We start from the raw sequence: 110,879 nt of genomic DNA, 5'->3' as shown, positions 1-110,879 counted from the left end.
AATCCTGCGAGCCGTAATTGTGCATGAAGCGGTCCGGCAACGACAACCGCAGCATCGCGGGCAGGCCTGATCCGAGCTTGTCGATCAACGCCTCCGCGACCGCGCTGCCGAGCCCACCCGAGGGCACGTGCTCTTCCAGCGTCACCAGCAGCCGGGTCCCGCGGGCTGCTTGCAGCAGGGCCTCGGTGTCGAGCGGCTTCACCGTATGCATGTGCAGGATGCCGGCGCGAATGCCTTGCGCCGCCAGCAGGTCGGCCGCAGCGAGTGCGCGCTGAAGCATGATGCCGGTGGTGACAATCACGACGTCGCCGGGCGGCCGCATGAGGATGGCCTTGCCGATCTCAAAGCCGTGCTCGGCCTTGGAAACGACCGCGTCGCCACCCTTGCCCAGCCGGACGTAGATCGGTCCCTTCCAGTCCAGCGTCTGCTCCATCATGCGCGCCGCCTCGTCGGCATCGCACGGGCAGATCACCGTCATGTTCGGCAGCGCCCGCATGATCGCGATGTCCTCGATCGCCTGGTGGGTGGGGCCGAGCGGCGCATAGACGAGGCCGCCGCCATTGGCGATCAGCCGCACCGGCAGATTGTGCAGGCAAAGGTCGACGGCGACCTGCTCGTAGCAGCGGCGCGTCAGGAATGTCGCGATGGTGTTGACGTAGGGCACGAAGCCTTCCATCGCCAGACCAGCCGACATGCCGATGATGTGCGCTTCCGAAATGCCCTCGATCAGATGGCGCTTCGGAAACTCCTTGCTCATCGCGCGCAAGGTGCCCGCGCCGGGATCGGAGCCGATGTAAAGCACACGCTCGTCGCGCGCGGCGAGCTTGTGGACCATGTTCATGGCGGTGTTGCGCATGGGGAGCCGATCAAAAATCGCCGACGGCGACGCGAATGGCGTCGAGCTCGCTGTCGGTCAGCTTGTTCTTGTGATGCCAATCGGCGTTGGATTCCGCGGCCGGCAGACCCTTGCCCTTGACGGTATGGCAGATGATGGCCGCGGGTTTCCCCGGCACGAGCGGGAGTTGCTTCAGGACGGTGCGCAGGGCGCCGACGTCGTGGCCGTTGATCTCCTGCACCGCAAAGCCGAAGCTGCGCCATTTGTCTGCGAGCGGCTCCAGCGGCAGCACGTAGTCGGTGGGTCCGTAGCTCTGGAGCTTGTTGTAGTCGATCAGCGCGATCAGATTGTCGAGCCCGTGCTTGGCCGCGCCCATGGCGGCCTCCCACACCGAGCCCTCGTTGATCTCGCCGTCGCCGAGCAGGACGAAAGTCCGGTAGGCGCGCTCGCGCATGCGCGCGGCGAGCGCAAGGCCGACGCCGATGGACAGGCCGTGTCCGAGCGCGCCGGTCGAGGCCTCGACGCCCGGCACCATTCCGTATTCGGGGTGTCCGCCCAGGATGCTGTCGGACCCGCAAAAACCGTCGAGCTCCGACAGCGGGAAGAAGCCGCGATCGGCGAGCAGCGCGTAGAGCGCCAGGCAGCCGTGCCCCTTGCTGAGGATCGCGCGGTCGCGCTCGGGATCGCGCGGGTTCTGCGGGTCGATCCGCAGCACGTCATCGTAGAGCACGCGGACCATCTCGATCAGCGACAGGGCCGGACCGACATGTCCGCGTCCCGCCGAACGGACGGATCCGAGCACCAGGCGGCGCAGGTAAAGGCTGCGCTCGTCGAGCGTGCAGGTGAGGGCGGCTTCAGCGTGGGGTGAGATCTGGATCACGTTGGCAAATCGTTTGATGGAGCCGGCGGGCTTTGTCGAGCTGACCGGCGAGGCGGACCGTCAGGTCGCCACCTTGCGCAGCCAAGGCGCGCCGGGAGCGGCTTTCCGGCAAATAGGCATTCAGGACAATCAGGCACCAAATCGCCCCAAACAGAGGATACAGTACGTCAAGGCGGATCGCAAACGCGTCATCCCTAGCCGCGAAGGCTTGTGTGAGGCGTTCGGTCAACTGATTTGCCTTGGCTTCGGGCAGATTGCTACCGGGGTGCATCGCGGTGTCGGACACCAGCTTGACCGGATCGTCCCAGCCGAAATATTCGAAATCGATGAAGCGCAGCCGGCCGTCTTCGCCGCGCAGCGCGTTGTGCAGCCCGAAATCCGACGGGCTCAATGCCCGATGCGCGGGCGCAAGATCCGCCCCGGGATCCCGGCCGAGTTCCGCATAGCGCCGGCGGAGCTGCCGAATCGCGATTGCCGTGCTGGGAACCAGGCTGCCGTCCAGGAATTCGCGCAGGTCCGGATGATCCTCCGCGGCTCGCCGCAGTCCGTTCAGCCGCTGCTCGTACTGCGCGACCGCTTCGTCGGGCGAGAAAATGGCGGCCGACGCGCTGCGCAAATCCCGCGCACCCGCGGCGTCGCGCAGCCTCTGGAGATCGATCAGGAAATCGGCCAGCTGGTCGGCATCGTCCGCCTGGGGCCGCAGGACGGCCGCTTCGCCATCGAACCACTGATACAGCGCGCACTGCGCATCCGCGTCCTTCGCAATCGGCCGCGGTGTCGACGTGATGGCATGGCGCGACAGAAACGACAGGGCGTCGTATTCCTGATTCAGCCGATCGCGCCCGTCGGACGGATAATGCTTCAGGGCGAGGGCGGGGCCCTCCGCCATCGCCAGACGAAAGACCCTGTTGTTGCCGCCGGCGCGCGCCGGCTGGACGCCCACGACGCGCGCGCCGGACAGGCGGGCGCCGATCGCCATCGCATCCTGGGCGCTGACGTCGGGCTCGCTCATTGCGCAAACACCTCGCGGCGAATATCGGCCCAGGTTGCCATGGGCTCGCAGTGGCCGGGGTGGGGAGGCTGCGAACGCGTGAACAGGATCGATCGCGTGGCCTTCGGAAAATGCGGCTGCTCGAACACCTCGACGAGATCGTCGATGAACACATCGAGCTTCAGGCTTGCGAGCCGTTCGACCTTGGCCGCAAGCGTGTCCTCGAAATAGATGTCGTCGTCGGCGAGCGCCGCATCCTCGGCGCCGATCAACCTTGCATCCCTCAGCCAGCCTCTCGCGGCGTCGCGGAGGTCGACCCGGTCCGGATCCTGATGACCGTACCGGGTCTTGTGGCTGACGATGCAGATCTTCGAGCCGGCCTGCCGGCCTGCCGCCAGGAACTCCCGCACGCCCGGATAGATCTCGGCGCCGCCAATTCCCTTGCCATAGACGAAACCCTGAAGGCCCTGCCATGCGGACTCGCCGCCGGGGAGGGACCGGAGATGGTTCCGTACGTCCGTCTTCAGCCCGGCCCATCCGTCGGGCAGCAGCCCGCGCTGACGCGCGACGGCGGCAAAGACCTTGTCGTAGCAGATGATCGTGTTGTCGAAATCGATGCCGATCCGCACGCCGCTCACTTCAGGCTGATGTTCTGCATCATCTTGATATTGAAGTACCTGGGGTCGTTGAGCGAGTCCGGCAGGCGGCCGGCCTTGAAGGCGTCCACCAGTCCGGACACGGCCTGCTCGATCGTGTGCGTCGGCGCGAATCCGAGCTCGCGGCGGATCTTCTCCGAGGAGACGTGATAGGAGCGCAGATCGTCGGTCGGCTCGACCACGACGTCGACATTGCTGCCGACCACCGACTTGACGATATCGGCGATCTTCATCAGCGAATGGTTTTCGTAGCCGATATTGTAGGTCTTGCCGTCGATCTTGGCATCGTCCTGCTGAAGCAGGAACAGATAGGCCGCGGACATGTCCTGGATGTGCAGATTGGGCCGCCGCTGGGAGCCGCCGAACACGCGAATGCGGCCGGTGTTGACCGCGAGGTTGGTCAGGATGTTGACGACGACGTCGAGCCGCTGCCGCGGTGCGTAGCCGCAGACGGTGGCGGGACGAACGGTGCAAGCTACGAAACCCGACGCAGCCTCCTCGGCGAGGTCGATCTCGCACATCGCCTTGAACTTCGAGTAGTCCGTGAGCGGCTCGCAGGACAGCTCCTCGGTCACCTCGGCCTCGTCCTTGATGCCGTAGACGCTCGACGAGGACGCGTAGATGAAGCGCTTGATGCCGGCCTTCTTGGAGGCGCGCACCATCGGACGGAAGCAGTCGTAGTTGATGGACTTGCCGAGCGTCGGATCCAGCTCGAACGAGGGGTCGTTGGAGATGCAGGCGAGGTGGATCACCGCGTTGTTGCCGCGCAGGGCCTCGTTGATTGCGGCTTCGTCGCGGATGTCGCCCTTGATCAGGCGAAGGTTCGGATTGTTGCGAACTGCATCGAAGACCGATTCGCCATACATGAACAGGTCGAGCACGGTGACCTTGTGGCCCGCTGCCAGCAACTGGGGAACCAGCACGCTGCCGACATAGCCGGCGCCACCGGTGACCATCACGTTCCATTTCTGATCAATCACTGTCGTTCTCCAGAATTCTTCCTGTGCACTATTTCAGCAGCGCGGTGACAAACTTGACCAGCGGGGCCTTTTCGACCGAGTTGCGGTGACCGACGATGCCGACCTTGATCGCGCCCGCCGCGTTGCCGATGAAGGCGACGTCCTCGATATTGCCGCCGGCGGCAACCAGCGGCGCCGTGATCGTCAGGAAGGCATCGCCGGCGCCGACGGTGTCGACGACGGTCTTGGTGAAGGCGGGCACGCGCGCGACGCCGGTCTTCGACGAGAAGGGGTAGCAGCCGAAGGAGCCGTGCGTGATGATCATGTTGTCGCAGTCGATCTTGCCGTGCAGGCTGGTCTCGATCACCGACGCGATGTCGCTGAACTTGTCGGTGGCGGCCAGCCGCGCTTCCGGCGCGTCGATGCAGATGTAGTCCGCCCGCGGATACTTCGTGATCAGATTGTAGCCGTGGTTTCCGCTGTTGCTCTGGGCGTTGATCGCCAGGAACTTGGAGTTGCCGATCAGGGCATCGATCGTGCTCGGAGCGATCATCCCGTGGCCGAAATCGGTGACGATCACCACATCCCCGGCGCGAACGCGCTCGGCGGTGATGCGGTCGATCTCCTTGCGCTCGGCCTCGTCGAGCGGCGTGTCGTCCATGGTGTAGACTTCGAAGAGCTTGTGCAGATATCCCAGCTCGACGTACCGCAATTTGCGGGTCGTCGGGCGGCCCTGAATGCGGATCGGCGTGAGCCTGACATTCGGGCGGACATGCGCACGGATGAACTCTTCCGGGTAGTCCTTGCCACCCAGCGTCGTGACGATCTCCACCGACTTGCAGAAGCTCGCCACGTGATTGGCCGCGGCAATGACGCCGCCGGCAAATTGCTCGCCATTCTTGAACAGAGTGGCGACGATGTTTTCCTTCGAAGCCTTTCCGAGCGCGGTGACGTACTGGTATTCGTCGATGATGGTGTCGCCGACCAGCACCACGTGCATGTCCTGGATCTTGTCGATCAGCTTCAGCAGGCGTTCGGCGCCACCGCTTTCGCGCACCTTCTGGAGGTAGTCGCGCAGAGGGGGATCGTAGATGTCGAAGTAGCGGTTCATCAGCGACGACGAGCTGAAGGTCACGTCGCGCGTGAAGACGATGCGGCCGCCATGGCGTTCGACGGCCTCTCGCTCGGTGGCGATCTTGCCGGTGACGTCATCGTCGGGGTTTTCGTAGTCCGAGCCCTTCACGTAGATGTCGGGGCGCACGGTATCGAGGATCGGCTCGGCGCTCGAGGTCTGGTTGATGCCGACCCAGTCGACCGTGCCGAGCGCGGCCAGCATCTCGGCGCGCATGTTCTCCGGGAAGATCGGCCGCCCCGGGCCCTTGTTGACGAAACGGTCGGCGGTGACGGTCACGATGACCACGTCGGCCTCGTTGCGCGCCGCCAGGATGTGCCGAACGTGGCCGAGATGCACCAGATCGAACACGCCGTGGCACAGCGCAACGGTGCGGCCCGCGTCCTGCGCGGCCCGCGCGATCGCGCCGAGTTCCTCGATCGTCTTGATCTTCTCGTGCGGTGCCGGATGGACAGCCGACTTGTCTGTCGAAGTATTACCCATGTGTATTATACCCAAAGCGCCGGCCGACCTCGGCCGGCCGGCGCGGAATTGATCGACTCGCGGCAACGATATCCGGCGAACCTGTTCAGTGGCTTGCCTTCTGCGGCGTGCCGGCCGCCGCGTCGTCCGCGTCACCTAGATATTTGAACCAGTCCTTGGTGGCGTCGGCAATCTTGTCCACCGTCCACAGGGGTGCGTCCTTGTACTGGTCCATCGATTTCAGCATCGTCGCGACGCCGTCCTCGAATTTCACCTTCGGCGTCCATTTCAGGACCCGCTTGATCTTGGTGATGTCGGCGTAGGTGCAGTCGGGCTCGCCGGGGCGCTTGGGAATGTGGACCTTGTCGCCGCCGAGAAGCTCGACCAGCCGGTTGACGCTGTAGGTATTGTCCGAGCCGACGTTGAATATCTCGTGGGAAACCTCGGAGCGTGCGGCGGTCACGAAGGCATCGGCGACATCGCTGACGAAGGTGAAATCGCGGGTCTGTTCTCCGTCGCCGACCACCGTGAAGGGCTTGCCGGCGAGCTTCTGCGCCATGAAGACGCCGAACACGGCGCCGTAGGTGCCCGTGGTGCGATGGCGCGGCCCGAATACGTTGAACAGGCGGAGCGCCACGGCCGGAAGCTTGTAGACCTGGCACCAGTGCATGACGCACTGCTCGCCGAGATTCTTGGTGAGGGCGTAGGGATACATCGGCCGAATCTCGGCGCTCTCCGGTGTCGGGTAGACGTCGGGAATGCCGTAGCAGGACGATGATGCCGCATACACGAAGCGGCGGACGCCCGCCTGCCGCGCCGCCTCGAGAACGTTGACCGTGCCGTCGACATTGGCGCGATGGTACGGGATCGGCGATTCGATCGAGGGGACGATGTCGGCCAGCGCCGCGAGATGGAAAACCCAGTCGATGCCGTCGAAATGCGGCCTGATCGATTCGAGCTCGGTGACGTCGGCCCGCACGACCTTCAGCCGGCTCGAACCGGCGTGCGACGACAGATTCTCGGGACGCCCGATGACGAAATTGTCGAGCGCGATGACTTCGTGGCCGTCGTCGAGGAGACGATCGACCAGGTGACTTCCAATAAAACCGGCGCCGCCAGTAACGATGCATTTCATGGGGAACATCCGTGACGCGAATGCCCAGCGAAACAGGCTCGCCAATGTTGAGTGAAACCCGAAAGCCGACTATCAGCCGCCCGCAAACTTTGCAAGTATTATACCTTTGCAATCCCTAGTAATAGCCGGTATCAGGGCGACATGTTGCAATCGAGCCGCCAGCCCATGCCTGCCGAGTCCGTCGATCCCGATCACAAGGCCTTCCTCGACGATTACGTCGGTCGCCTCCATCGCGCGACCGCGATAGACGACGGTATTTTTGCGGGGATCTCCGCCACCCGTGCGACCTGGTTGCGGACGCGCGAGCAGGGCGGTCGCGTTATCTTCATCGGCAATGGTGGCTCGGCCGGCATCGCCTCGCATCTGGCGATCGATCTGGCGAAGAACGCATCGGTGCCTGCGCTGTGCTTCAGCGATGCAAGCATGATGTCGTGCCTCGCCAACGACTACGGTTTCGAGGACTGGATCGCGCACGCCGTGCGGCTGAACGCCCGCGCCGGCGACTGTCTCGTTGCGATCAGTTCGTCGGGGCGCTCGAAGAACATTCTCAATGCGGTCGCGCAGGCGCGGACGATGAAGCTCGATGTGATTACGCTGTCGGGCATGAATGCGGAGAATCCCCTGCGTAATCTCGGCGACGTCAATTTCTGGGTGGACAGCCGCAGCTACAACATTGTCGAGACCACGCACCAGTTCTGGATGATGGCCGCGATCGACCTCGTCATCGGTCGCGCGGAATACCCGGCGTCCTGAGGCGGGTATCGGATGCAGTCGCGGTTTAAACAGACAGCTCTGTTTTCGGTGAAGCTGCTGCTGTCGATCGCGGTGCTGGTCTATATCGCGCGCGGCCTCGATCTGGGCCGGTTGCGGGCTCATCTCGTCTCCGTCGACCCGTTCCTGTTCGTTCTCGCGCTGGCGCTGATCTTCTTTCAGACCTTCGTGCTCAACGGCCGGTGGGAGCTGATCATGCGCGCGCTCGGCGTGTCGCTGGACTGGTTCGCCGGCTGGCGGATCCTCATGATCAGCCTCTGGTTCAACCAGGTGCTGCCGTCGTCGGTCGGCGGCGACGCGGTCCGGATGTGGCTGCTGCGGCAGCGCGGCGTGCAGTGGCCGGAGGCGGTCAAAGGGGTTGCGGCGGACCGTTTCACGGCGTTGATCGGGCTGGTCGTGCTGATGGTGGCCGGATTGCCGTTCCTGATGTCACGCGTGTCCGATCAGGCCGCGATCCTGGCCATCGGCGGGCTGACGCTGGCGGGCGTCGCCGGCACCGTGGTCCTGTTGACACTCGATCGTCTGCCGAAGCGCCTCATCGCGCCTCCCGCGATCGCAAGCTTCGTTCGTTTCGGGACGCTCGTCAGGTTTCTTCTCGTGCAGTCCGCGTGCCGCGGCTTGCTCCTCGGATCGGCGCTCCTCATCCATCTCGTGACGGCGGCGGCCTGCTATGCCCTGGCGCGCGGCGTCGGCGCGCAGCTCTCCGTGATCGACGCCGCCGTCCTGATTCCGCCGGTCGTCCTGTTGACGGCCGTCCCGATCTCGATCAGCGGCTGGGGCGTTCGCGAGGGGGCCATGGTCGCCTGTCTTGGCCTTGCCGGCGTTCCTTCCGAAGAGGCGCTGTCGGTTTCGCTCCTGCTGGGGGCCGTCAGCGTGATCATCGGTCTTGCAGGCGGCGTGATCTGGCTGGCAAGTCCGGAGCGTGGCTCGTATTCCGCGGACAAGGCGGCGAAGGCTGCGGGAGAATCACCGAACTACGGGCTGGCGAAGGCCGAGGAGGTATCGAGCCACCCTTGACCCGCTTGAACCATTGCCGTCCATCTGATCTTCACAGGGTGGGATTGCCCCACCCGCGCGCATCTCTCCGATTTCCGGTTCCACGATGAAAAACCTGTTCTACGTCCGTCATACCTGCCGCCTCTGTCACTCCGACAAGCAAGAGCTGGTCGTCCCGATGGCCGGCATGCCCATCGGTACGCCGAACTTCCAGGTGCCGGACGCCAGCGTCGATGATCCCGTCTTCAGGGCCGCGGTGCCGATGGCGCTGCATTTGTGCAGGGACTGCGGGCACCTCCAGATTCTCCATGTCGGGAATCCGGAGATCCAGTACCGCAACTACGTCTATACCACCTCGCTGTCGCTCGGCCTGCGGGAGCATTTCGCGGGCTATGCCGACGACGTCGTCAGCCGCTTTGGGGTCGCGCCGGGCTCGCTGGTCGTCGAACTCGGCAGCAACGACGGATCGCTGCTCGGCTTCTTCAAGGAGCGCGGCATGCGGGTGCTGGGTGTCGATCCGGCTGTCGACATCGCGCGGCGTGCGACCGAGGCGGGCATCGAGACCATCGGCGATTTCTTCACGGACACCATTGGTCGCCGCATCTTGCAGAGCCATGGCGCAGCCAGCGTCGTGATCGCCAACAACATGATCGCCAATGTCGACAATCTCGACCCGCTGGTGATCGGGGTTCGCGACGTGCTTGCGCCGGACGGGCTGTTCGTTTTCGAAACCCAATATGGTGTCGACGTCACCGAGAAGAACCTTCTCGACACCGTCTATCACGAGCATCTGTCGTATTTTAACATCAAGCCGCTGCAGCGCTTCTTTGCCCGGCTCGGGATGGAAGTGATCGACGTCCAGCACATCTGGACCAAGGGCGGCTCGATCCGGGTGACGGTTCAGCGCGCTGGCGGCACCAAGACGCCGTCGGCGGAGGTCGCGCGATTCGTTGCCGAGGAAGAACGGCTCGGCGTCGACCAGCCGTCCTATTATGCGCCCTACGTGAAGAGAATCGCTGCCATCCGCGACGAATTGGTCGCGATGGCCGATGCCGCCCACGCGCGCGGTCAGTCGGTCGCCGGCTACGGCGTCTCGGTCGGCACCACGACGTTGCTCCCGCAGTTCGGCCTGGAGGGCAAAATCGATTTCCTGGTGGACGACGACCCCAAGAAGGGGAACGTGATGGCCGGGCCGGGCTACGACATCCCGATCCTGCCGCCCGCCGCCCTTTACGAGCGTAAGCCGGCGTTCGTCGTCGTCTTCGCCTGGCGCTATGTCGACCCGATCCGGGCCAAGCACGCCCGCTATTTCGCCGAGGGCGGAAAGTTCGTCGTGCCGCTGCCGGGCATCTCCCTGGTCGAGCGGGCCGACTGACGACGCGAGGTGGCCGCGCGACGAGGCCGCGCCGGCGCGTTCCCATCGATACCGGTTTGTTGCGTCGGCCCCCTGGGCCGACGCAGCCCTTCATCGGCGCAGGGACGCCGCCGTGCCGGACGAGGCACCCCAAACGGGGAGCCGGTATATGCCGCCCGATGGGCTCCGCGCCGGGCGCCGTAACCCCGGCCGGCCGAAGACCCGGGGCAGGCCGTTGCCTTGACCTTTTGCCCCGCCCGCAGTAGATACCAGCCACCTGCAGCCGGCCCGTTGAGATGCGGATATCCGGCGCGGCTTTTAAATCCCCGAACAATCGAGCCCGGTTTCCGGCTCATCCTTCAAGCGAGGGCTGGGCCAACGGCGGCTGTTCGGATCCCTGAAATTCATTCGCGTCTGGACGTTGGACATCAAACGATGGCAGTCAGCCCGTTTAAATTCTTGCAGGAAGTGCGCTCGGAGACCGCCAAGGTCACCTGGCCGACCCGCCGCGAGACGACGATCACCACCATCATGGTGTTCGTCATGGTCGCCGTGGCGTCGATCTTCTTCTTCGCTGCCGACCAGATCATCCGTTACCTCATCACCTTCCTTTTGGGCATTCACTGATGGCAACCGCAGCCGCAACCCAATCGTCCGACAAGCGCTGGTACATCGTCCACGCCTATTCGAACTTCGAGAAGAAGGTCGCCGAATCGATCCGCGAGCAGGCCAAGCAGCGCGGGCTCGAGGAGCTGTTCGAGCTGGTGCTGGTGCCGACCGAAAAGGTCACGGAAGTGCGCCGCGGCCGCAAGATCGACGCCGAGCGCAAGTTCTTCCCGGGCTATGTGCTGGTGAAGATGAAACTGACCGACGAGGCGTTCCATCTGATCAAGAACACGCCGAAGGTCACGGGCTTCCTCGGCGCCGAGAACAAGCCGATGCCGATCTCGGAATCGGAGGCCATGCGCATCCTGCATCAGGTGCAGGAGGGCGTGGAACGGCCGAAGGCGTCGGTGTCGTTCGAGATCGGCGAGAACGTGCGCGTGGCCGACGGCCCGTTCGCCTCGTTCTCGGGAGTGGTCGAGGAAATCGACGAGGCGCGCTCGCGCGTGAAGGTCGCGGTGTCGATCTTCGGCCGCGCCACGCCGGTCGAACTGGAATTCGGTCAGGTCGAGAAGGTCTGACCGGACGACGCGTGAAGCGAGAGGCTTTGCGCGGCAATAGGCCGTGGGAGGAAGAGGGCGGTTGCCAGCCGCGCTCGATCCCAACCACGGAACCTGAAACCGCTGGCCGATCAGGCCGGCACAACAGGAGTGATACATGGCAAAGAAAGTGACCGGATACCTGAAGCTTCAGGTCCCGGCCGGTGCGGCGAATCCCTCGCCCCCGATCGGTCCCGCGCTTGGTCAGCGCGGTCTCAACATCATGGAGTTCTGCAAGGCGTTCAACGCCCAGACCCAGAAGGAAGAGAAGAACACCCCGATCCCGGTGATCATCACCATCTATGCGGACCGTTCCTTCACCTTCGAGATGAAGACGCCGCCGATGTCCTACTTCCTCAAGCAGGCCGCCAAGATCCAGTCCGGCTCGAAGGCGCCGGGCCGTGACAAGGCCGGCAAGGTGACCAAGGCGCAGGTGCGCGAGATCGCCGAGAAGAAGATGAAGGACTTGAATTGCGACAGCATCGAATCGGCCATGAAGATGGTCGAGGGCTCTGCCCGTTCGATGGGCCTGGAAGTGGCGGGGTAAGCAGTCATGGCAATCGGAAAGCGTTTGAAGAAGGCCCGCGAAGGCGTTGATCGCGAAAAGCTTTACCCGCTCGCGGAGGCCATCAAGATGGTCAAGGAGCGCGCCAAGTCGAAGTTCGACGAGACGATCGAGATCGCGATCAATCTCGGCGTCGATCCCCGTCACGCCGACCAGATGGTCCGCGGCGTGGTCACCCTGCCGAACGGCACCGGCCGGACGCTCCGCGTCGGTGTGTTCGCCCGCGGCGCCAAGGCCGATGAAGCCAAGGCCGCCGGTGCCGACGTCGTCGGCGCCGAGGACCTGGTCGAGAAGGTGCAGAACGGCTCGATCGATTTCGACCGCTGCATCGCCACCCCCGACATGATGCCGCTGGTCGGCCGTCTCGGTAAGGTGCTCGGCCCGCGCGGCCTGATGCCGAACCCGAAGATCGGCACGGTGACCATGGACGTCACCAGCGCCGTCAAGGGCGCCAAGGGCGGCTCGGTCGAGTTCCGCGTCGAAAAGGCCGGCATCCTGCAGGCCGGCGTCGGCAAGGCCTCGTTCTCCGAGGACAAGCTGGTCGAAAACATCAAGGCGCTCGCGGACGCGGTCTCCAAGGCGAAGCCGGCCGGCTCCAAGGGCACCTACATCCAGCGCGTCGCGGTGTCCTCGACCATGGGTCCCGGCGTGAAGGTCGAGCCGGGCACCATCCTCGGCTAAGGTTTGAAAATTGCATGAGGTGAGGGGCGGAATTGGGCAACCGATTCCGCCCCTCATCATTTGTGGCGCGGCGTTCACCGGAAACAAGAACAATGACTGACAAGGTCCTGATCTACTCGCGGTTTCCGAAGACGATGATGGCGCGTTTCGCCGAGCGGTTTGAACTGCTGGACACCGGCGGCAAGCCTGCACAGGAGGTGCTTTCAGCCGAGGATCTCGGCGGCATCCGCGCGCTGCTCACAGCCGGCGGCACGCCGCTCGGTGCGGAGGCGATGGACCTGTTTCCGAAGCTCGGCGCGATCGTCTGCTACGGCACCGGCTATGACGGTATCGAGCTGAAGGCGGCCGCAGCGCGCGGCATCGCGGTCGGCCACAGCCCCGGGGCCAACGCGGCCTCGGTCGCCGACATCGCGATGACCCTGATGCTCGCGACGACGCGGCGGATCCTGGCTGCCGATCACTATGTTCGCAGCGGCGACTGGGCGGCCTCAAAGCCGTCGCCGATGATGCGGCCGCAGGCCGGGATGCCCGGCCGCCGCATCGGCGTCTACGGAATGGGCGAGATCGGTCGCAAGATCGCGGCGCGTTGCGCCGCCTTCGAGAGCGAGGTCGGCTATTTCAGCCGCAGCAAATACGATTTGCCCTATCAATATTTCCCGACACTGGAGGCGCTCGCCGACTGGTGCAGCGTGCTGATGATCGCGGTCCGCGCCGGCGATGAGACCCAGCACCTGGTCAACGCCGATATCCTCAAGCGCCTGGGGGAGGGCGGCTATGTCGTCAATATCTCCCGCGGCTCGGTGATCGACGAGCAGGCGCTCGTTGCGGCGCTCTCCGACAAGACCATCGCCGGCGCCGGCCTCGACGTCTACGAGCGGGAACCGCACGTGCCCGACGCGCTGACGGCGCTGCCCAATGTGGTCCTCGCTCCTCACATCGGCGGCCACACCCTCGAATCCCACGTCGCCATGCAGAACTGCGTGCTGGCGAACCTGACCGCATTTTTCGCCGGCCAGCCGCTGCCCCATGCCGTCAAAGCGGCCTGAATCGGCCCTTTTGGGCCGTATCGGGCCTCCCGGGCACCGATTGGAACTGGTGTGAATTTTGCTCTTGGCAAGCACGCGGAGAGCGGTTAAAGAACCGCTTCCGGACGTGCTGGCCGTGGCTGGCGCGTTCGTGCACGCATTCCGAAAACCCGACGCGATAGGAGATCATTCCTTTTCAGGACGTCCGCAAGGATTTGCCGGAAAAGGGAGGAAAACCATCGGTTGGTGGGGTGCGGGCAGAGGTCAGGCGGTTCGCCGGCTGATCTCGTCCTGTCCAAGACTGCAGGCGCCCGCGGGGAATTTCGATTTCTCAACGGCTTAATCGCATGGCCTGCATAGACGGGTGAAGACCGGATTTCGCTTCGCATCCAGCCGTATGGTCGGTCGCGGAATGGGTTTGGTTCGGACCTCGACACCCCGCAGGCCCCAAAAGGCTTCGGGAGGGCAGGCTTTAATCGTTGTCTCGCCCCGGCGTGTCCAAAGGGTTTTGACCCAGAGGTTCAGGTTTGGGTGGGACGATGGGTGCAACCCGGCGGTCCCGCTTTTCGCGGCGACTGCCAACCGGAAAGAGCTTGCTGTGGAACGAGCGGCAAAAAAAGAGGCGGTCGAACAGCTCAATGAGGTCTTCAAGACCACGAGCGTCGCGGTCGTTGCTCAATATTCCGGCCTCACCGTTGCCCAGATGCAGAAGCTGCGCCAGCAGATGAAGCAGGCGGGTGCCTCGGTGAAGGTCTCGAAGAACCGTCTCGCCAAAATTGCTCTTGAAGGCACTGACGTCGTTGCCATCGGTCCCATGCTGAAGGGGCCGACCGTGATCGCGACTTCGAACGATCCGGTAGCGGCGCCAAAGGTCGCCATCGATTTCGCCAAGGCGAACGAAAAGTTCGTCATCATCGGCGGCTCGATGGGAAAGACCGTCCTGAATGTCGACGGCGTGAAGGCGCTTGCCTCGCTGCCGTCGCTTGACGAACTGCGTGCCAAGATCGTCGGCCTCATCGTGGCCCCGGCGACCAAGCTGGCCCAGCTCGCCAACGCGCCCGCGGGCAAGCTCGCGCGCGTCATCCAGGCTCATGCCTCAAAGGGCGAAGCGGCCTGACGCCCTTCGCAAAACTCAAACCCGAACCAGACTTACACGTAAGGAAACTGAACAATGGCTGACTTGCAGAAGATCGTTGACGACCTCTCGAGCCTCACCGTGCTCGAAGCTGCCGAACTCGCGAAGCTCCTCGAAGAGAAGTGGGGCGTTTCGGCTGCCGCGGCTGTCGCCGTGGCCGGCCCGGCTGCTGGTGGCGCTGCCGCCGCTCCGGCCGAAGAGAAGACCGAGTTCACGGTCGTCCTGGCCGCCGCCGGCGACAAGAAGATCGAGGTCATCAAGGAAGTCCGCGCCATCACCGGCCTGGGCCTGAAGGAAGCAAAGGACCTCGTCGAGGGCGCGCCGAAGCCTGTCAAGGAAGGCGTGAACAAGGACGAGGCCGACAAGATCAAGGTCCAGCTCGAGAAGGCTGGCGCGAAGGTCGAGCTCAAGTAAGCCAAGCTTGCTTGCGCGAGATCCCGGGGCAGCGACAGCGGGACCCGGGATCCCGAGCCGTAGCGACGGTGGCCGAAAGGCCTGGAGCGGCGGGTTGGATGCAAAAGGCGTGCGACGGAACGTCCCGACGCAGGCCGAACACGAAAAAGTGTGGGGATTTGAGGGTTTACCCCTCGAATCTCCACTATTGTCGCCCCATATCGGGTCGGCAGCACGAAAGCGCGGTGGCGGGGAAGCCGGATTTCCCTGTAAGCCGTTGGGAGAGCAGGCTATTTCGGGCTTTTGCAGTCCGTGAAGACGATCGTTGTGACGGGCGGGCGCGCCACTGCGCCCCGCGCGTCGTTTTGCGTTTTGAAGGTCTGAAGAACAGATTCAGGACATTCCCGCCTGAAACTGGGTCTCCGGCCCCCAAAAACGGGTTCGAAAAATTCAACCCGGGGAGCGGCGGCAGCTGCGTCCCGGACGGCGCGCCCAGAGCGGGCGACGAAATGAGAGGCCACGATGGCGCAGCAGACATTCACCGGTCGCAAACGCGTTCGCAAGTTCTTCGGACACATCAAGGAAGTCGCCGAGATGCCGAACCTCATCGAGGTTCAGAAGGCGTCCTATGACCAGTTCCTGATGGTCGACGAACCCCAGGGCGGGCGAGCGGATGAGGGCTTGCAGGCGGTGTTCCGCTCGGTGTTCCCGATCTCGGATTTCTCGGGCACCTCGATGCTGGAATTCGTCCGCTACGAGTTCGAACCGCCGAAATACGACGTCGACGAGTGCCGCCAGCGCGGCATGACCTTCGCTGCGCCCCTGAAGGTGACGCTGCGCCTCATCGTGTTCGATATCGACGAGGAAACCGGCGCGAAGTCGGTGAAGGACATCAAGGAGCAGGACGTCTACATGGGCGACATCCCGCTCATGACGATGAACGGCACCTTCATCGTCAACGGCACCGAGCGCGTCATCGTCTCGCAGATGCACCGTTCGCCCGGCGTGTTCTTCGACCACGACAAGGGCAAGACCCACTCCTCGGGCAAGCTGCTGTTCGCCGCCCGCGTGATCCCGTATCGCGGTTCATGGCTCGACATCGAGTTCGACGCCAAGGACATCGTCTATGCGCGTATCGACCGTCGCCGCAAGCTGCCGGTGACGTCGCTGATGTTCGCCCTCGGCCTGGACGGCGAGGCGATCCTCAGCACGTTCTACAAGAAGATCCTCTACAAGCGGACCAAGGAAGGCTGGCGCGTTCCGTTCGACGCCAACCGTTTCCGCGGTTACTCGACCATCAACGACCTGATCGACGCCGACACCGGCAAGGTCGTGCTCGAGGCCGGCAAGAAGCTCACGGTGCGCGGTGCGCGTCAGATGCAGGAGAAGGGCCTGAAGGCGCTGCGGCTGTCGGATGAGGAGCTCGTCGGCAACTACCTCGCCGAGGACCTCGTCAACCCCAAGACCGGCGAGATCCACGCGGAAGCCGGTGAAGAGATCACCGACAAGTCCATGAAGGCCCTCAACGAGCAGGGCTACAAGGAGCTGCCGCTGCTCGACATCGACCACGTCAATGTCGGCGCCTATATCCGCAACACGCTCTCGGCCGACAAGAACATGACGCGCGAGGACGCGCTGTTCGACATCTACCGCGTGATGCGTCCGGGCGAGCCGCCGACGCTGGATTCGGCGCAGGCGATGTTCCAGTCGCTGTTCTTCGACGCCGAGCGCTACGACCTCTCCGCGGTCGGCCGCGTCAAGATGAACATGCGCCTCGACCTCGATGCGCCCGACACCCAGCGCACGCTGCGCAAGGAAGACATCCTCTCCGTCATCAAGACGCTGGTCGACCTGCGCGACGGCAAGGGCGAGATCGACGACATCGACCATCTCGGCAACCGCCGTGTGCGTTCGGTCGGCGAGCTCATGGAGAACCAGTACCGCATCGGCCTGCTCCGCATGGAGCGCGCGATCAAGGAGCGCATGTCCTCGGTCGACATCGACACGGTCATGCCGCAGGACCTGATCAACGCCAAGCCGGCGGCTGCCGCCGTGCGCGAGTTCTTCGGCTCCTCGCAGCTCTCGCAGTTCATGGACCAGACCAACCCGCTGTCGGAGATCACCCACAAGCGCCGTCTCTCGGCGCTTGGACCGGGCGGTCTGACCCGCGAGCGTGCCGGCTTCGAGGTGCGCGACGTGCATCCGACGCATTACGGCCGCATCTGCCCGATCGAGACGCCGGAAGGTCCGAACATCGGCCTGATCAACTCGCTCGCCACCTTCGCGCGCGTCAACAAGTACGGCTTCGTCGAGACGCCTTATCGCAAGGTCAAGGACGGCCGCGTCACCGACGAGGTCGTGTACCTCTCGGCGATGGAAGAGGGCCGCTACACGGTCGCGCAGGCCAACGTGCCGCTCGACCCGAAGGGCCGCTTCACCGAAGACCTCGTGGTCTGCCGTCACGCCGGCGAAGTGCTGCCGGTGACGCCGGACAAGGTCGACTACATGGACGTGTCGCCGAAGCAGCTCGTTTCGGTGGCCGCGGCGCTGATTCCGTTCCTCGAGAACGACGACGCCAACCGCGCGCTGATGGGCTCGAACATGCAGCGCCAGGCGGTGCCGCTGGTTCGCGCCGAGGCGCCGTTCGTCGGCACCGGCATGGAAGGCGTCGTGGCCCGTGACTCGGGCGCCGCGATCGCGGCGCGCCGTTCGGGCGTGATCGACCAGATCGACGCCACCCGCGTCGTCATCCGTGCCACCGAGGATCTCGATCCGACCAAGTCGGGCGTCGATATCTACCGGCTGATGAAGTACCAGCGCTCCAACCAGTCGACCTGCATCAACCAGCGTCCGCTGGTGAAGGTCGGCGACATCGTCAAGAAGGGCGACATCATCGCCGACGGTCCGTCGACCGATCTCGGCGAGCTCGCGCTCGGCCGTAACGTGCTGGTCGCGTTCATGCCGTGGAACGGCTACAACTTCGAAGACTCGATCCTGCTCTCCGAGCGGATCGTGAAGGAAGACGTCTTCACCTCGATCCACATCGAGGAGTTCGAGGTGATGGCCCGCGACACCAAGCTGGGCCCTGAGGAAATCACCCGCGACATTCCGAACGTCTCGGAAGAAGCGCTGAAGAACCTCGACGAAGCCGGCATCGTCTACATCGGCGCGGAAGTGCGCGCCGGCGACATCCTGGTCGGCAAGATCACGCCGAAGGGTGAAAGCCCGATGACGCCGGAAGAGAAGCTTCTGCGCGCCATCTTCGGCGAGAAGGCCTCCGACGTCCGCGACACCTCGCTGCGCGTGCCTCCGGGCGTGCAGGGCACCATCGTCGAAGTGCGCGTGTTCAACCGGCACGGCGTCGACAAGGACGAGCGTGCGCTGGCGATCGAGCGGGAAGAGATCGAGCGTCTGGCCAAGGACCGCGACGACGAGCAGGCGATCCTGGACCGCAACGTCTACAACCGTCTTGCCGAGCTGCTCGAGGGGCGGCAGGGCATCGCGGGTCCGAAGGGCTTCAAGAAGGACACCAAGATCACCCGTGCGGTGCTCGAGGAGTATCCGAAGTCGCAGTGGTGGCTGTTCGCTTCGCCCAACGACAAGCTGATGGCCGAGATCGAGGCCATGCGGAAGCAGTACGACGAGTCGAAGAAGGGGCTCGAGCAGCGCTTCCTCGACAAGGTCGAGAAGCTTCAGCGCGGTGACGAATTGCCGCCCGGCGTGATGAAGATGGTCAAGGTCTTCGTCGCGGTGAAGCGCAAGATCCAGCCCGGCGACAAGATGGCCGGCCGCCACGGCAACAAGGGCGTGGTGTCGAAGATCGTGCCGATCGAGGACATGCCGTTCCTGGAGGACGGTACCCATGCCGACATCGTGCTCAATCCGCTGGGCGTGCCGTCGCGCATGAACGTCGGACAGATCCTCGAGACGCATCTCGGCTGGGCTTGCGCCGGCCTCGGCAAGCGTATCGGCCAGACGGTCGATGCGTATCTGTCGAAGCAGGACATCAGGCCGCTGAAGGAGACCTTGAAGAAGGTCTACGGCGAGGACGAGACGATCAAATCGCTCAACGACGGCGAACTGATCGAGCTCGGCCGCAATTTGAGCCACGGCGTGCCGATCGCGACGCCGGTGTTCGACGGTGCCAAGGAAGCCGACATCGAGGAGATGCTGAAGCTTGCCGGTCTCGACGCTTCGGGTCAGTCGACCGTCTATGACGGCCGCACCGGCGATCCGTTCGATCGCAAGGTGACGGTGGGCTACATCTACATGCTCAAGCTGCACCATCTGGTCGACGACAAGATCCACGCGCGTTCGATCGGTCCGTACTCGCTCGTCACCCAGCAGCCGCTGGGCGGCAAGGCGCAGTTCGGTGGCCAGCGCTTCGGCGAAATGGAGGTGTGGGCGCTCGAAGCTTACGGCGCGGCCTACACGCTCCAGGAGATGCTGACCGTGAAGTCGGACGACGTCGCCGGCCGTACCAAGGTGTACGAGGCGATCGTCCGCGGCGACGACACGTTCGAGGCCGGTATTCCGGAATCGTTCAACGTGCTGGTCAAGGAAATGCGCTCGCTCGGCCTCAACGTCGACCTGCACAATTCCAAGGTGGGACCGGCGCCGACGTCGGAAGCGGCCGAGTAATACGACCCTCATGCCCGGCCTGAACGGCCGGGCATCGGCGCCCCGTCCCCCGAGCCTCGAGGGCAGGGCGCCCCGCAAAGTGATTTTCGAATTTGCTGCCGGAGGCGACCGGCACGCGAGGAGAAGACGATGAACCAAGAGATTATGAATCTTTTTAACCCGACGACTCCGGCTCAGGTCTTCGACCAGATCCGGATCTCGATCGCGTCCCCCGAGAAGATTCTGTCCTGGTCCTACGGCGAGATCAAGAAGCCGGAGACCATCAACTACCGCACCTTCAAGCCCGAGCGCGACGGCCTGTTCTGCGCGCGCATCTTCGGGCCCATCAAGGATTACGAGTGCTTGTGCGGCAAGTACAAGCGCATGAAGTACAAGGGCATCATCTGCGAGAAGTGCTCGGTCGAGGTCACGCTGTCGCGCGTCCGGCGCGAGCGCATGGGCCATATCGAGCTCGCGGCTCCGGTCGCCCACATCTGGTTCCTGAAGTCGCTGCCCTCGCGCATCGGCCTCCTGCTCGACATGACGCTGAAGGATCTCGAGCGGATCCTCTACTTCGAATATTACGTCGTGCTGGAGCCGGGCCTCACCGCGCTGAAGGACCGCCAGCTGCTGTCGGAAGACGAGTATCTGAAGGCGCAGGACGAGTACGGCCAGGATTCCTTCACCGCCATGATCGGCGCGGAAGCGATCCGCGAGCTGCTCAAGGGCATGGACCTCGAGAAGCTCGAGGTGTCCCTGCGCGCGGAGATGCACGAGACCGACTCCGACATCAAGCACAAGAAGCTCGCCAAGCGGCTGAAGATCGTCGAGGCGTTCCGCCACTCCGGCAACAAGCCGGAATGGATGATCCTGACCGTGGTCCCGGTGATCCCGCCGGACCTGCGTCCGCTGGTGCCGCTGGACGGCGGCCGCTTCGCGACCTCGGACCTCAACGACCTCTACCGCCGCGTCATCAACCGCAACAACCGCTTGAAGCGGCTGATGGAGCTGCGGGCGCCCGACATCATCATCCGCAACGAGAAGCGCATGCTTCAGGAGGCGGTCGACGCGCTGTTCGACAACGGCCGCCGCGGCCGCGTCATCACGGGTGCCAACAAGCGCCCGCTGAAGTCGCTCGCCGACATGCTCAAGGGCAAGCAGGGCCGCTTCCGTCAGAACCTGCTCGGCAAGCGCGTCGACTATTCGGGCCGTTCGGTGATCGTGGTCGGTCCCGAGCTGCGCCTGCATCAGTGCGGCCTGCCGAAGAAGATGGCGCTGGAGCTGTTCAAGCCGTTCATCTATTCGCGGCTTGACGCCAAGGGCCTGTCCACGACCGTGAAGCAGGCGAAGAAGCTGGTCGAGAAGGAGCGGCCCGAGGTCTGGGACATCCTGGACGAGGTGATCCGCGAGCATCCGGTGCTGCTCAACCGCGCACCGACCCTGCATCGTCTCGGCATCCAGGCGTTCGAGCCCGTGCTGATCGAGGGCAAGGCGATCCAGCTCCATCCGCTGGTCTGCGCCGCGTTCAACGCCGACTTCGACGGCGACCAGATGGCCGTGCACGTTCCGCTGTCGCTCGAAGCGCAGCTGGAAGCGCGCGTCCTGATGATGTCGACCAACAACATCCTGCACCCGGCGAACGGCCAGCCGATCATCGTGCCGTCGCAGGACATCGTGCTCGGTCTCTACTACGTCTCGATCATGCGCGAAGGCCTGCCCGGCGAGGGCAAGATCTTCGGCGAGATGGCGGAGCTCGAGCATGCCCTGCATGCGAAGGTCATCCACCTCCACACCAAGATCAAGTATCGGTGGGAAGGCATGGATGAGACCGGCAAGGTCTCCAAGCGCTGGATCGAGACCACCGCGGGTCGCGTCATGCTCGGCAATCTGCTGCCGAAGAACCCGAGGATTTCGTACGAGATCATCAACAAGCTGATGACCAAGCGCGAGATCTCGGGCGTCATCGACCAGGTCTACCGCCACTGCGGCCAGAAGGAGACGGTGATCTTCTGCGACCGCATCATGGCGCTCGGCTTCTACAACGCGTTCAAGGCCGGCATCTCGTTCGGCAAGGACGACATGGTCGTGCCGCACTCCAAGTGGAAGATCGTCGATACCACCCGTACGCTGGCGAAGGATTTCGAGCAGCAGTACAACGACGGTCTGATCACCCATGGCGAGAAGTACAACAAGGTCGTCGACGCCTGGTCGAAGGCGACCGAGGAAATCGCCAAGGCGATGATGAAGGAGATCTCCTCCACCAAGAAGACGGCGAGCGGAGCCGACGCCGACATCAACTCGATCTACATGATGGCGCACTCCGGTGCGCGTGGTTCGCCGGCGCAGATGCGCCAGCTCGCCGGCATGCGCGGCCTGATGGCCAAGCCGTCGGGCGAGATCATCGAGACGCCGATCATCTCGAACTTCAAGGAAGGCCTCTCGGTGCTCGAGTACTTCAACTCGACCCACGGCGCCCGCAAGGGCCTCGCGGACACCGCGTTGAAGACCGCGAACTCCGGCTACCTGACGCGGCGTCTGGTCGACGTGGCGCAGGACTGCATCATCACGCAGGACGATTGCGGCACCAAGCTCGGCATCAAGATGCGCGCCATCGTCGATGCCGGCACCGTGGTCGCTTCGCTCGGCTCGCGCATCCTCGGACGCACGGCCTGCGAAGACGTGCGTGACAGCTCGGGCAAGGTGATCATCAAGCGCGGTACGCTGATGGAAGAGAGCCATCTGGATGCCATCCACCAGGGCGGCGTCCAGGAGGTGAAGATCCGCTCGGCGCTGACCTGCGAGCTCGTCAACGGCATCTGTGGCAAGTGCTACGGCCGCGATCTCGCTCGCGGCACGCCCGTCAACCACGGTGAAGCGGTCGGCGTCATCGCGGCGCAGTCGATCGGCGAGCCGGGCACCCAGCTCACCATGCGCACCTTCCACATCGGCGGTGCGGCGCAGCTCAACGAGCAGTCGTTCGTCGAATCCAACTTCGACGGCAAGATCGTGATCCGGAACAAGGCCATCGCCCGCAACAGCGAAGGCCATCTGGTCGCGATGGTGCGCAACATGGTGGTGGCGATCGTCGATGCCGACGGCACCGAGCGTGCGACGCACCGTATCCAGTACGGTTCGCGCCTGCATGTCGACGAGGGCGACACCGTCAAGCGCGGCCAGCGCATCGCCGAGTGGGATCCCTACACCCGTCCGCTCCTCACCGAGGTCGAAGGCACCATCGGCTTCGAGGATCTGGTCGAGGGGCAGTCGATCTCGGAAACGCTGGACGAGGCCACCGGTATCGCCAAGCGCGTGGTCATCGACTGGCGCTCGCAGCGCGGCGGCGCGGACCTGCGTCCGGCCATCGTGATCAAGGGCAAGGACGGCAAGGTCCTCAAGCTCGCCCGTGGCGGCGATGCCCGCTACATGCTGTCGGTCGACGGCATTCTGTCGGTCGACGTCGGAGCCAAGGTCCAGGCGGGCGACATCCTCGCCCGTGTCTCGACCGAAAGCGCCAAGACGCGTGACATCACCGGCGGTCTGCCGCGGGTGGCGGAACTGTTCGAGGCACGGCGTCCGAAGGATGCGGCGATCATCGCCGAAATCGCGGGCACCATCCGGTTCGGGCGCGACTACAAGAACAAGCGTCGCATCTCGATCGAGCCGATGGACAAGACCGACGAGCCGCGCGAGTACCTGATCCCGAAGGGCAAGCACATCCACCTTCAGGACGGCGACGTCGTCGAAAAGGGCGACTTCATCGTGGAAGGCAACCCGGCGCCGCACGACATCCTGGCGGTCAAGGGCATCGAGGAGCTCGCGGCCTATCTGGTCAACGAGATCCAGGAGGTCTACCGGCTCCAGGGCGTGCTCATCAACGACAAGCACATCGAGGTGATTGTCCGTCAGATGCTCCAGAAGGTGGAAGTCACCGACCAGGGCGACACGGACATGATCTCGGGCGAGCAGGTCGACAAGATCGAGTTCGACCAGCTCAACGAGAAGGCCAAGGAAGAGGGCAAGAAGATCGCCACGGGAACGCCGGTTCTGCTCGGCATCACCAAGGCGAGCCTCCAGACCCGCTCGTTCTTCTCGGCGGCCTCGTTCCAGGAGACCACGCGCGTCCTCACGGAAGCGGCGGTCAACGGCAAGGTCGACCCGCTCGAGGGCCTCAAGGAGAACGTCATTGTCGGCCGGCTGATCCCGGCGGGCACCGGCGCCTCCATGGCCAAGATCCGCGAAGTCGCCATGAAGCGCGACAAGCTGATCCTCGACGAGCGCGAGAAGCAGGCGGCCGTGGTGCCGCCCGCGCCGGAAGTCGAGCCGATGGCGCTGCCGCCCGCGGAATGATGGCTCATCCGTAGGAATACCGAGGACACTGAAAAGGCCGGCGTAAGCCGGCCTTTTTGCTGCTTTGTTTGCTTGCTGCGATGCAGGATCGACCTTTGTTCATCTTTCCTTCAGCCTGAAAAGCGCTTCTGTTATGGGAGCTTAGACCGGTGGTCCCGTGACGGGGGCAGGGCCGGAGACCACGGAACTGATATGCTTGACCTCGCAATCGTAGGCGGCGGCCCCGGCGGGCTGATGAGCGCCTGGTATCTGAAGCGTAAGCTCGGCGATCTCTGCCGCGTCACCATCTATGAGGCGTCCGACCGGCTCGGCGGCAAGATCGTCACGCGCAAATTCGATTCCGCGCCCGCGATGTACGAGGCCGGCGTCGCCGAGATCTACGACTACTCGATGACCGGGCCCGACCCGCTGCGCGAGCTGATCCAGCATTTCGGTTTGCAGACCATTCCGATGGACGCGGAACAGGTGCAGTTCGGCGGCGAGCTGCTCGACGACGTGGCGGGCATGCGCCGCAAATACGGCGCCAAGACTGCGGCGGCGATCGAGGCGTTCCGCGCGCGCTGCGCCGAACAGATGTCGCCGGTCGAATATTACGAAGGCGTCGGTGCGCACGACAACGAGAACCCCTGGGCCTACAAGACCGCCGAGCAGGTGCTCGACGAGGAGGTCGAGGACGACACGGCCAAGCGCTTCTTCAAGGTGATGGCCCGCTCCGACATCGCCACCGAGAGCCATAACACCAACGGGCTCAACGCGCTCAAGAACTATTTGATGGATGTCGACGGCTATATCGGCCTCTACTCCATCCAGAACGGCAACGAGCAGATCATCGAATGCCTGCAGTCAGAGGTGAATGCCGACATCCAGCTCAATCACCGCGTGCTCGCCGTCGGCAAGGCGCCGACCGGCCGCTATCAGCTCAAGATGATGAACGGCAAGGGGCCGGAGACGCGCGACTTCGACCTGGTGCTGGTCTGCCTGCCGCATTCATGGCTTGCGACCGTCGGCTGGGAAGGCGAGCAGCTCCGCAAGTCGATGGTCAAGCACGTGTCGTATTTCGACCGTCCCGCGCACTATCTGCGCGTGTCGATCCTGTTCGATACGCCGTTCTGGGGCGACAGGATCGCCGGCGCCTGGTTCATGTCGGAAGCCTTCGGCGGCTGCTGCGTCTACAATGAGGGCGCGCGCCACGACGTCGGCAAGCACGGCGTGCTGAACTGGCTCATTCCCGGCTCCGACGCGCTCGCCTTCGCCAATTTGTCGGATCAGGAACTGATCGATGCCGCGCTGAAATCGCTGCCGGCTTCGCTGGGCGATGCGCGCGCGCATTTTCTGGAAGGCAAGATCCACCGCTGGCTGTCGTCGGTCAACGCGATTCCGGGCGGTCTGCCCGTGCGCGACGTCATGACCAATCACCGGCCGGAGCCGAAGGAGCATCCCGGCATCGTGCTGGTCGGCGACTATCTGTTCGATTCCACGCTGAACGGCCTGCTCGACTCCTCGGATGCGGCCACCGACATCATCCTGACCGAGATKATGCGCCTGCGCCGCGAGCACGCGCAGGGCGACAAGCCGCTCTCCGACAAGATCGACCGCGGCTATTTTGAGAACTATCGCGGCCAGGGTCCTTACGGCGAGGCGTGGCAGCACTTCACGGATCCCGACTATCTCACAAAGCTGATCGGCATCGTCTGGGGCAAGGCCAAGGGCGCCAGGCTGCTGGTCGCGGGCTCGGCCAGCGGCGAGCTGGTCGGCGCGCTGCGCGAGCGCGGCATCGACGCCTTCGGCATCGAGAACAACCGTGCAATTCACGCCAGGACGCCGAAGGCGCTGAAGAAGTACAACAAGCTCGGCTCGATCCTCGACATGCCGTTCAAGGACGGTGCGTTCGACTTCGTGTTCGAGACCAGCCTCTGCCACGTTTCCCCGAAGCAGGTGGTCCGCGCCATCCGGGAGTTGAACCGCGTGGTCAAGACCGGCCTCGTGTTCGGCTCGATCACCTCGGACATGGCGCCTGCGCTGATCGACCGCTACGACCTGCTGCGCGGCGTCAAGAAGCTCGGCACCTGGTGGGAATGGTCGGAACTGTTCTTCGGCAACGGCTTCGATCTGTCGATGCACCGCAAGGACTGCACGGATGCGCTCTGGGAGGCGACGCTCGCGGCCAACAAGGGCCCGGGCCAGTGGTACGCCGACGCCGACAGCCTGCGTTATTCCTTCTTCGACAAGGTCGAGAACGAGGACGAGGACTAGCCGCGGGATCGGATCAATTCGCCAATTGCTTTGCCGAATTGATCCTGATCGCATAGAATCGATGCGATAGCGGCTGCCGCTATTTCCCTGCTTTCTCTGCGGTCATGCCGGCCGTCAGCATCGGTTGGTTTCATGGCGTCCAAGCCTCTCTCGCCCGACAAACAGAAGCTCGCTACGGAAGAGGCGGCCGAGCTCAAGGACAAGCTCGTGGCCGGCGACAAGCCCGAGCTGGAAGACGACGAGGACGACGAGGGCGAGGACGACGAGCTGGAGCTCGACGACGACGATGAGGACGAGGACCTCGTCGTCTTTACCGCGCGCGAAGCCGCCGGCGCGCTCGCGACCATCCTGGGCTTCGTCAAACCCTATCTGACGAACTACAAGCGAATGCTGTCATTCGTGGCGTTCGGCGTCGTTGTCGAGACGTTGTTCAACGTCATCATGCCGCTCAGCCTGAAGTTCCTGATCGACGACGCGCTCGGCGAGGAGGACTTCCAGGCCCTCTACAAGATCCTCGGCGTGCTCGCGGTCGCCGGAATCTTCACCTCGATCGTCGCGGTCTGGTACGAGCGCTGGGACGCGCGGCTCGCGGCCTGCATCATCTCCGACGTCCGCAAACGTCTGTTCGAGCACGTCCAGGACCTGCCGGCGGCCTATTTCGGCCGCACCAAGCGCGGCGAGATCCTGTCGCGTTTCTCGGTCGACCTCGCGGCCTTCGAGGGTTCGGTCAAGACCTTCGCCAACAGCGCGGCGCTGCCGTTCCTGGAGTTGATCGCCGGCATTATCCTGATGTTCTTTTTGAACTGGCAGCTCGCGGTGGTTGCGCTGCTGGTGTTCCCGATCACGCTGATCGGGCCGCGCATGCTGACGCCGAAGGCGGTGCAGGCGAACTACGAGCAGAAGCTCAACGAGTCCGCGCTGCTCGGCATGGTGCAGGAGAACGTGGCGGCGCAGGCCGTGATCAAGGCGTTCAGCCTGCAACGCAGGATGTTCGGCTTCTTCACCTTCCGTAACGATGAGACCCGTAACAGGATGGCCTCAGCCGCGTTCCTGTCGACCATGGTGGAGCGGACAGTCACGATCTCGGTGCTGCTCTTGCACCTCGTGGTGCTGGCGATCGGCGCCTATCTGGCAACCAAGGGCCAGATCACCATCGGCACCTTCGTCACCTTCGAGAGCGCGTTCTGGGAGGTCTCCTACAATATCGCCCATGTGATGCATTTCGTCCCGGTGTCGATCTCCTCGGCCGCCGCGATCCGTCACATCCAGGAACTGCTCGACGAGCCGACGCGCAGCGCCGATCGCCCCGGCGCGCCGGACTTGCCGCGCATCACCCACGACATCACCTTCGACCGCGTGACATTCCAGTACGAAGGCAGCCAGACGCCGGTGCTGGACAATCTCAGCCTCAAGCTCGATGTCGGCAAGCGCATCGCCATCGTTGGCCCCTCAGGCTCCGGCAAGAGCACGCTGCTCAATTTGATCCTGCGGCTCTACGTGCCCGACGAGGGGCGCGTCACCATCGACGGCGTCGATGTCCGCAAGGTGACGCTGGATTCGCTGCGCCGGAGCATGGCGGTCGTGTTCCAGGAGAACATGCTGTTCAACATGTCGATCCGCGAGAACATCCGCCTCGGCAAGGAGGGCGCGACCGACGAGGAGGTGGAGGAGGCCGCCAAGAAGGCCGAGATCCACCGCTACATCATGAGCTTGCCGCAGCGATACGACACGCCGGTCGGCGAGCGCGGTGACACCCTGTCGGGCGGCCAGCGCCAGCGCATCGCGATTGCACGCGCGATCATCCGTAATCCTTCCGTGCTGCTGCTCGACGAGGCGACGTCGGCGCTGGACCAGACCACGGAGGCCGCGATCAACCGCACGCTGCTGAAGGTCGCCAAGGGCCGCACCATGATCTGGTCGACCCACCGCCTGACCTCGGTGGTCGAGATGGACGAGATCATCGTGATTTCAGGGGGCAGGGCGATCGAGCGCGGCTCGCATGCCGAGCTGCTGGCGAAGAACGGCACCTATCGCTCGCTGTGGAACGACCAGATCCACCAGCCGCATGGCGCCGCGGCTCACGCCGACGATGACGACGAGGATGAAGACGATAACGAGGATGATGAGGACGAGGACGACGAGAAGGAGTGACCGAGGAAGTTCGGCTCCAGATCGAGTGCTCCTCCAAGCGGCCGCAACAGCCCCTGAGCCGACCAGGCGATGAAGCGCGCCCAGCGCTGCGCCGTCCAATAGGAGCTGGTGTCGATCGAGACTGAGCGGAAGTCGAACGCCTTCGCCGCCGACCATTCATCGCAGGCCCGCTTGACCGGATCGTCGTAGAAGGCGGCGGTCTTGCCCGTATCCATCCCGTCGGAGGCGAGCCATCGCGGGACGTAGACGTTGCAGAGCCGCTCGACGTCGGTGAACACCTTGTCGCAGCCGGTGCCGGCGACGGGGCAGGAGGTCGAAAACGCGTCGCCCACCAGCACGAGGCCGGGCTGGCCGCGGGCATCGTTCACATAGAGATCGACCGGGCGGATCTTCATCTCGCCGGGGATGTCGAAGCGGCCGGTGATGTGCTTCAGCCGCGGCAGCGCGGCATCCAGCGTCTCGGCCGGCGCGCGGCGCAGCTCGCGCAACCAGGGATCGTCGAAATCGCGGTAGACGAACAAATTGGCGCGCATCCGCGGGCCGATCGGAAACATGCAGATATAGGGAATGCGGTCGCTCGGCCGCTCCGAAAAATAGGTCAGGGACGGGAAGCCGAACGATGTTCGTCCGGCGGGCACCACGTCGAATCCGATCGAGATCGAATGGCAGGCGCTGATGACCTTGCGCGCGATGCCGAGCTGGTGGCGCAGGCCGACATTCAGGCCGTTGGCGAGCACGACCAGGCGGGCCGAGACCGTCTCGTCGTTGGAGAGCACGACCTTCTGCCGCTCCGGACTGGTCTCGACCGACAGGGCCTTGGCGCAGATGCGCTCGACCGTGTCGGGGATTTCGTCGCGGACGGCGTTGACCAGGGAATCGTAGAGGATGTTGAACTGCCGGCTCGGCGCCTTGTCGAGCAGGCGACCGAATCGCGCGATCCAGTTCTCGCCGGCAAAAGTGGCGCGGCGCAGCACCGATTCTCCGATTCCGGTCCGCAAGAATCGCTCGACCTGCACCTGACCGCTGAGTTTTTCGACGCGAAAATCGGCCGGATAGGTCTCATGCGGATCGATCAGCACGGTCGAAATGCCGGCGCGACCGAGCATTGCGGCGGCGGTCGAGCCGGAAAGTCCGCCGCCGATAATGGCAATGTCGGTGTACCGCATGGCGCTAATCTCCGCCGAAGGCGTCAGATTGACGCATCAACAGGAAAAAAAGCCTTAGCATTGGTTATAAAAGTATATTTCGCCCGGGTATAAATCGTGTTTGGGCTAGCGGAACCGTCGCTCCGTTGCCATATCGGGGAAGTGCTGTGAGGGCGGCAAAGAGGCGATTTCTACAGGCGCGAGAAGCGCTTTGTGACTGTCGTTTCGCCTTGACTTGACCGACTCCCACTTATAGAAAGCGCCTCACTTAACGACAGGCGGTGAGCATCGCCAACGTCGGTACGGAGCACCTGCCTGACCCCCTTGGGGCGCTTGGCAGGCACCAACCTCGACGAATGCTGCTCAAACGCTGTCGCTTATAGCTAGGCAATGCCAGGCGATTTTAGTTCTCTTGAGCACGTTCTCTTGAGATCGAACTCGGATGCATGACCTCGGTGCGTGGGCCTCGGCGTTTCGCCGTTGGTTCAAGACTGCGGTCCTCTGTACGTCGAAACGCTTTCCGCTCAGTGATGGAGCGGTTGGCGCAATTTCGCTTTGTGCGGATTGTTCCGCGCGGGGTGACCCCATCGGACGGGTAGTCCGAACAGAATTTGCGGACCCGGTGACGGGCCGCGGCAAGACAGCGGACCCGAAAGGGGCCGCGGCAGAAAAAGGGTGAAGGCCAGGATGCCGACGATCAACCAGCTGATCGCACAACCGCGGGAAGTGCAGAAGTCGCGCAAGAAGGTGCCGGCGCTGCAGCAGTCGCCGCAGAAGCGCGGCGTTTGCACGCGCGTCTACACCACGACCCCGAAGAAGCCGAACTCGGCGCTTCGTAAGGTCGCCAAGGTGCGCCTGACCAACGGCTTCGAGGTGATCGGCTACATCCCCGGTGAGGGCCATAACCTCCAGGAGCACTCGGTGGTCATGATCCGCGGCGGCCGCGTCAAGGACTTGCCCGGCGTGCGCTACCACATCCTCCGCGGCGTTCTGGATACCCAGGGCGTCAAGAACCGTAAGCAGCGCCGTTCGAAGTACGGCGCCAAGCGTCCGAAGTAAGCGGGAACCACGTCCATGTCTCGTCGCCACTCAGCGGAAAAGCGCGAAGTTCTGCCGGATCCGAAGTTCGGGAACATCGTGATCACGAAGTTCATGAACTCGGTGATGTATGCCGGCAAGAAGTCGGTCGCCGAAGGCATCGTCTACGGTGCGCTCGGTCTCATCGAAACCAAGACCAAGCAGAACCCGCTCGGCGTGTTCGAGCAGGCACTCGAGAACGTCATGCCGACGATCGAAGTGCGCTCCCGCCGCGTCGGCGGTGCGACCTACCAGGTTCCGGTCGAGGTTCGCTCGACCCGCCGCCAGGCGCTGGGTATCCGCTGGCTGATTTCGGCTGCGCGCGAGCGCAACGAGAAGACGATGACCGAGCGGCTCTCTGCCGAGCTGCTGGACGCGTCGAACAACCGGGGTAACGCCGTCAAGAAGCGTGAAGACGTGCATCGTATGGCGGAAGCCAACCGCGCCTTCTCGCATTATCGCTGGTAACAGCGAAGCCAACGGACTCGCAAGGAACGCCCATGCCCCGCCAACATGCCATCGAGGACTACCGCAACTTCGGTATCATGGCGCATATCGACGCCGGCAAGACCACGACGACCGAGCGCATCCTCTATTACACCGGCAAGAGCCACAAGATCGGCGAAGTGCACGAAGGTGCCGCGACGATGGACTGGATGGAGCAGGAGCAGGAGCGTGGCATCACGATCACCTCGGCTGCCACCACCGCGTTCTGGGCCGGCAAGCGCCTGAACATCATCGACACTCCCGGCCACGTCGACTTCACCATCGAAGTCGAGCGTTCGCTGCGCGTGCTCGACGGTGCCGTCTGCGTGCTCGACAGCAACCAGGGCGTCGAGCCCCAGACCGAGACGGTCTGGCGCCAGGGCGACAAGTACAAGGTTCCGCGCATCGTCTTCGCCAACAAGATGGACAAGACCGGCGCCGACTTCTTCAAGTGCCTGGCCGACATCGTCGACCGCCTCGGCGCCAAGCCGATCGCGATCCAGCTTCCGATCGGTGCCGAGAACAACTTCAAGGGTCTCGTCGACCTCGTGAAGATGAAGGGCATCGTCTGGAACGATGAATCGCTCGGCGCGAAGTTCGACTATGTCGACATTCCGGAAGATCTGGTCGAGCAGGCCAAGGAATACCGCGAGAAGATGGTGGAAGCCGCCGTCGAGCTCGACGACGACGCGCTCGCCGCCTTCCTCGACGGCAACGAGCCCGACGAGGCGACGCTGAAGCGGCTGATCCGCAAGGCGGTGCTGACCGGCGCGTTCTATCCCGTGCTGTGCGGCTCGGCCTTCAAGAACAAGGGCGTGCAGCCGCTGCTCGACGCCGTCGTCGACTATCTGCCGTCGCCGATCGACGTGCCCGCGATCAAGGGCACGGATGACCGCGGCAACGAGGTCGTGCGCAAGGCCGACGACAAGGAGCCGCTCGCGCTGCTCGCGTTCAAGATCATGGACGATCCGTTCGTCGGCACCATCACCTTCTGCCGCATCTACTCCGGCGTCCTGCAGAGCGGCACCGGCGTCGTGAACTCGACGCGCGAGAAGAAGGAGCGCATCGGGCGCATGCTGCTGATGCATGCGAACAACCGCGAAGACATCAAGGAAGCCTATGCCGGCGACATCGTCGCGCTGGCCGGCCTGAAGGAAGCGCGCACTGGTGACACGCTGTGCGATCCCGACAAGCAGGTGATCCTCGAAAAGATGGAATTCCCCGAGCCGGTCATCGAGATCGCGATCGAGCCGAAGTCGAAGGCCGACCAGGAAAAGCTGGGCGTGGCGCTGGCGAAACTCGCTGCGGAGGATCCGTCCTTCCGCGTGTCGACCGACCAGGAGTCCGGCCAGACCATCCTCAAGGGCATGGGCGAACTCCATCTCGACATCAAGGTCGACATTCTCCGCCGCACCTACAAGGTCGACGCGAACATCGGCGCGCCGCAGGTGGCGTTCCGTGAGCGCGTGACCAAGAAGGCCGAGGTCAAGTACACGCACAAGAAGCAGACCGGCGGTACCGGTCAGTTCGCCGAAGTGTCGATCGTGGTCGAGCCGAACGAGCCCGGCAAGGGCTACGAGTTCGAGTCCAAGATCGTCGGCGGCGCGGTGCCGAAGGAATACATCCCCGGCGTCGAAAAGGGCCTCAACAGCGTCATGAGCTCTGGCGTGGTCGCGGGCTTCCCCGTGGTCGACGTCAAGGTTCAACTGGTCGACGGCAAGTATCACGACGTCGACTCGTCGGCGCTCGCCTTCGAAATCGCTTCGCGTGCTGCATTCCGCGAGGCCTTGCAGAAGGGCAAGTCCGTCCTGCTCGAGCCGATCATGAAGGTCGAAGTGGTGACCCCGGAAGACTACACCGGCTCGGTCATCGGCGACCTGAATTCCCGGCGCGGTCAGATCCAGGGTCAAGACATGCGCGGCAACGCCAACGTCATCAACGCGATGGTGCCGCTCATGAACATGTTTGGGTACGTGAATAACCTGCGCTCGATGAGCCAGGGTCGCGCGACCTTCACCATGCAGTTCGACCACTACGCAGAAGCGCCGGCGAACGTGTCGGCAGAAGTCCAGAAGAAGTTTGCCTGATTGTCGTCGGTCTCGAGCTGACGATTGAACGGAGAGTCAAATGGCCAAAGCAAAGTTTGAACGTAACAAGCCGCACTGCAACATCGGCACCATCGGTCACGTCGACCATGGCAAGACGTCGCTGACCGCGGCGATCACCAAGATCCTCGCCGAGACCGGCGGTGCGACGTTCACGGCGTACGACCAGATCGACAAGGCGCCGGAAGAAAAGGCGCGCGGCATCACGATCTCGACCGCACACGTCGAGTACGAGACCAAGAACCGCCACTACGCCCACGTCGACTGCCCCGGCCACGCCGACTACGTCAAGAACATGATCACCGGCGCTGCCCAGATGGACGGCGCGATCCTGGTCGTGTCCGCCGCTGACGGCCCGATGCCGCAGACCCGCGAGCACATCCTGCTCGCCCGCCAGGTCGGCGTGCCCGCGCTCGTCGTGTTCCTGAACAAGTGCGACATGGTCGACGATCCGGAGCTGCTCGAGCTCGTCGAGCTCGAGGTCCGCGAGCTGCTCTCGAAGTACGACTTCCCGGGCGACAAGATTCCGATCATCAAGGGCTCGGCGCTCGCCGCTCTCGAAGATTCCGACAAGAAGCTCGGCCACGACGCCATCCTCGAGCTGATGAAGAACGTCGACGAGTACATCCCGCAGCCGGAGCGTCCGATCGACCAGCCGTTCCTGATGCCGGTTGAAGACGTGTTCTCGATCTCGGGCCGCGGCACCGTCGTGACCGGCCGTGTCGAGCGCGGCATCGTCAAGGTCGGCGAGGAAATCGAGATCGTCGGTCTGCGTGCGACCCAGAAGACCACGGTCACCGGCGTCGAAATGTTCCGCAAGCTGCTCGATCAGGGCCAGGCCGGCGACAACATCGGCGCGCTGCTCCGCGGCACCAAGCGCGAGGACGTCGAGCGCGGCCAGGTGCTGTGCAAGCCGGGTTCGGTCAAGCCGCACACCAAGTTCAAGGCCGAGGCCTACATCCTCACCAAGGAAGAGGGCGGCCGCCATACCCCGTTCTTCACCAACTACCGTCCGCAGTTCTACTTCCGCACCACCGACGTGACCGGTGTCGTGCATCTGCCGGAAGGCACCGAGATGGTGATGCCGGGCGACAACATCGCGATGGAAGTGCACCTGATCGTGCCGATCGCGATGGAAGAGAAGCTCCGCTTCGCGATCCGCGAAGGCGGTCGCACCGTCGGCGCCGGCGTCGTCGCCTCGATCATCGAGTAATCACGCGAATAGGGAATGGCGAGTGGCGAGTGGATGAAATCCATTCGCTATTCGCTACTCGCCACCCACTGAGAAAGACACGGCAATGAACGGCCAAAATATTCGTATCCGTCTCAAGGCGTTCGACCATCGAATTCTCGATACGTCGACCCGCGAGATCGTGAACACGGCGAAGCGCACCGGCGCGCAGGTCCGCGGACCCATTCCGCTGCCCACCCGCATCGAGAAGTTCACCGTCAACCGTTCGCCGCACGTCGACAAGAAGAGCCGCGAACAGTTCGAGATGCGCACTCACAAGCGCCTGCTCGACATCGTCGATCCGACCCCGCAGACCGTCGATGCTTTGATGAAGCTCGACCTGGCCGCCGGTGTCGACGTCGAGATCAAGCTCTAAGATTTTTGGATCACGTTCGCGACTAGCGGACAGAAAGAACAGGAAGCACGCCGATGCGCTCCGGAGTGATCGCACAAAAGGTCGGGATGACGCGGGTCTTTACAGAGGCCGGCGAACATATCCCCGTGACCGTGCTGAAGCTCGGCAATTGCCAGGTCGTAGCCCACCGCACTGAAGAGAAGAACGGTTACGTCGCGCTCCAGCTCGGTGCCGGCAGCCGCAAGACCGTATATCTGCCCAAGGCGGAGCGCGGCCAGTTCGCGGTCGCCAAGGTCGAGCCGAAGCGACAGGTCGAGGAGTTCCGCGTCTCCGCGGATCAGATGATCCCCGTTGGCGCCGAGATCCTCGCCGATCACTTCGTCGTCGGCCAGTTCGTCGACGTCACCGGCACCTCGGTCGGTAAGGGCTTTGCCGGCGGCATGAAGCGCTGGAACTTCGGCGGTCTGCGCGCCACCCACGGCGTGTCGGTCTCGCATCGTTCGATCGGTTCGACCGGCGGCCGTCAGGATCCCGGCAAGACCTGGAAGAACAAGAAGATGCCCGGCCACATGGGTGTCGACCGCATCACCACGCTCAACCTTCGCGTCGTCCAGACCGATGTCGAGCGCGGCCTGATCCTCGTCGAAGGCGCCGTTCCCGGCTCCAAGGGCGGCTGGATCCGCGTGCGCGACGCCGTCAAGAAGCCGCTGCCGAAGGAAGCTCCGAAGCCCGGCAAGTTCAAGGTTGCGGGTGGCGAAGCCGAGGCTGCGGCCCAGCAGGAGGGTGCGTGAGATGGAATTGAAGGTCACCACCCTCGAGGGCAAGGAAGCCGGCTCGGTCCAGCTTTCCGACGCCATTTTCGGCCTTGAGCCGCGCCAGGACATCATTGCGCGTTGCGTGCAGTGGCAGCTCAACAAGCGCCAGGCCGGCACCCACAAGGCCAAGGGCCGCGCCGAGATCTGGCGCACCGGCAAGAAGATGTACAAGCAGAAGGGCACCGGCGGTGCTCGTCACGGCTCGGCCCGCGTGCCGCAGTTCCGCGGCGGCGGCCGTGCCTTCGGTCCGGTGGTGCGTTCGCACGCCACCGACCTGCCGAAGAAGGTCCGCGCGCTTGCTCTCAAGCATGCGCTGTCGGCGAAGGCCAAGGACGGCGATCTGCTCGTGATCGACAAGGCCGCGCTGGAAGCCGCCAAGACCAAGGCGCTGCTCGGTCACTTCTCGGGCCTGGGCTTGACCAACGCGCTGATCATCGACGGCGCCGAGCTCAACAACGGCTTTGCCGCCGCAGCCCGCAACATCCCGAACATGGACGTGCTGCCGATCCAGGGCATCAACGTCTATGACATCCTGCGCCGTCAGAAGCTCGTTCTGACCAAGGCCGCCATCGATGCGCTGGAGGCGCGCTTCAAATGACGAAGAACATCGAGCCTCGCCATTACGACGTGATCGTCGCTCCGGTCGTCACCGAAAAGGCGACGCTGGCGTCCGAGCACAACAAGGTCCTGTTCAAGGTGGCTGCGAAGGCAACCAAGCCGCAGATCAAGGAAGCGATCGAGAAGCTGTTCGACGTCAAGGTCAAGAGCGTCAACACGCTGGTCCGCAAGGGCAAGACCAAGGTCTTCCGCGGCAATCTCGGTTCGCAGTCGAACACCAAGCGCGCGATCGTGACCCTCGAAGAGGGTCACCGGATCGACGTGACCACCGGTCTGTAAGGTCCTACGACGATGGCACTGAAGAAATTCAATCCCACGACGCCGGGCCAGCGCCAGCTGGTCATGGTCGATCGTTCAGCTCTCTACAAGGGCAAGCCGGTCAAGGCGCTCACCGAAGGCAAGCACTCCTCCGGCGGTCGCAACAACACCGGTCGCATCACCGTGCGTTTCCGCGGCGGCGGGCACAAGAAGACCCTGCGCACCGTCGACTTCAAGCGCGACAAGGTCGATGCGCCCGCGATCGTCGAGCGGCTGGAATACGATCCGAACCGCACCGCGTTCATCGCGCTGATCAAGTACGAAGACGGCACCCAGGCCTATATCCTGGCGCCGCAGCGTCTGGCGGTCGGCGATTCCGTCGTGGCCGGCAACTATGTCGACGTGAAGCCGGGCAACGTCATGCCGCTCGGCAACATGCCGGTCGGCACGATCATCCACAACATCGAGGTCAAGATCGGCAAGGGCGGCCAGCTCGCCCGTTCCGCGGGCACCTACGCCCAGCTCGTCGGTCGCGATCAGGACTATGTGATCGTCCGCCTGAACTCGGGCGAGCAGCGCCTGGTGCACGGCCGTTGCCGCGGCACGATCGGCGCGGTGTCGAACCCCGATCACATGAACACCTCGATCGGCAAGGCCGGCCGCACCCGTTGGATGGGCCGTCGCCCGCACAACCGCGGCGTCTCGATGAACCCGATCGACCATCCGCACGGCGGTGGTGAAGGTCGTACCTCGGGCGGTCGCCACCCGGTCACCCCGTGGGGCAAGCCGACCAAGGGCAAGAAGACCCGCAGCAACAAGTCGACCAACAAATTCATTCTCCTAAGCCGCCACAAGCGGAAGAAGTAAGGAACGCCGGACATGGTTCGTTCAGTCTGGAAAGGCCCGTTCGTCGAAGGCTCTCTGCTCAAGAAGGCAGATGCCGCGCGCGCGTCCGGCCGTCACGACGTCATCAAGATCTGGAGCCGTCGCTCGACCATCCTGCCGCAGTTCGTCGGCCTGACCTTCGGTGTCTACAACGGTCAGAAGCACGTTCCGGTAGCGGTCAACGAGGAAATGGTCGGTCACAAGTTCGGCGAGTTCTCGCCGACCCGGACCTTCCACGGCCACTCCGGTGACAAGAAAGCCAAGAAGGCTTGAGGATTAAACGATGAGCAAACCTAAGCGCGAACGGAGCCTCGCCGAGAACGAGGCCAAGGCGGTCGCCCGGATGCTGCGGGTGAGCCCGCAGAAGCTCAACCTGGTCGCCCAGCTCATTCGCGGCCGGAAGGCGTCTGCCGCACTTGCCGACCTGCAGTTTTCGCGCAAGCGGATCGCGGTCGACGTCAAGAAGTGCCTGGAATCGGCGATCGCCAATGCCGAGAACAATCACGACCTGGACGTCGACGATCTCGTCGTGACCCAGGCCTTCGTCGGCAACGGCCTCGTGATGAAGCGCTTTGCGGCGCGCGGTCGCGGCCGTTCGGGCCGCGTCTACAAACCATTTTCGCAGCTGACGATCATTGTTCGTCAGGTCGAAGCCGAAGCGGCGGCCTAAGGGTCGCAGGAGAATACGATGGGTCAAAAGATCAATCCGATCGGTCTGCGTCTCGGCATCAACCGGACCTGGGATTCCCGCTGGTTCGCCGGCAAGCAGGAATACGGCAAGCTGCTGCACGAGGACGTCAAGATCCGCGAGATCCTGCACAAGGAGCTCAAGCAGGCGGCCGTCGCCCGCATCGTGATCGAGCGTCCGCACAAGAAGTGCCGCGTCACCATCCACTCGGCGCGTCCGGGCGTGGTGATCGGCAAGAAGGGCGCCGACATCGACAAGCTGCGCAAGAAGGTCGCGGACATCACCTCGTCCGACGTTGTCATCAACATCGTCGAAATCCGCAAGCCGGAGCTCGATGCGACGCTGGTGGCCGAATCGATCGCGCAGCAGCTCGAGCGCCGCGTCGCGTTCCGCCGCGCCATGAAGCGCGCCGTGCAGTCGGCGATGCGTCTCGGCGCCGAAGGCATCCGCATCAACTGCTCGGGTCGTCTGGGCGGTGCGGAAATCGCCCGCATGGAGTGGTACCGCGAAGGCCGCGTGCCGCTGCACACGCTGCGCGCCGACATCGACTACGGCGTCGCGACCGCGTTCACGACCTTCGGCACCTGCGGCGTCAAGGTCTGGATCTTCAAGGGTGAGATCCTCGAGCACGATCCGATGGCCCAGGACAAGAGAATGGCCGAAGGCGAGACCGGTGGCGGTGGCGGCGGCCGGCAGCGCCGTGACAACGCTGCGGCCTGACGCCAGCACAGAGAATTTGAGGGCTTGAAGCCATGATGCAACCTAAGAAAACGAAGTTCCGGAAGGCGCATAAGGGCCGCATCCACGGCGTTGCGTCTTCGGGCGCGACGTTGGCGTTCGGCCAGTTCGGCCTGAAGGCGACCGAGCCTGAGCGCGTCACCGCGCGCCAGATCGAGGCCGCCCGCCGCGCGCTGACCCGCCACATGAAGCGTGCCGGCCGCGTCTGGATCCGCGTGTTCCCCGACGTTCCCGTGTCAAAGAAGCCCGCCGAAGTCCGCATGGGCTCCGGCAAGGGTTCGCCGGAATTGTGGGTCGCGCGCGTCAAGCCGGGCCGGGTGCTGTTCGAGATCGACGGCGTCAACACCCAGACCGCGCGTGAGGCGCTGACCCTGGCGGCCGCCAAGCTGCCGATCAAGACGCGCTTCGTCGAGCGCATTGCGGAGTAATGGCCATGGCCCAGATGAAGATCGAAGACATCCGCGCGATGAGCCCTGATCAGCAGGATGACGCCATCCTGAACCTGAAGAAGGAGCGCTTCAACCTGCGTTTCCAGCGCGCCACCGGGCAGCTCGAGAACACCTCGCGCCTGCGCGAGGCCCGCCGTGACATCGCCCGTATCAAGACCGTCGCCGCGCAGAAGCGCGCGAAAGAGAAGTAAGGGGCTTACGAAGATGCCGAAACGTACTTTGCAAGGCGTGGTCGTCAGCGACAAGACTGCCAAGACCGTCGTGGTGCGCGTCGATCGCCGCTTCACGCACCCGATCTACAAGAAGACGATCCGCCGTTCGAAGAACTACCACGCGCACGACGAGGACAACCAGTTCAAGCCGGGCGACATGGTGTGGATCGAGGAATCGAAGCCGATTTCGAAGTTGAAGCGCTGGATCGTGATCCGGGGCGAACACAAGAAAAGCGCCTGATCTGTTGGCTTTAGTCGGCTGACTTCAGGTAAATGTTGAGCGCCGGCTAGGCTGGCGCAAAGAGAAGAGGACGAGGTGCATCAATGATTCAGATGCAGACCAACCTCGACGTGGCCGACAATTCTGGCGCACGCCGTGTCATGTGTATCAAGGTGCTTGGGGGCTCCAAGCGCCGCTACGCCACGATCGGCGACATCATTGTCGTCTCGATCAAGGAAGCGATTCCGCGTGGCAAGGTGAAGAAGGGCGACGTGATGAAGGCCGTCGTGGTGCGTGTCCGCAAGGACATCCGCCGCGCCGACGGTTCGGTCATCCGTTTCGACCGTAACGCCGCCGTCCTGATCAACAACCAGGCCGAGCCGGTCGGTACCCGTATCTTCGGGCCCGTGCCGCGCGAGCTGCGCGCCAAGAACCACATGAAGATCATCTCGCTCGCGCCGGAGGTGCTGTGATGGCTGCGAAGATCCGCAAGGGCGACAAGGTCATCGTGCTGAACGGCCGCGACAAGGGCCGCAGCGGCGAGGTGTTCGAAGTGCGTCCGGACGCCGGCACGGCGCTCGTGCGCGGCATCAACATGGTCAAGCGTCACCAGAAGCAGACGCAGGCCCAGGAGGGCGGCATCATCTCGAAAGAGGCGCCGGTCCAACTGTCCAACATCGCGTATCTCGGCAAGGACGGAAAGCCGACGCGCGTCGGATTCAAGATTCTGGCGGACGGCAAGAAGATCCGCATCGCCAAGCGCTCGGGAGCTGAGATCGATGGCTGAGGCCGCTTATACGCCGCGCCTGCGCGCGGAATACGACGCGAAGATCCGCACGGAGATGACCGAGAAGTTCGGTTATGAGAACGTGATGCAGGTTCCGCGTCTGGACAAGGTCGTGCTGAACATGGGCGTTGGCGATTCCGTCAACGACCGCAAGAAGGCCGAGAACGCCGCTGCCGAATTGACCCTGATCGCCGGCCAGAAGGCGATCGTGACCTATTCGCGGATCGCGATCGCGACTTTCAAGCTGCGTGAGAACCAGCCGATCGGCTGCAAGGTCACGCTGCGCAAGGCCCGCATGTACGAGTTCATCGATCGCCTGGTGACGGTCGCGCTGCCGCGCGTCCGCGACTTCCGCGGTCTGAACCCGAAGAGCTTCGACGGCCGCGGCAACTACTCGCTCGGCCTCAAGGAGCACATCATTTTCCCCGAGATCGACTTCGACAAGGTCACGGAATCCCGCGGTATGGACATCACCGTCTGCACCACGGCCAAGACCGACGACGAGGCGAGGGCGTTGTTGACCGCTTTCAATTTCCCGTTCCGGCAGTGAGACGCTGACCTAAAGCCTCTCAAACRCGGATACCCAGGAGCCAAGCATGGCAAAGAAGAGTTCAGTCGAGAAGAACAACCGGCGCAAGCGGATGGTGAAGAACGCCGCCCCGAAGCGCGAGCGGTTGAAGGCGATCATCGCCGACAAGACGCTGCCGATGGAGGAGCGGTTCGCCGCCACCCTGAAGCTTGCGGAAATGCCGCGCAACTCGTCGGCGACCCGCATCCGTCTGCGTTGCGAGCTGTCGGGCCGTTCGCGCTCGAACTACCGCAAGACCAAACTGTCTCGTATCGCGATGCGCGACCTTGGCTCCAAGGGCATGGTCCCGGGCCTCGTGAAGTCGAGCTGGTAAGGAGGGTCGTTTAGATGTCTACGCACGATCCAATCAGCGATCTGATCACCCGTATCCGCAACGCGCAGATGCGCTCCAAGAGCAAGGTCTCGACGCCTGGTTCGAAGATGCGCGAGAACGTGCTCGAAGTGCTCAAGACCGAGGGCTACATCCGCGGTTACGCCACGCTCGAGCATTCCTCGGGCCGCAGCGAGATCGAGATCGAGCTGAAGTATTTCGACGGCGAGCCCGTCATCCGCGAGATCGAACGAGTTTCCAAGCCTGGGCGTCGCGTCTACGCCTCGGTGAAGGCTCTGCCGCGGGTCAATAACGGACTCGGCATTTCGGTGTTGTCGACGCCGAAGGGGATCATGGCCGACCACAGTGCGCGTGAAGCGAACGTGGGCGGTGAAGTCCTCTTCACGGTGTTCTGAGAAGGATTTTTGATCCATGTCACGTGTTGGCAAAAGGCCTGTGGCGGTGCCCTCGGGTGTTACCGCGACCGTCGACGGGCAGACCGTCAAGATGAAGGGGCCGAAGGGCCAGCTTCAGTTCGTCGTCCATGACGACGTCGAGGTGAAGCTCGAGAACGGCCAGGTCAAGGTGAACCCGCGGGTCGAGACCAACCGCGCGCGGGCGCTGTACGGTACCGCTCGCGCCCAGGTCGCGAATCTGGTCGAAGGCGTCACCAAGGGCTTCGAGAAGAAGCTCGAAATCACCGGCGTCGGTTACCGCGCCGCGATGCAGGGCAAGAACCTGCAGCTCGCGCTCGGCTACAGCCACGACGTGGTCTATGCGATCCCGGAAGGGATCACGATCACCGTGCCGAAGCCGACCGAGATCACGGTGACCGGCAGCGACATCCAGCGCGTCGGCCAGGTCGCGGCCGAAATCCGCGCCTATCGCCCGCCGGAGCCCTACAAGGGCAAGGGCGTCAAGTATGTTGGCGAATTCATCTTCCGCAAGGAAGGCAAGAAGAAGTAACGGAGCCGGTCATGTCGAAAGCCAAGGTTACGAATGCCCGGCGCAAGCGGAGTGTGCGGCTCAAGTTGCGCCGCTCCGGTGGCGGCCGTCCGCGTCTGTCGGTGTTCCGCTCGTCCAAGCACATCTACGCCCAGGTCATTGACGACCTGAAGGGCGAGACGCTGGCCTCTGCCTCCTCGCTCGAGAAGTCGATGCGCGACGGCGGCAAGACCGGCGCCGACATCGATGCGGCGAAGGCGGTCGGCAAGCTGCTGGCCGAGCGCGCCGCGGAGAAGGGCGTCAAGGAAGTCGTGTTTGATCGCGGCAGCTACCTCTACCACGGGCGCGTCAAGGCTCTTGCCGACGCAGCGCGTGAGAGCGGGCTGAGCTTCTAACAGAATTTGAGGATTGAGGCGTAAGCCTCTGAAGGATTGGAAAAATGGCAGAACGCGAACAACGTGGTGGACGCGATCAACGCGGCGGCGGACGTGACCGCCAGCAGCGCGAGGAGCGCGATAGCGAGTTCGTCGACAAGCTGGTCCACATCAACCGCGTGGCCAAGGTCGTCAAGGGCGGCAAGCGCTTTGGTTTCGCAGCGCTGGTCGTGATCGGCGACCAGAAGGGCCGCGCCGGTTTCGGTCACGGCAAGGCGCGCGAAGTGCCTGAGGCGATCCGCAAGGCGACTGAATCCGCCAAGCGCAATTTGACCCGCGTCTCGCTGCGCGAGGGCCGCACGCTGCACCACGACATCGCCGGCCGTCATGGCGCGGGCCGTGTCTACCTGCGCGCCGCGCCGGCCGGTACCGGCATCATCGCCGGCGGTCCGATGCGCGCCGTGTTCGAGACGCTCGGCGTCCAGGACGTGGTGGCGAAGTCGATCGGCTCGTCGAACCCCTACAACATGGTGCGCGCGACCTTCGATGCGCTGAAGCACCAGGATTCGCCGCGTTCGGTCGCAGCCCGCCGCAACATCAAGGTGTCCACTCTGCAGTCCCGCCGCATCGGTGGCGATGCCGAGGCGGCTGCGGACTAACGCAAGCTTTTCGGAGTAGACCACGATGGCCAAGGCCAGCAAGACGATCAAGCTTGAGCAGACCGGCAGCGCGATCCGCCGCCACCACTCGCAGCGCTCGACGCTGATCGGGCTCAAGCTCAACAAGATCGGCCGTACCAGCGAACTGCCGGATACCCCGGCGGTCCGCGGCATGATCGAGAAGGTTCACCATCTCGTCCGCATCGTCGACGAGAAGTAGGCAAGTGCGCGTGATCCCGGGAACCGGCTAGCGGTTTTCGGCCGAGATCATGCGCAAGAAACAAGGAGAAGGGCGATGAAGCTCAGCGATATCGCCGACAACGCCGGCTCGCGCAAGAAGCGCATGCGCGTCGGCCGTGGCATCGGTTCGGGCAAGGGCAAGCAGTCCGGCCGCGGCGGCAAGGGCCAGACCGCGCGTTCGGGCGTGCGCATCAAGGGTTTCGAAGGCGGCCAGATGYCGATGCATCGCCGTCTGCCCAAGCGCGGCTTCAACAACATCTTCCGCATCGAGTTCGCCGAGATCAATCTCGACCGGCTCCAGGAAGCGGTCGATGCCAAGAAGATCGACACCGGCAGCGTCGTGAACGTCGAGGCCCTGGTGAAGGCCGGCGTGCTGCGCCGCGCCAAGGGCGGCCTGCGGCTGCTCGGCCGTGGCGAGCTCAAGGCCAAGCTCAACATCGAAGTGCATGGCGCCTCGAAGACCGCGATTGAGGCGGTCGAGAAGGCCGGCGGCTCGGTGAAGATCCTCGCCCCTGCCAAGGAAGAAGGCGAGGCGGCGTAACAACTGCGTCATTGGCCCGCGGCTCGCGGGCCTTTACGCATGCGGGACGTGGACTTATCGAAGCCGAGCACCAGATAATGTCCGGCGTCCGCTAACTAAGCCCGGCCGCGGGTATGACGGCGCACAAGGCGGCGGGAGAAAGTCCAAGATGGCCTCAGCAGCGGAACAACTGGCAGCCAACCTCAATTTCGGCGCGTTTGCCAAGGCCGACGAGCTCAAGAAGCGCATCTGGTTCACCCTGGGTGCGCTGCTGGTTTACCGGCTCGGCACCTACATCCCGCTGCCCGGCATCGATCCCAACATCTGGGAGCAGGTGTTCCGTTCGCAGGCGGGCGGCATCCTCGGCATGTTCAACATGTTCGCCGGCGGCGGCATCCACCGCATGGCGATCTTCGCGCTGAACATCATGCCGTACATCTCGGCCTCGATCATCATTCAGCTTCTGACCACCGTCTCGCCCCAGCTCGAGGCGCTGAAGAAGGAAGGCGAGGCGGGCCGCAAGACGCTGAACCAGTACACCCGCTATCTCACCGTGATCCTGGCCGCGTTCCAGTCCTATGGCATCGCGGTCGGTCTCGAAGGCGCCGGCAATGTCGTCAGCGACCCCGGCCTGTTCTTCCGTCTCTCCACCGCGATCACGCTGACCGGCGGCACCATGTTCCTGATGTGGCTGGGCGAGCAGATCACCTCGCGCGGCATCGGCAACGGCATCTCGCTGATCATCCTGTCCGGCATCGTCGCCGAGCTGCCGGCGGCGCTCGCCAACATGCTCGAGCTCGGCCGTCAGGGCGCGATGTCGACCGGCCTGATCCTCGTCGTCATCATCATGGCGGTCGCCGTGATCGCCTTCATCGTGTTCATGGAGCGGGCGCAGCGCCGGTTGCTGATCCAGTATCCGAAGCGCCAGGTCGGCAACAAGATGTTCGAGGGCCAGTCCTCGCATCTGCCGCTCAAGCTCAACACCTCGGGCGTGATCCCGCCGATCTTCGCGTCCTCGCTGCTGCTGCTGCCGACAACGGTGGCCAACTTCAACGCGGGCAGCGGGCCGGAGTGGTTCCAGTGGATCACCACCCAGCTCGGCCACGGCCGTCCGCTGTTCCTGATCCTCTATCTCGCGCTGATCGTGTTCTTCGCGTTCTTCTACACCGCGATCGTGTTCAACCCGACCGAGACTGCGGACAATCTGAAGAAGCACGGCGGCTTCATTCCGGGCATCCGTCCCGGCGAGCGCACCGCGGAATATATCGACTACGTGCTGTCGCGCGTCACCGTGCTCGGCGCGATCTATCTGGCGATCGTCTGCTTGATTCCCGAAATCCTGATCTCCTACGCCTCGGTGCCGTTCTACTTCGGCGGCACGTCGCTGCTGATCGTCGTCAGCGTCACCATGGACACGGTGGCGCAGGTGCAGGGCTATCTGCTCGCCCATCAGTACGAGGGCCTGATCCGGAAGTCGAAGCTGCGGGGCCGCCGCAGGTAGAGTTCCATCGCATATGACGACCGAGCTCGCGCGCCGCATCGCTATCACGATCGGCGCGCTGCTTCTTTTCAGGCTCGGCACGCAGATCCCGATCGCGGGACTGGATGTTTCGCGCCTCTCCTCGTTACCCAGCTTGAACGGCCGCCTTTCGCTCTTTGCGCTCGGCCTCATTCCCTATCTGACCGCGGCGATCTTTGTCCGGTTGCTGTCGGTGGTGTGGCGCGGCCTTAGTTCGCTGGAGCGGTCGGGCGAGGACGGCCGGCGAAAAGTCGCCCGCGCCACGCTCGTGCTCACGCTGGCTCTTGCTGCCTTTCAGGCCTACGGCATCGCCTCCGCGCTGACTTCCATTCCGGAGCTCGTCAGGAATCCGGACGGCTGGTTCATGATGACGGCGACAGCCTCGATGGTTGGTGGCGTCTTCGTGCTGGTGTGGCTGAGCGAACAGATTACCCGCTACGGCATTGGCAACGGCCTGGCGCTGATCCTGAGTGTCGGCATACTCGTCTCCCTGCCGCGAGACGTCGCCGGCATCGCAGATGTCGTGCGGAGCGGGGCGGTCTCTGGCAATCTCGTATTCATCCACGCTGTGTTCTGGGTCGTGACCGTCGCCGTCATCGTGCTCGTCGAAGGCGCGCGGCGAAATGTGCGAGTCGAGTTCGGTGCGCTCAATGTCGGCGTACGGCAATTGCCGACGCGCGCCGGCGTGCTGCCGATCAAGCTCAACAGCGCCGGGTTCCTGATTCCAGTCACCGTGGCTCCGTGGATCTTCTTCCTGCCGCTGGCCTTTGCGGGGTTCTTCCTGGGAGGCGATCATCCCCTGGTCGCCGCAGCCCACCGGCACCTCCAGTTGGGGCAGCCGGCGCACATGATCCTCGTGTCGATCGCCGTGTTCGCGCTTGCCTTCGTCTACACTGCCTATGTCCTCGATCCCGAACAGACGGCAAAATCCCTAGTGGCTCGCGACGGCACAATTCCCGGCGTCGCGTCCGGCGAAGCCACGGCCGACTATCTCGATCGCGTCGTGTCATTGACGACGGTCGTCGGAGCCGTCTACCTGACTGCGCTGCAGCTGATTCCAGAGGTCTTCGAGCTTTACGGGATCGGTCTGCCTTATAGTATGGTCGTCGATGGCGGTGCGGCGCTGGTTGTCGTCTGCACTGTTCTTGATATCAAAACACAGGTGCGCGACGTATCGCTCACCAATCCGGGGGGCGTACGCCGATGAGAATTATACTTCTGGGACCGCCGGGGTCGGGCAAGGGGACCCAGGCGCAGCTGCTGGTGCAGCGCTATGGCATCGTCCAGCTCTCGACCGGTGAGATGTTGCGCGCGGCCGTTGCGGCCGGAACGCCGGTCGGGCTGAAGGCCAAGGAGATCATGGCCAGTGGCGGTCTCGTGCCCGACGACGTCGTGGTCGGAATCATCTCCGACCGGATCGACCAGCCGGACGCCAAAAACGGTTTCATCCTCGACGGATTTCCGCGCACCGTGCCGCAGGCCGAAGCCCTGGATGAGCTCTTGAAGCACAAGCACATGAAGCTCGATGCGGTGATTGAGCTTCGCGTCAACGAGAGCGCGCTTTTGAGTCGCGTCGAGACCCGCGTGGCCCAGATGCGGGAGCGCGGCGAGGAGGTCCGGGTCGACGACACGCCGGAGGTGCTGACCAAGCGACTCGCCAGCTACCGCAGCCTGACGGAACCGCTGATTCACTACTATTCCGAGCGGCGGAAGCTCTCGACCATCGACGGCATGATGGCCATCGACGAGGTGACCCGCGCCATCCACCGCCTCCTGCTGGCGCTCGGAGCGATCGAGCCGAAGACGCATGCCAGAAGTGCGGCCAAGGCGGCGCCCGCCAAGAAGGGGGCTAAGAAGGCCAAGGCAGCCAGGACGGCAGCCAAAAAGCCGGCGAAAACGGCCAAAAAGGCTGCCAAATCCGCCAAAAAGGCGGCCAAGACCGCCGTGAAGGGGGCCAAGAAGGCAGCGAAGAAGGCCGTCAAGAAGGCAGCCAAAAAGGCCGCCAAGAAGGCTGTCAAAAAGGGTGCCAAAAAGGCCCCAAAAAAGGTCACGAAAAAGCGAGCTAAACGCTAGCAGCGGTTGACGAAAGCCCCCTGAATCCCTTAATAAGCCCCGCATCCAAGTCGGATAGTTTCAGACGATGCCGGGCCCCAGGAAGACCGGGGGTGGGCGTCGTGTTCGCGTTTGTGAACACCTGCCCGAGAACACAAGCACTTAAAGCCTGGTCCTGACGAGGATCGGCAACAGGAGAGAAGGCCTTGGCCCGTATTGCCGGCGTGAACATTCCCACCAACAAGCGCGTGCTCATCGCGCTCCAGTACATCCATGGCATCGGTCAGAAGATCGCCGGGGAGATCCTGGAAAAGGTGAAGATCCCCGAAGACCGTCGCGTCAATCAGCTCAGCGACGCCGAAGTGCTCCAGATCCGCGAAGTGATCGACCGCGACTATCTCGTCGAGGGCGACCTGCGTCGTGAGGTCGGCATCAACATCAAGCGTCTGATGGACCTCGGCTGCTATCGCGGCCTGCGCCATCGTCGCGGTCTGCCGGTGCGCGGCCAGCGTACCCACACCAATGCGCGTACGCGCAAGGGTCCGGCCAAGGCCATCGCCGGCAAGAAGAAGTAAGTTTTCGAATCCAATCGCGGCGTGTGGCGACAGGGGATGACCCGTTCGCCACGCGCCTTTCGTTCCACAGGTGTAGCCGCTGGCATTACGGCGGCGTTTGAGATCTCCAGGAAAGGTACTCTATGGGCAAGGAAGCCACCCGCGTTCGTCGTCGTGAGCGCAAGAACATCGCCTCCGGCGTCGCGCACGTGAACTCGTCGTTCAACAACACGACCATCACCATCACCGACGCGCAGGGCAACACCATTGCCTGGTCCTCCGCCGGCACGATGGGCTTCAAGGGCTCGCGCAAGTCGACCCCCTATGCCGCGCAGGTTGCCGCCGAAGACGTGTCCAAGAAGGCGCAGGAGCACGGCATGCGCACGCTGGAAGTCGAAGTCGCCGGTCCCGGTTCGGGCCGTGAGTCGGCACTCCGCGCGCTTCAGGCCGCGGGCTTCACCGTCACCTCGATCCGCGACGTGACCACGATCCCGCACAACGGTTGCCGTCCCCGCAAGCGTCGGCGCGTTTGATACGAGGTCGCGGACGCCATTGTCGTCCGCGATGACTTTTCTAAGAAGCCGCGGGTGCGACCCGCGGCCTTTCTCCAACGCCAGTGTCTGCAACGGCAGTTCGACTGGCCTGTATGGGTGAAACAGTGACGATCCAGAAAAATTGGCAAGAACTGATTCGGCCGAACAAGCTCCAGGTGACCCCCGGTAGCGATCCGGTCCGCTTTGCGACCATCGTCGCCGAGCCGCTCGAGCGCGGCTTCGGCCAGACGCTCGGCAACGCGCTGCGGCGCATCCTGCTGTCCTCGCTGCAGGGCGCGGCGGTGCAGTCGGTGCACATCGACGGCGTGCTGCACGAGTTCTCCTCGATCGCGGGCGTCCGTGAGGACGTCACCGACATCGTGCTCAACATCAAGGACATCTCGATCAAGATGCAGGGCGAAGGCCCCAAGCGCATGGTCGTCAAGAAGTCCGGTCCGGGCGTCGTCACCGCCGGCGACATCCAGACCGTCGGCGACGTCGTGGTGCTCAATCCGGACCTGCAGATCTGCACGCTGGACGAGGGCGCCGAGATCCGCATGGAGTTCACGGTCGCGACCGGCAAGGGCTATGTCCCGGCCGAGCGCAACCGCCCCGAGGACGCGCCGATCGGCCTGATCCCGGTCGACAGCCTGTTCTCGCCGGTCCGCAAGGTCTCCTACAAGGTCGAGAACACCCGCGAGGGCCAGATCCTCGACTACGACAAGCTGACCATGACGATCGAGACCAACGGCGCGATCTCGCCGGATGACTCGGTGGCTTACGCCGCCCGCATCCTCCAGGATCAGCTCAACGTGTTCGTCAATTTCGAAGAGCCGCGCAAGGAAGTCGCCCAGGAGATCATCCCGGACCTCGCCTTCAACCCGGCCTTCCTCAAGAAGGTGGACGAGCTCGAGCTGTCGGTGCGTTCGGCCAACTGCTTGAAGAACGACAACATCGTCTACATCGGCGACCTCGTGCAGAAGTCGGAAGCGGAAATGCTCCGCACCCCGAACTTCGGCCGCAAGTCGCTGAACGAGATCAAGGAAGTGCTGGCCCAGATGGGTCTGCACCTCGGCATGGAAGTGCCGGGCTGGCCGCCGGAGAACATCGACGAGCTCGCCAAGCGCTTCGAGGATCACTACTAAGCTTTTGTCGTTCCGGGGCGATGCGACAGCATCGAACCCGGGACCTCGAGATTCCGGGTTCGGCTCTGCGAGCCGCCCCGGAATGACGACCGGGCGAACGCAGGCAGCCCACCTGAGCAACATGTCCGACGAACCGTCGCGGCAGTTTTTACGTAAGGAATAGACACATGCGTCACGGCAAGGTTCATCGGAAGCTCAACCGCACCGCCGAGCATCGCAAGGCGATGTTCGCCAACATGTGCGCCTCGCTGATCAAGCACGAGCAGATCGTCACCACGCTGCCGAAGGCCAAGGAACTGCGTCCGATCGTCGAGAAGCTCGTCACCCTCGGCAAGAAGGGCGGCCTGGCCATGCGCCGCCAGGCGATCTCGGAGATGCGCGACAAGGATCAGGTCAGGAAGCTCTTCGACACGCTCGCCACCCGCTACAAGGACCGCCAGGGCGGCTACACCCGCATCATCAAGGCCGGCTTCCGCTACGGCGACAACGCGCCGATGGCCGTGATCGAGTTCGTCGACCGCGACGTCGATGCCAAGGGCCAGGACTCCGGCCCGGTGCAGGAAAAGGAAGCCGACGCGGCGTAAGCCGTTTCAGCAGGTACGGAATTGAAAGCGGCGCCCTCGGGCGCCGCTTTTGTTTTGGGGCTGGCGAAGATCCGACAGACTATTCTTCCTTGATCCCCGCCCTTTGCGCGATCTCCTTCATCTCGGCGGTCTCCTTGCCGATGGCTCCTGCCCAATCGCTGTAGCGCATGAAGCCCGGTTCGAAGCCGACCTTGGTGAAGCGCTCGATGACGGAAGGGCTGTTGATGATCTCCTCCAGCGTCGCCGACAGCTTGTCGCGAACGGCCGGCGGCAGCCCTTTGGGCGCGACCACCGCGCCCCAGGACGCGAAGTCGATGTTGCCATAGCCGAGTTCGGCGAGCGTCGGCACGTCGGGCAGGTAGGGCGTGCGCTTGCCGGAGAACACCGCGAGCACCTTGACGGTGCCCGCCTCGATCTGCGGCTTCACGGCGATCACGGTGTCGACGTGGTACTGAATGTGCTTGCCGATGAGGTCGTTCATCGCCGGGGCACTACCCTTGTAGGGCAGGTGGACCATCTTGACCCCGGCACTCGACTTGAACAGCTCGCCGGCGAAATGCGAGACGGTCGCGACGCCGAACGATGCGAGCGACAGCTTGTCGGGATTGGCCTTCGCCTCGGCGACGAGCGAGGCCACGTCCTTGACCGGATTGTCGTTGTAGGTGACCAGCGCCAGCGTGATCTTGCCGACCTGGCCGAGCGGCTCGAAATCCTTGGCCGCGTCGTAAGGCACGCTTTCCTTCACGGCTGCCGGCAGCGTGAAGCTCGAGTTTGAGCTGAAGAACAGGGTGTATCCGTCAGGCGCCGAGCGCGCGACCTCCTTGGCCGCGATCGTGGTGCCGCCCCCGGGACGGTTCATGATGATCACGGGCTTGCCGAGCCGCGTCTCCAGTTCGCCGCCGATGATGCGCGCGACCACGTCGGAGGCGCCGCCCGGTGGGAAGGGGACGATCAATTGCAACGATTTCTCCGGATAGACCGCTTGAGCCGGCGCGGGCGAATTAGCCCCCATCAAGCCGACCAGTCCGAGGATAATCGTGAGAGCCGTACGCTTCATCGCATAGTTCTTCCGTGTTCACATGAGTAGCCGTGCTGCTAGCAATAATCGTTCCAGCCGCGGTTCAGGCAGGGTGTCTACGTTGTCGCAGGAAAAGTGCCAGGCGTCTCACTGATTGGTGAGCGCCGATTGCGGCCCGATCCGCCGCGCCCGATATCCCATTATCGATCCGATGGAGATACTACATGAACATAGACCTTTCCGGAAAAACTGCCCTCGTGACCGGCTCGACCGCCGGCATCGGCCACGCCATTGCAAAAGGCCTTGCCGGCTCGGGCGCGAGCGTGGTGATCAACGGCCGTGGCCAGGACAAGGTCGATGCGGCCGTACGCAAGCTGGAAGGCGCGGGGGCTAAGGTTCGCGGCATCGCCGCCGACGTCTCGACCGCTGCAGGCTGCAAGGCGCTGGTGGCGGCGCTGCCGGAGGTCGACATCCTCATCAACAATGCCGGCATCTTCGAGCCTAAGGAGTTTTTCGACATCCCGGACGAGGACTGGACGCGTTTCTTCGAGGTCAACGTGATGAGCGGCGTGCGGCTGTCGCGCGCATACATGAAGGGCATGCTCAAGCGCAACTGGGGCCGTGTCGTCTTCATCTCATCCGAGTCCGGGCTCAACATTCCCGTCGAGATGGTTCACTACGGCATGACCAAGACCGCCCAGCTCTCGGTCGCGCGCGGGCTGGCGCAGCTCACCCGCGGCACCGGCGTCACGGTCAATTCGGTGCTGCCGGGTCCGACCATGTCGGAAGGCGTCGAGACCTTCGTCAAAGATCTCGCCAAGCAGAACGGCCAGTCGGTGGATGAAGCCGCGGCCAATTTCGTCAAGCAGCATCGCCCGAGCTCGTTGTTGCAGCGCTTTGCCAGCGTCGACGAGATTGCCAATATGGTGGTCTATGTTGCGTCGAAGGAGGCGTCCGCGACCAATGGCGCGGCGCTGCGCGCGGAAGGCGGCATCGTCAATACCATCGCTTGAGGCGATGCGCATGCCAGCCTATGTGATCTCCGAGGTCGAGGTGCGCGATCAGGCGATGATGGAAGCCTATCGCGCGCTTGCGGCGCAGACTATCACGCGATATGGCGGCCGCTACCTCGCGCGCGGCGGTGCTGCCGAGGTGGTGGAGGGCGGCCCGCCGCCCAAGACCATCATCATCGTGGAATTTCCATCGATGGCGCGGGCACGCGAATGGTACGCCTCGGCCGAATATGCCGAGGCGCTGAAGCTGCGGCGGACGGCGCTGGAGCGGCGGCTGATGTTCGTCGAGGGTGTGACGCCGTAGCGAGTCTCGTCATGGCCGGGCTTGTCCCGGCCATCCACGCATCACCGCGTATGAGGATGGACGTGGATGCCCGGGTCAAGCCCGGGCATGACGGAGCCTTTGGCTGCTACCACCCCTCCAGCACGATCTTGCCGCGCGATTTGCCGCTCTCGAGCAACGCATGCGCGCGCTTGAGGTTGGCCGCGTTGATGGTGCCAAGGGTCTGGTCGAGCGTGGTGCGCAGCACGCCCTTGTCGATGAGGTCGGCGACGTCGTTGAGCAGATGATGCTGCGCGATCATGTCGGCGGTCTGGAACGAGGACCGCGTGAACATCGATTCCCAGTGCACCGAGATCGCCTTGCCCTTGAACGTGCTCGCGGCGAACTCCAGCGGATCGTCGATCAGGCCGAACTTGCCCTGCGGCGCCATGAACTCGGCGATCGCCTTGTAGTGCTGGTCGGTGAAGGTGAGGCTCGCCACCAGCGCGACCGGCGGCAGCTTGAGCTTCTCGATCTGCTCCTTCATCGGCTTGCCGTGGTCGATCACGGCATGCGCGCCGAGGTCGAGGCACCATTTTTGCGACTCCGGCCGCGTCGCGGTGGCGAGCACCGTCAGCCCGGTGAGGCGGCGGGCGAGCTGGATCAGGATCGAACCGACACCGCCGGCGCCGCCCGTGATCAGCAGCGTGCGCGGATCGACGCTCTTGCCGGGCACCGCGCCGAGGCGATCGAACAGCAGCTCCCATGCGGTAATGGAGGTGAGGGGGAGGGCGGCTGCCTGCGCGAACGACAGCCTCTTCGGCTTGTTGCCGACGATGCGCTCGTCGACCAGGTGGAATTCGGAGTTGGTGCCCTGGCGCAGGATCGAGCCGGCGTAAAACACCTCGTCGCCCGGCTTGAACAGCGTCACATCGGGCCCGACGGCATCGACCACGCCGGCTGCATCATAACCGAGGATCTTCACCTCGCCCTCGGGCGGAGCGGCGCGCTTGCGCACCTTGTAATCGACCGGATTGGCCGAGATCGCCTTCACGGCGACACGGATATCGCGCCCTTTGGGCTCGGGCTTTGCGGTCTCGAAATCGATCAGTGAATCCACATCCTCGATCGGAAGCGATTTTTTGTAGCCGATGGCCTTCATGGCTTGTCTTCTCCATCAGATGGCGCGCAGCTCGTGATGTGCGCCCGCCGCTGTAACTGTCCCGCTAGCGCCCATTTGGCAAGTACTGTAAATTGAGGGATATAGTCCCTGTTTGGATACTATTGGGAAAACACGCATGAAACGGCGCGACTTCACCCGTCGTCCCGGCTGCTCGGTCGAGGCGACGCTGGATCTGATCGACGGCAAGTGGAAGGGCGTGATCCTCTACCACCTCCAGGACGGCACCCAGCGCTTCGGCGAATTGCGCCGCCGGATGCCCGGCATCACCCAGCGCATGCTGACCAAGCAGCTTCGCGCGCTCGAGCAGGACAAGCTCGTCATCCGCAAGGTCTATGCTGAAGTGCCGCCGCGGGTGGAATATTGCCTCTCCGAGCTCGGCGAGAGCCTGCGGCCGGTCATCGATATTCTCAAGGCCTGGGGTGAGAGCCACCAGGAGCGGCTGTCCTGCGCGCCGGCGCCGGACGCGGAGCCGGCCAAGAAGCCAAAACGCGCGGCGTGATCGCAGAGAAGCGCGTGCCGCATTTTCGCTGCCGTCCCGGGCTCGCGCTTTCGCGCGCCCGGGACGACAAGTGAGTGGTGCGGAGGCAGATCGCCTCAGAACGCGAACTGCGTGCGCATCGCGATGGCGTCGTACTTCGAGCCGACATCGGCGGTGGAGACCGGCGAGGCCTGCTTCGACACCGTGCCATGCAGATAATCGAGCATGAAGCGGACGTTGCCGTTGACGTACCAGTTGAGCGCCAGCGTGTAGACCGTCTGCCGGCCGCCGGCGATGCCGTTGGCGGTCGCGAGCTGGTTGTTGAGGTCGACCGTCGAGAAGCGCCCCGCGATTTCCCACGCGCCCCAGCCGCCGCCGTCGAGCGAGAACGGGTGCGCCGGCTTCACGCCGGCATAGGCCGCGTTCGCCGCATTGTAGCTCCGGCCTTCGCCGGTCAGCACATAGCCGGCCTGCGCATAGCCGCCCTGGAATTTCAGGCTCGGTGCGCCGACCAGGGGCACGCTGGTGTTGGCGGTGCGGTCGATGTTGTACCAGAAGTACTCGCCTTGGACGATGAACGGCCCATAGGTCGCTGCCGCTTCGACGCTGTAGACCTGCGCGCCCGAGACGTTGGGGATCGCACCGGTCGAGACCAGCGCCGTCGGGTCGAGGCGCAATTCCGGCCGGTCGCTGAGCGTGAGCGTTTGCGTGTTGGCGATCAGGTTGCGCGGCGGCTGGATCAGCCACTCCGCGTCGGCGCCGATATGCACCGAGTAGTCCTTGCCGCTGATCGGGTTGCCGGCGATACGCGCCACCGCGCCATACTGCTCGCTCGTGCCCGCCGGCGCGGCGCTCGAAGCGGAGTGGATCGCGCCTGTCGCAGGTCCCGTGACGTAGCCGCCGATCCACAGCTGGTCGGTGAACCAGCGCGTGCCAACGGCGGAGCGGAAATCGCCCGCGGCAATGTTGGTGGCGATGATGCCGGACGAGGCGCGCTCCATGAACAGGGTGTCATTGGAGCTCGTGGCTTCATCGAGCGTGTAGGGCAGGTCCATGACGCCGATTTCGACGGCCATCTTGCCGCCGAACGGCTTCAGGCCGGTGTAGCTGAGATAGGCGTTCTCGATGCCGGAGACGGCGCCGCCGGGCAGCGATCCCGGAGCTGCGCCGCCAAATCCGTCGGACGCGCCGCCGAAATCGTAGATCAGCGCGTAATTCCAGTCGTCGAGGAATTTGCCGGTGACGCCGATGCGCGCGCGGCGGACGTTCTGGCCGCTGTCGAGCTTCTGCGGGACCGTGGCCGCGGTGTTGGGACGATAGTCGTAGCCACCGACATCGTAGTGCAAGCGGCTGGCGATCGCGACGCAGTTCGCCCCATCGGCGGTGCAAATGGTCGGCCGGTTGTTCGGCATCGTCACGACGACGCCGGACGCAGGCGCCGGCCCCTTGAGCGGGATCGCCGCGTTCGCATTGGCGACGACCGCCTTCGCCTCCGAGCGCGCCTCGGCCTTTGCTTCGGCCTTGGCTTCCGCTTTGGCCTTCGCCGTGGCCGCCGTGTTCGCGGCGGTCTGGCTCTGGAGCTTGTCGAGCTTCTGCTCCAGCAACTTCAATTGCTGCTTCAGCAGTGCGATCTCCTGTTCACTGCTGCTTGCCGATTGAGCCTGGGCCTGCGAGGCCGCCAGCGCGCCGGCGAGCCCAATCGCCGCGGCTGCAATTCTTGTCCTGCTCACGTCACGCCTCCATCATTTGACGAACTTCCCCAAGTCTTAGGCGGAGAGCCTAGGAACGATCGATGACTGCCCCGCGACGGCGCGCTTCGGTTGCTTGGTTCCCACTGGTGCAAATTCGCCGCAACCGAATCCACCACGGGATAGAATGCTGGATGGTGCGCGTCATGCCAATCTGTGGTGCCCGGCGGTTTGCGATTTCGCACGGAGGCTTGCATTCCGGTGACACCCGGAAGGGGGTGAATATTGCCGTCTGGCGCCCTTCTATTGGCGGGCGAAGGCGCCTATATTCCGGCGTCTTTTCCGAGAGGTAGGAATGTTTCGATCGACCCGGACCGCCGTCGTCACGGCATTGTGCATAGCGTTTTCGGCCCACTTCAATCCGGCTGCTGCGCAGGACCGCCGTGTCCCGTCGTCGCCGGCCGAGCTGCGGCTGTCCTATGCGCCGATCGTGCAGCGGGTGCAGCCGGCGGTGGTCAACGTCTATGCCGCCAAGGTGGTGCAGAACCGCAATCCGCTGCTCGATGACCCGATCTTCCGCCGCTTCTTCGGCGTGCCGGGCCAGCAGCCCGAGCAGATGCAGCGCTCGCTCGGCTCCGGCGTCATCGTCGATGCCTCCGGTCTCGTCGTCACCAACGTCCACGTCATCGAGGGCGCCGACCAGGTCAAGGTGTCGCTGTCGGACAAGCGCGAGTTCGAGGCCGAGATCCTGCTGAAGGATCCGCGCACCGACCTCGCGGTGCTGCGCCTCAAGGACACCAAGGAAAAATTCCCCACCCTCGACTTCACCAACTCCGACGAGCTTCTGGTCGGCGACGTCGTGCTCGCGATCGGCAATCCCTTCGGCGTGGGGCAGACCGTGACCCACGGCATCATCTCCGCGCTCGCGCGCACGCAGGTCGGCATCACCGACTACCAGTTCTTCATCCAGACCGATGCGGCGATCAATCCAGGCAATTCGGGCGGTGCACTGGTCGACATGAGCGGCAAGCTCGCCGGCATCAACACCGCGATCTATTCGCGCTCCGGCGGCTCGCAGGGCATCGGCTTCGCGATCCCCGCCAACATGGTCCGCGTCGTCGTCGCCTCCGCCAAGGGCGGCGGCAAGGCCGTGAAGCGGCCATGGCTGGGTGCGCGGCTGCAGGCGGTGACGCCCGACATCGCCGAGAGCCTCGGCCTGCGCTCGCCGACCGGCGCGCTGGTCGCAAGCGTGGTCGCCAACGGTCCCGCCGCAAAGGCCGGGCTGAAATCCTCCGACCTGATTGTCACGATCGACGGCCAGACCGTGGACGATCCCAATGCCTTCGACTATCGCTTCGCCACCCGTCCGCTCGGCGGCACCGCGCAGATCGACGTGCAGCGCGGCGGCAAGCCGGTCAAGCTGACGGTGGCGCTGGAGACGGCGCCCGACACCGGCCGCAACGAGCTCGTCATCACCGCCCGCTCGCCGTTCCAGGGCGCAAAGGTCTCGACCATCACCCCGGCGGTCGCCGACGAGCTGCATCTCGACGCCGACACCGAAGGTGTCGTGATCACCGATATCGGCGGCGATACTGCGGCTGCGAATGTCGGCTTCCAGAAGGGCGACGTCATTCTGTCGGTCAACAACCAGAAGATCAGCAAGACCGGCGACATCGAGAAAGCGGCCGGTGAACGCCAGCGGATCTGGCGCATTACGCTGGTGCGCGGCGGCCAGCAGATCAACGTCACGCTCGGCGGATGAGTCCAAAGCGACCACAGGAGACGCCGACTCTCTTTGCCGCGGCGGGGCTCGACCACGACGCTCCGCATCCGCTGCCGGACCGCCTGCGTCCGCGTGCATTGTCTGAGGTCGTCGGCCAGGACCATATTCTCGGGCCCGACGGCGCGCTGACGCGCATGCTGGAGACGCGTACGCTGGGCTCGCTGGTGTTCTGGGGCCCGCCCGGCACCGGCAAGACCACGGTGGCGCGGCTGCTCGCGGATGCGACCGACCTGCATTTCGAGCAGATCTCCGCGGTGTTTTCCGGCGTCGCCGATCTCAAGAAGGCCTTTGACGCCGCCCGCGCCCGCCGCGAGATGGGCAAGGGCACGTTGCTGTTCGTCGACGAGGTGCACCGCTTCAACCGCGCCCAGCAGGATTCGTTTCTGCCGGTGATGGAAGACGGCACGGTGGTGATGGTCGGCGCCACCACCGAAAACCCGTCCTTCGAGCTCAACGCGGCGCTGCTGTCGCGCGCCCGCGTGCTGGTGTTTCGTTCGCTCGACGCAGACGCGATCGAAAAGCTGTTCGCGCATGCCGAGGCAGTCGAGGGCCGAAAGCTGCCGCTCGATGCCGAGGCGCGCGCCGTGCTGGTGCGCATGGCCGACGGCGACGGAAGGGCATCGCTGACGCTCGCCGAAGAGGTCTGGCGTTCGGCGCGGGCGGATGAGATTTTCAATGCCGCGCAGTTGCAGGATATCCTGCAGCGCCGTGCGCCGATCTACGACAAGTCGGCCGACGGCCATTACAACCTGATCTCGGCGCTGCATAAGTCGGTGCGTGGCTCCGATCCCGATGCCGCGCTGTATTATCTCGCGCGCATGCTCGATGCCGGCGAGGACCCGCTGTTCCTGGCCCGCCGCGTCGTCCGCATGGCGGTCGAGGACATCGGGCTCGCCGACCCGCAGGCGCTCGTCATCGCCAATGCCGCGAAGGACGCCTTCGACTTCCTCGGCCATCCCGAAGGCGAACTCGCCATCGCGCAGGCCGTGGTCTATCTCGCCACCGCCCCGAAATCGAACGCGGTCTACACCGCCTTCGGCACGGCGATGCAGGTCGCCAAACAGGCCGGCTCGCTGCTGCCGCCCAAGCACATCCTCAATTCGCCGACCAAGCTGATGAAGTCGGAGGGCTACGGCTCCGGCTACGCATATGACCACGATACCGCCGACGCCTTTTCGGGGCAGGACTACTTTCCGGAAGCCCTGGGCCGGCAGACCTTCTACGACCCGCCCGAGCGCGGTTTTGAGCGGGAGATCCGGAAGCGGCTGGATTACTGGGCGAAGCTGCGCAAGGAGCGGGGCGGAAAATAGGGCTTCTGAAACCAGCAGCATGAGTACATTTACGGTTTACGTAACACGTAAATCTTGCTACTCGGCTGAGGAAATCCCATGCCTCATACATCGACACATCCCGGCGAGCATCTTGCCGAAGAGCTGCGAGAGCTCGGCATAACGGCCGCGGAGCTGGCGCGTCAGATCGATGTGCCAGTGAATCGCATCACCGGCATCATCAACGGGCAGCGCGGCATTACCGCGGATACGGCGCTGCGTCTTGGTCATTGGTTCGGTACGAGCCCGCAATTCTGGATGAACCTGCAACAGCAATATGAGCTGCGGCTGGCCGAGAAAGAGGTGGGCGCGCAGGTTGCGTCGCTGCCCCGCCGCGCCAACGCGCAGTCGACACGAAAGCTTGGAAAAACCGCATGAGCCGCCGCATCAAGAGAATGAACCCAAAGCCTCGCGAGCGCGACGAGCGCAAGGAGGGGCGTCCGTTCAAGGCGCGCGGTGCGTCAAAGGCCGGCCCGCGGCCGGGCGGCAAGCCCGGCAGCCAGCCGCCGCGCTTTGCGGCCGAGCGCGCCGAGCGGCGCGCGCCTAAAACGGCGCCGGAAACGCCCGCGCCGGCAAAACCCGTCGAGGCGCTGCTGCCGACCAAGGTGCAGACGGTCAAGGTCACGGCGGACGAGAACAACATGCGCGTCGACCGCTTTCTGGAAGCGCGCTTTCCCGGCCTGTCGTTCTCCCACATCCAGCGCGTCGTGCGCAAAGGCGAGCTGCGCGTCGACGGCAAGCGGGTCGACAGCAAGGATCGTCTGGAAGAGGGCCAGAGCGTCCGTATTCCGCCCTTGAAGCTCGATACGCCGAAAGCGCCGAGTGCGCTCTCGGAAGCCGCGCAAAAAACGCTCCAGACGCTGAAGGAGATGACGATCTACGAGGATGACGACGTCCTCGTGCTGAACAAGCCGGCCGGCCTTGCCGTGCAGGGCGGCTCGGGCATGACGCGGCACATCGACCAGATGCTGGAGGTGATGCGCGACGCCAAGGGCCAGAAGCCGCGCCTGGTGCACCGCATCGACAGGGAGACATCGGGCTGTCTGCTGGTCGCGAAGACACGCTTCGCCGCAAGCCATCTGACCGGCGCGTTCCGCTCGCGGTCGGCGCGTAAAACCTATTGGGCGCTGGTGCCGGGCCTGCCGAAGCCGAAGCAGGGCCGCATCTCGACCTTCCTTGCCAAAGAGGAGAGCGAAGACGACACCATCATGCGCATCGCCGCGCATGGCGACGAGGGCGCGAGCCATGCGGTGACCTATTACGCGGTGGTCGAGACCGCCGGCAACAAGCTCACCTGGGTGTCGCTGAAGCCTGTCACTGGCCGCACGCACCAGCTCCGCGCGCACATGGAGCACATCGGCCACCCCATCATCGGCGATCCCAAATATTTCAACATCGAGAACTGGTCGCTGCCGGGCGGGCTGCAAAACCGGCTGCATCTGCTCGCGCGCCGGATCGTGATCCCGCATCCGCGCGGCGGCGTGATCGACGCCACGGCGCCGTTGCCGCCGCACATGCAGCAATCGTGGAACCTGCTCGGGCTCGATGCGAGCCGGTTCGATCCGATCGAGAACGCGCCTGAGGAGTAGGGGTTTCCGCGATGTCGTCCCGGCGAAGGCCGGGACCCATACCGCGGAATCTATCCGGAGCGTGCGGTGTTCGTACCGGCGAACGATTTCCAACTGCTGGCCTTCGCCAAAGTTCTGCTGCGGAGTATGGGTCCCGGCCTTCGCCGGCCTTCGCCGGGACGACGCCCGTGGTTGTGTCGCCGTCCACACACCCCCACTCAATTCCGAAACTGCTCCAGGAACATCCGCAAGGAGTCATGCGGGCTCTCGACGTCCGTGATCAGCCAGCCCTCGGGACCGTTCACCTGCCGGCCGCGATTGTCGAAATTCGCCGCGACATAGGTCTTGTCATATTGCTTGCGGACGACCGCGATCGCGACCGGGCCGAGCTTCCAGGTCGGGCTCTGCACCAGGAAATCGTAGGGCTCGACCCTTGGCGCGGACCACACCTTGCGCAGGCTGGGATCGAAGAATTGCCGGGCGGTCACAGCGTCGCGCGGCAGGCCCTTTGACAGCTCCGGTGCGCCTGCGCCGTAATGGGCATAGACGTTGCGGACCAGCGATTCCGGGGTGCGAAAGCCGGCCTCGGCCGCGGCCAGCCAGAGCCCGGCGAACATGGCCATAAGGCCCCCAAGTTCCCTCATGCCTCCGCTCGCTTTATCGGCTACCGGATTTATCTTACAAGCCTAGCATTGAGCGACCGGGGCCGAAAACCGCATGCGTGAATTGTTCGATGAAGCCGCGGGGCAGTCGCCCCTCGACCCGCAGGAGGCGGTCCGCCAGGCCTCGCGCGTGCCGTTGCGCAAGCGCTTCTACAAGGAAGTGGGGGTGGCCGAGGCCGAGGGCGGTTTCGCCATCACGCTCGACGGCAAGCCGATCCGGACGCCCACCGGGCGCCAGGTGGCGATCCCCTCGCGAGATCTCGCCGATGCGGTGGCCGCGGAATGGGCGGATCAGAAAGAGACGCTCAATCCCGTCACCATGCCGCTGACGCGGATCGCCAACAGCGTGGTCGAGGGTGTCGTGGATCGCGTCGAACTCGTGGCCGACGATCTCGCAAAATACTTCGAGTCCGACCTGTTGTTCTATCGCGCCGGCCACCCGGAGGGGCTGGTGGCCCGCGAGGCCGCGCATTGGGATCCCGTGCTGTTCTGGGCCGCCGAGACGCTGGGGGCGCATTTCATCCTGTCCGAGGGCATCATGCATGTGAAGCAGCCCGACGAGGCGGTCGCGGCGGCACGCGCTGCGCTGCCCGGAGATCCCTGGTCGGTCGCGGCGCTCCACGTGGTCACGACGCTCACCGGCTCGGCGCTGCTGGCGCTGGCGCTGGCCCACGGCGTGCGCGACGCCGACCAGGTCTGGGCGGCAGCCTATGTCGACGAGGACTGGAATGCCGAAAAGTGGGGGGTGGACGAGGAATCGACCGCCCGCCGCGCTGCCCGGCTGAGGGACTTCAAGGCTGCCGTCGCGATCCTGGCGGCGGTCAAGCCGCCCGCGGCCAAAGGTCCTTAACGAGAGGTTTACGACGCCGGCGTTAGGGTGGCCCGTGCTCCTGGGCCCCTGAGATGCCGACGCCGATAAGCTCGATCCTTCCCGTCAGCGCTGCCAGCCCCGTAGCTGATGCGGCGACGCCTGACCTCGTGCTTCAGGCCGGCAGCGTCGTCGACGCCAAGGTGATCGGCGTGCTCGCCGACAATCTGGTGCGAATCGCGATCGCCAACCTCTCCCTCGACGTGATGTCGGAGGTGGCGCTGACGCCGGGCCAGAATCTCCAGCTCGCGGTGTCGCAGAACGACGGCACGATCCGGCTCGCAATCGTCAACGGGGCAGGCGAGGCGGCCGCCGATCAGATCACGCTGACGCCGGGTGCGGCGTCGCTCGTGGACAGCCCGCCGCTTGCGCCGTCCGCGACCGCGGCCCGCAATCTCCTGACGCCGTCCGAGCAGGTGGCCGTGACAATGGCCTCGGCCGAGGCCGTGACCAAGCAGGGCAGTCAGGCGCCGCTGTTTGCCGATCTTGCTTCGGTTGTGACCGGCAGCAACCTGCCGGCGGGGCTGAAGCAGGCGATGCTGGATGTGATCGCGCAGCAGACGCCGCTCAATGCTGGACTCGACGGCGCCGATATCGAAACCGCCTTCCAGAAGTCGGGGCTCTTTCTCGAGGCATCGCTCGCCGCCGGCGCGCCGCTGTCGTCCGGCACGGTCCCGGACCTGAAGGCGGCGCTGCTTGTGCTGCGACAGACGCTGGCTGGGCTCGAGACCGGTGCGCCGCAGACGCCGGTAGCCGCGCTTTCAACGAGCGCTGCGGCAGCGTCGCAGGCAGCTCAAGTTGCCGGCGAGACAGCGCAGGCGGCATCGCCGTCGCCCGACGCGGAGATCGCCCAACCGGCGCAACTGCCACGCGGTGCTGCGCTTGCGGCTGCCGTGCTGGCAGACGTGGCGGGTGAAACGCTGCAGGCGCCGACACCGCGGACCATGTCTGCCGGCCTCGCCGCAAGCCTGCTGCAAGAGCTCACGCAAAACCTGCCGCGCATGACCGGCAATGTGCCGGGCTCCAACAAGGCGGTGCCTGACGGCCACGTCTTCGACACGGCCGCGCGCACGACCACGCCGCCGCCGTTCCGGGGCGCGCTGCCGTCGCCGCAATCCATTGCCTTGCCGTCGCTCACGCCGGATACGCCGCTCGCCGCGACCGTGCATCGCCTGCTCGACGGCATCGATGCCGCGATCGCGCGCCAGACCTTGCTGCAAGTCGCCTCGCTTCCCGATCGCGTCGATGCCAGCGGTCATCGCATCGACCCGGCCGTGGCGCAGTGGAATTTCGAGATTCCGTTCTTGACCCCGCAGGGGACCGCGATGGCGCAGTTCGAGATCTCGCGCGACGGCGGCAACGAACCGGCCGATCCCGCCAAGCGCGCCTGGCGCGCGCGCTTCTCGCTCAATGTCGAACCGGCCGGCCCCGTGCACGCGCTGATCACGCTCAACGGCGACAAGACCTTTGTGCGGATGTGGGCGGAACGGCCGGCGACCGCCGAGCGGCTCCGCGCCGGCATCGGTGAGCTGAGCCGGGCGATGACCAGGGCCGAGCTCAAGCCCGGCGACATCGTCGTGCGCGACGGCACACCGCCGCAGCCGGCCCCGGCCCGCGCCGGGCACTTCCTGGATCGCGCCACATGAGCGAGGAATCCAAGCTCGCAATCGCGCTGCATTACGAGAAGGGCAGCAACGCGCCGGTGGTCGTCGCCAAGGGCAAGGGCACGATCGGCGCAAAGATCGTCGAGATCGCAAAAGCTCACGACATCCCGATCGAGGAGAACGAGGTTTTGGCCGGCGCGCTCTCCAAGGTCGAGCTCGGCGAGGAGATCCCGCCGGACCTCTACAAGGCCGTCGCCGAAGTGCTGGTGTTCGTACTGCGGCTGTCGGGCCGGGCGCGGTAGCACGCTGTCATCGTTTCACCATGATAGCGGCTGCATGGTCGCCGCCAATGTCATCGTTCAACGGACACCGCCCGTGCTCACCCGCCGTTCCACCCTCGGCCTTCTCGCCGCAGCCGCTATCCTGCCCTCGCGCGCGCTTGCTGTCGTCGCGCCGCCTCGTAACGAAATCCGCGACAGCCTGGCAAAGCGCTTCACCGATCTCGGCACGGCCGGCACTTTCGTCGGCTACAAGGTCGAGGACTATCTGATCGTCGCGAGCGACAGGGAGCGCTCGGGGGAAGCGAAGCTGCCGGCGTCCACCTTCAAGATCCCGAACTCGCTGATTGCGCTGGAAACGGGCGTTGTCGCCGATCCCAACAAGGACGTCTTTCCCTGGGACGGCGTGAAACGTCCGATCGAGGCCTGGAACAAGGACCACACGCTGCGCAGCGCCATCGCGGTCAGCGCGGTGCCGGTCTATCAGGAGATCGCGCGCCGCATCGGCGCGGAGCGGATGCAGAAATATGTCGATCTGTTCGACTACGGCAATCGCGACATCGGCGGCGGCATCGACCAGTTCTGGCTCACCGGCGCCTTGCGTATCGATCCCATCGAGCAGATCGATTTCGTCGACCGGCTGCGCCGCCGCGCGCTGCCGATCTCCAAGCGGAGCCAGGATCTCGTGGCCGACATCCTGCCGGTGACCAAGGTCGGCGACAGCGTCATCCGCGCCAAGTCCGGCCTCCTGGGCGCCGAGCGCGGCGAGCCGTCGCTCGGCTGGATGGTCGGCTGGGCCGAGAAGGGCGAGGCGCACACCGTGTTCGCGCTCAACATGGATTGCAAGGAGCCGCGTCTGGTCGGCGAGCGCATGCCGCTGACGCAAGCCTGCCTTGCCGATATCGGCGCGATCTAGCGCCACTTTTCTGGCGCGCGCCGCGCCGCTCGACTAGCATCCTTGCGACCAAGCAAGAAAAAAGGTCGGGAGGACAACAATGACTTCAACGCCGCTCTGGCTGTCGTCGCTCACGCTTGCCGCAGCTAGCGGCTGGCTCGCCGCCACCATGTTTGCAGCACCCGCCACCAGCAAGACGCCGCGCTTTCCGCAGTTGACCATGGACCAGCTCGACGAGAAGCAGAAGCCGCTCGGCGAGCAGATCATGAAGGTGTCGAGCGTCGGCATCGGCGGGCCCTACAATCCGATGATCCGCAGCCCCGTGCTCGGCCAGCGCCTGTTCGACCTGTTCTATTATCTGCGCTGGCAGACCTCGGTGCCGGTCAAGCTCAACGAGTTCGCGATCCTGGTGATCGGACGGCAGTGGCGCTCGCAGGTCGAGTGGTTCGCCCACGCCCCGCTCGCCGCGAAGGCGGGCCTGTCGGCCGACATCATCGCGGAGCTGAAGGCGAACAAGCGGCCGTCGAACATGGCGGAGGACGAGGCGGTGGTCTACGATTTCGTCACCGAGCTCACCACGACCAGGAAGGTCTCCGACGAGACCTATGCGCGCGCGAAGAAGGTGTTCAACGATCAGCAGATCGTCGACCTCACCGCGGTTGCCGGCAATTACGTGATGGTCGCGATGCTGCTCGCCATGGCCGAGGAGACGGTGCCTCCGGACAAGCAGGAGCCGTTCAAGCCCGGCGAGCCGTAAGACTCGTCATTGCGAGGAGCCCGCGACAAAATTGCGATACCGTAGGGTGGGCAAAGGCGCGCAGCGCCGTGCCCACCATCTCTCGACACCGTGGTCTTGCATTTGGTGGGCACGCTTCGCTTTGCCCACCCTACTGCATCGGTGCAGGCTGGGCAGTCTCAGCCCAGCTTGAACAGCGCCTGCAAAAACTCCTCCACGGACTTGCGCGACTCCGCGGCAGTCGTGGGATTGCCGCCGACATGCGGGTTGAGCTCGACACAGCCGTCCTTGTAGGTGAAGGGGGCTTGCGTGCTGGCGTTCATCAGCACGCCGCCGTCGGCTTCCTTGATCTGGCAATTGCGCACGGTCTGCGCTTTGGCGGAGACAGCCACGGTGCTGACGCCGAGCAGGCCGCTGTCAAACCCGTGCGCGCTGTCGGGATATTCCGTCAGCACCACGTCGCGCTTGGCCTCCTTGAGCCGCTCGACGAAGGCCTTGCAGCTCTTCACGGGATTATAATCGTCCGGCGTGCCGTGGAAGATGCGGATCGGGCGCGCCGCGACCTCCGTGTCGCCCTGATAGGTCGTCGAGCAATCCGGATAGAACGGGATGTAGGCCGCGAACTGGACGCCGGACTTGTTCCAGAGCTTGTTGAAGCGGTCGAGGCTCGCATAGAGCGTCGCCTGGCCGCCGCGCGAAAATCCCATCAGCACGATGCGGTCAGGGTCGACGCGCGGATGCTTCGCCAGGATCTCCAGCGAGCGGTAGATGTCGAGGATCAGATTGTCCGCGCGCTGTCAGTTTTGACGCGCATACGCTCAGGCGGAATCGGCGGTCTTCTTCGCCGTCAGCGCCTGGTCGATGGCGAAGCCGCCGATCTCGCTCATGGCCTGCGAGATCACGTCGCCCTTGCGGGCAAAGCCGTTTGAGAGGAAATCGAACTGCGTGCGCGCAAGCCGCAGCACCTCGATCGGCACCGAGACCACGGTCTCGTTGAAGCTGTCGACGGAGGCACGCAGCGTATCGAGCTCGGTCGTGAGCTTGCCGATATGGCTTTCCGCATCCCGCATCAGGCCGAGCAGCTTGCCGCGCTCGGCATCGAATGCCGCGCGCTCTGCCGCTTGTGCCGCGGTCACGTCCGCGAGCTGCGCCCGCAGCGCCTCGATCTGGCTGACCATGGCGTCGGAGGCAAGCTCGGCAGCCTCGCGCAGCTCGACATGGCGTGTGTTCTCTTCATGCTGCTGGTGATAGAGCCGCTCGGCTGTCATTGCCCGCTGCGCCAGCGATTCGATCAGCGCGGCGGCGCGCAGCAGCATCTCGCCGTTCCGCCCCGACACCATGCTGGCCATGCGCCGCAGGAAGTCGACGGTTTCGGACGATGAGCTCGGCGGCAGGGGGACGACTGTCGCGGACATGAGGGTGATGCTTGCAGCCAGACGTGATGACCGCCGCCGTACTGACTTGGCTCACGCAACATTCGGCGCCTGATCGCAAGCTGCAGCAAGCCTGAATCGGCTGACCCGGTCAACTGGCTGCGCGGCAAATACGGTCTCGTAGCCCGGATGGAGCGAAGCGAAATCCGGGACAGGGCAGGGTGGGGACGACCCCGGATTACGCGGAGCCTGTCATCGGGCGGCGCTTCGCGCCGACCCGTTGGCTCCATCCGGGCTACGCAGTCAGCCGAGGCGGCCGCCAAATTTGGGGTCAAGCGTCCTTCTGCCGCCCGATCCGCCCGAGATGGGTGAAGCCGAAGCCGGCCGAATATTTCAGGCCATAGCCCAGCGCCCGGTCGATGCCGATATGGGCGAGCCAGATCAAGGCGATGGACAGGGTGAGCGGCGAGGCGAAGCCGAAGCCCAGCGTCAGCAGCGCGACCGGCGCCATGTAGCTGTGGGCGGCGTTGTAGACCATGGCCCCGAACTTCGCGTCCGACAGGTAGGCCAGGAAGCTCAGATCGGGGACGAAGAAGAGCAGGGCGAACACCAGCCAGGACCCATCCCAGGCCCAGTAGAGCATCACCATCCCCACGAACAGGGTCAGGCCCTCCAGCCGCAGCAGGATCTTGACGCCGCCGGTCGCCGCGCCCGTCTCGGCCGTTGCTTCATCCATCGTCACCTCCCAGGCAAAACTCTGTAATTCCTTGCGCTTTCCCGCTGCGGCAAGGCAGCCCTGCGGCGCCGAAAGCCGCTTCCCGGCCCGCAAAATGCCGTGTTAGAACCCCCGGCAATCGCATTTAGGCTAAGAACTGGCGGGAGCAAATGAAGAATATCCTGGACGCCCTTGAAGACCGTCGCGCCGGCGCCAAGCTCGGTGGCGGGGAGAAGCGCATCGAGGCGCAGCACGCCCGCGGCAAGCTGACCGCGCGCGAGCGCATCGAGCTCTTGCTCGACAAGGGGTCGTTCGAGGAATTCGACATGTTCGTCGAGCACCGCTCCACTGAGTTCGGCATGGAGAAGACCAAGGTGCCCGGCGACGGCGTCGTCACCGGCTGGGGCACCGTCAACGGCCGCAAGACGTTTGTCTTCGCCAAGGATTTCACCGTGTTCGGCGGCTCGCTGTCCGAGACCCACGCGCTGAAAATCACAAAACTTCAGGACATGGCGATGAAGGCGAGGGCGCCCATCATCGGCCTCTATGACGCGGGCGGCGCCCGCATCCAGGAGGGCGTCGCGGCGCTCGCCGGCTATTCCTACGTATTCCGCCGCAACGTGCTCGCCTCCGGCGTGATCCCGCAGATCTCCGTCATCATGGGCCCCTGCGCCGGCGGCGACGTCTATTCGCCGGCCATGACCGACTTCATCTTCATGGTGAAGAACACCAGCTACATGTTCGTCACCGGCCCCGACGTGGTGAAGACGGTGACCAACGAGGTCGTCACCGCCGAGGAGCTCGGCGGCGCGTCCGTGCACGCCACGCGCTCCTCGATCGCCGACGGCGCCTTCGAGAACGACGTCGAGACGCTGTTGCAGATGCGGCGCCTGATCGACTTCCTGCCCTCCAACAACACCGACGGCGTGCCGGAATGGCCGAGCTTTGACGACATCGGCCGCGTCGACATGTCGCTCGACACGCTGATCCCCGACAATCCGAACAAGCCCTACGACATGAAGGAGCTGATCCTGAAGGTCGTGGACGAGGGCGACTTCTTCGAGATCGCGGACGCTTTTGCCAAGAACATCGTCACCGGCTTCGGCCGCATCGCGGGGCGCACCGTCGGCTTCGTCGCCAACCAGCCGATGGTGCTGGCCGGCGTGCTCGACAGCGATGCATCGCGGAAAGCGGCGCGCTTTGTTCGTTTCTGCGATGCCTTCAACATCCCGATCGTCACCTTCGTCGATGTGCCGGGCTTCCTGCCCGGCACCGCGCAGGAATATGGCGGCCTGATCAAGCACGGCGCAAAACTGCTGTTCGCCTACTCGCAGTGCACCGTGCCGCTGGTGACCATCATCACCCGCAAGGCCTATGGCGGCGCCTTCGACGTCATGGCGTCCAAGGAAATCGGCGCCGACATGAACTACGCCTGGCCGACCGCCCAGATCGCGGTGATGGGCGCCAAGGGCGCGGTCGAGATCATCTTCCGCAGCGACATCGGCGACCCCGACAAGATCGCCGCCCGCACCAAGGAATACGAAGACCGTTTCCTGTCGCCGTTCATCGCAGCCGAGCGCGGCTACATCGACGACGTCATCATGCCCCACTCGACCCGCAAGCGGATCGCGCGGGCGCTGTCGATGCTGAAGGACAAGAAGGTGGAAACGCCGGCGAAGAAGCACGACAATTTGCCGTTGTAGAAAGAGGCGTAGGGTGGGTTAGGCGAAGCCGTAACCCGCCGGCTGAACCGACCACGCGTCAAGACCTCGGTGGGTTACGCTACGCTAACCCACCCTACGGGTTCGATCTCACTCCCATGTCCGAAGACGATCCGACCGACGAAATCTCACAGATCGAAGCCCGGATCGAGGCGCTGGCCGAGATCGCCGAGCGCTGCCGGAAGTACATTCTGGCGTCCAAGATCGCGATCGGCGGCGGTGCGGCGCTGCTGTTGATCACGATCCTCGGACTGTTCGGGACAGGTCTGACCGCGGCGCTCGGGTCGATCGCCTTGGTGCTCGGCGGGATCGTGTCGCTCGGCTCGAACATCAGCACGTTGCAGCAAACCGAGAGCGCGATCGGCGCCGCGGAGGCGCTGCGGTCTCAACTGATCAACAGGATCGACCTTCGCGTGGTCGCCGATGCGCCGATGAAGCTGGTGTGACGTGCCGCTTGGCGGGCGCCACGCATTACGCCGCAGCCCTGCGCGTCAGGACCTGCAACTCCTCGCGGCATTCGGCTGCAAACGCCTGAAGCCGCTCCGCGGTGTGTTGGTCGAGGATGGCCTTTGCCAACCTCTCTGCGCGGGCAAGCTGCTGTTTGAGAAATTCGATGCGGGCCATGTGTCACCTTCCGCGGAAGAATTTGACGCAAATTGCTTCGTTTCGATGGAAGTGAGCCTATGGCGAACACCGGATTAATTATGTGAGGCTCGTCACGCTCGGTGCGTCGGGTGGATTAGCTCGCGGCTGCGCGAAGCGCAGTCCGCTGGCGTGATCCACCAAACTCTGCCTCCTCGGATGGAGAAGTGGCGGATTACGCTTCGCTAATCCGCCCTACGTGCGTGCCCGGTCTGCCGCCGCGAAATGCGCCATCTGGCCGGCGTGGGCCTTGGCGAAGGCCGGGCGGGCCGTGGCGCGGGCGACATAGTCACGGCAGGCCGGATGTGCCGTCAGCCCGTCGAAGCGATCGACGACGCGCAGCACGTCCGACATCAGGATGTCGGCGACGGAGAAGGAACCCGCCAGCCAATCGCGATCGGCAAGCACGGGCTCGAGGTGCTTGAGGCGAAGCTTGAGGAAGTCGTCGACGAACTTCACGGCAGGTGAGCCGTCGTCCTTGCCGGTGAACTTGAACATCGTCCAGGGCAAGGCCGGCATCTCCACCGAATTGAGCGCCGCGAACACCCATTCCGTCGCCGTGTTGCGACCGCGCGGATCGGTAGGCATCAGCTTGTCGCTGAGCTCGCCCAGATGCAGCAGGATCGCGCCGCTCTCGAAGATCGAGATGTCGCCGTCGGTCAGCCACGGCACCTGGCCGAACGGCTGGTGCGCGAAATGGGTGGCGCTGCGGTCGCCGAAAGGCGTGCTCGCGACGCGATAGGGCAGTGCGGCTTCTTCGAGCGCCCAGCGCACGCGAAGGTCGCGCACGAAGCCCCGCGGCATCTCGGGAACCCAGTCGAAGGTGGTCAGCGTGAGGTCGGCCATTTGGCGTCTCCATGTCGAGGTCCTGAGCAAAGGACGTGTGACGTGCGCGCGTTCCGACACCGGTGCCAACTCTTTTTGTCGCCGGCGACTTGAGCGGTTAGTCTCGCCCCAAACAACAGGAGGACACCCAATGCCCGCCGCCTTCTTCGTGGTCCGCGCCACCGTCACCGACGCCAGCAAGCGCGCCGCCTTCGACACATGGTACAAGACCGAGCATGTGCCGGACGCAGTGAAGGCATTCGGCGTAGCCAAGGCCTGGCGGTTCTGGAGCCTCGACGATCCCTCGCTGCACCAGGCGATGTATCAGTTCGATGACGAGGCCAAGCTGGCTGCGATGCTGAAGGGCGATGCGCTGAAGCGGCTCGTGGCCGATTTCAACCGCGACTGGCCCGATGTGAAACGCACGCGCGAGACGCTGGTGCTGGCACAGGAGTTTGCGAAGTAGCGTTCGGTGCGTAGCCCGGATGGAGCGCAGCGTAATCCGGGGTTTTTGCGTGATGCCTCGCCGGCCCCGGATTGCGCTGCGCTCCATCCGGGCTACGGCCGTTCCTGTCAGCTTTGACATGAACCTGAACGCGCGATTCAGCCGCAGTTCATCTCGCGGGCCCGACACTGCCTCCGCATCATGCAACGCATGCCCGAGAGGAAGATGTCATGGAACGCCGCAATTTTCTGAAACTCGCATTCGGTGTGACGGCGGGCGCAGCCGCTTTCACGGCCGCCGCACAAGCCGCGCCGCTCTCGCCGCAGCCGCTCGGCGGTCCGGCTGGGATGCCGCAGCCGGATGCAGATGTGCATCCCGCCGTCACCAGCAGCGAGGAAGCCGCGGAGTTGAAGCCCGAGCAGGTGCATTGGCATGGCCACCACCGCGGCTGGGGCCACCGTCACTGGGGCTGGCACCGCCGGCGCTGGCATCGCCGTCACTGGTAAGCGGCTCGCCGATCGAGCGCCGCTCGAGGTCTTGGACGGGGATCGCAGTTGCGGTCCCCGTTTTGATTCGGGGGCTGCTACAGGACTCTGCGGATGAAGCGTTGGCAGGTACCTCAAAAAGAAATGCGCCCAAAAAGAAATGGCCGCGCCAGCCAATGCCGCGCGGCCAATTCGTAATGCGAAAAGAAAAGATCAGAACGGACGGCAGCGGCCGGCGTACCAGCGGAAGCCATAGGGGCACACGCGCGCGCGCGGCACGACAACGACCGGCGCCGGCGCGACCACGACCGGGCCAGGGCGCACAACGACCGCACCGCGCATCGGGCGGCAGCCGCCATAGGCGCCGCGATACCAGCCGGGGCCGCAGCCACCGGCGGCGCTGGCCGCCTCGCTGAAACCAACGACCGCGCTGGCGAGCATCACGGCGGCGAACAGGTATTTCATCTGATCTTCCTTCTTGTCCTTGGGGGGCAGATTCTTGGGGGCAGGTTCTTGGGGGACTGGCGCTTGCGGCGCACAATGAATCAAAAGACACGATTCGACACGTTAAATTTGGGGAGAACGTGCCGACACGTCGCGATCCAAATCTGCCAATCATGACCTGAATGCGGCATGAACACCGCATGCTGCCTGAGGCGACAATCAGGCGTCGCTAGCGGCCGAGAAAGCCCAGCACCAACTCCTTGTACTTCTCCGGTGCCTCCAGGAAGACGAGATGCCCGGTGTCCGGAACCACCTCGGCCCGCGCATTGGGCATCTTCGCGGCCAGTGCTTTCGCGAGCTCGGCGTTCTGCCCCATTTTTGCGCGGAGCGCCTCCGGCGCGTTCGGACGGCCCGGCGCGTTGTGGTCGTCGGCGCCCATGATGAACAGCGTCGGCTCGGTGATCAGCGCGACCTCGTGCGCGACCGGCTCGCGGTAGATCATCTGGCCGGAGCTGACAAAGGCGCGCAGCCAGCGCGGATAGTCGGGGCTGTTCTTGATGTTGAAGCGGGCGTCGATGAACGGTGTGATCTGATCCGGCGGCAGCTTGATCGCGTAATTGGTCTGGAGCTGCTTGCGGTAGCCGTCCGGGGTGAGCTTGTCCTCGGTCTCGATGATCTTCTCGGTCGGCGTCGGCGGCACGTAGAGGCGGTAATCCTCGAGGCCAATTGGGGCCGTTAGAACAAGGTGTGCGACCCGGTCCGGATAGGCGCGGGCGATGCGCACGCCCAGCATGCCGCCGAGCGAATGCGCGACGATCTCGGCCTTGTCGATCTTGAGATGGTCGAGCAGCGCCATGGTGTTGCGCGCCAGCGTGTCGAAATGCAGCTCGCCTGCTGGCTTGGAGGATTTGCCGAAGCCGATCTGGTCCGGCACGACAACGCGAAAACCCGCATCGCTCAGCATCCTGATGACAGGGGCCCAATAGCTCGACGGAAAATTGCGCCCGTGCAGCAGCACGACGGTGCGGCCATTCGGCTGCTGAGGGGCGACGTCCATATAGGCCATGCTGAGCTGCTCGCCGTCGTTGACGACCGGCAGCAGGTGCACGGGATAGGGATAGGCAAAACCTTCGAGCGCGATGCCGTAGGGCTCGCGCTGGATGGTGTCGGCGGCGCGGGATGCAGTGAGCGGGGTGGCGAGGAGGGCGGCGGCGAGGGCGGTCGAGAGGATGCGGTTCATTGAGGTCTCTGTTGTCTGGCACAGTCGTTCCGGGGCGATGCGAAGCATCGAACCCGGAACCTCGAGATTCCCAGGTGCGCAATTGCGCACCACGGTTCGGTCCTGTGGACCGCCCCGGAATGACGCTGGCCATATACGCATGGATGGCCGGGTCAAGCCCGGCCATGACGAGCACGCGAATTCACACGCAAACGTGCGATTTCACGCACCTCGCGTGATCAGTCCTTCCCATTTCCGAACAGCGCGGCAAACTGCTTCTCGCCGGTGCGGGTGAAATTCACCACGCGGCTGCCGGGCGTGGCGTCGCGCGCGGCCCATTTCAACTCGGTGAAGCGCTTCATCATGGCGGCACCGAGCGTGCCGGCGAGATGGTGGCGCCGCTCGCTCCAGTCGAGGCAGGCCTTGCAGACGGGACGGCGCGGGTGGGCGAGCATTTCGGGCGAGATCTGCAAATGCTCCGCCAGGAAGCGCTCGCCGTCCGGCGTCAGTTCGATCTCCTGCTTCTTGTGCTTGACGAGCCGCCGGTTGCGCATGGTGTCGAGCATCTGCACGCCGAGATCGCCGGCGAGGTGGTCATAGCAGATGCGCGCCCGCCGCAGCTCCGGATCCTTCGGCCCCGTGCGCACGCGCATGTGGCCGGTTCGCGCGGCGAGGCCCGCAAGGCCTTCGAGCACGCCGGCGACGTCATCGTCGGTGAGGCGGTAGTAGCGGTGCCGGCCCTGCTTCTCCGGTTCGACCAGCCCTCCGGCCTCGAGCTTCCCAAGATGCGAGCTCGCGGTCTGCGGCGTGATGCCGGCCTCCTGCGCCAGCTCGCTCGCGGTCAGCGCGCGCCCATTCATCAGCGCCGTGAGCATGTTGGCGCGGGCGGGGTCGCCGACCAGCGAAGCGATCATGGCGATGTCGGGTCCTGATTTCATGCTTCGATGGTAGCCGAAGCATTGTAGTCGGGCAAGGGCGTAGGCTCCTGCTGCAAACAAGTCATTGCGAGCGCAGCGAAGCAATCCAGTGCTTCAGCGGCGACGGCGTCGCTTTGCTCGCAGCAACGATCAATCAGGAGGCTCCCATGTCCGTCACCGTCTTCATCCGCTACCAGCTCGATCCGTTCAAGCGCGCGCAGTTCGAGGACTATTCGAAACGCTGGCTCACCATCATCCCGAAATGCGGCGGCGACCTGATCGGTTATTTCATGCCGCATGAGGGCACCAACAACATCGCCTTTGCGCTGATCACCTTCGAGAGCCTCGCCGCCTATGAGGCCTATCGCGCGCGGCTGCGGCAGGACGCCGAAGGCATGGCGAATTTCCATTTCGCCGAGGAGAACAAGTTCATCCTCGCGGAAGAGCGCACATTCCTGCGCAAGGTGGTATTGTAGGCCACGACACCGTTAGCAGGAGACGCCCATGATCGCCGTGATCTTCGAAGTCTGGCCGAAGCCGGAACATCGCCAGAATTATTTCGACCTCGCGGCCGATCTGAAGCCGATCCTCCAAACCATCGACGGCTTCATCTCGGTCGAGCGCTTCGAGAGCCTGACCGAGAAGGGCAAGATCCTGTCGGTGTCGTTCTGGCGCGACGAGGCGGCGGTCGAGGCCTGGCGCAACACGATGGAGCACCGGCGCACCCAGGCCAAGGGCAGGGCACAGATATTTGCCGACTACCGCCTGCGCATCGCCAGCGTCATCCGTGACTACGGCATGAACGATCGCGAGCAGGCGCCCAAGGACAGCCGCGCAGTGCACGACGCGCACTAGCGCTTGCATTTGCGCGCGCTTATGTCTGCGCGGCCAACAAGGGAGAGAAACATGCATGTGACAACCGCTGACAAGCGCGCGACGTTCAAGAAGATGCACGAGAGCGGCTGCTTCATCCTGCCCAATCCGGTCGACGTCGGCAGCGCCAAGGCGTTGCAGCATCTCGGTTTCAAGGCGCTCGCGTCGTCGAGCGCGGGCTTTGCCTGGACCATCGGCAAGGCCGATAATCACGTCACCGTCGACGACGTCTGTCAGCATCTGGCAGCATTGAGCTCGGCGGTCGACATCCCCGTCAACGCCGATTTCGAAGGCGGCTTCGCGGTCGAGCCGGACAAGGTCGCGGAAAATGTCGAGCGCGGGGTACGCACCGGCGTCGCCGGTCTCTCGATCGAGGATTCCACCGGCGACAAGGACAGGCCGATCTACGAGCGCGCGCTTGCGGTCGAGCGCATCAAGGCTTCACGCAAGGCGATCGGCGACAGCGGCACGCTGCTGGTCGGCCGTTGCGAGGCGTATCTGTGGGGCGTGACCGACCTCAAGCTCGTCATCGACCGGCTCACCGCGTACGCCGACGCCGGCGCCGATTGCCTCTACGCGCCGGGCCTGAAGAGCCGCGAGGATATCGCAGCGGTGGTGAAGGCCGTGCATCCAAAGCCGTTCAATCTCCTGATCGGCGGCTCCGGGCTGTCCTTGCAGGAAGCTGCCGATCTCGGCGTGCGCCGGATCAGCATCGGCGGCTCGCTCGCGCGTGCCGCCTGGGGCGGCTTCATGCGCGCGGCCAAGGAGATGGCGGAGCAGGGGACGTTTGCCGAGCTCGGCGGCGGCTATTCCGGCGGCGAGCTCAACAAGATGTTCAGCTAGAGGCAAACGAGAAGCGGCGGGATGTTAGGTCCCGCCGCTCTCTCATCCTCTCGGTGTCATGCCCCGCGAAAGCGGGGCATCCAGTACGCCGTGGCTTCTCGGTCAATCACGACCGTCTCGGAGTACTGGATCGCCCGGTCAAGCCGGGCGATGACAGCTGTGTGTTACGCGATGACATTCGCGACGTTACTGCGACTTGCCACCATCAGACGGAGCGGCCGGATCCGGTGCGGCCGGCTTGCTCGGCGCTGCACCCGTGGTCACACCAGGCGCAGCGTTGTTGCGCGGCGTCACGTCGCGCATGCCGGGAGGCGCCGCTGGATTGGTCGGCGGAGCCTGCTGGGCGGTCTTCGTCGCCGGCTCATTGCTGGCCTGGTTACCGGTGGTCGAATTGTTCAAGCCATAGAACACGGCGCCCAGCACCAGGGCGATAGCCACGGCAAACAGCGCGACCTTGCCGCTGGAGGCGGGGCCTTCGCCCAGCTCCGGGTCCGCCTGGAGGTCGGCATCCCGGCGCGCCGCACGGAGATACTCATCGTCGGCGAAGTTGGGGCGATACGGATCGTTGGGAAAACGGTCATCAGCCATCGATTGGGTCTCCTCGATTATTGCGCCCAGACAATCCATAGATGCGAGATTCTGTTCCGCCCTCCTTGATGCTTTCGTCGCATGTTGCCCTCGCGCGAGGAATCGGGAACCTGTTCATTTTGGAACCGTGCGCGTCGGTTCCATCGAAGGGGAAGGGAACAAGGCGATGTGGAGCTTGCCGCCGAGCGATAGCGTGCTGCATCTGTTGTCGCTGGTCGCGGTCGCAGCGCAAGGCATGACCGCCGCGCTCGCGGCCGGCCGCCGGAGCATGGACTGGCTCGGCGTCTGCTTCCTCGGCTGTATCACCGCGCTCGGCGGCGGCACGTTGCGCGATCTCTTCCTCGGGCACTATCCGCTGGCCTGGGTCGCTCATCCCATCTACCTCGCGCTGGCCGGCGGCGCGGCCTTCCTGACCATCCTGATCGCGCGGCTCGTGCACAGGCTGAAGGTGGCCTTCATCGTGCTCGATGCCATCGGTCTGGTCGTCTTCACCATGGCCGGCTGCGACATCGCCTGGCAGGCGGGTGCCACGCTGCCGATCGTCATCGTCTCCGGCATGGTGACCGGGTGCGCCGGCGGCGTGCTGCGCGACGTGCTCTGCAACGACGTGCCGCTCTTGTTCCGCTCGGAGCTTTACGCCAGCGTTTCGGTGGTGACGGGACTGTTCTACGCGACCGCGTTCGGCCTCAACCTCAACGCCGAGCTATGGACCATCCTCACCTTCATCCTCGGCGTCAGCTTCCGCCCGCTCGCGGTGCGCTACAAATGGGAGATGCCGAAATTCGTCTTCACGGGCGATGAGCGGTAGTTGTTCGCCTCTCCCCGCGTGCGGGGAGAGGGAATCAATTTCCCTTCCGCGCCTTCGCCACCTGCGCCGGCGTCACCAGCGCCGCGGCGTTGCCCCAGGAGTTGCGGATGTAGTTCGTCACCGCGGCGATCTGCTCGTCGGTCAATTGCCTGGCATAGGGCGGCATCTCGCCGGTGTTGGGCGCGCGCGGTGTCGTCACGGTGTGCGCGCCGTCGAGGATGATGCGCAAGGTCGAGGATGGATTGATCGATTGCAGCAGCGCGTTGGCGGGCAAAGGCGGATAGATCCGCGGCGCGCCTGAGCCGTCGGCTTCATGGCAGGCGATGCAGAGCCGCGCATAGACGGCCTGACCGGCTTTCATCTCGGCCTCGTCCGGCGGCGTCCCCGCAGGCTCGCGCCGCGCCGGCGGCAGGCTCTTCAGGTACACCGCGATCGCACGCACATCGGCGTCGCTCATCTTCGAGGTCGAGTTGACGACCACCTCGGCCATCGGCCCGTCGGCATGGCTTTTGGCGTTGCGCCCGCTTTGCAGATATTCGGTGATGTCCTCGGCGCTCCACGATTTCAGGCCGCTGCGCGCGGCGCCGTCGAGCCGCGGCGCGAACCAGCCGCCGACCTCGCTGCCGGACAAGGCCTGCGCCTCCCTGTCTGCGCCAAAATAGTTCTTCGGTGTATGGCAGGCGCCGCAATGACCGAGCCCAGTGACGAGATAGCCGCCTCTGTTCCACGCCGCGCTCTTGCCCTGGTCCGGTTCGAACAGGCCGGGCTTGAAAAAGAAATAGTTCCAGGCCCGCATCAGGCCGCGATAGCCGAACGGCCAGCGCAGCTCCGGCGGCTTGTTGCGGCTCACGACGGGCGGAAGCGTGCCGAGATAGGCCCGGATCGCCAGCGTGTCGTCCTTGGTCATTTTGGTGAAGTAGGGATAGGGGAAGGCCGGGTAGTAGTTCGATCCGTTGGGCGCGACGCCGTAGCGGAGGGCGCGGGTGAAATCGGCATCGGTCCAGACGCCGATCCCGGTCGCGCGGTCCGGCGTCAGGTTCGGCGCGTAGATTGCGCCGAAGGGCGTGTCGATCCGCTTTCCGCCCGCAAACGGCTTTGCGGCGTCAGCGGTGTGACAGCCCGCGCAGTCGCCGGCCTCGACCAGCGCCTTGCCGTAGGCGATCAGTTCCGGCGACGGCTCAGCGGCGAGGGCCGCGCTCCCAACCGCACTGCACAACGCCACCCCCACCAGAGCCAGGCCAGCCAGAATCGTCCGCATCGAAAGCCTCTCCTGCGACCAATCAACGTCGCCTGCGTGAAAGGGGCGTCAATTCGTTTCGCGACGCCGGGGGTATGGTGACACAAATTGAAAATGCCCGGCACCTTCCGGGCACTAAATTGCGATTTTTACCCGGCGCCGTCTCCGGCCCAGATTTGTGATGCGGAGCGTGAAATATCCGACATAGAGTGGCAGAGGTGGTCGGCGCGCCCTAGCTAAAAACAACGGGCAGGCAACGGCTTAAGTCGGCAAGACCCGAACAGGGCGGTAAAGAGGACATAATGGGCATCAACCAGGGTCCGATCAGTCTCGATCAGAAATACACCCAGGACACCGGACACGTCTTCACCACGGGCATCCAGGCGCTGGTTCGTTTGCCCATGGCCCAGATCCGGCGTGACCGCGCCAACGGCCTCAACACCGCAGGCTTCATTTCCGGCTACCGCGGCTCGCCGCTCGGCGGCTACGACCAGCAGCTGTTCGCCGCGCGAAAACATCTCGAGCAATACAACATCAAGTTCCAGCCCGGCGTGAACGAGGACCTGGCCGCGACCGCGGTCTGGGGCTCCCAGCAGCTCAACCTTTCGCCCGGCGCGAAATACGACGGCGTGGTCGGCATCTGGTACGGCAAGGGGCCCGGCGTCGATCGCTGCGGCGATGTGTTCCGCCACGGCAATGCCGCCGGCTCCGCCAAGAACGGCGGCGTCTTGTGCCTCGCCGGCGACGACCACGGCGCAAAGTCCTCGACCGTCCCGCATCAGTCCGACCATGCCTTCATGTCGGCGCTGATGCCTTATCTCTATCCCTCGAGCATCCACGAGATGATCGAGATGGGCCTGCTCGGCATCGCGATGTCGCGCTACTCGGGCTGCTGGGTCGGCATGAAGGTGATCACGGAGACGGTGGAGACCACCGCCGAGATCGACCTCACCGACGAGATGAAGCCCTTCATCATCCCGCCTGATTTCGAGCTTCCGCCCGGCGGCCTCAACCTGCGCTGGCCCGACGACCGCTTCGAGCAGGACCGGCGTCTCCAGGACTACAAGGGCTTTGCCGCGATCGCCTTCGCGCGCGCCAACAAGGTCAACCGCGTCACCATGGATTCCCCGAACGCCCGCTTCGGCATCATGGCATCCGGCAAGAGCTATGAGGACGTCCGGCAGGCGCTGCGCGAGCTCGGCATCACCGAGGAGGTCGCCGCCAAGATCGGTCTCCGCCTCTACAAGATCGGCATGCCCTGGCCGTTGGAGCCGGAAGGCGTGCGGCAGTTCGCGGTCGGCCTCGAAGAGATCTTCATCATCGAGGAACGGCGCGAGATCGTCGAGAACCAGGTCAAGCAGGAGCTGTTCAACTGGCGCGACGACGTCCGCCCCCGCATCGTCGGCAAGATGGACGAGCACGACAAGCGCTTCCTGACCTTCGCCGCCGAACTCAGCGTCGCCTCGCTTGCGACCTCGATCACCGAGCGGCTGCTTCGACTTAATCTCAACCCCGAGATCGCGGAGATGCTCCGCGTCAAGGCCGACTGGTTCAACGGCCGCCAGGCGACCCAGATGCAGGCGGTCGCGCCCGTCTCCCGCACCCCCTATTTCTGCTCCGGCTGCCCGCACAACACATCGACGAAAGTCCCCGAAGGCAGCCGCGCCATGGCCGGCATCGGCTGTCACTTCATGGCGCTGTGGATGGACCGTTCGACCGAGACCTTTACCCATATGGGTGGCGAGGGCGTGCCGTGGGTCGGCATCGCCCCCTTCACCAACGAGAACCACATCTTCGCCAATCTCGGCGACGGCACCTATTTCCACTCCGGCCTGCTCGCCATCCGTCAGGCAGTCGCCTCCAAGACCAACATCACCTACAAGATCCTCTACAACGACGCGGTGGCCATGACCGGCGGCCAGCGCCATGACGGCGATCTCTCGCCGCAGCAGATCACCTTCCAGCTCCACGCCGAGGGCATCCGCGAGATCTATCTGGTCTCGGAAGCGCCCGACACCTATCCCGCCGACACCATCGCGCCCGGCGTGAAGAAGTATCACCGCGACGAGCTCGACCGCGTCATGAGGATGTGCCGCGAGTACAAGGGCACCTCGGCGATCGTGTTCGTGCAGACCTGTGCCGCCGAAAAGCGCCGCCGCCGCAAGCGCGGCCTGATGGAGGATCCGGCGCGCCGCGTCATGATCAACCCGGCCGTCTGCGAGGGCTGCGGCGACTGCTCGGTGCAGTCGAACTGCATCTCGGTCGAGCCGCTGGAGACCGAGTTCGGCCGCAAGCGCGCCATCAACCAGTCGTCCTGCAACAAGGACTATTCCTGCGTGAAGGGCTTCTGTCCGTCGTTCGTCACCATCGACGGCGGCGCGCCGCGTCATCGCGCACCTGGCGAGCTCGCCGACATCGGCGCGCTGCCCGAGCCAGCGTCGCGTCCGACGCTCGACAAGCCCTATAACATTGCCGTCGGCGGCGTTGGCGGCACCGGCGTGCTCACCATCGGCGCGCTGCTCGGCATGGCCGCCCACATCGAGGGCAAGGCCTCGATGATCCTCGACATGTCGGGCCTCGCGCAGAAGGGTGGGGCGGTGYTCAGCCACGTCCGGCTGTCGGATCATCCGGCCGAAGTGACCTGCTCGCGCATCGTCACCGGCACGGCTGATCTGGTGCTCGCGGCCGATGAAGTGGTCGCGGTCGCCAAGGACACGATCTCGCTCTGCGACACCAGCCGCACCCGCGGCATCATCAACAGCCACGTCATTCCCACCGCCGACTTCGTCCTCAACCGCGACTTCAACTTCCAGACCCGCAAGCTGAACGGGTTGCTTGAAACGGCGCTGCACAAGGACTCGGTGTTCTTCGATTTCACCAAGCCGGCCGAGCAGCTGCTCGGCGACAGCATCGCCACCAACATGATGATGATGGGCTACGCCTACCAGAAGGGCCTCTTCCCGCTGTCGGCGGAATCGATCGAGCAGGCGATCGAGGTCAACGGCGTCTCGATCAAGATGAACAAGGAAGCCTTTCGACTCGGCCGCCTCGCGGTCGCGGACCCTGCGCGCCTTGCCGACATGCTGAAGGGAACGGACGAGGTCGTGGCGCCCAAGACCCTGGACGCGATGACGCTGGACGAGATCATCGCGCATCGCGCCAAGCATCTCACCGCCTATCAGAACGGCCGGCTCGCGAAACGCTACCGCAAGCTGGTTGATCAGGTCGGCGACGCCGCCAGGCAGGGCGGCTATGACGAGGCGCTGACGCGCGCGGTCGCGATCAACTACGCCAAGCTGCTCGCCTACAAGGACGAGTACGAGGTTGCCCGACTCTTCACCGACGGCGCCTTCGAGCAGCAGCTCCGCGACCAGTTCGAGGGCGACTTCAAGTTCACCTTCAACCTCGCGCCGCCGATCCTGAGCCACGGCGTCGACGCGCTCGGCCGCCCGAAGAAGCGCGCCTTCGGCCCGTGGATGCTGAAGGCATTCAGGGTGCTCGCAAAATTCAAGTTCCTGCGCGGCACCCCGCTCGACATCTTCGGCCGCAGCGCCGACCGCAAGCTCGAGCGCGACCTGATCGCGGGCTACGAAAAGGACGTCGCCACCGTGCTCGGCCTGTTGTCGCCGCTCACGATCGACACCGCGGTGGAGCTGCTCTCGCTGCCCGACCGCATCCGCGGCTACGGCCCGGTCAAGGAGAAGGCCGTCGCCGACGCCAAGGCCCGCTACGCCCAGCTCGCCGCGGACCTCGCGAGCCCGCCGCCCGCGCCAAGGCAGATCGCGGCGGAGTAGGGAAGGTCCCGATCTCGTAGGGTGGGCAAAGGCGCAAAGCGCCGTGCCCACCACCTCGCCGGAATTGCGCAAGAAGTGGTGGGCACGCTTCGCTTTGCCCACCCTACAGACCTGCGTTTGACAAGGGTTGTGGTCGCGCGATATCAGCAACTTGCGATAGTGAAGCGCGCCGGGGGATACGGTCGTGCGCTATGCGGGGCGGCTATCGATGTCATTGCGCGGTGTCTTGATTGTGTTCTTGGCCGTCGGCGTGTTGGCGACGTTGGGGCTGTACTGGAATCAGCATGCCATCGAACGCATCATGCGCGATGGCTATGGCACCACGGGAAAGATCACGTCGGCCGAGGCCGTCTCGTCGCGGTTTCCGTTCGTGTTCGACGGAGCCTGGCCCCGCTATGTCGACGAAAACCTGTCGATCGGACTGCAATGGACCGGACGGGACGGCGTTCAACGCGAGCGCAAGGGTATCGCGGTCAGCGCCGCCTATGCGGCGCGGATCACGGTTGGCAATCAGCTCAGGCTCCTGACGATCCCCATTCAAGTCATTGACGACGATTCATCTCTTCCGGTGATTGTCGAGGATCTCGGCGACCATCTGAGCCATATCCGGTTCACGTCCAGGTTCATGCTGGCGGGAGCAGGTGTTTGCGCCGTGATTCTGGTGCTCGTGATCGGATGGCAGGCATGGTCGGCGCGTCGAAGCGGGCCGGGGCGCGCCGCAATCGCCACCGGATCGCGGCGTCCGGTTCCTTTCATCCTCGCGATGCTGACCGCCGTGATGCTTCTGTTCGGCGGCTACATGCTGGTGAACTCCTATGCCGAGCAAAGCACGTTGAAGGAGATCCTCGACCACGGCGACGAGGCCACTGCGGATATCACGCGTGCCTATGGTGAAGTGAACAAGGCCGGAGAGGCTCCGAGCTATCTCGTCACCCTGGCGTGGACGGACAAGGCCGGACAACAGCAGACCTACGGGCCGACCCATATCAGCCCGGCGTTCTGGCGCCAGATCACGCGGAACGGGGTCCAGACGGTCAGGCAGGCCAGGATCCGGTATCTCGCTGGCCGGCCGGATGCGCGGCCTCTGATCGTCGACGACGCAGCCGAAGCCCAATATCAGAACAGTTTTGGCGTGAAGGGCGGCGCGGTTTTTCTCGCTATCGGCCTGATCCTCGCCGGGGTGACAACGTTCCGCTATCGCGCGCGCCCGAGCGCGGCTTGATTGCGGGAGAGGACCGTAGGGTAGCCAAAGGCCGGGCCTACCGTACGATGTCTCGACTAACTCGCGCCTCGCAACGTTCGGAAAAGAAAAGCCGCGCCGAATGCCAGAGTCGTCGCGACAATGACCATGGCGAAAAATATGGTGAAAGCCGCTGACACGGTCGCTGCCGCGCCCACGTCCCTGTAGCAATCGATGCCAATCATCTTTTCAGTCGAAGCTTCTTCGCCAATCAAAGTGAGCTGGAACGCCACGAAGAATAGCCAAACGATGAGGCAAGTGAAGAAGTAGACGCGATTGGAGAGCAAGATCAGTGATATTGCTGCCGGGATCAGCATCAAGCCACTGAACAGAAACCAGGATGCGGGCACGCTGTTTCCGGAGTCGGCGCAGGCGGCATTAAAATGATATGAATACCAGGTCCACTGGCCATCGAGCAGAAGGCCCGACAAGACAAAGCAAGCGAAGAGAATTGACCGTCTGATCGGCACTCAGCGGATTCCTCACCGGTAGCGTCGGCCAAGGCGACTGCGGTCAGCATAGAGCAGGGCGTTCATACCGCACCTGAACGTTTTGCGCAGTTTCTCTGCAGCTCCACGGAGCCCAAACTCTGGTCACCCCATTTGAACGTGGGGATCCCGCGGGTCGGGTCCGTACTTGTTCGAGCCAACGGTGCCGGGCAGGACGCCAAGTTCAACGATTGCCCACGCAGTCAGGCCGAATGATGCGGCGTCAAGGATAACGTCCAGATCCGACATTTGTCCCACGTAGTGGCAGACCGCTGGGCCGAGGTAGAACAGCAACAACCACCAGCCGCTCTTGTTACGATCATGCAGGCGTTTCCGCCCGACCGCGATGGCAGCCACCCCAGCAAGGGCGTGACGAGAAACATCACCAAGGTGGCAATGATCCATAAAGGCCAAGAGATCGGGAGCGGCCGATGACCCTGGCCACGACACCATCCCTTGCGTTGCCCGTCGGGCAACACACCCACGCCGTGGGTCAATCCCCGCGCGCAAGTATATTCCGCTTTACCGAAATTCTGAATTGTCGTATTCATACCGTCATCTCATCCCTCTCAGAGGGGCGTATCGCGATCGTCACGAAACGCGGGGTGAGTGGCGGTGGACGCGGGCGGCGTCGGCGCGAAGGCGGTTGCAGGGCGGGTCACACCGTGAGCGAAGGCCAGCGCGCACACGACCGGTGCAGCCTGAGTACGGCAAAATCGTGTGGTCCTGACGCCCGGGGTCTGTGCGTCAAGTCTTGCGGTGATGTGGCGGCCCGACCGGGTTCGCAACCTCAGCCATCCGCAAGGCGACGGGGGCAATAGTGCATCGCTCCCCGGGGAGAGCGCGACATAAGCCGTCAAGCCACTGCGCAGGGAAGGCCGGATGTTTGGCTTCACCTGTATGCCGCTGTGCATTTGTTTCCAGCGCATTTGCGCACAGCGGACCGTGGGTGCCCAGCCGGCACCCGGTCTTCCCTGCGCCCTCTGTTCCGACAGGGCAGCAAGACGGAAGCAAAGCTCGGGCAAAACTGCCGCGAGGACGCGGGGGTGTGTCTGCAGTCGAGATGTGAGTTGAAACAGCGACGTCAGTGCCCACGAACTCCGTCATTGCGAGCGCAGCGAAGCAATCCAGCGTCTCTCCGCGGAGGCATTCTGGATTGCTTCGTCGCAAGGGCTCCTCGCAATGACGGCGATGGAGGCAGGGCGGCTTCCAATCCACCTCCCGCAGTCCGGATGATGCGGGAGTTGCGCCAAGCCGCTGCCCTCTCGCCCGACGGAATATTTCCGCGCTTGCCAATCCGGCCACCGCGGTTCAGAAAAACGGAGCAACAAGAAACGCGAGCGGAGACCTCTGTTTTGACCATCAAGGGCAAGGCCTACATTGCCGGGATCTACGAGCACCCGACCCGGCATGCGCCGGACAAATCCACCGCGCAGCTCCACGCCGAGGTCGCCAAGGGCGCGATCGAGGATGCCGGGCTCAGCAAGGACGATGTCGACGGCTATTTCTGCGCCGGCGATGCCCCGGGCGGCGCCTGGCCGATGGTGGATTATCTCGGTCTGAATACCAAAAAGCTCCGCCATGTCGATTCCACCGAAACCGGCGGCTGTTCCTACATCATCCATCTCGGCCATGCCGCTGAAGCGATCGCGGCCGGCAAGTGCTCGATCGCGCTGATCACGCTCGCCGGCAAGCCGCGCACCGGCGTGATGCCGCCGCGCGCGGCCGGCGCGGAAGCCGATTTCGAGTCCGCTTACGGTGCAACCACGCACAATGCCTACGGCATGTGTGCCATGCGCCACATGCACGACTATGGCACCACCTCCGAGCAGCTCGCCTGGATCAAGGTCGCCGCCTCGCACCACGCGCAATACAATCCGCATGCGATGCTCAAGGACGTCGTCACCGTCGAGGACGTCTTGAACTCGCCGATGATCTCCGATCCCTTGCATCGCATGGATTGCTGCGTCGTTTCCGACGGCGGCGGCGCGCTGATCGTGACGACGCCGGAGATCGCGAAGAGCCTGAAGAAGCCGCTGGTCAAGCTGATCGGTCACGGCGAGGCGATGAAGGGCCCGCGCGGCGGCAAGGATCTCGATCTGACCTATTCCGCCGGAATCTGGTCCGGCCCGCGCGCATTCGAGGAAGCCGGCATCACGCCGAAGGACATCAAATACGCCTCGATCTATGACAGCTTCACCATCACCGTCTTGATGCAGCTCGAGGACCTCGGCTTCTGCAAGAAGGGCGAGGGCGGCAAGTTCGTCGCCGACGGCAATCTGATCTCGGGCGTCGGCAAGCTGCCGTTCAACACCGACGGCGGCGGCCTCTGCAGCAACCATCCCGTCAACCGCGGCGGCATGACCAAGATCATCGAGGCCGTGCGGCAGTTGCGCGGCGAGGCGCATCCGAAGGTGCAGGTCAAGAACTGCGATCTCGCCATCGCCCACGGCACCGGCGGCCTTCTGGGAGTTCGCCACGCCGCCTCGACCGCCATTCTGGAGCGCGTGTGATGGTAGATGCAAAGAAATATCCAGCCCCGGTGACCAACCCGGAGACCGCGGCGTTCTGGGAAGCTGCCAAGCAGGGCAAGTTCATGATCAAGCGCTGCACCGCCTGCGGCGAGGCGCACTACTTCCCCCGCGCGATCTGCCCGTTCTGCTACTCGGACAAGACGGTGTGGGAGGAGTCTTCGGGCGAGGCCACGATCTATACCTGGAGCCTGATGCGGAAGTCGCCGACCGGTCCTTACGCGATCGGCTACGTCACGCTGAAGGAGGGCCCGTCGCTCCAGACCAATTTCGTTGATTGCGATCTGACGACGCTGAAGATCGGCCAGAAGGTGAAAGTGGTGTTCAAGCCGACCGACGGCGCACCGCTGCCGTTCTTCACGCCGGTCTGACTTCTTCCCTTCTCCCTCCTGTCCGCCGAAGCCTTGGCGAAGGCGGATGTGGGAGAAGGTGGCGCGAAGCGCCGGATGAGGGGTCTGTCTCCACGGAAAGACTCTGTGTGCGGAGCCAACCCCTCACCCAAATGAGTTTGCCGCACTGTCCTTGCAGCCCTCTCCCACCAAGGGAGAGGGCACTTCGACTGGCAGCGGCGCATAAGAATGCCGGGAGGAAACAAACAAAATGTCCGCCAGATACGAAGAACTCAAAGGCCTGAAAAACCTCGGGCAGAAATACGCCTACGGCGATCGCGAGGTGATGCTCTACGCCTATGGCATCGGGCTCGGCGCCGATCCGATGGACGAGAAGGAGCTCGCCTTCGTCAACGAAGGCACGCTGACGCCGCGGCCGCTCAAGGTGGTGCCGACGTTTGCCTCCGTGGCGGCGTGGGGCTCCGGGCCGGGCGAGATGAACCTCAACCGCGTCATGATCGTCGACGGCGAGCGCGACATCACCTTCCACCAGCCGCTGCCGGTGGCCGCGAACATCACCGCCGATTCCTCCGTGATCGAGGTCTACGACAAGGGCAAGGACAAGGGCGTGGTGATCAGCCACCAGACCGTGCTCAAGAACGAGAAGGGCGAGAAGCTTGCGACGCTGGTCGCCTCGCGCTTTGCCCGCGGCGACGGCGGCTTTGGCGGGCCGAACCTGACCAAGCCCGATCTGCACAAGATCCCGTCGCGCGCGCCCGACAAGACCATCGACATCACCACGCGCCCCGACCAGGCGCTGGTCTATCGGCTCTGCGGTGACCGCAATCCGCTGCATAGCGATCCCGAGTTTGCGAAGAAGGCCGGCTTCCCGCGCCCGATTCTGCACGGCATGTGCACCTACGGCATCACCTGCCGCGGCGTGCTCCAGACCTACGCCGACTACGACGCGAGCGCCTTCCGCCAGCACGTCGCGCGGTTCTCCTCGCCGGTCTATCCCGGCGAGACCGTCACCATGGACCTCTGGAAGGACGGCAATGTGATCTCCTTCGAAGCCAAGGTGAAGTCGCGCGGCGTCACCGTGATCAAGAGCGGCAAGACGGTGCTGGGTTAGGTCGGTCTCGTGCCGCGGACGCAGCGCAGCACGCAGTGATGCGCTGCTGAGCCGGGGCCCAGAGGACGTAGCAAGGAACTGGGTCCCGGCTCTGCGACGCAGCGTTTCACGCTGCATCGCGTCCGGGACACGAGAGAACAAGGGACACGAGAGAACAAAAACAAACAGGGAGAAGCCACCATGGGATTACTCGACGGCAAGGTTGCGCTGATCACCGGCGCGGGCGGCGGGCTTGGTGAGGCCTACGCAAGACTGTTCGCGCGGGAAGGGGCATCCGTCGTCGTCAACGACCTCGGCGGCCCCCGCGACGGCTCCGGCGCCGACAAGTCGATGGCGCAGCTTGTGGTGGACGCGATCAAGGCGGAAGGCGGCAAGGCCGTGGCCAACGGCGCCGACATCTCCACCATGGAGGGCGGCCAGTCGGTGTTCGACGACGCCATCAAGCACTTTGGCCGCGCCGACATCCTCGTCAACAATGCCGGCATCTTGCGCGACCAGACCTTTTCCAAGGCCTCGGAGGCCGACTGGGACAAGGTGATCAAGGTCCACCTCAAGGGTACCTTTTGTTGCACCATGCCGGTGTTTCGCTGGATGCGGGAAAACGGCGGCGGCGTCATCGTCAACACCTCCTCGACGTCCGGCCTGATCGGCAATTTCGGCCAGACCAATTACGGCGCGGCCAAGGGCGGCATCTGGGGCCTGTCCAACGTGCTGGCGATCGAGGGCCGCAAATACAACATCCGGATCTGGACGCTGGCCCCGGGCGCCTTGACCCGCATGACCGCAGACCTGCCCCGCTATAAGGAGAACCCCTCGGCGGCGCTGGGGCCGGACGGCATCGCGCCGGCCGTGCTATACATGGTCAGCGACTTGTCGGGCGACCAGACCGGCAAGGTGTTGGGCGTGTCCGGGCCCCGCGGCGTGCGCGAAATGCGGATGATGGAAATGGAAGGCTGGAAACCGCCGCACACGGGCTGGAAGGCCCAGGACATCGCCGATCATGCCAAGGAGATCTTCTTCTCCGAGGAGCAGATCAAGATGGGTGCGCGGCGGTTTTAGCCGTTGTTGTCGTTCCGGGGCGGCTCGAAGAGCCGAACCCGGAACCTCGAGATTCCGGGTTCGCGCTGCGCGCGCCCCGGAATGACGGAGAAAGAGAGAGACTGATGAAACTGACCGCCGACGCCAAGGGCACCTTCGCAATCGCGCCGACGCCGTTCCACGATGATGGCCGGATCGACGAGCGCTCGATCGACCGCCTGACCGATTTCTACGAGGAGGTCGGCTGCGACGGCGTCACGGTGCTGGGCATCCTCGGTGAGGCGCCGAAGCTCGATGCCGCCGAGGCCGAGCAGGTGGCGGTGCGCTTCGTCAAGCGCGCCAAGAAGATGCAGGTGATCGTCGGCGTCTCCGCACCGGGATTTGCCACCATGCGCTCGCTGGCGAAGGCCTCGATGGACGCGGGCGCGGCCGGCGTGATGATCGCGCCGCCGCCGTCGCTCCGCACCGACGACCAGATCGTCGGCTACTTCAAGCAGGCGGCGGAAGCGATCGGGCCGGACGTGCCCTGGGTGCTCCAGGACTATCCGCTGACCTTGCAGGTGGTGTTCACCCCGGCCGTGATCCGCAAGATCGTCATGGACAATCCGAACTGCGTGATGCTCAAGCACGAGGACTGGCCGGGGCTCGAAAAGATCTCGACGCTGCGCGGCTTCCAGAAGGACGGCTCGCTCCGTCCGCTCTCGATCCTCTGCGGCAATGGCGGCACGTTCCTCGATTTCGAGATGGAGCGCGGCGCCGACGGCGCCATGACCGGCTATGCGTTCCCCGAGTTGTTGATCGACGTCGTGAACCTCTCCAAGGCCGGCAAGCGCGATGCCGCGCATGACCTGTTCGACGCGCATCTGCCACTGATCCGTTACGAGCAGCAGCCGGGCGCGGGCCTGGCCGTGCGCAAACACGTGCTCCAGAAGCGCGGCATCATCGCTTCCAGCGCGCAGCGCAAGCCGGGCGCGACCATCACGCCGGCGGCAAAGGCCGAGGTCGAGTATCTCTTGTCGCGCGTGGCGAAGGTCGACAAGCGCGCCAATCTCCAGCCGCAATCCAGCGCCGCAGGTTAGTTGCATGGCCGAGACCGCCGCATCACGCCCCGCGTCGACGATCCTCCTGCTCCGTGACGGAACGGCTGTCGACGGCAAGAGCCGCGACGAGGTGGAAGTCTTCATGATGGTCCGCCATCATCAGATCGAGTTCAACTCGGGTGCGCTGGTGTTTCCCGGCGGCAGCGTCGATGCCGGCGACAACGAGATTGTCGCCCGCGCTGACCTCTATTCGGGCGGCGAGGGCCTCAGCGAAGCGGAGCGCGGTTTCCGTATCGCCGCGATCCGCGAGACTTTTGAGGAAAGCGGCATCCTGCTGGCGCGCTCCAGGGACTCGGGCACGCCGATCGACGCCAGGCGCGCCGGCGAGATCGCGGATGCGCATCGCGTCGCGCTCAACGAGCACAAAATCAGCTTCCTCAGCATTCTCGCCGACAACGGCCTCCAGCTCGCGCTGGACACGCTGGTGCCTTATGCGCACTGGATCACGCCGGAGGGCATGCCGAAGCGGTTCGACACCTGGTTCTTCCTCGCGGCTGCGCCGCCCGACCAACTCGGCGCCCATGACGGGCGGGAGTCGACGGACTCGATCTGGGTCTCGCCGCGCGCGGCGGTGGAGGGCGGTGAAAGCGGCCGCTTCAAGCTGCCGTTCCCGACCACGCGCAACCTGATCCGGCTGGCAAAGCAGGCCAGCGTAGGCGCCGCGCTCGACCATGCCCGCGGCATGTCGATCGTCACGGTGATGCCGGTCATGACCAAGACCGAAACCGGCCGGCAGCTCCGCATCCCCCGCGAGGCCGGCTATGACGGCGAGGTGTTCGAGGTCGGCGCAGTCGGCTAATACACTTCGACACGCAGCGAAGTATTGGCTGCTACGGACGCGCTAGGTTCCGTCCATCGCGAATGGACGGGACGCGCCATGGACAACCGGCAGGACACCAATATCGCCTTTGAACTGGCGCTGCTGGTTGCGCTCGCAACGCTGTGGGGCGGCTCCTACACCTTCATCAAGCTCGGCGTCGCCACCATCCCGCCGATCACGCTGATCGCGGCGCGCACCACCATTGCCGGCCTGCTGCTGCTCGTCGTCATGCGGGCGCGCGGCGTCAAAATGCCGACGGACGCCGCGACCTGGCAGCGCTTCGCCTTCCAGGCCGTGCTCAACAGCGTGATCCCCTGGACGCTGATAGCCTGGGGCGAACGCCATGTCGATGCCGCGCTCGCCACCATCCTCAACTCGGCCGGACCGATCTTCACCTTCCTGCTCACGGCCATGGTCACCCGCCATGAGGCGACCACGCCGCGCAAGCTCCTCGGCGTGGTCGCCGGCATGGCCGGCATCTTGCTGATCGTCGGCGTCGACGCGTTCCATGACGTTGGCGGCGGGCTTGTGGCGGAGGCTGCGATCGTCGCCGCCACCATCTGCTATGCCTGTGCCGCGATCTTCGGGCGTGGCTTCAAGGGGCTCGATCCGATGGCGCCGGCCGCCGGGTCGCTGCTTGCGGGGGCGGCGGTCCTGATCCCGGCTTCGCTCCTGTTCGAACAGCCCTGGACGCTGTCACCCTCGCTGAGCTCGATCCTGGCGCTGCTCGCGCTGGCCGTGTTCTCGACCGCTGCGGCATTCGCGATCTATTTCCGCCTGATCCAGACCCTCGGCTCGGTCGGCACCACCGCGCAGGCCTATCTCCGCGTGCCCATCGGGGTCGCCATCAGCGTCGCCTTCCTCGGCGAAACCTTGAGCCGGACGGCCTGGCTCGGGCTCGCCTGCGTCGTCATCGGCGTCGCCGCCATGACGATCCGACCCCGCAGGCCGGCCCGCGTCAAAACGTCATAATCCGGAACAAGCGGCGGGCCGAGGACCGCAACTTTAAGGGTTTTCCGCGGCCGAAGGCATGTTCCCCCGGGGCCGCAATACGTCGTATATTGGGCTTCCAATAGCCCGGTCCTTAAAGCACCAATGTCCGCCGAATCGACGCCGACCCCTGAGAAAAAGCGAATCTTTTCGCTCTCCATCGGCCAGCTCACGTTCGGCAGCTTCCTGCTCGTGCTGGCGGTGATCATCGTCACCTCGACCGCGAGCGTGATCGCGATCCGGCACATCGATACCACTTTCGCCGAGTTGCAGCGGCTGCAGAGCGTCGGCGACCTCGCCGAGGATATCGACCGTCGCATGAACGAGCTGCGCCTCGCCGCGCGCGACTTCGTCACCGATCCAGGCGCCGGCATCCAGTTCAAGCAGGTCGGCGAGGCGGCCTCGACGCTCAGCGACATCCTGAAGAAGACCCGTATCGAGCTTGCGCCCGAGCAGCAGGACATGATCGACGGGGTCACCGAGCGGCTTGCGACCTATCGCAGCGGCCTGGAGCGGATCTCCGCCCTGATCGACCGGCGCGCCCAGCTGCTCGCCGGGCTGCCGCCGCTGCGCGACCAGTTCGATGCGGCTGTCGCCAGCACGGCGGACCGTGAGCTTGCGTCCCGCCTGTCGGAGGCGCAGAGCCGGATCGCGCTCGGGCTGCTCGCGCGCAACCCGTCCGCGGCCGAGCAGGCGGCGGATAGCATGCGGGCGATGGACATCACCGATGCCAGTCTGAAATCGGCCGTGAACAATTACGCCGAGGCGATCATCGCAGTCGCCGTGCGGGAGCGGCAGATCGCGGACATCGATCGCGAGGTGCTGGGAACCGAGGGCCGGCTGATCGGGCGGGTCACCGAATTGCTGCGCGAGGTCAGCGCGCGGCGCGGCCACGTGCTGTCGCGCGACTTCGCGCGCACGCTGACGGAGGCAAGATGGCAGAGCATCGTGCTCGGCACGATCGGCGTGCTGATCGGGATTGCCGCCGCGATGTTCGTGGTGCGCAGGACGGTGCGTCCGCTCGCCCAGATCGCGCGATCGATTCGCGCGCTTGCCGCCGGCGAGAAGAACACCTCGATCCCGTCGGCCGACCTCGACAACGAGATCGGCGACATCGCGCGGGCGGCCGAAGTGTTCCGCCGCGCGCTGGAGGAGGCCGACACGGCGCGCGAGGCGGCGGTGCGCGCGCTCACCGAGCAGCGGCTGGCCGAAGAAAGCTACCGCAAGCTGTTCGAGGGGTCGGTCGACGGCATCTACGTGACCACGCCGGCCGGCGACCTCCTCAACGCCAATCCGGCGCTGGCGCGGATGATGGGCTATGACAGCCCGCAGCATCTCATCGACAGCATCAACGACATTGCCCATACCATCTACGTCCATCCCGAGGCGCGCGCCGAATATCAGCGCCTGATGGCGCGCGACGGCATGGTGCGCGAGTTCGAGTACCAGGTGCGCCAGCGCAGCGGCGACATCCTCTGGCTCTCCGACAGCGCGAGCGGCGTGCGGGACGAGGCGGGCAACATCGTCCGCTACGAGGGCACGCTGCGCGACATCACCGACCAGAAGCGCGCTGAAGACGCCATTGCCGAAGGGCGGCGCCTGCTCCAGCAGGTCATCGATACGGTGCCCGCGGTCATCAACGTCAAGGATCGCGACCTGCGCTATGTGCTGATGAACCGCTACATGGCCGGCATCTTTGGCATCGAGCCCGGCGACGCGCTCGGCCGCACCACCGCCGACCTGATGTCGCGCTATGGCGCGGCCAAGTCCGACGAGAGCGACAAGCGCGTGCTCAATTTCCGCAAGGGGCTCGGCTTCTACGAGGAGGAGTACAAGGATAGCTCCGGCAACATGCGGCAATGGCTGGTCAACAAGCTGCCGCTGCTCGATGCCGAGGGCGAGATCGAGCGGATCGTCACCGTTGCGCTCGACATCGGCGAGCGCAAGCGCGGCGAGCAGGAGATGCGCAAGGCCAAGGAAGCCGCCGAGACCGCGCTGCGCAATCTGCGCGAGACCCAGGCCTCGCTGATCGAGGCGGAGAAGCTCGCCGCGCTCGGGCGCCTGGTCGCCGGCGTCGCGCACGAGGTCAACAATCCCGTCGGCATCAGCCTCACGGTCGCCTCGGCGCTCGAGCGCAAGACCGCGATGTTCACCGCGGAGGTCGAACGTGGTGAGTTGCGCCGCTCCACGCTCAACGACTATCTCCACACCAGCCGCGACGCGTCCTCGCAGCTCGTGGCCAATCTCAACCGCGCCGCCGAGCTGATTCAGTCGTTCAAGCAGGTTGCGGCCGACCGCAACTATTCGGATCAGCGCAGCTTCGATCTCGCCGATCTCACCGAGCAGGTGGTGATGAGCCTGCGGCCGGGCCTGCGCAAGCACAACCTGACGCTCAACGTCGAGTGCCAGCCCAATCTGACCATGAACAGCTATCCCGGCCCGTACGGGCAGGTGCTGACCAATCTGTTCCTCAATTCCGTTGCGCATGCATTCCCGGACGGCCGGCCCGGGACCATCGACATCCAGGTGCGCGAGTCCGGCAAGGACAATGTCGAAATCATCGTCTCCGACAATGGTTGCGGCATGTCGCTCGACGTGCGCCGCCGCGCCTTCGATCCGTTCTTCACCACGCGSCGCGACCAGGGCGGCACCGGTCTCGGGCTGCACATCGTCTACAGCATCGTCACCAACCGGCTCGGCGGGCGACTCGATCTCGATTCCGAGCCGGGCAGCGGCACGCGCATCCAGATGATCCTGCCGCGCGTCGCGCCGCTGGAGCAGGCGGCGGAATAGCTAGTCGACGTCCGCAAGCTTGTGCAGGGTCGCGCCGAAAATCAGGCTGGCCTTGCCGACGAGCGCCGTGCCCGTCATCTCCGCGCGCGTGTCCGTGTAGGTGCCGCTGACGCCGATGCCGACCGGAGCAGGACCGCCGAACAGCGGATTGTCGTCGCCGCGCGGCGAGGTGTGCCGCTGTACCAGCACCTCGCCCTTGAAGGTGTTGTTGTCCTTCACGCTGTAGCTGCCGGTGTAATAGAGATAGGCGTCGCCGCCGAGGATCTTGCCGTCGCGGAAAAGAATCACGCCGCTGCCCTTGCCGGCTCGACCGTCGAGCAGCGTCACGTGAATCGAATAGAGGCCGTTCTTCATAACGTCCCGCAGGTCGGTGGCCGTCGCCCGAGGCGCACCGGTCAAGCGTTTATGCCAAAGGCCATCCCCTGGCGCAACGCGGCAGTTTGCCGGTTGGCAAGTCGGCCAGACCGTAATTTCCCGGCTTGTCTGTGACGCCGTTATGACGGTCTCATCATGAGGCGAGGCTGACCGCTGCGAATCGGAATTGGCCCGCGAAATGCATAACCATTGTTGCACTGGCCGCGGGGTGCTGGAGCAAGACGAACGTGAGCAACTGGATCGATTCCGGCGGCGATGAGCCGCGTCTGTACAGTGCGCGTCCCACGAATTGCGAAAGACAACATCGGCGAATCGGCGCCGCGACGCGCTGGCGAAGCGCGGCGAGGCTGGGCTGCGCATTAGCCCTGATTGCCCTCGCTGCCCCCTTCGGGCACGCGCGCGACCGCGGCCAGTTCGTCAACACCAATGCCGACTTGAAGGCCTGGTTCGACGGCCTGCGAAGCGGCAAGGGGCCATGCTGCTCCGATGCCGACGGGTCGGCGCTGTCGGACTCCGACTGGGACAGCAAGGACGGGCACTATCGCGTCCGCGTCCCGCGTTATGGCTATGTGATCGACGGCAAGCAGCAGGAACTCATCTGGGTCGACGTACCCGAGGAAGCCGTGATCTCGGAGCCGAACCGGGTCGGACGCACCATGGTCTGGCCGATCTACGGCTACACGGGCGTCACCATCCGCTGCTTCATGCCCGGCAGCATGACCTAAGCGCGCCGGGCGACAGTTCGCCCGGCTGACGCCCGATCCGGTCCGCGCCGCCTCAGGTATATTTCTTGTCGCGCTCGAGCAGCTCGATGGAAATGCCTTCGGGGCCGCGGATGAAGCAGATGCGGACGCCGGGCCGGATCGTGGTCGGCTCGCGCGTGAAGGTGACGCCCTTGGCCTTGATCTCGGCGGCGACGGCGTCGATGTCCTTCACCGTGAGACCGAAATGGTCGAGGCCCTGATGGGGATGCGGTGGCGGCGGGCTGACGGCGTTGTCGCCCTCCAGCGGCGCGATGAAGATCCTGGCGCCGCCGAGGTTCACGTCGATCCGTCCCGGCGCGCGCACGATCTCGCCACCGAGGATGTCCCGCAGCCAGGCCGCCGTGGCCTCCGGATCGGGGCTGCGCAGATGGACGTGATCCCAAGTGACGACGACTGGCATTTCATTTCCTCCCGACGGGGTCTTCGCGATGTTGCAGCGCATGTTAGCGAGCCCGGCCGGTGATCGCCACCGTCGTTCCCGGATTCGCATGAGCGCGGGAACCATAGTTCGTCTCCTGGATTAAAGTAAGCAGTGGCCGGGTCTGTCGTAGACTGCCCGCATCGTGTCGAACGGATGCGCAACGAAATGCCTCGGCCGCGATCGGTGACGCACCCATGACCACAGGGTTTGACCGGATCGGGTGGGGACGCTTCGCGGGGCTCAGCGAGCATCTGGCGCGGGGCGCGACGATCGCGAGCGTTTCGTTCGGCCGAAGCCTTCTGTGGCTGCTGGCAGCCCTCATCGTCGGCTGCGCCGTGTGGATGCTGATACCTCTCTCCAAAGGAAACACCGCTCAGGTCGAGCCCGTGAACGCGGCGTTGGCCGCTGTTGAGCCGGTTCCCCCGGCGGCGGCAGGGGCGCTCTCCGAAGCGCAGGCTCCGGCAGCGGCAGAACTCGATCGTCTCAGGATTTCATCTCAGACCTGGCGCCGTGGCGGCCTCGGTTCGAAGGCGCTGGTGACGTTCACCCTGCGAAACGACAATGATTATGCCATAAGGGATGTCGAGATCGTCTGCGCCTTTACGCGGCGCGATGGCAGCCATCTGACCGATCGCAGCCGGATACTGGCCGACACCGTCAGCATGAAGAGCCGCAAGACCTTTGCGCATATCCCCGTCGGCTTCATCAATATCAATGCCGATCAGGCGAAATGCTCGCTGGTTGCGGCACGACGTGCATAACGGGCTGCGCGGCCCCAGTAGCGGAAACGTGACTGTTCCGGCCCTTGGTCAAAAAACTTGATGTCGCCATTTGAACCTAACGGCTGGGCTTAGGAACCAACTATAGGATCGCCTGTTAAGGCGAGGAGCCCACGCGTGGATGCGGGGGGGAGCGCGGCCCATGCCCATCTTTCGGTATTTCGTTTTCGTCGGTGGAGCGCTGCTCGCACTGTTGTTCGCGGTGGATTTCGTTCTGCCGGCCTCTCCCGTTGCACAGGGTGTGGCGACTGCAAGCAACAGCCAGCCCCTGATCCGGATCCGCTCCGATCGCCATCTGCCCGATCGTGTCGTGATCGACACCAGTCAGCCAACCATGGCCGCGCCCGTGGTGAAGACGGCGGCTGCGACCCAGCCGCCGGTGCAGGCGGACGCGCTGGCCGAGTTGTCGGCGAAGGCAAGGGTGCGCGAGACCTTCGCGCAGTTCGCGCCGGCCGCAGCGAAGGCCGATGCGGCCTCGGTCAAGAGGGCCGACGCCAAGCCGCAGGTCCAACCCAAGCGCAAGGTCGCCAGGACGCATCCGGCGCCGCAGCAAGGCAGGCCGATGATGCTGGTGGCACAGCAGCCGCATTTCAGCCCCTTCAACATGACCTGGTGAAAGCTTCGATCTGCCTCAGCGGGGGCGGGTAGGGGCTTTTTATTGTCAAACCTGTCTGCTAATTCGAACACATCCGAACGATACGCCCGGTGATGGCTCGCCCAGCACCGACCCCCGTATTTCGGTTGTGGCCCGGCGCGGGCCGAAGCGCTCGTAGCTCAGCTGGATAGAGCATCGGATTTCGATTCCGAGGGTCGGGAGTTCGAATCTCTCCGAGCGCGCCAGTCTCGATGTTCGGCTTATGTTCCGGAAGGCTGCGAGGCGTGCGGCGGCCTGAGCGGTTGGCAGCATGGACAGCCGGCCGCGCGCCAGCGTCTCCGATGGCGGTTCATTGAACGTCGCGCGGCAAGGTCTCAAAGCCACTGAACGACATTTCGTCTAACCCGCAATCGATGCCATGGTCGAAATCATATCAATGGTGAAACGTCTGATTCCGTGAATCGCGAAACGAGCCGTAATATTGCGGTCATCATGGAATGCGGTGTGGATCTGAGACCCCGGCGGAGGTTGTCCGAAGGTCCTCGAACGAGTGGGCGTGATGCGAAGAGCCCGCGCGTCAACGCTCTCCGATCATCGGCCGGCCCAAGGCGAGATCGATGAAATGGACCCGCGTGCAGGCGGGGCAGCTGAACGCTTCGAAACTTCGGCCTTCGCGTTTCGGCTGTCTTTCCAGATGGGTTTGAACATTCATGCCCGTCTGAGGGCATCGAAAAACGATGAGATCCGCCATCGGCACAGAATGCCGGGACGGTGATTTCTTTCTTTGATCTAAATCAGATTTGGAATTGGTCTCAGCGGTCGCGAGCCGAGTGCGTTGTCTCGCAAATGGGAAAGGGGCCCGAGGGCCCCTTCAGATCTCACCAGCGGCGATAGCCGTCATAGCGTGGACCATAATAGCGCGGACCGTAATATCTCGGGCCGTAATATCGCGGCGGGCCATAATATCCCGCGCCGTAGCCGTATCCATAGGCGTAGTTCGGCCGCCACCAGCAGCGCCCCCATTCATTGCAGACCATGCGGACCTGCTCGACGTCGGAGACCTGCGGCGTCGCAGGTGCAGGCGCGATGGGCATGGCGGACGCCGCCGGCGATGCCACGATGGCACCGAACAGGGACGCGGCGACGAGGCCAATTTTGAACTTCATGATATCCTTCCTCTGCTTACGAAATGCACGATATCGAACATGTTCTGATCAAATTGTGGCGGCACCGAAATGTAATGCTGATGAACAAATCTTCAGCCAAGTCCGCCGCAGGCCTGATCCAGCTTCGCAAGACTACCTGATGTTCGCGCGCACGGCCAATGCTGCGCTTGCGCCGCGGCCACCTCGCAGGAGATCGCCACCATCCTTGATCCTGCGCAATTCGCGCGCGCGGCTTCGTCCCTAGTCTTGTCGCCGTGGGCAGTCCTCTCGAGGCATTCGAGGGAAGCATCTCTGGCGGTCGCTCCGCGTCGGTCGGAGGGCTGCGCCCGCAGATCGTTTGGAGCAGTGCAATGAACAAGATGAGAATCGACAAAGGCGACTGGCTGGTCGTGTGCGACGGCCGCAAGGCGCTCATTTTGGAGAATCTCGGCGATGAGATTTTTCCGAACCTTCACACCAGGGAGGTGCATGAGCAGCCCAACCCTGCCACCGCCGCGCAAGCGACCGACGCGCCCGGCCGGTTGCATGCTGCGGTTGGYGGTGCGCGCAGTTCGGCGGAGCAGACCGATTGGCACGACGAGGCCGAACGCGCCTTCCTGCGGAGCCTCGCTGGCCGGCTCGATACGGCCGTCAGTTCAGGCGAGACCGCAGCTTTGACCATGGTGGCCTCGCCGCGTGCACTCGGCATGATCCGCGCCGACTATACCGACGCCGTGCGCAAGGCGCTCCAGGGCGAGGTCGGCAAGGACCTCGTCAAGCTACCGGTCTACGAGATCGAGAAGCAATTGCTTCTGTCGGGTGCCCCCAGTTAGGGCTCCCGCCGGGAGCGGACGCGTCGGCGCCCCTCAGTTGCAGGGGTGCCGGCGGCCGTCCTGGCCGACGTAGGTGGACGCGCTGCGGTAGCAGCCGTTGGTCGACGGGCCGTCATAATAGGCGAAGGTGCCGGGGGTGATGCCCGGTCCGTAATTGTGCAGATAGCTGATCTGGTAGGGCAGCGGGTTGGCGTGGTTGCGGTAATGCCGGTGGTGCCGCGCCTCCGCGAGGCTGGGGGCTAGGATTGCGGCCGACAGGGCAGCAACTGCGGCAACAAGCTTCAATTTGCTCATCTCGATTCTCCGGAACCCGCGCTGAGAGGTCGGTTCGTTATAGCGATTTTGGGCGGGCTAGGCACCCAAACGGCCGGAAATCCAGGCCAATTCCGCCGATTCCCGGGCGGGTGTGACCGAAATGCCGGGGCGCCCCCGGGCCTGCCCATTTTTGGCCTTTTCGGGATGCTTAACGAATTTCCCACACAAGTATGACCAAAGAGAATTCGGTTAGATTCCTGCCGGCCCCCTGGGGGTCCTTCGAGGCCGGTCCATTCCTGCAAGGTTTTCACCGTTACTTTGCCATGCGCATCACGCTCCTGAGCCTGCTGTTGCTCTCCGTCGCGGTCGCCACACCCGCGCGGGCGGATCTGCACATCACCCGCGACCATGGTGGCTATGTCGAGGAGTATAAGGCCAAGTACAAGCGCGTCCGCGACAAGCGCGAGCGCGTCATCATCGACGGCATCTGCAACTCGGCCTGCACGCTGGTGCTCGGCATCGTGCCGATGAACAAGATCTGCGTGACGCCGCGTGCGAGCCTTGGCTTCCACCAGGCCTATTACGACAAGGCCTTCACCTTCGGCATCAAGGTCACCAGCTCGGAAGGCACGTCCGACCTGATGTCCTACTATCCCGACGCGGTGAAGGACTGGATCCGCCGCAATGGCGGGCTCACCACCGACATGAAGAAGATCAAGAACGGGGTCGAGCTCTGGAAGATCATCGACCCCTGTCCGGAAGAATGGTGAGCGGCTGAGCTGAACCGCCGCGGCGGCTGTCCGTCGCAGCGCAGCATCGCCAGGGGACGGAATTCGCCGAAATTCGCGTTGCCGCATCGCTCCTGGTCGGGCAATGAAGGCGGCAATGAACCATAATCAAGAAAACATGGCCGCACGGGCGGCGCCGATCCTGTTCGTCGTGCTCTGGAGCACCGGATTCATCGGCACCAAATACGTCATCAACAACGCCGATCCCTTGACCTACCTCGCCATCCGCATGGCGATCGTGGTCGGTCTGATGGCGATGATCGTCGCGATTGCGCGGCCGAAATGGCCTGATGGTGTCGGCATCGCGCACAGCGCGGTGGCCGGCATCCTTGTCCATGGCTTCTATCTCGGCGGCACCGCGATCGCGATCGCGCATTCGATTCCGGCCGGGCTCTCCGCGCTCATTCCGGGCCTCCAGCCGATCCTGACTTCGACCATTGCGAACCGCTGGCTCGGCGACAAGGTGACGCCGGTGCAATGGGCCGGGCTCGTGCTCGGCCTCGGCGGCGTGGTGCTGATCCTGCACAACCGCCCCATGACCGGCGAAGCCGGGTTCGGCTGGCTCGCCTCGGTGGTCTCGCTGATCAGCATCACGCTCGGCACGCTCTATCAGCGGCGCTACTGCAACCACATCGACTGGCGCGCCGGCAATCTCGTGCAATATGTCGCCTCACGATCTTCTTCGCGGTCGGTGCCTTCCTGTTCGAAGACCGTGTGGTGCACTGGACGCGCGAGTTCGTGCTCGGGCTTGCCTGGCTCGCCGTCGCGCTCTCGATCGGATCGATCGGGCTGCTGTACTGGCTGATCCGCCATGCCGCGGCGACCTCGGTCGCGAGCCTGTTCTACCTGGTGCCCGCCGTCACGGCGCTGATGGCCTATGTGTTGTTCGACGAAAAGCTCGACGCGCTCGCGATCGCCGGCATGGCGATGTGCGCGGCCGCGGTGTTCGTGGTCAACCGGCGCTCCTAGGCCGGTAGGCCATGCCGCCGCAATACATCCCTGACGTGCGGCGCCGCTCATGCTAGGCTGCGCGCATTTCAGCTTCCCTTTGGCCACGGTGATTTCCATGAAAAAGGCGAGACGCGCACTGCTCGGCAGGTCCCTGAAGCCTGTCCGCATCGCATGCATCAACTACGCGGAAGAGCTGATGAGCGACCGGATGATGGGGAGGCTCACCGCCGCGCTCCAGAAATGCTACGACGAGCATTTCCTGCCGGTCTGGGGCTATCCCATCGACCTCGACGTCACCCAAAAGCCAAAGCCGACGGACTGGCAGTTGCTCTATTTTGACGACGCCACCCACAAGAACTTCCTCGGGCGGCACGAGCTGACGCATCGCGGCCAGCCGATCTCAAAGATCTTTCTGAAGGCGCTCGGCGAGGACGATCCAGTCAGCCTGGCGGCATCACACGAACTGTTCGAGATGGTTCTCGATCCGATGGCCAATCTGTGGGCCGACAAGACCCGGCACACCCAATATGCCTACGAGGTCTGCGACGCCGTGGAGGAGGAGTCTTTTCTCGTCAACGGCTTTCCGATGTCGAACTTCGTCTATCCGTCCTGGTTCGAGCCGTTCGAGCATCCTCGCGGCACCAAATTCGACCATATGGGATCGCTGAAGGCGCCGTTCTCGATGACGGAAGGCGGCTACGTCATCAAGAAGGTCAACGGCAGGAGGGTGATCAAGCAGTTTGGCTCACCAGAGAAGCGGAGGCGATTCGCCAAGGAGGACCGCCGCGGCCATCGCAGCGAATTTCGCGATCCGCAAGGCGAGCATCACCCGGGCCGGCGCGCAGCCAAGCGGCGAGGGTAGGGCACTTCACCGCAAAGCCTCCGGGTGCGCCGCACCCGGAGGCTCGCTCTGAGCTATCCTTGGGCTGCGATCAGCGCTTGGCCTTCTTGGCCTTTTTCTTCTTCTTGGCGGCTTTCTTGGGAGCTTTCTTTGCAGTCTTCTTGGCTGCCTTCTTCGCGGTCTTCTTGGCCGCTTTCTTCGACGACTTCTTGGCAGCTTTCTTCGTTGCCTTCTTGGCCTTCTTGGCGGCCTTCTTCGGCGCTACCTTCTTCGCGACCTTCTTGGCGGCTTTCTTGACCTTCTTGACGGCAGGGACTGCGGTGTCCTTGGGCGCTTCCACGGCGGTGGTGATCGGCTCCATCGCCTGCTCGGTTACGGGTTTATCGTCGTCCATATTGTCCCCCACGGTTTGAACGGAACGATGACGATAGCGGGATTCCAAATTGTGTCAAAGCAACGCTCAATCTTTGCGGATCTTTGCGTAGGCAGCCAACGCGCGCTCGCGCCCTTTGGCGTGGTCGACGATCGGCTGCGGGTAGGTTTCACCGAGCGTGACGCCCGCGCTCGCGAGCTCGATCGGCATTGCCCGCCAGGGCTGGTGGATCAGCTTTGGCGGCAGCGCTCGCAGTTCCGGCACCCAGCGGCGGACGTAGGTTCCATCCGGGTCGAACGTCTCGCCCTGGAGCACCGGATTGAAAATGCGAAAGTAGGGCGCGGCGTCGGCGCCGCAGCCGGCGACCCACTGCCAGTTGGCGGGATTGCTGCCGGCGTCCGCATCGACCAGCGTGTCCCAGAACCAGCTCTCGCCATCGCGCCAGTCGATCAGGAGGTGCTTGACCAGGAAGGAGGCGACCACCATCCGCACCCGGTTGTGCATCACGCCGGTGTGCCAGAGCTCGCGCAGGCCAGCATCGACGATGGGGTAGCCGGTGCGCCCGCGCCGCCAGGCGGCGCGCGCCTTGGCGTCGGGCTTCCAGGGGAAGCCGTCGAAATTGGCTTGCAGGTTTTCGGTGGCGAGGTCGGGGTGGTCGTGGAGGAGATGGCGGCAGAATTCGCGCCAGCCGAGCTCGCTCAGGAATTTTTCGATGCCGGGCCCGAGCGCGGGGTTCTCGGCCGCCGCGAAGCGCGCGGCATGCCAGACCTGACGCGGGCTGAGCTCGCCGAACCGCAAGTGCGGCGACAGGCCTGACGTGCCCAGCCGGTCCGGGCGGTCGCGGTCGCCGGCATAGCCGCGCGCGGTGTGCTTGAGGAAGTCGCGCAGGCGCGCGCGGGCGGAGGCCTCACCCGGCGTCCAGCTCTCGCGCAGGCCGCCGGCCCAGTCGGGCTTGCTCGGCTCGAGGTGCCAATGCTCCAGCGCGTCGCTGGCGACCTTGGGGCCGGGGCGTAGCGCTTTCGGTGCAGGTAGCGGTTTGGGCGGATCGCCGAGCGCCAGCACCCGCCGCCAGAACGGCGTGAACACGCGCAGGCCGCGGCCCTCCTTGTTGCGGATCGCTGAAGGCGGGACCAAGAGGTCTCCCGGGAAGCTTTGCGAGTCGACACCGAGCTTTGCCAGCGCTGCTGTGAGCTGTTTCTCGACTGCCTGATGCGGCGCCTGCGCGATCCCGTTCCAGTAGACCGCGCCGGCGCGGCTCTCGCGCGCCACCTCGGGGATCACCCTGGCCGCCGGTCCCTTGCGCAGGATCAGCGATCCCCCGCGCGCGGCGATCTCGGCGCCGAGCGCGCGCAGTGACTGCGCCAGCCACCAGCGCGCCGCGCCGCCCGGTGCGCGTCCGGCCGTCTCGTCCAGCGCATAGAGGCAGATCACCGGCGCGCCGGTCTTCGCAGCGGCATGAAGGGCAGGATGATCGGACAGGCGGAGGTCGTCGCGGAACCAGACGATGATGGGCGGCGCGCTTGGCGTGGTCAGGGATGTCCTCGTTTACATTTTGGAAACCATGCCGCGTCCAATGGTGTGAACCGTCGTTAATGCGACCGTAAGCCGATTGCACGTATATGCAGGAATTACGGGGGTAGTTCCATTCATGTCCAATCTTTCGACGGCGAAGTTCCTGCCGCAATTCAAACTTGGCACCAAGGCCGTCCTGTGCGCCGTGCTGCTGATCGCGATGAACACGGCGCTGGTGGTCGGCGCGGGCTATTGGTCGCTGACCTCCGCCTTCAACGAGCGCGCGCTGCGCGACATCGAGGCCAATCTGCGCACGCTGGCCCTGGCTTTTGCCGAGATCGTTCCTGACGCCAGGATCACGATGAGGGATGGCGCGGTGGTGCGCGCCGAGATCCCCAAGATGCCGGATTTTAGGGATCACGCCATCGTCGATCGCGCGGTGTCCTATGTCGGCGGCAACGCCACCCTGTTCGTGTTCGACGATGCGAGCGGGCAGTTCGTCCGCCGCTCGACCAACGTGAAGAAGGAGAATGGCGACCGCGCCGTCGGCACCCAGCTTGCCGCGGACCATCCGGCGCAGGCCCAGCTGCGCCGTGGCGAGGCCTACAAGGGTCCGGCCATGCTGTTCGGCAAGTCCTTCATGACGGCCTATTTCCCGGTCGCGGATGCAACCGGCAAGGTCGCCGGCATCCTCTATGTCGGTATCCCGATGGCGCAGTTCGAGAGCATGCTGGCGCAGGCCATCGAGAGCATGGCCATCGCGGCCGGCATCGCCGCGCTGCTGGTCCTGGTCCTCACCCTGCTGGTCGTCCGCCGCGTCACCCGGCCGCTGACCTCGGTCACGCGCTCGCTGACGGCGCTCGCCGACGGCCAGAGCGACGTCGCGATCGACTGCGAGGACCGCGCCGACGAGATCGGCGAGATCGCCCGCACGGTCGCCGTGTTCAAGAGCAATTCGCTGGAGCGGGCGCGCCTGCGCAGCGAGCAGGCGGCGGCGTCGGCTGCCGCGGCGGAGCAGCGCAAATCCGAGCTGCGCAATTTCGTCGAGGAGTTCCGCGGCAGCGTCGGCGGCATCCTCGACAAGGTCCTGAGCTCCTCCGGCGAATTCGAGCGCGTGGCGCGGCAACTCACCGACACCGCACGCTCCACCGCCGATCTGTCGGCCCAGTCGGCCGGGGCTTCCGAGACCGCCTCCGAGCATGTGCGCTCGGCGGCTTCGGCCTCCGACGAGCTGTCCCAATCGATCTCCGAGATCACCCGCAGGGTTCAGGAGTCCAACCAAATCTCCGCCGAGGCGGTGCGACAGGCCGAGGCCACCGATCAGCGCATCGCGCAGCTCTCCGAGGCGGGCTCGCGCATCGGCGACGTCGTCAAGCTGATCACCTCGATCGCCGAGCAGACCAATCTGCTGGCGCTGAATGCCACCATCGAGGCCGCGCGCGCCGGCGACGCAGGCCGCGGCTTCGCGGTCGTCGCCCAGGAGGTCAAGACGCTCGCCGGCCAGACCGCCAAGGCGACCGACGAGATCTCGAACCAGATCGCCAGCATGCAGCTTGCGACCGAGGAGTCGGTCACCGCCATCAGGGCGATCAGCCAGACCATCGAGCGCATCAGCGGCATCGCCGGCTCGATCTCGGCCGCGGTCGAGCAGCAGAGGAGCGCCACCCACAACATCGCGGCCAGCGTTCGTGCGGCGGCCTCCGGCACCGCCGACGTCGCGGTCAATGTCCGCCATGCCGCCAAGGGCGCCAGCGAGACCGGCGAGACCTCCAGCCGGATGTTCGCCTCCGCCCAGGCGCTGTCGGGTGAGAGCGTGCATCTGAAGGCCGAGGTCGACAGCTTCCTCGACCGCGTGCGCACGGCGTAGTCCAACGTAGTCATCCCGGGATGGTCCGAAGGACCAGACCTCAGGTGCGCAATTGCGCACCGGGGGATCTCGAGATTCCGGGTTCGATGCTGACGCATCGCCCCGGGATGACTTTTTGCGATCGCTTGGCGCGACCGCCAAAAGTCACTTCGGCTGCGGCACGATCCGGATGTAGGGCTTCGGCTCCTTCCAGCCCTGCGGGTAGATCGTCTTGGCCTCGTCGTTGGAGACCGAGCCGGCGATGATGACGTCCTCGCCCTGTGACCAGTCGGCCGGCGTCGCGACGCGATGCTTGGCGGTGAGCTGGAGCGAATCGATGACGCGCAGGATTTCCTGGAAGTTCCGCCCCGTCGTCATCGGATAGACCAGCACCAGCTTGATCTTCTTGTCCGGCCCGATGATGAAGACGTTGCGAACGGTCTGGTTGTCGGCCGGCGTGCGGGTGAGGGGATCGCCCGATGTGGAGGCCGGCAGCATCTCGTAGAGCTTCGAGACGTTGAAGTCGGTGTCGCCGATCATCGGATAGTTCGGCGCGGCGCCCTGGGTCTCCTTGATGTCCTCCGACCATTTGGAATGGCGGTCGACCGGATCGACCGAGAGGCCCATCAGCTTGACGCCGCGCTTGTCGAATTCCGGCTTCAGCTTGGCCAGCGCGCCGAGCTCGGTCGTACAAACCGGCGTGAAGTCCTTCGGGTGGGAGAACAAAAGCGCCCAGCTGCTGCCGATCCAATCGTGGAACTTGATCTTCCCTTCGGTGGTCTCGGCTTCGAAGTCGGGGGCGGTGGTGCCGATCGGGAGTGTCATGGTTCTACCTCATCATATTGAATTTACTTGAGAATTCAGTTCGGCCGTCATTGTCAGTATAGGGTCTTGGCGATCTCAAGTGAACCGCTTCAAGTAAAATGTGAATTCCTTCCATGAAGGGCCGATTTTCTAGCACCTTTCTGTTAGAGGGGCCCCTGCGGCGAAACATCTCCACCGGAGCCGCACGGTCTCGATTGCCCCGATAAAGCCTTTTATGACCCGCATCACGCTGGCCCGACGTTTGATGGAACCGAAACGGTCCTGACAGCGACCAATTGGCAACCATCGAGAAAAGTCGCGATCCCCGTATCGAATCATTAACCACCCCTTTACGTCCGCATGAAAATGCTGGTCGATCAGAAGAAATCTGGAAGTGAACTATGTCTGCCGCAGTGCCGAAGTCCGTTGAGTCGCCGTCCCTCGAACCGTCCTGCCGCGATACCGCGGCCCATGCGCTGACCATCGTGCGCGACGGCGTGATCACGGGCGAAGGCCCGACCACCAAGGGCCGGGTGCACTTTTCCCGCTCGCTCGATGCCGATGACACCGCCTGGTGCGCCCGCATCCTGACCGCCACAGCCGTCAACGACCAGCCGGTCAGCCGCGCCGAAGCCGAAGCGCTGTTCGAGATCAACGAAGCCGCGACCGAGCGTAGCGATGGCGGCCGGTTCGACGACCTGCTCGCCAAGGCCGTCGCCCACTACGCGGCCAGCGCCTCGGGCGTGAAGGTGCCGCCGCGCAGCGTCGCGCTGTCGGCGGAGTCCGACATCGAGAGCTGGGCGCCGTCCTATGCTTCGAAGGTCAACAGCGAGATGCTGGAGTGGATCGCCGGCCAGATGCGCGGCAAGCGCCAGACCAACCGCCGCCTGATGGCGATGGTGGCGACCTTCCTGGGCGCCACCGCGCTGCCTCTGGCGGGCCAATTGCCGAACGTGTTCGACATCGGCATGTAGGAATTAGAGATTGTCGCGCCCCTTGCGGGGCGCGAGCGAAGCGGCGGGGTTATTTCCCCGCCGTTTTTTGTTTGCCGGCGTCCGGCTCGAGCCCGAGCGTGCGGCCCGGGAAGCCGGCGGCGTCGAAATAGCGCTGGCTGCCGACGCGCTGCGTGTTGAGCACGGTCTGCAGGCCGTTCTCGGACATCTTCGACTTCTCCACGCCCTTGTATGCCTTCGGCACGATGCCGTTGGGCAAGGCCTCCGACATCACCCGGCCGACCAGGCCGCCGTTCTGCGCGCCGCGCAAGCCCATGAGCTGGGCGGCCGTCATGCCGACGTCGGCGTTGCTGACCGGCAGCTCGTCGACGAAGCCGGCTTTGAAGTCCGGTCCGATCGCGGCCATGAAGTTCATGGTGTCGCCGCGGCTGAAGCTGCCATGCATGCCCTGGCCCTGGCGCAGCACGGTGTCGGCCACTTGCACCGAGCAGTTGGTCGGCGCCTCGCCGCACTCGCTGGCATAGGAGCGGAAGTTGACGACGATCGCCGGCGTCGGCGTTGCCGCCTTGCCGCGCAAATTGATGCTCGACAGCGGCAGGGTGCCGGGGAAGCGGCCGAGGCGGTCGTCGACGAACAGGCCGGAGACATAGTCCTGCTCGAGCAGGGCCTTGATAGTCCTGGCCGCTAGCTTCTTGTCGTTGTTGGGCAGATAGACCAGGTCCGAGCCGCCATTGGTGGCGACGACGAGGTCGGGCTTCTCCGGATCCTTGCCGAGCACGCCGTTGCCGGCCTTGGGATGCTTGTTGCCTTCGACCTTCGCATTCTTGTCGTTGGGGTCGAACAGCGGCAGGTCGAGCGCCTTGGCGAGGTCGAGCGCGAGGAATCCCATCGGGAGGAAGTCCTTCGGCGTGTCGTCATAGCTGACCTTGGCCGAGGGGCTGGTCTTGCTTTCCTTGGAGATGGTCGAGAAGCCGTGGTCGGCTGAAACGATGATATTGGTCGAGGCGGCCAGGCCGAGCTCGTCGAGCGCCTTGCGGAGCTGGGCGAGGTTGGTGTCGGCGTTCTTGATGCCGGCCATCGAGGTCGGCCCGTTGATGCCGGGCATGATCTGGTTGAGGCTGTCGCCGGTGTTGTGCTGGCTGCCGTCCGGGTCGCGCGACCAGAACACCAGCACGAATGGCTTGTTGCGGGCCTTGAACATCGGCAGCACCACCTTGGCGGCGACGTCGGCGAAATAGGCCTGCTGCGCGACGTTGGCGACCGTGGTGCCCGGCGTCTTGGCGTCGCCCGCCTTGCTGTTGTCGCCGCGCGGCGGCGTGGCGATGGGGAGCCCGGCCTTGGTCAGCGCATCCTTCACCTCGTCCGACAGCGCCACGCCGTTCTTGCCGCCCGTGGAGTCGTCGAACACGACCGAATGCAGGCCGGGCTTTTCGGGTTTGTCGGTGTGGTCGAACTGGTAGGTCGGGCCGACCTTGCCGATGGCGGCCGTGCTGAGGCCCTTGTCGCGGGCCATCTTCAAAATCGTCTCTTCGTTGAGATAGTCGCCCTTGAAATGCTCGTCGATGTCGCCGAGCACGGCGTCGTTCTYGATGAAGGGGACCACGGTGTCGCCTGCGGGGACGGAGGTGTAGTTGGTCCAGATCGTGTTGGAGAACACCCCGGTGTCGCCGAGATAATGGCCGGTCGACATTGCCGAGCCGTTGGCCATGGTGAAGGTCGGGAACAGCGAATGCGGGTTCTTGAAATTGACGCCCTTGTCGCGGACCTCGGCCATCGCCGGCGCCGTCTCGGGCGTGACCTTCAGCGCACGCAGCCCGTCAGGGATGAAGAGGATCAGGTTACGGGGCGTGTTGTTCTGGGCGGAGGCAAGTCCGGTGGACAGGACTGTCAGTCCGGCGGACAGCAACACCAGTGAACGGCGCATCAAATCTCTCCCTGCCTGCGGTGAGGCGGCTCGGCGGCCGACCGCGGCCCCCCGCCATCGTTTAGTTTTGCTGCATGACAGTTTTGTTACAAGAGCGGCCGGCTATGCAAGAGGCACAGACAGGGAAGGTGATCTTGCGGCCCCGGTCTCGTCACCGCGCCCATGGCGAAGCGATCCAGAAGCGCTCCGTGACGGCAGTCTTGGCGGCCGCCTGGCCGAAATTAATCGTCGAAAGCAAATGTCCAAATTCTAATCGCTAAAAAATATCCGGCTATCGATGCCTGCCCCTGGCGCTGGGAGAACCGGCCGTCATTCCGGCGCGGTCAGCAC

At 64.5% G+C, this 110,879-nt stretch carries 115 protein-coding genes, 1 tRNA gene and 2 pseudogenes (1 of these 118 running past the window's edge); 86 read left to right on the top strand and 32 right to left on the bottom strand.

The features are described 5' to 3' along the window. The 7 genes from ACXJMY_RS04920 to ACXJMY_RS04890 form a co-directional block, all read right to left on the bottom strand. On the bottom strand, positions 1-856 hold the 5' portion of the coding sequence (locus ACXJMY_RS04920; protein WP_456618184.1) for a transketolase family protein. 104 nt of this gene lie to the left of the window's left edge; 856 of the gene's 960 nt are visible here — the first part of the coding sequence; its start codon is at positions 854-856; the stop codon falls past the left edge of the window. Positions 857-866: 10 nt separating this feature from the next. Beyond that, positions 867-1,715: a transketolase gene (locus tag ACXJMY_RS04915; RefSeq protein ID WP_456618183.1), complete on the bottom strand. Its 849-nt coding sequence runs from the start codon at positions 1,713-1,715 to the stop codon at positions 867-869. Next, a complete protein-coding gene (locus ACXJMY_RS04910; RefSeq protein WP_456618182.1) occupies positions 1,690-2,727 on the bottom strand; it encodes a phosphotransferase family protein in 1,038 nt (345 codons plus the stop codon). Before ACXJMY_RS04910 ends, ACXJMY_RS04915 begins: the two co-directional genes overlap by 26 nt. After that, positions 2,724-3,335 (bottom strand): hypothetical protein, encoded by a 612-nt coding sequence (locus ACXJMY_RS04905; RefSeq protein ID WP_456618181.1) that lies wholly within the window; start codon positions 3,333-3,335, stop codon positions 2,724-2,726. The genes ACXJMY_RS04910 and ACXJMY_RS04905 overlap by 4 nt, the downstream gene beginning before the upstream one ends. A gap of 5 nt (positions 3,336-3,340) precedes the next feature. Next, positions 3,341-4,342, bottom strand: a complete 1,002-nt coding sequence (locus ACXJMY_RS04900) for an NAD-dependent epimerase/dehydratase family protein (protein ID WP_456618180.1) — start codon at positions 4,340-4,342, stop codon at positions 3,341-3,343. Positions 4,343-4,370: 28 nt separating this feature from the next. Beyond that, positions 4,371-5,936: a PfkB family carbohydrate kinase gene (locus ACXJMY_RS04895; protein WP_456618179.1), complete on the bottom strand. Its 1,566-nt coding sequence runs from the start codon at positions 5,934-5,936 to the stop codon at positions 4,371-4,373. Positions 5,937-6,021: 85 nt separating this feature from the next. Next, complete coding sequence (locus ACXJMY_RS04890; protein WP_456618178.1) at positions 6,022-7,050, bottom strand: SDR family oxidoreductase; 1,029 nt, start codon at positions 7,048-7,050, stop codon at positions 6,022-6,024. A 165-nt stretch (positions 7,051-7,215) separates the two neighbouring features. Between ACXJMY_RS04890 and ACXJMY_RS04885 the strand changes: the two genes are divergently transcribed. From ACXJMY_RS04885 to ACXJMY_RS04820, 14 genes are all read left to right on the top strand, one after another. Beyond that, positions 7,216-7,803 carry an SIS domain-containing protein gene (locus ACXJMY_RS04885; protein ID WP_404557241.1) on the top strand — a complete coding sequence of 196 codons (588 nt, stop codon included), beginning with the start codon at positions 7,216-7,218 and terminating at the stop codon, positions 7,801-7,803. A 12-nt stretch (positions 7,804-7,815) separates the two neighbouring features. Continuing rightward, a complete protein-coding gene (locus ACXJMY_RS04880; protein ID WP_456618177.1) occupies positions 7,816-8,838 on the top strand; it encodes a lysylphosphatidylglycerol synthase transmembrane domain-containing protein in 1,023 nt (340 codons plus the stop codon). Positions 8,839-8,923: 85 nt separating this feature from the next. Further along, entirely contained in the window at positions 8,924-10,192 is a 1,269-nt protein-coding gene (locus tag ACXJMY_RS04875; RefSeq protein WP_456618176.1) for a methyltransferase domain-containing protein, read from the top strand. 414 nt (positions 10,193-10,606) lie between these two features. Then, positions 10,607-10,798: a preprotein translocase subunit SecE gene (gene secE / locus ACXJMY_RS04870; RefSeq protein WP_007611620.1), complete on the top strand. Its 192-nt coding sequence runs from the start codon at positions 10,607-10,609 to the stop codon at positions 10,796-10,798. After that, a complete protein-coding gene (gene nusG, locus ACXJMY_RS04865; RefSeq protein ID WP_015685389.1) occupies positions 10,798-11,355 on the top strand; it encodes a transcription termination/antitermination protein NusG in 558 nt (185 codons plus the stop codon). The genes secE and nusG overlap by 1 nt, the downstream gene beginning before the upstream one ends. A gap of 136 nt (positions 11,356-11,491) precedes the next feature. Further along, a complete protein-coding gene (gene rplK, locus ACXJMY_RS04860) occupies positions 11,492-11,920 on the top strand; it encodes a 50S ribosomal protein L11 (protein WP_128933125.1) in 429 nt (142 codons plus the stop codon). 6 nt (positions 11,921-11,926) lie between these two features. Continuing rightward, positions 11,927-12,619, top strand: coding sequence for a 50S ribosomal protein L1 (rplA, locus tag ACXJMY_RS04855; protein WP_456618175.1), 693 nt, complete (start codon positions 11,927-11,929; stop codon positions 12,617-12,619). A 92-nt stretch (positions 12,620-12,711) separates the two neighbouring features. Then, positions 12,712-13,665, top strand: coding sequence for a 2-hydroxyacid dehydrogenase (locus tag ACXJMY_RS04850; protein WP_456618174.1), 954 nt, complete (start codon positions 12,712-12,714; stop codon positions 13,663-13,665). A 577-nt stretch (positions 13,666-14,242) separates the two neighbouring features. Then, positions 14,243-14,761, top strand: coding sequence for a 50S ribosomal protein L10 (gene rplJ, locus ACXJMY_RS04845; RefSeq protein ID WP_456618173.1), 519 nt, complete (start codon positions 14,243-14,245; stop codon positions 14,759-14,761). A gap of 54 nt (positions 14,762-14,815) precedes the next feature. After that, positions 14,816-15,193, top strand: coding sequence for a 50S ribosomal protein L7/L12 (gene rplL / locus ACXJMY_RS04840; protein ID WP_200499672.1), 378 nt, complete (start codon positions 14,816-14,818; stop codon positions 15,191-15,193). Between the two features lie 501 nt (positions 15,194-15,694). Next, a complete protein-coding gene (gene rpoB / locus ACXJMY_RS04835; protein WP_456618172.1) occupies positions 15,695-19,813 on the top strand; it encodes a DNA-directed RNA polymerase subunit beta in 4,119 nt (1,372 codons plus the stop codon). 129 nt (positions 19,814-19,942) lie between these two features. After that, complete coding sequence (gene rpoC, locus ACXJMY_RS04830; protein ID WP_456618171.1) at positions 19,943-24,139, top strand: DNA-directed RNA polymerase subunit beta'; 4,197 nt, start codon at positions 19,943-19,945, stop codon at positions 24,137-24,139. A 192-nt stretch (positions 24,140-24,331) separates the two neighbouring features. After that, positions 24,332-26,392, top strand: a complete 2,061-nt coding sequence (locus ACXJMY_RS04825; protein ID WP_456618170.1) for an FAD-dependent oxidoreductase — start codon at positions 24,332-24,334, stop codon at positions 26,390-26,392. 132 nt (positions 26,393-26,524) lie between these two features. Further along, positions 26,525-28,543 carry an ABC transporter ATP-binding protein gene (locus ACXJMY_RS04820; protein ID WP_456618169.1) on the top strand — a complete coding sequence of 673 codons (2,019 nt, stop codon included), beginning with the start codon at positions 26,525-26,527 and terminating at the stop codon, positions 28,541-28,543. Here ACXJMY_RS04820 and ACXJMY_RS04815 read toward each other — a convergent pair. Next, the gene (locus tag ACXJMY_RS04815; RefSeq protein WP_456618168.1) at positions 28,471-29,709 is read right to left on the bottom strand and encodes an FAD-dependent oxidoreductase; all 1,239 of its coding nucleotides are present in this window, start codon (positions 29,707-29,709) and stop codon (positions 28,471-28,473) included. The two genes, ACXJMY_RS04820 and ACXJMY_RS04815, sit on opposite strands and share 73 nt — an antisense overlap. A 666-nt stretch (positions 29,710-30,375) precedes the next feature. On the opposite strand from ACXJMY_RS04815, the gene rpsL reads away from it, so the two are divergent. The 32 genes from rpsL to rplQ all read left to right on the top strand — a co-directional run bounded on the left by rpsL (position 30,376) and on the right by rplQ (position 50,636). After that, a complete protein-coding gene (gene rpsL / locus ACXJMY_RS04810; RefSeq protein ID WP_007603006.1) occupies positions 30,376-30,747 on the top strand; it encodes a 30S ribosomal protein S12 in 372 nt (123 codons plus the stop codon). A 15-nt stretch (positions 30,748-30,762) separates the two neighbouring features. Further along, a complete protein-coding gene (rpsG, locus tag ACXJMY_RS04805) occupies positions 30,763-31,233 on the top strand; it encodes a 30S ribosomal protein S7 (RefSeq protein WP_456618167.1) in 471 nt (156 codons plus the stop codon). 32 nt (positions 31,234-31,265) lie between these two features. After that, complete coding sequence (gene fusA / locus ACXJMY_RS04800) at positions 31,266-33,338, top strand: elongation factor G (protein ID WP_456618166.1); 2,073 nt, start codon at positions 31,266-31,268, stop codon at positions 33,336-33,338. A 40-nt stretch (positions 33,339-33,378) separates the two neighbouring features. After that, positions 33,379-34,569, top strand: a complete 1,191-nt coding sequence (tuf, locus tag ACXJMY_RS04795; RefSeq protein ID WP_148770523.1) for an elongation factor Tu — start codon at positions 33,379-33,381, stop codon at positions 34,567-34,569. A gap of 85 nt (positions 34,570-34,654) precedes the next feature. Next, positions 34,655-34,963: a 30S ribosomal protein S10 gene (gene rpsJ, locus ACXJMY_RS04790; protein WP_002712302.1), complete on the top strand. Its 309-nt coding sequence runs from the start codon at positions 34,655-34,657 to the stop codon at positions 34,961-34,963. A 53-nt stretch (positions 34,964-35,016) separates the two neighbouring features. Then, complete coding sequence (gene rplC / locus ACXJMY_RS04785; protein WP_456618165.1) at positions 35,017-35,733, top strand: 50S ribosomal protein L3; 717 nt, start codon at positions 35,017-35,019, stop codon at positions 35,731-35,733. A gap of 1 nt (position 35,734) precedes the next feature. Then, entirely contained in the window at positions 35,735-36,355 is a 621-nt protein-coding gene (rplD, locus tag ACXJMY_RS04780; RefSeq protein WP_011088150.1) for a 50S ribosomal protein L4, read from the top strand. Then, on the top strand, positions 36,352-36,654 hold the full coding sequence (locus ACXJMY_RS04775; protein ID WP_011088149.1) for a 50S ribosomal protein L23: 303 nt from the start codon (positions 36,352-36,354) through the stop codon (positions 36,652-36,654). The genes rplD and ACXJMY_RS04775 overlap by 4 nt, the downstream gene beginning before the upstream one ends. 12 nt (positions 36,655-36,666) lie before the next feature. Then, a complete protein-coding gene (rplB, locus tag ACXJMY_RS04770; RefSeq protein WP_456618164.1) occupies positions 36,667-37,500 on the top strand; it encodes a 50S ribosomal protein L2 in 834 nt (277 codons plus the stop codon). A gap of 12 nt (positions 37,501-37,512) precedes the next feature. Beyond that, positions 37,513-37,791 (top strand): 30S ribosomal protein S19, encoded by a 279-nt coding sequence (rpsS, locus tag ACXJMY_RS04765; protein WP_008136357.1) that lies wholly within the window; start codon positions 37,513-37,515, stop codon positions 37,789-37,791. Positions 37,792-37,801: 10 nt separating this feature from the next. Further along, positions 37,802-38,188, top strand: a complete 387-nt coding sequence (gene rplV, locus ACXJMY_RS04760; RefSeq protein WP_354231721.1) for a 50S ribosomal protein L22 — start codon at positions 37,802-37,804, stop codon at positions 38,186-38,188. 18 nt (positions 38,189-38,206) lie between these two features. Then, on the top strand, positions 38,207-38,926 hold the full coding sequence (gene rpsC / locus ACXJMY_RS04755) for a 30S ribosomal protein S3 (RefSeq protein WP_456618163.1): 720 nt from the start codon (positions 38,207-38,209) through the stop codon (positions 38,924-38,926). 32 nt (positions 38,927-38,958) lie between these two features. Then, a complete protein-coding gene (gene rplP, locus ACXJMY_RS04750; protein WP_008136349.1) occupies positions 38,959-39,372 on the top strand; it encodes a 50S ribosomal protein L16 in 414 nt (137 codons plus the stop codon). A gap of 5 nt (positions 39,373-39,377) precedes the next feature. Further along, positions 39,378-39,584, top strand: a complete 207-nt coding sequence (gene rpmC, locus ACXJMY_RS04745) for a 50S ribosomal protein L29 (RefSeq protein ID WP_008136348.1) — start codon at positions 39,378-39,380, stop codon at positions 39,582-39,584. Positions 39,585-39,597: 13 nt separating this feature from the next. Further along, the gene (rpsQ, locus tag ACXJMY_RS04740; RefSeq protein WP_071912842.1) at positions 39,598-39,846 is read left to right on the top strand and encodes a 30S ribosomal protein S17; all 249 of its coding nucleotides are present in this window, start codon (positions 39,598-39,600) and stop codon (positions 39,844-39,846) included. Between the two features lie 83 nt (positions 39,847-39,929). Further along, complete coding sequence (gene rplN / locus ACXJMY_RS04735) at positions 39,930-40,298, top strand: 50S ribosomal protein L14 (RefSeq protein ID WP_008549246.1); 369 nt, start codon at positions 39,930-39,932, stop codon at positions 40,296-40,298. Continuing rightward, the gene (gene rplX, locus ACXJMY_RS04730) at positions 40,298-40,612 is read left to right on the top strand and encodes a 50S ribosomal protein L24 (RefSeq protein ID WP_456618162.1); all 315 of its coding nucleotides are present in this window, start codon (positions 40,298-40,300) and stop codon (positions 40,610-40,612) included. Before rplN ends, rplX begins: the two co-directional genes overlap by 1 nt. Beyond that, positions 40,605-41,162: a 50S ribosomal protein L5 gene (gene rplE / locus ACXJMY_RS04725; RefSeq protein WP_426615424.1), complete on the top strand. Its 558-nt coding sequence runs from the start codon at positions 40,605-40,607 to the stop codon at positions 41,160-41,162. The genes rplX and rplE overlap by 8 nt, the downstream gene beginning before the upstream one ends. Before the next feature lie 46 nt (positions 41,163-41,208). Next, the gene (rpsN, locus tag ACXJMY_RS04720) at positions 41,209-41,514 is read left to right on the top strand and encodes a 30S ribosomal protein S14 (RefSeq protein ID WP_426407733.1); all 306 of its coding nucleotides are present in this window, start codon (positions 41,209-41,211) and stop codon (positions 41,512-41,514) included. Positions 41,515-41,528: 14 nt separating this feature from the next. Then, positions 41,529-41,927, top strand: coding sequence for a 30S ribosomal protein S8 (gene rpsH / locus ACXJMY_RS04715; protein WP_008136338.1), 399 nt, complete (start codon positions 41,529-41,531; stop codon positions 41,925-41,927). 16 nt (positions 41,928-41,943) lie between these two features. Further along, complete coding sequence (rplF, locus tag ACXJMY_RS04710) at positions 41,944-42,477, top strand: 50S ribosomal protein L6 (protein WP_200455581.1); 534 nt, start codon at positions 41,944-41,946, stop codon at positions 42,475-42,477. A gap of 11 nt (positions 42,478-42,488) precedes the next feature. Then, positions 42,489-42,851, top strand: a complete 363-nt coding sequence (gene rplR / locus ACXJMY_RS04705) for a 50S ribosomal protein L18 (RefSeq protein ID WP_007603036.1) — start codon at positions 42,489-42,491, stop codon at positions 42,849-42,851. Between the two features lie 44 nt (positions 42,852-42,895). Further along, positions 42,896-43,489, top strand: coding sequence for a 30S ribosomal protein S5 (rpsE, locus tag ACXJMY_RS04700; RefSeq protein ID WP_129268075.1), 594 nt, complete (start codon positions 42,896-42,898; stop codon positions 43,487-43,489). 25 nt (positions 43,490-43,514) lie between these two features. Further along, on the top strand, positions 43,515-43,709 hold the full coding sequence (gene rpmD / locus ACXJMY_RS04695) for a 50S ribosomal protein L30 (protein WP_074116734.1): 195 nt from the start codon (positions 43,515-43,517) through the stop codon (positions 43,707-43,709). Between the two features lie 75 nt (positions 43,710-43,784). Next, entirely contained in the window at positions 43,785-44,270 is a 486-nt protein-coding gene (gene rplO, locus ACXJMY_RS04690) for a 50S ribosomal protein L15 (protein WP_456618161.1), read from the top strand. A 148-nt stretch (positions 44,271-44,418) separates the two neighbouring features. After that, entirely contained in the window at positions 44,419-45,750 is a 1,332-nt protein-coding gene (gene secY, locus ACXJMY_RS04685; protein ID WP_456618160.1) for a preprotein translocase subunit SecY, read from the top strand. 13 nt (positions 45,751-45,763) lie between these two features. Next, a complete protein-coding gene (locus ACXJMY_RS04680; RefSeq protein ID WP_456618159.1) occupies positions 45,764-46,975 on the top strand; it encodes a preprotein translocase subunit SecY in 1,212 nt (403 codons plus the stop codon). Next, positions 46,972-47,841: an adenylate kinase gene (locus ACXJMY_RS04675; RefSeq protein WP_456618158.1), complete on the top strand. Its 870-nt coding sequence runs from the start codon at positions 46,972-46,974 to the stop codon at positions 47,839-47,841. The genes ACXJMY_RS04680 and ACXJMY_RS04675 overlap by 4 nt, the downstream gene beginning before the upstream one ends. 185 nt (positions 47,842-48,026) lie before the next feature. Then, complete coding sequence (gene rpsM / locus ACXJMY_RS04670) at positions 48,027-48,395, top strand: 30S ribosomal protein S13 (protein WP_014494511.1); 369 nt, start codon at positions 48,027-48,029, stop codon at positions 48,393-48,395. Between the two features lie 122 nt (positions 48,396-48,517). After that, positions 48,518-48,907 carry a 30S ribosomal protein S11 gene (rpsK, locus tag ACXJMY_RS04665; protein WP_007603045.1) on the top strand — a complete coding sequence of 130 codons (390 nt, stop codon included), beginning with the start codon at positions 48,518-48,520 and terminating at the stop codon, positions 48,905-48,907. Between the two features lie 113 nt (positions 48,908-49,020). Continuing rightward, positions 49,021-50,052 (top strand): DNA-directed RNA polymerase subunit alpha, encoded by a 1,032-nt coding sequence (locus tag ACXJMY_RS04660; protein WP_456618157.1) that lies wholly within the window; start codon positions 49,021-49,023, stop codon positions 50,050-50,052. Between the two features lie 167 nt (positions 50,053-50,219). Continuing rightward, a complete protein-coding gene (rplQ, locus tag ACXJMY_RS04655; protein WP_456618156.1) occupies positions 50,220-50,636 on the top strand; it encodes a 50S ribosomal protein L17 in 417 nt (138 codons plus the stop codon). Positions 50,637-50,715: 79 nt separating this feature from the next. Here the strand turns inward: rplQ and ACXJMY_RS04650 are convergent, their stop codons facing one another. After that, the gene (locus tag ACXJMY_RS04650; protein WP_456618155.1) at positions 50,716-51,693 is read right to left on the bottom strand and encodes a Bug family tripartite tricarboxylate transporter substrate binding protein; all 978 of its coding nucleotides are present in this window, start codon (positions 51,691-51,693) and stop codon (positions 50,716-50,718) included. Positions 51,694-51,878: 185 nt separating this feature from the next. Between ACXJMY_RS04650 and ACXJMY_RS04645 the strand changes: the two genes are divergently transcribed. Together ACXJMY_RS04645 and ACXJMY_RS04640 are read left to right on the top strand one after the other, a co-directional pair. Next, positions 51,879-52,667: an SDR family NAD(P)-dependent oxidoreductase gene (locus tag ACXJMY_RS04645; protein WP_456618154.1), complete on the top strand. Its 789-nt coding sequence runs from the start codon at positions 51,879-51,881 to the stop codon at positions 52,665-52,667. Positions 52,668-52,677: 10 nt separating this feature from the next. Then, on the top strand, positions 52,678-52,971 hold the full coding sequence (locus ACXJMY_RS04640; protein WP_456618153.1) for a DUF1330 domain-containing protein: 294 nt from the start codon (positions 52,678-52,680) through the stop codon (positions 52,969-52,971). Positions 52,972-53,077: 106 nt separating this feature from the next. Here ACXJMY_RS04640 and ACXJMY_RS04635 read toward each other — a convergent pair whose 3' ends face one another. Continuing rightward, positions 53,078-54,091, bottom strand: a complete 1,014-nt coding sequence (locus tag ACXJMY_RS04635; protein WP_456618152.1) for a zinc-binding alcohol dehydrogenase family protein — start codon at positions 54,089-54,091, stop codon at positions 53,078-53,080. 136 nt (positions 54,092-54,227) lie between these two features. Here ACXJMY_RS04635 and ACXJMY_RS04630 point away from each other — a divergent pair, with 136 nt between their 5' ends. Next, entirely contained in the window at positions 54,228-54,611 is a 384-nt protein-coding gene (locus tag ACXJMY_RS04630) for a winged helix-turn-helix transcriptional regulator (protein WP_456618151.1), read from the top strand. Positions 54,612-54,706: 95 nt separating this feature from the next. On the opposite strand, the gene ACXJMY_RS04625 is transcribed toward ACXJMY_RS04630, so the two are convergent. Next, positions 54,707-56,320, bottom strand: coding sequence for an OprO/OprP family phosphate-selective porin (locus tag ACXJMY_RS04625; protein WP_456618150.1), 1,614 nt, complete (start codon positions 56,318-56,320; stop codon positions 54,707-54,709). A gap of 313 nt (positions 56,321-56,633) precedes the next feature. Between ACXJMY_RS04625 and ACXJMY_RS04620 the strand changes: the two genes are divergently transcribed. The 4 genes from ACXJMY_RS04620 to ACXJMY_RS04605 all read left to right on the top strand — a co-directional run bounded on the left by ACXJMY_RS04620 (position 56,634) and on the right by ACXJMY_RS04605 (position 60,978). Beyond that, positions 56,634-58,040 (top strand): DegQ family serine endoprotease, encoded by a 1,407-nt coding sequence (locus ACXJMY_RS04620; protein ID WP_456618149.1) that lies wholly within the window; start codon positions 56,634-56,636, stop codon positions 58,038-58,040. After that, on the top strand, positions 58,037-59,371 hold the full coding sequence (locus tag ACXJMY_RS04615; RefSeq protein ID WP_456618148.1) for a replication-associated recombination protein A: 1,335 nt from the start codon (positions 58,037-58,039) through the stop codon (positions 59,369-59,371). Before ACXJMY_RS04620 ends, ACXJMY_RS04615 begins: the two co-directional genes overlap by 4 nt. A gap of 78 nt (positions 59,372-59,449) precedes the next feature. Further along, entirely contained in the window at positions 59,450-59,767 is a 318-nt protein-coding gene (locus ACXJMY_RS04610) for a HigA family addiction module antitoxin (RefSeq protein WP_456618147.1), read from the top strand. Continuing rightward, on the top strand, positions 59,764-60,978 hold the full coding sequence (locus tag ACXJMY_RS04605) for an RluA family pseudouridine synthase (RefSeq protein ID WP_456618146.1): 1,215 nt from the start codon (positions 59,764-59,766) through the stop codon (positions 60,976-60,978). Before ACXJMY_RS04610 ends, ACXJMY_RS04605 begins: the two co-directional genes overlap by 4 nt. 197 nt (positions 60,979-61,175) lie before the next feature. On the opposite strand, the gene ACXJMY_RS04600 is transcribed toward ACXJMY_RS04605, so the two are convergent. Next, positions 61,176-61,601 carry a hypothetical protein gene (locus ACXJMY_RS04600; protein ID WP_456618145.1) on the bottom strand — a complete coding sequence of 142 codons (426 nt, stop codon included), beginning with the start codon at positions 61,599-61,601 and terminating at the stop codon, positions 61,176-61,178. Between the two features lie 73 nt (positions 61,602-61,674). Here ACXJMY_RS04600 and ACXJMY_RS04595 point away from each other — a divergent pair, with 73 nt between their 5' ends. The 5 genes from ACXJMY_RS04595 to ACXJMY_RS04575 all read left to right on the top strand — a co-directional run bounded on the left by ACXJMY_RS04595 (position 61,675) and on the right by ACXJMY_RS04575 (position 66,021). Then, complete coding sequence (locus ACXJMY_RS04595) at positions 61,675-62,469, top strand: ATP12 family chaperone protein (protein ID WP_456618144.1); 795 nt, start codon at positions 61,675-61,677, stop codon at positions 62,467-62,469. A gap of 53 nt (positions 62,470-62,522) precedes the next feature. Then, the gene (fliK, locus tag ACXJMY_RS04590; protein ID WP_456618143.1) at positions 62,523-64,133 is read left to right on the top strand and encodes a flagellar hook-length control protein FliK; all 1,611 of its coding nucleotides are present in this window, start codon (positions 62,523-62,525) and stop codon (positions 64,131-64,133) included. Continuing rightward, positions 64,130-64,393 carry an EscU/YscU/HrcU family type III secretion system export apparatus switch protein gene (locus ACXJMY_RS04585; RefSeq protein WP_456618142.1) on the top strand — a complete coding sequence of 88 codons (264 nt, stop codon included), beginning with the start codon at positions 64,130-64,132 and terminating at the stop codon, positions 64,391-64,393. Before fliK ends, ACXJMY_RS04585 begins: the two co-directional genes overlap by 4 nt. Before the next feature lie 34 nt (positions 64,394-64,427). Continuing rightward, on the top strand, positions 64,428-65,285 hold the full coding sequence (locus ACXJMY_RS04580; protein ID WP_456618141.1) for a penicillin-binding transpeptidase domain-containing protein: 858 nt from the start codon (positions 64,428-64,430) through the stop codon (positions 65,283-65,285). Positions 65,286-65,364: 79 nt separating this feature from the next. Next, the gene (locus ACXJMY_RS04575; RefSeq protein WP_456618140.1) at positions 65,365-66,021 is read left to right on the top strand and encodes a carboxymuconolactone decarboxylase family protein; all 657 of its coding nucleotides are present in this window, start codon (positions 65,365-65,367) and stop codon (positions 66,019-66,021) included. Positions 66,022-66,179: 158 nt separating this feature from the next. Here ACXJMY_RS04575 and ACXJMY_RS04570 read toward each other — a convergent pair. From ACXJMY_RS04570 to ACXJMY_RS04560, 3 genes and pseudogenes are all read right to left on the bottom strand, one after another. Then, positions 66,180-66,785: pseudogene (locus tag ACXJMY_RS04570) on the bottom strand (dienelactone hydrolase family protein); the annotation flags it as partial. 33 nt (positions 66,786-66,818) lie between these two features. After that, positions 66,819-67,415: a hypothetical protein gene (locus ACXJMY_RS04565; protein ID WP_456618139.1), complete on the bottom strand. Its 597-nt coding sequence runs from the start codon at positions 67,413-67,415 to the stop codon at positions 66,819-66,821. A gap of 289 nt (positions 67,416-67,704) precedes the next feature. Then, complete coding sequence (locus tag ACXJMY_RS04560; protein ID WP_456618138.1) at positions 67,705-68,109, bottom strand: DUF4260 domain-containing protein; 405 nt, start codon at positions 68,107-68,109, stop codon at positions 67,705-67,707. A gap of 149 nt (positions 68,110-68,258) precedes the next feature. On the opposite strand from ACXJMY_RS04560, the gene ACXJMY_RS04555 reads away from it, so the two are divergent. Beyond that, positions 68,259-69,791 carry an acyl-CoA carboxylase subunit beta gene (locus ACXJMY_RS04555; RefSeq protein WP_456618137.1) on the top strand — a complete coding sequence of 511 codons (1,533 nt, stop codon included), beginning with the start codon at positions 68,259-68,261 and terminating at the stop codon, positions 69,789-69,791. 116 nt (positions 69,792-69,907) lie between these two features. After that, complete coding sequence (locus ACXJMY_RS04550) at positions 69,908-70,255, top strand: hypothetical protein (protein ID WP_456618136.1); 348 nt, start codon at positions 69,908-69,910, stop codon at positions 70,253-70,255. 25 nt (positions 70,256-70,280) lie between these two features. Here ACXJMY_RS04550 and ACXJMY_RS04545 read toward each other — a convergent pair whose 3' ends face one another. Together ACXJMY_RS04545 and ACXJMY_RS04540 are read right to left on the bottom strand one after the other, a co-directional pair. Then, on the bottom strand, positions 70,281-70,433 hold the full coding sequence (locus tag ACXJMY_RS04545) for a hypothetical protein (RefSeq protein WP_456618135.1): 153 nt from the start codon (positions 70,431-70,433) through the stop codon (positions 70,281-70,283). Positions 70,434-70,646: 213 nt separating this feature from the next. Then, a complete protein-coding gene (locus ACXJMY_RS04540) occupies positions 70,647-71,297 on the bottom strand; it encodes a glutathione S-transferase family protein (protein WP_456618134.1) in 651 nt (216 codons plus the stop codon). Between the two features lie 130 nt (positions 71,298-71,427). On the opposite strand from ACXJMY_RS04540, the gene ACXJMY_RS04535 reads away from it, so the two are divergent. Next, positions 71,428-71,742 (top strand): hypothetical protein, encoded by a 315-nt coding sequence (locus ACXJMY_RS04535; protein ID WP_456618133.1) that lies wholly within the window; start codon positions 71,428-71,430, stop codon positions 71,740-71,742. A gap of 209 nt (positions 71,743-71,951) precedes the next feature. After that, entirely contained in the window at positions 71,952-72,227 is a 276-nt protein-coding gene (locus tag ACXJMY_RS04530; protein ID WP_456618132.1) for a twin-arginine translocation signal domain-containing protein, read from the top strand. Between the two features lie 192 nt (positions 72,228-72,419). On the opposite strand, the gene ACXJMY_RS04525 is transcribed toward ACXJMY_RS04530, so the two are convergent. The 3 genes from ACXJMY_RS04525 to ACXJMY_RS04515 all read right to left on the bottom strand — a co-directional run bounded on the left by ACXJMY_RS04525 (position 72,420) and on the right by ACXJMY_RS04515 (position 74,807). Further along, positions 72,420-72,671 carry a GCG_CRPN prefix-to-repeats domain-containing protein gene (locus ACXJMY_RS04525; protein WP_456618131.1) on the bottom strand — a complete coding sequence of 84 codons (252 nt, stop codon included), beginning with the start codon at positions 72,669-72,671 and terminating at the stop codon, positions 72,420-72,422. Positions 72,672-72,879: 208 nt separating this feature from the next. Then, positions 72,880-73,890 (bottom strand): alpha/beta fold hydrolase, encoded by a 1,011-nt coding sequence (locus ACXJMY_RS04520; protein WP_456618130.1) that lies wholly within the window; start codon positions 73,888-73,890, stop codon positions 72,880-72,882. Between the two features lie 218 nt (positions 73,891-74,108). Beyond that, positions 74,109-74,807: a metalloregulator ArsR/SmtB family transcription factor gene (locus ACXJMY_RS04515; RefSeq protein WP_456618129.1), complete on the bottom strand. Its 699-nt coding sequence runs from the start codon at positions 74,805-74,807 to the stop codon at positions 74,109-74,111. Positions 74,808-74,953: 146 nt separating this feature from the next. Here ACXJMY_RS04515 and ACXJMY_RS04510 point away from each other — a divergent pair, with 146 nt between their 5' ends. From ACXJMY_RS04510 to ACXJMY_RS04500, 3 genes are read left to right on the top strand one after another with little or no spacing between them, the layout of a single operon-like run. Beyond that, positions 74,954-75,262 carry an NIPSNAP family protein gene (locus tag ACXJMY_RS04510; RefSeq protein ID WP_027555111.1) on the top strand — a complete coding sequence of 103 codons (309 nt, stop codon included), beginning with the start codon at positions 74,954-74,956 and terminating at the stop codon, positions 75,260-75,262. A 28-nt stretch (positions 75,263-75,290) separates the two neighbouring features. Continuing rightward, a complete protein-coding gene (locus ACXJMY_RS04505) occupies positions 75,291-75,641 on the top strand; it encodes an antibiotic biosynthesis monooxygenase family protein (RefSeq protein ID WP_456618128.1) in 351 nt (116 codons plus the stop codon). Positions 75,642-75,692: 51 nt separating this feature from the next. Beyond that, positions 75,693-76,502, top strand: coding sequence for an isocitrate lyase/PEP mutase family protein (locus ACXJMY_RS04500; RefSeq protein WP_456618127.1), 810 nt, complete (start codon positions 75,693-75,695; stop codon positions 76,500-76,502). A gap of 186 nt (positions 76,503-76,688) precedes the next feature. On the opposite strand, the gene ACXJMY_RS04495 is transcribed toward ACXJMY_RS04500, so the two are convergent. Next, positions 76,689-77,090, bottom strand: a complete 402-nt coding sequence (locus tag ACXJMY_RS04495) for a hypothetical protein (protein ID WP_456618126.1) — start codon at positions 77,088-77,090, stop codon at positions 76,689-76,691. Between the two features lie 166 nt (positions 77,091-77,256). On the opposite strand from ACXJMY_RS04495, the gene ACXJMY_RS04490 reads away from it, so the two are divergent. After that, positions 77,257-77,898 (top strand): trimeric intracellular cation channel family protein, encoded by a 642-nt coding sequence (locus tag ACXJMY_RS04490; RefSeq protein ID WP_456618125.1) that lies wholly within the window; start codon positions 77,257-77,259, stop codon positions 77,896-77,898. 34 nt (positions 77,899-77,932) lie between these two features. Here ACXJMY_RS04490 and ACXJMY_RS04485 read toward each other — a convergent pair whose 3' ends face one another. Beyond that, positions 77,933-79,156 (bottom strand): c-type cytochrome, encoded by a 1,224-nt coding sequence (locus ACXJMY_RS04485; RefSeq protein ID WP_456618124.1) that lies wholly within the window; start codon positions 79,154-79,156, stop codon positions 77,933-77,935. A gap of 281 nt (positions 79,157-79,437) precedes the next feature. Between ACXJMY_RS04485 and ACXJMY_RS04480 the strand changes: the two genes are divergently transcribed. Beyond that, positions 79,438-82,929, top strand: coding sequence for an indolepyruvate ferredoxin oxidoreductase family protein (locus tag ACXJMY_RS04480; RefSeq protein ID WP_456618123.1), 3,492 nt, complete (start codon positions 79,438-79,440; stop codon positions 82,927-82,929). A 184-nt stretch (positions 82,930-83,113) separates the two neighbouring features. After that, on the top strand, positions 83,114-84,151 hold the full coding sequence (locus ACXJMY_RS04475) for a hypothetical protein (protein WP_456618122.1): 1,038 nt from the start codon (positions 83,114-83,116) through the stop codon (positions 84,149-84,151). Positions 84,152-84,207: 56 nt separating this feature from the next. On the opposite strand, the gene ACXJMY_RS04470 is transcribed toward ACXJMY_RS04475, so the two are convergent. Next, positions 84,208-84,639 carry a hypothetical protein gene (locus ACXJMY_RS04470; RefSeq protein WP_456618121.1) on the bottom strand — a complete coding sequence of 144 codons (432 nt, stop codon included), beginning with the start codon at positions 84,637-84,639 and terminating at the stop codon, positions 84,208-84,210. Between the two features lie 123 nt (positions 84,640-84,762). After that, the gene (locus tag ACXJMY_RS04465; protein ID WP_456618345.1) at positions 84,763-85,062 is read right to left on the bottom strand and encodes a DUF805 domain-containing protein; all 300 of its coding nucleotides are present in this window, start codon (positions 85,060-85,062) and stop codon (positions 84,763-84,765) included. A 950-nt stretch (positions 85,063-86,012) separates the two neighbouring features. On the opposite strand from ACXJMY_RS04465, the gene ACXJMY_RS04460 reads away from it, so the two are divergent. From ACXJMY_RS04460 to ACXJMY_RS04425, 8 genes are all read left to right on the top strand, one after another. Continuing rightward, positions 86,013-87,170 (top strand): thiolase domain-containing protein, encoded by a 1,158-nt coding sequence (locus ACXJMY_RS04460; RefSeq protein WP_253571758.1) that lies wholly within the window; start codon positions 86,013-86,015, stop codon positions 87,168-87,170. Beyond that, entirely contained in the window at positions 87,170-87,559 is a 390-nt protein-coding gene (locus ACXJMY_RS04455; protein ID WP_456618120.1) for a Zn-ribbon domain-containing OB-fold protein, read from the top strand. Before ACXJMY_RS04460 ends, ACXJMY_RS04455 begins: the two co-directional genes overlap by 1 nt. A 229-nt stretch (positions 87,560-87,788) precedes the next feature. Beyond that, the gene (locus tag ACXJMY_RS04450) at positions 87,789-88,649 is read left to right on the top strand and encodes a MaoC/PaaZ C-terminal domain-containing protein (RefSeq protein WP_456618119.1); all 861 of its coding nucleotides are present in this window, start codon (positions 87,789-87,791) and stop codon (positions 88,647-88,649) included. 180 nt (positions 88,650-88,829) lie between these two features. Further along, positions 88,830-89,708: an SDR family oxidoreductase gene (locus ACXJMY_RS04445; RefSeq protein ID WP_456618118.1), complete on the top strand. Its 879-nt coding sequence runs from the start codon at positions 88,830-88,832 to the stop codon at positions 89,706-89,708. A 104-nt stretch (positions 89,709-89,812) separates the two neighbouring features. Beyond that, positions 89,813-90,766, top strand: a complete 954-nt coding sequence (locus ACXJMY_RS04440; RefSeq protein WP_456618117.1) for a dihydrodipicolinate synthase family protein — start codon at positions 89,813-89,815, stop codon at positions 90,764-90,766. 4 nt (positions 90,767-90,770) lie between these two features. Further along, positions 90,771-91,586, top strand: a complete 816-nt coding sequence (locus ACXJMY_RS04435) for an NUDIX hydrolase (protein ID WP_456618116.1) — start codon at positions 90,771-90,773, stop codon at positions 91,584-91,586. Between the two features lie 78 nt (positions 91,587-91,664). Then, positions 91,665-92,579, top strand: a complete 915-nt coding sequence (locus tag ACXJMY_RS04430; protein WP_456618115.1) for a DMT family transporter — start codon at positions 91,665-91,667, stop codon at positions 92,577-92,579. A 123-nt stretch (positions 92,580-92,702) separates the two neighbouring features. Next, positions 92,703-95,390: a PAS domain S-box protein gene (locus ACXJMY_RS04425; protein ID WP_456618114.1), complete on the top strand. Its 2,688-nt coding sequence runs from the start codon at positions 92,703-92,705 to the stop codon at positions 95,388-95,390. Here the strand turns inward: ACXJMY_RS04425 and ACXJMY_RS04420 are convergent, their stop codons facing one another. Continuing rightward, the gene (locus ACXJMY_RS04420) at positions 95,391-95,744 is read right to left on the bottom strand and encodes a GrlR family regulatory protein (RefSeq protein ID WP_456618344.1); all 354 of its coding nucleotides are present in this window, start codon (positions 95,742-95,744) and stop codon (positions 95,391-95,393) included. A 248-nt stretch (positions 95,745-95,992) separates the two neighbouring features. Here ACXJMY_RS04420 and ACXJMY_RS04415 point away from each other — a divergent pair, with 248 nt between their 5' ends. Continuing rightward, entirely contained in the window at positions 95,993-96,490 is a 498-nt protein-coding gene (locus tag ACXJMY_RS04415) for a hypothetical protein (RefSeq protein ID WP_456618113.1), read from the top strand. A 52-nt stretch (positions 96,491-96,542) separates the two neighbouring features. On the opposite strand, the gene ACXJMY_RS04410 is transcribed toward ACXJMY_RS04415, so the two are convergent. Next, positions 96,543-96,929 carry a VOC family protein gene (locus ACXJMY_RS04410; protein WP_456618112.1) on the bottom strand — a complete coding sequence of 129 codons (387 nt, stop codon included), beginning with the start codon at positions 96,927-96,929 and terminating at the stop codon, positions 96,543-96,545. Between the two features lie 215 nt (positions 96,930-97,144). Here ACXJMY_RS04410 and ACXJMY_RS04405 point away from each other — a divergent pair, with 215 nt between their 5' ends. From ACXJMY_RS04405 to ACXJMY_RS04395, 3 genes are all read left to right on the top strand, one after another. Next, positions 97,145-97,711, top strand: coding sequence for a hypothetical protein (locus tag ACXJMY_RS04405; RefSeq protein ID WP_456618111.1), 567 nt, complete (start codon positions 97,145-97,147; stop codon positions 97,709-97,711). Between the two features lie 160 nt (positions 97,712-97,871). Next, positions 97,872-98,345: a hypothetical protein gene (locus ACXJMY_RS04400; RefSeq protein WP_456618110.1), complete on the top strand. Its 474-nt coding sequence runs from the start codon at positions 97,872-97,874 to the stop codon at positions 98,343-98,345. Positions 98,346-98,492: 147 nt separating this feature from the next. Continuing rightward, positions 98,493-98,569 (top strand) — tRNA-Arg (locus ACXJMY_RS04395). Positions 98,570-99,202: 633 nt separating this feature from the next. Here the strand turns inward: ACXJMY_RS04395 and ACXJMY_RS04390 are convergent. Beyond that, positions 99,203-99,490, bottom strand: a complete 288-nt coding sequence (locus ACXJMY_RS04390) for a hypothetical protein (protein ID WP_456618109.1) — start codon at positions 99,488-99,490, stop codon at positions 99,203-99,205. 350 nt (positions 99,491-99,840) lie between these two features. Between ACXJMY_RS04390 and ACXJMY_RS04385 the strand changes: the two genes are divergently transcribed. Then, positions 99,841-100,302, top strand: a complete 462-nt coding sequence (locus ACXJMY_RS04385) for a host attachment protein (RefSeq protein ID WP_456618108.1) — start codon at positions 99,841-99,843, stop codon at positions 100,300-100,302. A 33-nt stretch (positions 100,303-100,335) separates the two neighbouring features. On the opposite strand, the gene ACXJMY_RS04380 is transcribed toward ACXJMY_RS04385, so the two are convergent. Next, on the bottom strand, positions 100,336-100,596 hold the full coding sequence (locus ACXJMY_RS04380) for a hypothetical protein (RefSeq protein WP_456618107.1): 261 nt from the start codon (positions 100,594-100,596) through the stop codon (positions 100,336-100,338). A gap of 284 nt (positions 100,597-100,880) precedes the next feature. Between ACXJMY_RS04380 and ACXJMY_RS04375 the strand changes: the two genes are divergently transcribed. The 3 genes and pseudogenes from ACXJMY_RS04375 to ACXJMY_RS04365 all read left to right on the top strand — a co-directional run bounded on the left by ACXJMY_RS04375 (position 100,881) and on the right by ACXJMY_RS04365 (position 103,158). Continuing rightward, entirely contained in the window at positions 100,881-101,327 is a 447-nt protein-coding gene (locus ACXJMY_RS04375; RefSeq protein WP_456618106.1) for a hypothetical protein, read from the top strand. A gap of 115 nt (positions 101,328-101,442) precedes the next feature. After that, positions 101,443-102,314 (top strand): annotated as a pseudogene (locus tag ACXJMY_RS04370) (DMT family transporter). Between the two features lie 97 nt (positions 102,315-102,411). Continuing rightward, complete coding sequence (locus ACXJMY_RS04365) at positions 102,412-103,158, top strand: hypothetical protein (RefSeq protein ID WP_456618105.1); 747 nt, start codon at positions 102,412-102,414, stop codon at positions 103,156-103,158. 70 nt (positions 103,159-103,228) lie between these two features. Here ACXJMY_RS04365 and ACXJMY_RS04360 read toward each other — a convergent pair whose 3' ends face one another. Beyond that, positions 103,229-103,531 (bottom strand): histone, encoded by a 303-nt coding sequence (locus ACXJMY_RS04360; RefSeq protein WP_456618343.1) that lies wholly within the window; start codon positions 103,529-103,531, stop codon positions 103,229-103,231. A 66-nt stretch (positions 103,532-103,597) separates the two neighbouring features. Next, positions 103,598-104,989, bottom strand: a complete 1,392-nt coding sequence (locus ACXJMY_RS04355) for a cryptochrome/photolyase family protein (protein WP_456618342.1) — start codon at positions 104,987-104,989, stop codon at positions 103,598-103,600. A gap of 169 nt (positions 104,990-105,158) precedes the next feature. Between ACXJMY_RS04355 and ACXJMY_RS04350 the strand changes: the two genes are divergently transcribed. Next, positions 105,159-106,889 carry a methyl-accepting chemotaxis protein gene (locus ACXJMY_RS04350; protein ID WP_456618104.1) on the top strand — a complete coding sequence of 577 codons (1,731 nt, stop codon included), beginning with the start codon at positions 105,159-105,161 and terminating at the stop codon, positions 106,887-106,889. Positions 106,890-107,033: 144 nt separating this feature from the next. Here ACXJMY_RS04350 and ACXJMY_RS04345 read toward each other — a convergent pair whose 3' ends face one another. Next, positions 107,034-107,693 carry a peroxiredoxin gene (locus ACXJMY_RS04345; RefSeq protein ID WP_456618103.1) on the bottom strand — a complete coding sequence of 220 codons (660 nt, stop codon included), beginning with the start codon at positions 107,691-107,693 and terminating at the stop codon, positions 107,034-107,036. Between the two features lie 380 nt (positions 107,694-108,073). Here ACXJMY_RS04345 and ACXJMY_RS04340 point away from each other — a divergent pair, with 380 nt between their 5' ends. Then, on the top strand, positions 108,074-108,646 hold the full coding sequence (locus ACXJMY_RS04340) for a hypothetical protein (protein WP_456618102.1): 573 nt from the start codon (positions 108,074-108,076) through the stop codon (positions 108,644-108,646). Between the two features lie 49 nt (positions 108,647-108,695). Here the strand turns inward: ACXJMY_RS04340 and ACXJMY_RS04335 are convergent, their stop codons facing one another. After that, on the bottom strand, positions 108,696-110,549 hold the full coding sequence (locus ACXJMY_RS04335) for an alkaline phosphatase family protein (RefSeq protein ID WP_456618101.1): 1,854 nt from the start codon (positions 110,547-110,549) through the stop codon (positions 108,696-108,698). Between the last annotated feature and the right edge of the window lie 330 nt (positions 110,550-110,879).

This window comes from Bradyrhizobium sp. P5_C12 (assembly GCF_054049735.1).
This window is presented reverse-complemented; position numbering and strand designations above follow the sequence as displayed.

Excerpts from the sequence above, each read along its gene's own strand:
- ACXJMY_RS04585 (WP_456618142.1), top strand. The coding sequence starts at position 64,130 with ATGAGCGAGGAATCCAAGCTCGCAATCGCGCTGCATTACGAGAAGGGC.
- ACXJMY_RS04450 (WP_456618119.1), top strand. The coding sequence starts at position 87,789 with ATGTCCGCCAGATACGAAGAACTCAAAGGCCTGAAAAACCTCGGGCAG.
- ACXJMY_RS04580 (WP_456618141.1), top strand. The coding sequence starts at position 64,428 with ATGGTCGCCGCCAATGTCATCGTTCAACGGACACCGCCCGTGCTCACC.
- ACXJMY_RS04405 (WP_456618111.1), top strand. The coding sequence starts at position 97,145 with ATGACCACAGGGTTTGACCGGATCGGGTGGGGACGCTTCGCGGGGCTC.
- ACXJMY_RS04540 (WP_456618134.1), bottom strand. The coding sequence starts at position 71,297 with ATGGCCGACCTCACGCTGACCACCTTCGACTGGGTTCCCGAGATGCCG.
- ACXJMY_RS04360 (WP_456618343.1), bottom strand. The coding sequence starts at position 103,531 with ATGGACGACGATAAACCCGTAACCGAGCAGGCGATGGAGCCGATCACC.
- ACXJMY_RS04400 (WP_456618110.1), top strand. The coding sequence starts at position 97,872 with ATGCCCATCTTTCGGTATTTCGTTTTCGTCGGTGGAGCGCTGCTCGCA.
- rplP (WP_008136349.1), top strand. The coding sequence starts at position 38,959 with ATGATGCAACCTAAGAAAACGAAGTTCCGGAAGGCGCATAAGGGCCGC.
- ACXJMY_RS04640 (WP_456618153.1), top strand. The coding sequence starts at position 52,678 with ATGCCAGCCTATGTGATCTCCGAGGTCGAGGTGCGCGATCAGGCGATG.
- ACXJMY_RS04635 (WP_456618152.1), bottom strand. The coding sequence starts at position 54,091 with ATGAAGGCCATCGGCTACAAAAAATCGCTTCCGATCGAGGATGTGGAT.
- ACXJMY_RS04575 (WP_456618140.1), top strand. The coding sequence starts at position 65,365 with ATGACTTCAACGCCGCTCTGGCTGTCGTCGCTCACGCTTGCCGCAGCT.
- ACXJMY_RS04435 (WP_456618116.1), top strand. The coding sequence starts at position 90,771 with ATGGCCGAGACCGCCGCATCACGCCCCGCGTCGACGATCCTCCTGCTC.
- ACXJMY_RS04675 (WP_456618158.1), top strand. The coding sequence starts at position 46,972 with ATGAGAATTATACTTCTGGGACCGCCGGGGTCGGGCAAGGGGACCCAG.
- fliK (WP_456618143.1), top strand. The coding sequence starts at position 62,523 with ATGCCGACGCCGATAAGCTCGATCCTTCCCGTCAGCGCTGCCAGCCCC.
- ACXJMY_RS04390 (WP_456618109.1), bottom strand. The coding sequence starts at position 99,490 with ATGAAGTTCAAAATTGGCCTCGTCGCCGCGTCCCTGTTCGGTGCCATC.
- secE (WP_007611620.1), top strand. The coding sequence starts at position 10,607 with ATGGCAGTCAGCCCGTTTAAATTCTTGCAGGAAGTGCGCTCGGAGACC.
- rplF (WP_200455581.1), top strand. The coding sequence starts at position 41,944 with ATGTCACGTGTTGGCAAAAGGCCTGTGGCGGTGCCCTCGGGTGTTACC.
- ACXJMY_RS04485 (WP_456618124.1), bottom strand. The coding sequence starts at position 79,156 with ATGCGGACGATTCTGGCTGGCCTGGCTCTGGTGGGGGTGGCGTTGTGC.
- rplA (WP_456618175.1), top strand. The coding sequence starts at position 11,927 with ATGGCAATCGGAAAGCGTTTGAAGAAGGCCCGCGAAGGCGTTGATCGC.
- ACXJMY_RS04530 (WP_456618132.1), top strand. The coding sequence starts at position 71,952 with ATGGAACGCCGCAATTTTCTGAAACTCGCATTCGGTGTGACGGCGGGC.
- rpsQ (WP_071912842.1), top strand. The coding sequence starts at position 39,598 with ATGCCGAAACGTACTTTGCAAGGCGTGGTCGTCAGCGACAAGACTGCC.
- ACXJMY_RS04350 (WP_456618104.1), top strand. The coding sequence starts at position 105,159 with ATGTCCAATCTTTCGACGGCGAAGTTCCTGCCGCAATTCAAACTTGGC.
- ACXJMY_RS04620 (WP_456618149.1), top strand. The coding sequence starts at position 56,634 with ATGTTTCGATCGACCCGGACCGCCGTCGTCACGGCATTGTGCATAGCG.
- rplV (WP_354231721.1), top strand. The coding sequence starts at position 37,802 with ATGAGCAAACCTAAGCGCGAACGGAGCCTCGCCGAGAACGAGGCCAAG.
- ACXJMY_RS04495 (WP_456618126.1), bottom strand. The coding sequence starts at position 77,090 with ATGGCTGATGACCGTTTTCCCAACGATCCGTATCGCCCCAACTTCGCC.
- ACXJMY_RS04525 (WP_456618131.1), bottom strand. The coding sequence starts at position 72,671 with ATGAAATACCTGTTCGCCGCCGTGATGCTCGCCAGCGCGGTCGTTGGT.
- ACXJMY_RS04345 (WP_456618103.1), bottom strand. The coding sequence starts at position 107,693 with ATGACACTCCCGATCGGCACCACCGCCCCCGACTTCGAAGCCGAGACC.
- ACXJMY_RS04615 (WP_456618148.1), top strand. The coding sequence starts at position 58,037 with ATGAGTCCAAAGCGACCACAGGAGACGCCGACTCTCTTTGCCGCGGCG.
- ACXJMY_RS04555 (WP_456618137.1), top strand. The coding sequence starts at position 68,259 with ATGAAGAATATCCTGGACGCCCTTGAAGACCGTCGCGCCGGCGCCAAG.
- ACXJMY_RS04820 (WP_456618169.1), top strand. The coding sequence starts at position 26,525 with ATGGCGTCCAAGCCTCTCTCGCCCGACAAACAGAAGCTCGCTACGGAA.
- ACXJMY_RS04365 (WP_456618105.1), top strand. The coding sequence starts at position 102,412 with ATGAAAAAGGCGAGACGCGCACTGCTCGGCAGGTCCCTGAAGCCTGTC.
- tuf (WP_148770523.1), top strand. The coding sequence starts at position 33,379 with ATGGCCAAAGCAAAGTTTGAACGTAACAAGCCGCACTGCAACATCGGC.
- ACXJMY_RS04595 (WP_456618144.1), top strand. The coding sequence starts at position 61,675 with ATGCGTGAATTGTTCGATGAAGCCGCGGGGCAGTCGCCCCTCGACCCG.
- ACXJMY_RS04895 (WP_456618179.1), bottom strand. The coding sequence starts at position 5,936 with ATGGGTAATACTTCGACAGACAAGTCGGCTGTCCATCCGGCACCGCAC.
- rpoC (WP_456618171.1), top strand. The coding sequence starts at position 19,943 with ATGAACCAAGAGATTATGAATCTTTTTAACCCGACGACTCCGGCTCAG.
- ACXJMY_RS04420 (WP_456618344.1), bottom strand. The coding sequence starts at position 95,744 with ATGAAGAACGGCCTCTATTCGATTCACGTGACGCTGCTCGACGGTCGA.
- rplC (WP_456618165.1), top strand. The coding sequence starts at position 35,017 with ATGCGCTCCGGAGTGATCGCACAAAAGGTCGGGATGACGCGGGTCTTT.
- rplE (WP_426615424.1), top strand. The coding sequence starts at position 40,605 with ATGGCTGAGGCCGCTTATACGCCGCGCCTGCGCGCGGAATACGACGCG.
- rplX (WP_456618162.1), top strand. The coding sequence starts at position 40,298 with ATGGCTGCGAAGATCCGCAAGGGCGACAAGGTCATCGTGCTGAACGGC.
- ACXJMY_RS04815 (WP_456618168.1), bottom strand. The coding sequence starts at position 29,709 with ATGCGGTACACCGACATTGCCATTATCGGCGGCGGACTTTCCGGCTCG.
- ACXJMY_RS04910 (WP_456618182.1), bottom strand. The coding sequence starts at position 2,727 with ATGAGCGAGCCCGACGTCAGCGCCCAGGATGCGATGGCGATCGGCGCC.
- ACXJMY_RS04375 (WP_456618106.1), top strand. The coding sequence starts at position 100,881 with ATGCGCATCACGCTCCTGAGCCTGCTGTTGCTCTCCGTCGCGGTCGCC.
- ACXJMY_RS04885 (WP_404557241.1), top strand. The coding sequence starts at position 7,216 with ATGCCTGCCGAGTCCGTCGATCCCGATCACAAGGCCTTCCTCGACGAT.
- rplL (WP_200499672.1), top strand. The coding sequence starts at position 14,816 with ATGGCTGACTTGCAGAAGATCGTTGACGACCTCTCGAGCCTCACCGTG.
- secY (WP_456618160.1), top strand. The coding sequence starts at position 44,419 with ATGGCCTCAGCAGCGGAACAACTGGCAGCCAACCTCAATTTCGGCGCG.
- ACXJMY_RS04645 (WP_456618154.1), top strand. The coding sequence starts at position 51,879 with ATGAACATAGACCTTTCCGGAAAAACTGCCCTCGTGACCGGCTCGACC.
- ACXJMY_RS04440 (WP_456618117.1), top strand. The coding sequence starts at position 89,813 with ATGAAACTGACCGCCGACGCCAAGGGCACCTTCGCAATCGCGCCGACG.
- ACXJMY_RS04465 (WP_456618345.1), bottom strand. The coding sequence starts at position 85,062 with ATGGATCATTGCCACCTTGGTGATGTTTCTCGTCACGCCCTTGCTGGG.
- nusG (WP_015685389.1), top strand. The coding sequence starts at position 10,798 with ATGGCAACCGCAGCCGCAACCCAATCGTCCGACAAGCGCTGGTACATC.
- ACXJMY_RS04430 (WP_456618115.1), top strand. The coding sequence starts at position 91,665 with ATGGACAACCGGCAGGACACCAATATCGCCTTTGAACTGGCGCTGCTG.
- ACXJMY_RS04445 (WP_456618118.1), top strand. The coding sequence starts at position 88,830 with ATGGGATTACTCGACGGCAAGGTTGCGCTGATCACCGGCGCGGGCGGC.
- rpsK (WP_007603045.1), top strand. The coding sequence starts at position 48,518 with ATGGGCAAGGAAGCCACCCGCGTTCGTCGTCGTGAGCGCAAGAACATC.
- ACXJMY_RS04680 (WP_456618159.1), top strand. The coding sequence starts at position 45,764 with ATGACGACCGAGCTCGCGCGCCGCATCGCTATCACGATCGGCGCGCTG.
- rpsL (WP_007603006.1), top strand. The coding sequence starts at position 30,376 with ATGCCGACGATCAACCAGCTGATCGCACAACCGCGGGAAGTGCAGAAG.
- ACXJMY_RS04500 (WP_456618127.1), top strand. The coding sequence starts at position 75,693 with ATGCATGTGACAACCGCTGACAAGCGCGCGACGTTCAAGAAGATGCAC.
- rplN (WP_008549246.1), top strand. The coding sequence starts at position 39,930 with ATGATTCAGATGCAGACCAACCTCGACGTGGCCGACAATTCTGGCGCA.
- rpsH (WP_008136338.1), top strand. The coding sequence starts at position 41,529 with ATGTCTACGCACGATCCAATCAGCGATCTGATCACCCGTATCCGCAAC.
- ACXJMY_RS04560 (WP_456618138.1), bottom strand. The coding sequence starts at position 68,109 with ATGGATGAAGCAACGGCCGAGACGGGCGCGGCGACCGGCGGCGTCAAG.
- ACXJMY_RS04455 (WP_456618120.1), top strand. The coding sequence starts at position 87,170 with ATGGTAGATGCAAAGAAATATCCAGCCCCGGTGACCAACCCGGAGACC.
- ACXJMY_RS04850 (WP_456618174.1), top strand. The coding sequence starts at position 12,712 with ATGACTGACAAGGTCCTGATCTACTCGCGGTTTCCGAAGACGATGATG.
- ACXJMY_RS04880 (WP_456618177.1), top strand. The coding sequence starts at position 7,816 with ATGCAGTCGCGGTTTAAACAGACAGCTCTGTTTTCGGTGAAGCTGCTG.
- ACXJMY_RS04875 (WP_456618176.1), top strand. The coding sequence starts at position 8,924 with ATGAAAAACCTGTTCTACGTCCGTCATACCTGCCGCCTCTGTCACTCC.
- rpsE (WP_129268075.1), top strand. The coding sequence starts at position 42,896 with ATGGCAGAACGCGAACAACGTGGTGGACGCGATCAACGCGGCGGCGGA.
- ACXJMY_RS04535 (WP_456618133.1), top strand. The coding sequence starts at position 71,428 with ATGCCCGCCGCCTTCTTCGTGGTCCGCGCCACCGTCACCGACGCCAGC.
- ACXJMY_RS04380 (WP_456618107.1), bottom strand. The coding sequence starts at position 100,596 with ATGAGCAAATTGAAGCTTGTTGCCGCAGTTGCTGCCCTGTCGGCCGCA.
- ACXJMY_RS04600 (WP_456618145.1), bottom strand. The coding sequence starts at position 61,601 with ATGAGGGAACTTGGGGGCCTTATGGCCATGTTCGCCGGGCTCTGGCTG.
- rpoB (WP_456618172.1), top strand. The coding sequence starts at position 15,695 with ATGGCGCAGCAGACATTCACCGGTCGCAAACGCGTTCGCAAGTTCTTC.
- ACXJMY_RS04890 (WP_456618178.1), bottom strand. The coding sequence starts at position 7,050 with ATGAAATGCATCGTTACTGGCGGCGCCGGTTTTATTGGAAGTCACCTG.
- ACXJMY_RS04565 (WP_456618139.1), bottom strand. The coding sequence starts at position 67,415 with ATGTCCGCGACAGTCGTCCCCCTGCCGCCGAGCTCATCGTCCGAAACC.
- rplR (WP_007603036.1), top strand. The coding sequence starts at position 42,489 with ATGTCGAAAGCCAAGGTTACGAATGCCCGGCGCAAGCGGAGTGTGCGG.
- ACXJMY_RS04610 (WP_456618147.1), top strand. The coding sequence starts at position 59,450 with ATGCCTCATACATCGACACATCCCGGCGAGCATCTTGCCGAAGAGCTG.
- rpsJ (WP_002712302.1), top strand. The coding sequence starts at position 34,655 with ATGAACGGCCAAAATATTCGTATCCGTCTCAAGGCGTTCGACCATCGA.
- ACXJMY_RS04505 (WP_456618128.1), top strand. The coding sequence starts at position 75,291 with ATGATCGCCGTGATCTTCGAAGTCTGGCCGAAGCCGGAACATCGCCAG.
- rpmD (WP_074116734.1), top strand. The coding sequence starts at position 43,515 with ATGGCCAAGGCCAGCAAGACGATCAAGCTTGAGCAGACCGGCAGCGCG.
- ACXJMY_RS04490 (WP_456618125.1), top strand. The coding sequence starts at position 77,257 with ATGTGGAGCTTGCCGCCGAGCGATAGCGTGCTGCATCTGTTGTCGCTG.
- ACXJMY_RS04510 (WP_027555111.1), top strand. The coding sequence starts at position 74,954 with ATGTCCGTCACCGTCTTCATCCGCTACCAGCTCGATCCGTTCAAGCGC.
- rpmC (WP_008136348.1), top strand. The coding sequence starts at position 39,378 with ATGGCCCAGATGAAGATCGAAGACATCCGCGCGATGAGCCCTGATCAG.
- rplB (WP_456618164.1), top strand. The coding sequence starts at position 36,667 with ATGGCACTGAAGAAATTCAATCCCACGACGCCGGGCCAGCGCCAGCTG.
- ACXJMY_RS04550 (WP_456618136.1), top strand. The coding sequence starts at position 69,908 with ATGTCCGAAGACGATCCGACCGACGAAATCTCACAGATCGAAGCCCGG.
- rpsN (WP_426407733.1), top strand. The coding sequence starts at position 41,209 with ATGGCAAAGAAGAGTTCAGTCGAGAAGAACAACCGGCGCAAGCGGATG.
- rpsC (WP_456618163.1), top strand. The coding sequence starts at position 38,207 with ATGGGTCAAAAGATCAATCCGATCGGTCTGCGTCTCGGCATCAACCGG.
- ACXJMY_RS04340 (WP_456618102.1), top strand. The coding sequence starts at position 108,074 with ATGTCTGCCGCAGTGCCGAAGTCCGTTGAGTCGCCGTCCCTCGAACCG.
- ACXJMY_RS04660 (WP_456618157.1), top strand. The coding sequence starts at position 49,021 with ATGGGTGAAACAGTGACGATCCAGAAAAATTGGCAAGAACTGATTCGG.
- rpsS (WP_008136357.1), top strand. The coding sequence starts at position 37,513 with ATGGTTCGTTCAGTCTGGAAAGGCCCGTTCGTCGAAGGCTCTCTGCTC.
- ACXJMY_RS04605 (WP_456618146.1), top strand. The coding sequence starts at position 59,764 with ATGAGCCGCCGCATCAAGAGAATGAACCCAAAGCCTCGCGAGCGCGAC.
- ACXJMY_RS04775 (WP_011088149.1), top strand. The coding sequence starts at position 36,352 with ATGACGAAGAACATCGAGCCTCGCCATTACGACGTGATCGTCGCTCCG.
- ACXJMY_RS04410 (WP_456618112.1), bottom strand. The coding sequence starts at position 96,929 with ATGCCAGTCGTCGTCACTTGGGATCACGTCCATCTGCGCAGCCCCGAT.
- rplK (WP_128933125.1), top strand. The coding sequence starts at position 11,492 with ATGGCAAAGAAAGTGACCGGATACCTGAAGCTTCAGGTCCCGGCCGGT.
- ACXJMY_RS04545 (WP_456618135.1), bottom strand. The coding sequence starts at position 70,433 with ATGGCCCGCATCGAATTTCTCAAACAGCAGCTTGCCCGCGCAGAGAGG.
- ACXJMY_RS04520 (WP_456618130.1), bottom strand. The coding sequence starts at position 73,890 with ATGAACCGCATCCTCTCGACCGCCCTCGCCGCCGCCCTCCTCGCCACC.
- ACXJMY_RS04630 (WP_456618151.1), top strand. The coding sequence starts at position 54,228 with ATGAAACGGCGCGACTTCACCCGTCGTCCCGGCTGCTCGGTCGAGGCG.
- fusA (WP_456618166.1), top strand. The coding sequence starts at position 31,266 with ATGCCCCGCCAACATGCCATCGAGGACTACCGCAACTTCGGTATCATG.
- rplQ (WP_456618156.1), top strand. The coding sequence starts at position 50,220 with ATGCGTCACGGCAAGGTTCATCGGAAGCTCAACCGCACCGCCGAGCAT.
- ACXJMY_RS04515 (WP_456618129.1), bottom strand. The coding sequence starts at position 74,807 with ATGAAATCAGGACCCGACATCGCCATGATCGCTTCGCTGGTCGGCGAC.
- rplD (WP_011088150.1), top strand. The coding sequence starts at position 35,735 with ATGGAATTGAAGGTCACCACCCTCGAGGGCAAGGAAGCCGGCTCGGTC.
- ACXJMY_RS04650 (WP_456618155.1), bottom strand. The coding sequence starts at position 51,693 with ATGAAGCGTACGGCTCTCACGATTATCCTCGGACTGGTCGGCTTGATG.
- rpsG (WP_456618167.1), top strand. The coding sequence starts at position 30,763 with ATGTCTCGTCGCCACTCAGCGGAAAAGCGCGAAGTTCTGCCGGATCCG.